Here is a 115,343-nt window from a genome sequence, read left to right on the forward strand (position 1 = left end):
TGTCGATCAGGGACGTGCAGCACCGGAGGCCATGCCGCTCAAGGACACCAGCACAACGGTGCTCGCGCTCTCCTCCCATCAGATCGATATCGCAGCGATGACGGAATCGGCCGCGCTCGACCTGATCCGGGCCCAGGAAGACAAGTACGACTATGTGACTCAAGGGCCGGAGCAGGGCGCCCAGGTATTCCTGGACGCCGTCGTCACTCCGAAGGGAAGCGGCCTCGCCCCGGTCCTGCTCGAGGCATGGCAGCGGCTGTTCACAAACGGCGGCTACGACGAGATCATCCAGAAGTGGGGCCTGGAGAACGAGCGGATCGATGCCCCGCAGCTGAACCCCATGTCAGGGCAGACGGAATGAAGAGCGCAAGCGCAGTGCCCCCCTGGGTCGCCGGGGCGGGCACGGCAGCAGCCCTGCCTGTGGATATCGCCGAGGCCAAACGCCGCATCTATCCCTGGCGGATCGCCACCTCCGTCCTCGTCGTCGTCGCCGCGCTACTCCTGGTGCGTTTCGCGGCGACTAACTCGAAGTTCGGATGGCCCACGGTGGCCGAGTATCTGTTCGACCCTGCCGTACTCCGCGGATTGTGGATGACACTCGCGTTGACAGCCATCTGTATGACCGCCGGCTGCCTGCTCGGTGTCGTGGTCGCTGCCGGCCAGCTCAGCGAGGTCACAGTTGCCCGCGCAGTGTCGAAGCTGTTCGTCACCGTGTTCAGGGGTGTGCCACCGCTGGTACAACTCATCTTCTGGTTCAATCTCGCCTACCTTGTGCCCTCCGTAGAACTGAGCATCCCAGGTATCGGGGTCGTCTTCTCCGGCGCCACCAATACGTTCATGACGCCTTTCGTCGCCGCGATCATCGGCCTGTCGCTGCACGAGGCGGCCTATATGGCCGAGATCATTCGGGCGGGCATCCTGTCGGTGGATCAGGGCCAGACGGACGCCGGCAAGGCCATGGGTTTCACGAGCGGACGAGCGTTCCGCAGGATCGTTCTGCCACAGGCCATGCGCGTGATCATCCCACCGACCGGCAGCCAGCTCATAGGCCTCCTGAAGGGAACATCCCTGGTGAGCGTGATCGGCATGACCGATCTATTGCTTTCGGTTCAGCTCATCTACAACCGTAACTACGAAGTGGTGCCGCTGCTCGTCGTCTCCGTCTTCTGGTACCTCGCGGTCGTGACCCTGTTGTCCGCGGTCCAGCGGCGGATAGAGATCCGGTTCGGACAGGGGCACGCGAACACCCCGTCCCGCAGCGTACGTCGTCTGATGAAAGGACAAGCACGTTGACCGAATCCGAAACCGGCTCCGCCGCTTCCCCGTTGGACGGCCCGACCACGCGCCCGGTGCTGCAGGTGCGCAACCTGAGGAAGTCGTTCGGCGCCGTTGCCGTGCTCGACGGCGTCGATATCGATCTTCACGACGGCGAAGTACTGGCGGTTCTCGGTCCGTCCGGCTCGGGTAAGTCGACCCTGGTCAAGTGCATCCACATGCTGGAGAGTCTGGATGGCGGCAGCGTCACCCTGGACGGCGAGCTCCTGGGCTACGAGGAACACCGAGGGCGGCTGCGCCCGATGAGCGAGCGTGCCATCGCACAACAGCGGTCGCGCATAGGGATGGTGTTCCAGCACTTCAACCTGGTGCCCAACTGGACCGCGCTGCGCAACATCACCGAGCCCGCGATACGAGTACACAAGCACCCCCGGGCCGAGGCGGAAGAGCGTGCCCACCATCTCCTGCGCGAGATGGGCTTGTCCGGCAAAGAACGTTCATATCCGCGGCAGCTCTCCGGCGGCCAGCAGCAGCGGGTGGCCATCGCCCGAGCCATCGCCACCCAGCCACGCGTCCTGCTGTTCGACGAACCCACGAGTGCACTCGATCCCGAGTTGGTCGGAGATGTGCTCGCTGTCATCAGACGGCTCGCGGACCGCGGCCGAACCATGGTCGTAGTCACCCACGAGATGGGTTTCGCCCGCGAGGTTGCCGATCGCTGTGTGTTCATGGCGGACGGCCGGGTTGTCGAGACCGGCCGGCCGGGCGAGTTCTTCGGCAATCCACGCAGCGACCGCCTCCGAGCCTTCCTCGCCCGGCACCGGAGCGACCAGCACGAGCGGCCGGAACCCGCTGCGCAGGCCCCGGCATGAAGCACCCGGACGAGGGCCGTCCTCGAAGCGCAACCCCATCTCCGCGGACGGCACTTCGACTACGACGGGTTCAGGTAGGTGGTTTGGACGGACGCCAGATCGACATCGCCGGCCGTGACCATTGTGTCGGTCCGGATCACCGTGCGGCCGGCCTTGATGAGTCGAGCGGTCGCAAGCGCTGTCCCGCTGCGCGTGTTTCCGAGAAGATGCACCGACGAGGTGATCGCCAAGGGAAATCCCTCTCGCACGTAACGCATGGCCAGGAAAGTCCCCGCGATATCAGCCAACCCGAACAGCGACGCGGCAGAGAACACTCCTGTGGGCTGAGCGAGTTCGGGACGCCACTCCATACTCAGCACCACCTCGTGGTCGTCGCCCCGCACCGGAGCGAGGCCGAGTGTGACCGCCATATCGGGCCGACCGCCGAGTAACCGGCGGAACGAGTCTTCGAACGAAGGTTCGGACATACCTGCATCTCCTAACTGTAATGTTAGAATGTTAGCGGAAGGATCAAAGTCCAATGACTGAACGGGTCGAACCCCCCACGGACGCCTTGGCGACAGCGTGGACCGTGCCCGAACTCGCCGCCCGACGTCACCACGACTCCGGTGGTGTGGTGGTGGGTTACGTATCGAACAACGTTCCCCGCGAACTGATCGCCGCAGCCGGCGCATTCGCATTCGAAGTCCGCGGTGCACCTGATCGGTCACCCGTGGCCGGCGATACCTATATGGAAGACTTCCACGACGGTCACGTCCGAAGCATCTTCTCGAGAATCCTCGAAGGCGACTTCGATTTCTTGGACCTGCTGGTGATACCGCGAAGCACGGAGGCGTACCTCCAGCTCTACTACTACCTACTCGAAGCACGGAAATGGGAACCGGACCGCCGGTTTCCTGCCATCCACCTCTTCGACGTTCTCCAGACTCCGTTCTGGCACAGCGGTCGTTACGTACGCGCACAGGTCGAAGCGCTCCGGCACCGGATCGGAGAGCTCAGCGGCCGCCCGGTCGGCGAGAACGATCTCCGCAGCGGAATCGAAACCGTGAATCGCAGCCGCCGGTCACTGCGCGAACTGAACGACATGCGCCGCAACCGCCCGGACGTCGTCAGCGGCAGCGACCTGCTCCGCACGGCGCGAGCCGTCGGCGGCATGGATCCGCGCGAGCATGCGGACGCCGTGGATGCGCTCGTTCGCGAACGCGGCGCCGCCCCCGCGAATGGGCGGACCCACGGGCCGCGCATCATGGTGAAAGGCACCCAGCACGACTCGCTCGAGGTCTACACCGTCCTGGAGGAACTGGGAGCGTCCATCGTCGCCGACGACCATCCGACCGGCGAGCGCGCATTCGATCACACCATCGAGGTAGGCGATGGCGGACCGATCGAAGCCCTGACCCATCACTACCAGTTCGACAGCCCGAGCGCTCGCAGTTACCCCCAGAGCCGCCAGGACGAAATCTTCATGCACATGGTGGCCGATGCCGGAGTCGACGGTGTCGTGTTCTTCCTCGAAGAGAATGACGACACCCTCGGCTGGGACTACCCGGCGCAGAAGAAGCTGCTCGACGAGGCAGGCGTTCACTCCTGCTATCTCCCGTATCAGCCCTACTTCCAGCCCGATACCCAGCGCCTGCGGACGGCACTCGCGCCGTTCGTCGAAAGCCTGGCCGCGGGTACGGCCGGGACTACCACCGCGTTCGACCCCGAGGAGATGACCGCATGACCTCCGATACCTTGTCTCCGCGCCAGGTGCCCGGCCGCCTCGACAGCTCCCTGCTTGCGGCCGAGAAACAGAAGGCGTGGTTTGCCGACTTCCGCCGGCGCTCGATGGAGAACGGCGAGCCATACATCATCGCCGATGGTGCCGCACCACTGGAGATCGCCCACGTGATGGATATACCGGCGGTGTCGACTGTCTGGTATTCCAGCATCATCGCGGCGAAGAAGCTCTCGCCGCGCTATTTCGAGCTGGCCAACCGGATGGGATATCACCAACGCCTCGCCCGATATGTCAGCCTTCCCCTCTTCAGCACGCTCGACGACGATCCGTCAGCTGCACCGTACGGCGGCCTGCCCACTCCACTGCTCCTGCTGTCCCGGTTTCGTGGCGACTTCAGTCAGCGCATCTTCGAGCAGTGGGCAAATGCGTTCGGTGTCCCCCACTACGCCATCGACTGCACCTCCGTAGCCGAGCTCGGCGGCAACTGGTGGAACGCGAATCAGCACGACTGGGAACAGTTTTTCGGCTCCGACCGGCTCGACCACCAGGTAGACCAGCTGGAGAGCCTGGTCCGGGTGCTGGAGACGCTGAGCGGCAAGACCTTCGACTACACCGAGCTGCGGCACCAGATGCACCTGACGAATGAACTGGGCGAAATCGTCCGGGAGACAGCCGACCTGATCGCCACCGCCGAGCGTCTGCCGGTCTCGCTGAAAGACCAGCTCCCGAATGTCATGACCCCGACGTGGCACCGCGGATCCCAGTGGTCGATCGACCACGCCCGCACCTATCAGGCCGAGGTGCGGGCCCGGATCGACGACGGCGTGGCCATCTGCCCCGGTGAGAAGCTCCGCCTGATGTGGCTGAACAACGGCCTCTGGTTCAATACCGACTTCTATCGCGCGTTCGAGGAGAAGTACGGAGCAGTATTCGTCTGGTCGATGTACACGGACTTCGTCGCGGACGGCTACCGCCGCTACTTCGACGATGATCCGTTCCGTGCGCTCGCCGCCCGGCACCTCAGCGTGAACGAACAATTACACCTACCGGGCTGGATGAACGAGTACGTGGTCCAGAAGGCCCAGGATTTCCGCATCGACGGTGCCGTACTTCTGATTTCGGAAGGAGACCGCGCCCAGGCTACGGCGGCCAACTTCTCCAGGCTGGCTCTGGAACGCGCGGGTGTGCCTGTCCATGTCATTCACGCCAACACGGTCGACGAACGCCTCTGGGACGCCGACGCACAGCACCAGGCGATGGAGGAGTTCATCGAAAACAGACTGTTGACGCGCTGACACCGTTCGACCACCCACTGCGGCCGCCGAGCTCATCCCCTCCCAGGAGCTCGGCGGCCACAGACACCCGGAAACGGCCAGTCGCCTCGACGGTCGCTGCTCGTACCCATTCACTTACGGGACCCCCGTCCCGTTCCAGCCCGAGAGAACGGAATACGCATGGCTCATCCAACCGACACGGGCGCCCGACCTCAGTCCGCGCCCAGACCGCTGGAAGGAGTTGTCGTCCTGGACGTGACACTCGCCCTGTCCGGGCCCTACGCCACCCTGCTACTGGCCGGCCTCGGCGCCCGGGTGATCAAGGTGGAGAACCCCCGAGGCGGTGACGCCGCCCGGGAGAACTCGCCGTACTGCGGCAGGGACGGCGTCGCGCTCAGTCGGAAACACCCCGACGATATGTCCCTGGCAGCCATGAGCCGTATGCGCAACAAGGAATCGGTGACCATCGATCTGAAGTCCGCCGAAGGCAAAGGGCTACTGCTCGGTCTCGCCGAGAAGGCGGACATACTCGTCCAGAACTTCAGCGCCGGCACCATGGAGAAGCTCGGACTGCATTACGACGCGGTGCGCGCGGTCAATCCTGCTCTGGTCTACTGCTCGATCAGCGGTTTCGGATCAGATGCGCCCTCGAGTGCCAAGGCGATGGACTCCATCATCCAGGCGATGAGCGGTGCGATGCTCACCTCGGGCACGCCGGAGGACGATCCGGTTCGGGTCGGATTTCCCATTGCCGACCTCGCGGCGCCACTGTTCGGGGTGATCGGTGTGCTCGCTGCTCTGCATCAAGCGCGCAGGACAGGTGTCGGACAGCACCTGGATGTGTCGATGCTCGGCGCGCTGACATCTCTGGTGTCGGTCGAGCCGTGGGCGGCAATGGAGCATCTCGGAATCCCGCTCCGGACCGGGGCCAGCATGCCGAGGCTGGCCCCTTTCGGCAACTACCGGACCAAGGACGGACACGTAGTGATCTGCGCGCCACTCGATGCCTTCGCTCGCGGGCTGTTCGCCGCGATGGGGCAGGCCGACCTCGTCGAGGACCCTCGTTTCGCCACTCGTGACGCCCGTGTCGAGAACTCCACGGCGCTCGATGCCGCGATCGAAGAGTGGACGTCCGGACTCACCACCGCCGAAGCAGTGGCCGAGTTGCACACCTTCGGTGTGCCGGCCGGTGACGTGCGCGAGCCCCAGACTGCGGTAGCGGACGCAGCGGCGGTCCGGCGGGGCGACACCACACGCCTCGACCATCCGGCGTATCCGCAGGAGATCGCGCTGCACGGTCCGGGCATCCCGATCTCCTTCTCCGGCGCCACGATCGGCTTGGATCGCACGCCGCCGGCGCTTGGTGAGCACACCGACTCCGTGTTGACCGAACTGCTCGGTCTGGATGCGGGCAGGCTGCGTGAGCTGCGCGAAGCCGGCGCGGTGTAAAATTGCGCGTCCGGACAAAACGCGATCACGGCGGTAGGTAGGTGTCGATGCCCACGGAGTTCGTCTCCACTGCCGGCCGGTTGTCCGGTCGTGTCTATGCGCAGGTGAAACAGCGTATCCTCGATGGTCACTACAAACCCGGTGACAGGATTCCGATCGACGAGCTCGCCGTCGAGTTCAGGTCGAGCAAACAGCCCGTGCGCGAAGCAGTCCGGACCCTTGCCGCGGATGGATTGCTCGATATCCAGCCTCAGATCGGGACCATCGTCGCCGAGTACTCGCGCGCGGAGTTCGTGATGTTCTATCGCGTCCTGGCGGGATACGAAGGTGCAGCCGCCGAAGCAGCCGCCCAGAATTGCAGGCCGGAAGATGCCCGGGCCATCCGTGCGCTTCTCGACCGGGAGGTCGAGGGGGCGCAGCTGCGTCGAGCCAATCGCGAGTTCCACACCCGCGTCCACCAGCTCGCGAACTCCCGGCTCATATCCATCCAGAGTCAGCGTATGTGGGATCTGAGTGATTTCCTGCTCGGATCGCTTCCCGAGATGAACCAGGTCCGGGAAGGCGCCGTCCGGCAGCACAAGGACCACGGTGCGATCGTGGACGCGCTGGAAGCGCAGGACAGTGCCCGGGCCGGGAAGCTGATGACCGCGCATGTTCGCGCGATCGCGGACCTCATCGAGGCGTCCGCGATCGCGTGACGTGCTCGCCCGGCACCGTCCGCGGCCTCAGGCGATCTTCGCGACCGTCGCTCCGCCCGTGAAAATCGAATCATCGTGGGAACCCATGACTTTCGCACGGCGCCTACCGACTGCGCGAAGACTCGCCACCGCGGCGTCACGCGAGCTGGTGATGCCGGGAAGTGTAGGCGGGGTGGAGCGCATGTTCGCTGCCAGCGGGACGAGGTCACCCGCGAGGCAGACGGCGCCCTGCGTCGTCTCCACCACCAGCCCTTGACTACCCGGCGTATGGCCGGGTAGGTGCAGCAATTCGACGCCGGGCAGTAACTCCACGTCGCCGGAGACACGATCGGTCGATGATCGTGCCCGCCACCATCCCGGCGGGCTTTCGTCATCCGGCGACCCGTAGGCACCCGCGTGACCGGCGGGCGGTTGCTGCGCGGCGCGCCATTCCGAATCCTGGACCAGCAGTCTGCTCCGCTCGAAAAGGTCGTTGTTCGACGAGTGGTCCCAGTGCAGGTGCGAGCAGACCACAAGCGAGACGTCGTCGGGTTTCACGTCGAGAGCGGCGAGCGCCAGGATCGGATGCTCCTCGTTCGTGCGGCGGTACACGAGCCCGGGCCGACTCCGAGCGACCTCCTCCGCGGTCGGCCCGCCCGTGTCGAAGAGGATGATCGTGCCGCCGCGGCGCAACACCCAGACGACGATCGGCGCGACGCGCAATTCCGCGCCCGCACCGTGGCTGAGCATTTCACATGGAGCCAAAGACTCGCCGACACGAAGCGCGTACAGCTCCCACATAACTGTCATTCTAACATTTCAGCCTTCGCCCCTCCGCGGCCTTTTACCGATCCTCCGCAGTGAACCGCCGCAACGATGTTCACAACCCTCAGGAGCGGGTGCCGAGGACACGGAGGGCGCGCTCGCTGTCTTCGAGGCATTCCAACAGGGACGTCAGGTGCACACGTAGTGCGTCGATCGCCCCGGGTGGCAACTGCGCCAGGTACTCATTTTCCAGTCGCGATATGGCCTGGAGAACCGGCTCGAGAAACGCCTCCGCCTCCGCGGACAGCGAGATGAGCGCTCCTCGTCCGTCTTGTGGGTTGGGAAGACGGACGATCAGGCCCGCATCGACGAGCCGTTTGATCCGCTTGGTTGTGCCCGGGGCGGACGTCACCGTCTCCGCGGCGATCTCGGTGGGAGTCATCGCGCGCCCGAACCGACCGAGAACCGACAAGATGTCGAAGTCGGCGCGGGTTATTCCGTACGACTCGAGCACCTCGTCGGACAGGGACTGGAGCACCGAGCCGATCCTGCGCACCCGCCCGAAAATGTCCAGCGGCCGCACATCCAGCTCCGGAAACCGCAGCGCCCACTGCCGTCGCGCCTGTTCGATCGTATCCACATCCACAGTTTACTTTCCTGGTGAGCTACTTCACTTCGCTGGAAAACTAGTTTAGTATTTTTCTGGAAAAGTAGTTAGGAAGTGAGATCCCATGAAGGACGAGTACGACGATGATGTCCTCGTCGTCGGAACCGGACCCGCTGGAGCCACGACAGCCCTGGCACTCGCACGAGCCGGCGTATCGGTGCACATGATCACCAAATGGAGATGGCTCGCCGACACACCACGCGCCCATATCACCAACCAGCGTGCGATGGAGGTGCTTCGCGATCTCGGGGTGGAAGACGAAGTCAAAGCCGTGGCCACTCCCTGGGAGTACATGGGCGACACGATGTTCACCACGAGCGTCACCGGCCCGGAGATAGCTCGGCTCCGTACCTGGGGAACCGGCGACCGCCGCTACGGCGACTACCTCCAGGCGAGTCCCTGCGGCATGCTCGACGTTCCGCAGACGGTGATGGAACCGATCCTGGTCCGCAATGCAGCAGCCAGCGGCGCCCGGGTCTCGTTCAACACCGAGTACCTCTCACACGAGCAAGACTCGGACGGTGTCACCGTGACGCTACGCGACCGCCGGAACGGACATGAGTTCGTTCAACGCGTTCGCTATCTGGTCGGCGCCGACGGCGCCAACTCCTCGATCGCCGAACAGCTCGACCTTCCGATTGTCGGCGAGATGGCCAGGGCAGGCACCGTGTACATCCTCTTCGACGCCGACCTCTCCGCCCACGTGGCACACCGCCCGAGCATCCTGCACTGGATCATGAATCCCACGGCGTCTTTCGGTGAGATCGGCATGGCCACCTTCCGCGCGATCCGTCCCTGGGATCAGTGGATCATGGGTTGGGGCTTCGATGTGACCGAGGGCGAACCCGATCTGAGCGACGAATTCATCAAGTCGCAGGTCCGCACTCTTGTCGGCGACCCCGAACTGGAATTCGACGTCGCCCGCACTATGACGTGGTACGTGAACCAGCAGCATGCCGAGCTGTACCACCGGGGACGGGTGTTCTGCGCAGGTGACGCCGTACACCGCCATCCACCGAGTTCCGGATTGGGCTCGAACACGTGTATGCAGGATGCGTTCAATCTCGCGTGGAAGCTGGCATACGCCGTGCACGGCTGGGCAGGCTCCTCCCTCCTGGACAGCTATTCGGACGAACGAGTGCCAGTGGGTGAGCAGATCGTGGCCCGCGCCAACCAGTCACGCAAGGACTACGCGCACATCAGAGCGGCCTTCCACGTGGATGGCGCAGAGGATCCGGTCGCGGCCGGCCTGGCCAAGCTCCGATCGCACACCCCCGAAGGGGCGACTGCACGTGCCGCGCTCTACCGTGCACTCGAGATCAAGAACTCGGAGTTCAACGCCCAAGGTGTCGAGGGCAATCAGCGATACGAATCCAAGGCCGTGATCCCGGATCCGTCGTCGCCGGTTGAGCAGTGGCCACGCGATCGCGAGCTGTACCTGCAGGCCAGCACCCGCCCGGGGGCCAAGCTGCCACACGCATGGCTGGTCAACGGCGAGGGGCGGCGCATCTCCACACTCGACACCGTCGGCTCGGGCAAGATGTCGGTGGTCACGGGTCTCGCCGGAGCGGACTGGGCTGCGGCGGCGAATCGTTTGGCTGCCCCCTTCCTCCGGACAGTCGTGATCGGTGCACCCGAATGCGCAGACCTGTACGGAGACTGGCACTCGGTACGCGAGTTCGACGAGGCCGGCGTGCTACTCGTCCGGCCCGATGGCTACATCGCATGGCGATGCACCCGTGCCCCCCACGACGCCGACGAGGCGGAACAGCTGCTCCGACAGGCGCTGTCCACCGTACTCGGCACCGAACTTCCCTCCGCTAGTAAGGAACTCATCTCGTGAGCACCACCAACGGCTTCACCAGCGTCTGGTCCGACCTGGCCACACTCCCCTTCGAGCAGGGCTACCTCGAGGCCGGCGGCTACCGCACCCGGTACCTGCACGCCGGGGACCGTTCCAAGCCGACCCTGCTCATGCTGCACGGCATCACCGGGCACGCCGAAGCATACGTACGCAACCTCCGGTCACACAGTGAGCACTTCTCGTGCTGGGCGCTGGACTTCATCGGTCACGGATACTCGACGAAACCCGAGCACCCCCTCGAAATCAACCACTACGTCGACCAGATCCTCTCCGTCATGGACGAACTCGGAGTCCAGAAGGCCTACTTCACCGGCGAATCTCTGGGCGGATGGGTGACTGCCCGCATCGCAGCCCAGCACCCCGACCGCGTCGAGAAGATCGTGCTGAACACCATGGCCGGCACCATGGCCAACCCCGCGGTCATGGAGCGGCTGTACAACCTGTCGATGGAAGCCGCGAAAGATCCGAGCTGGGAGCGAGTCGAGGCCCGGTTGCAGTGGCTCATGGCCGACCCCACGATGGTGACGGCGGACCTGATCAAAACGCGACAGGCGATTTTCCAGCAGCCCGACTGGGAAATGGCCTGCCGGATGAACATGGTCCTCCAGCAGATGGACGTGCGACAGCGGAACATGCTCACCGATGACGAACTGCGCTCCATCCAAGTCCCGGCCATGGTGCTGTGGACGACAAAGGATCCGTCCGGTCCGGTCGACGAGGGCCGGCGCATCGCGTCGCTGATCCCTAACGCTCAGCTCGCCGTTATGGAGAACTGCGGTCACTGGCCGCAGTACGAGGACACCGCGACCTTCGACCGCCTCCACTTGAATTTCCTTCTCGGGGCCTGATCCGACCGAAAGGACCATGGCTATGCCTATTGCCGCAATCACAATGTCGCACTCTCCCCTGCTCGAGTTCGTGGATCCGCCCGCCGATGTCAAGGCGCAAGTGGAAACCGCTTTCGGTGCGGCCCGGAAGTTCGCGGCGGAATTCGATCCCGACCTGGTGATCAACTTCGCCCCTGACCACTACAACGGATTCTTCTACGACGTCATGCCGCCGTTCTGCCTCGGCCACGAAGCCACCGCGATCGGCGACTTCGACAGCCAGGCCGGGGCACTCGATGTCGATACCCAGGTTGCCCGGCAACTGACAGAGGCCATTCTCGACGCCGATATCGACATCGCCGCGTCGATGAGGATGAGTATCGATCACGGTGCTGTCCAGCCGCTGGAGATCCTCTTCGGCGATATCACAGCCAAGCCGGTCATCCCGATATTCATCAACGCGGTGGCACCCCCGTTCGCCCCGATGCGGCGGATCCGGCGTCTCGGTACGGCAGTGGGCCGATTCGTCGCCGAAGAATTGGCAGGCAGGAGGGTTTTGGTCCTCGGATCCGGCGGGCTATCCCATGAACCCCCGGTACCCCAACTCGCGACCGCTGACGGACAGATGCTCGACAACTTGCTCGGGGCGGGGCGTAATTTGTCGCCCGAGGGTCGCCAGGCGAGGCAGGACCGAGTCATCACCGCCGCACAGGAGTTCGCCGCCGGCAGCCAGGGCACGAAGCCACTCGCACCGGAATGGGACAAGAGATTCATGGATCTGATGGCTCGCGGCGACTTCGACACGGTCGAGAGGTGGACCGCAGAGGAGATGACGCGAGTGGCCGGCAACTCGTCCCATGAGGTCCGGACATGGGTCGCTTCCTACGCGGCGATGGCGGCCGCCGGCGACTATCGGACCGAGTACACCTTCTACCGGCCGATTCCGGAGTACATCGCCGGATTCGGCGTAACGACCGTCGCCGCACGGTGACGGCACCCTGAACGCAGGGGTCTGTCGGCTGCTCCTCGGCCCCGGCAGTGCCTGCGGTTTTGCGAGCAGTCCAGGGATCCGCCGACCGATCACAGGTCGGCGGATCCCTACGTCACCGAGTCCGCCAGCTCCAGTGCGGCAACCTCGGCGGTACTCAGAGAACCGATCGATTCCACCAGTTCAGGCGCACAGCTGCTCAAATGGCGACGAAGGCGTTCTTCCGCCGCGGGAGCGAGTTCGTCGTACACCCTCTCGAACAAGCCTCGGGCAGTGCGCAGCGGCCAATCCTCGCCCAGCAATTCTCCGGGCAACTTCGGGTCGCTGTCACCCAGGACACGCCAGTCGCGAAGTATCTCGACCCGCAACCGCAGCGCGATCGTCGGCGGGATCGAGTCGTTCTCCAGCGCATCCACGATATCGGCCGCTCGCTTACTGAACACCTCGAGCTTCGCTCGCATCTCCTCCACCGCGAACGCCGTCATCGGATCGCCGGCAGGAGATCCTCCTGTTTTCATCGGTCCGCTGAAGACTGTCAGCCTCGGAACTCCGATGGCGAGCAGATGCGACAGCGCGCCCTGATCGACCGCACGCGGTACCACCCAGACACCGTCGTGCAGCAGCCCGAATCCGAGCTGACGCAGATGCTGGCGGAGCTGGTGCCGAAGGTTGCGTTGAGCTTCCTCGACCGAGAAGGTGACGATTGTCCACTGGCCGTCCCAGGAAGGCGATTCACGACCGTAGTCGACAATCTGCTTCAAACGGTATTGATGCCGCTCGTGGGCGGTGGCGGACAGCGCGTAGAAGGTCTGGCGACCGTGCCGTGACGGCACCAGAAATCCCTGTCTCGCTGCACGGCTCACGGCATTCCTGGTCGCCGTCTCACTGAGATCGAAGTCCCCCAGGGCCGATACGAAGAAGCTCGAGGGGATCACGGAGTTCACCCCCATGAAGTAGCTGCCGAGGATCGACATCAGCAACTGCTGCGATCCGTTCATCGCCTCCATGCGGTTCATCTTTACAGGGTGCCTTTCGCTTCTCCAGTCCAGGCCCACCACCCCATTAATCACATAGCGGTTGACGTTCGTCACGCTGTATGTGATCCTTCTGTGAAGCGCATCACGCGCCCTTCGGCGGTCGCCTCACGACCGTGGACCGCAAAAGATCTGGGAGGCACAGTGACTCAGTCCGAAGCCGTCAGTGAGTTCAACCCTCACTACAAAGAGACGTTCGACAATTCGCACGTCTACTACGAGGAGCTGCGAAAGCAGTGCCCGGTAGCGCGCAGCGAAGCGTTCGGCGGATTCTGGGCGCTGTTCAAGTACGAGGACATCGTGCGGGTGCAAACGGAGTACCAGACCTTCAGCACCGCCGACAAGAACGTCGTCCCTCCCGCGACACGCAACCGTGGCAAGCGACCGCCCCTGCACTTCGATCCCCCCGAGCACGAAACCTACCGAAATCCGGTCACTCAGGTATTCCGCAAGAGCCGCACGGGCCTGCTGGAGCCGCAGCTACGGCAATACGCCGACGAACTACTCGATCCACTGATCGCGCGCGGACAGTTCGACTTCACGCTCGACTTCGCGGAGTACTTCGCGGCCCGTGCGTTCGGGCTCATCCTCAAACTCCCGATGGAGATGATGATGCGCTCGCGTGAGGTCCAGGTGCAGTACTACCGCGCTCAGACGGCTATGGACAAGCCGCGGATCGTCGAGGCGAGCGACCGCCTATACGACATCGCCAAGGAAATTGTCGCGGTTCGCCGAGAGGACCTGCAAGATCCCGATGAGGACCTCGTCTCGGCACTCCTGCTCGCAGGGGAACGTGGCGAAGCCATTCCCGAGGACATGGTGGTGGCCAGTATTCGTCAGTTCCTCTCGGCCTCCCAAGCCGCGCCGGGCGCAGTGCTCGGCAGCATCGCCACGCATCTGGCCCGGGATCTGGAGTTGCAGAATCGGTTACGCTCGACCCCCGACCGCATTCCCGACGCCTTGGAGGAGTTCCTCCGGCTGTACGCCCCCTATCGCGTCTTCGCCCGGACAGCCAAGCACGATGTCGAGATTCGTGGCCGCAAGATAGCCGCGGGGGAACCCATCACCATGATCTTCCCCTCGGCGAACCGCGACGAAGATGTGTTCGAGCGCCCGCACGAGTTCGATATGGATCGAATGCCGAACAGGCACATCGCGTTCGGGCGCGGTCCGCATCGATGCCCGGCCGCATCCCTTGCCCGCCTGGAACTCAAGGTCGCCGTCGATGCATTGCTCTCCAAGACCGACTCGTTCGAGCTGGCCGGCGAGGTCAAAATGGCCGACTGGCTGGAGTTCGGTCCGTCCTCGACACCTTTGGCCGTCGTACCGGCTCAGTAGCAGCGATGAATGTTGTGACCGTGCCCACCGGCAGCGCCCGAAGCCGCAATCGGACTGACTCGAAGCGTGAAATCCCCGGGCGGACGCGCCGGATTACACTGGCGCTCGTAGGCCTCGGCCTACTGGCGGCGCTCGTTCAGGCCGCGTCGGTGTGGGGCAAGGATTCCTGGGGCGTCCCGGGCCTCATGGAGCTGGCGGCGGGTTCACTCGAACTCGTCGCAGGTGACCGATTCGCCGGCGCCGTCGGTGAAACCGTCCTCTCGGTGGCAGTCGCGGTGGCGCTGGCACTGGTCGGCGGAGTGATTTTCGGGCTGGTCATGGGATCGAGCCGGTTCCTGGCGACCGCACTCGGCGCGCCGCTGGAGGTCATTCGACCGATCCCCGCACTCGCCTTGATCCCGGTTGCCATTCTTATGCTGGGACAAGGTGTGACCATGGAAGTCGCCATCGCGGCCTTCGGATCCTGGTGGCCCATTCTCTTCAACACCTCCTACGGAGTGCGAGACGTCGACACGGTGGCACTGGACGCCGCCCGGGCAATGGGCTGTTCACGCCTGAGCCGGCTCGTCAGGGTTGTGCTGCCCTCGCTCCTGCCGTCGGTGCTCACCGGCGTCCGGACCGCGGTCCCACTGACCCTTGTCATCGTGATCGCCGCCGAATACCTATCGACCGCCCAGCGTGGAATGGGTGGCGTTCTCATCACCGCGACCAGTATGGGCGATATGGGCGTGCTGTGGTGTACCGCCTTGGTCGCCGGCCTACTCGGCATCGCGCTCGGGTCGGCCTGCGATGTGATCGCGCGATCTCTCACACCGTGGGCTACAAGGAGAAACCCGTGAATACCCGCATCGTTCGCGCGCTGCCGGGTGCAGTCGGTGCCGCCGTGGTCATCGTCGCGGTGCTCGCGACCTGGCAGGCCTATGCCGAGCACGCCGACCTGTTCTTCCTCCCCACGCCGCAACAGATCGTCGAGCGGTTGCACGAAGAATGGCTCGGCGGGACAGCCACGCGCGCCGCCCTCTCCGATGGCGGGCTGACGGCGATCGGGCAGACCTTCCTCACTGCGGGACTGGCGTGGCTGATAGCGGCCGTAGTCGGTATCGGGGTCGGTGTGCTCGTCGGTTCGGTCCGGGCCATCGACGAGATTTCCACTCTCCCTTTCCTACTACTGCGCAGCATCCCCGGCGTGGCGTTGATTCCCATATTCATCACGATCATGGGCCTGGGCACGGATATGCGTATCGCGGTGGTTACCGTGGGCTGTGTCTGGCCGATCCTGCTGAACACCGCAGCGGCAGTATCCCGGATCGAACCTCGGTACGTCGACGTCTACCGAGTCGCACGTCAGTCCCGGGCAACCCGGCTGTGGTCGGTCCTGCTCCCCGCCACCATGCCGAACATCTTCGCCGGTCTTCGGGTTGCATTATCCCTGTCACTGATCATGACCGTGGCCGCCGAGATGCTGGGTGGTAGCGGTGGCTTGGGGGCGCTCGCCGCCCGTTACCAGTCGACCTTCGACGTTCCAGGCCTCTGGGCCACTCTGTCCGTTCTGGCCGTCTGTGGCCTCTTGCTCAATGCGCTCATCATTCTGGCGGAAGATCTCCTGCTCGGATGGCACAAGAAGTGGAGATCTGTCAGTGAATAGCCACGACCCCGAGCCCATTCTCGATGTCCGCAAGCTCTCGCACACATTCGGCAAGGGCGCGGGCGCCCTGCACGTCATCGACGACGTATCGTTCGCGCTACACGCCGGGGACGCCATGGCCATAGTCGGACCATCCGGCGCCGGCAAGACGACACTACTCCGGTGCCTCACCGGCCTGCTGACACCGACCTCGGGTGACATTCATTTCGACGGACAGCGAATTTCCGGTGTCCCCAAAGGAATCAGCGTCGTCTTCCAGGACTACAGCCGATCACTCTATCCCTGGTTGACTGCGCTTGCGAACGTCGTTTTTCCACTGAAGAACTCGAAACTTTCACGCCGCGACTGCAGCACGCTCGCCATGGATGCACTCGACTTGGTCGGATTGCAGGATATGGCAAAGAAATACCCGTGGCAGATGTCGGGTGGTATGCAGCAGCGCGTCGCGATCGCCCGCGCGCTGATCACGGAACCGCGGCTGCTGTTCATGGATGAGCCTTTCGCCTCTGTCGATGCGCAGACCCGCGCCGAGCTGGAGGACTTGACTCTGCGTATTCGTGAATCCCGGGACATGAGCGTGGTCTCGGTGACTCACGATATCGACGAAAGCGTCTTCCTGTCCGATCACGTCCTGGTGATGTCCCGCCGGCCGTCGACTGTGCTGGAAGAACTATCGATCGACCTCCCCTATCCGAGGGACCAGATGACAACCAAATCCCGGCCCGAGTTCCTCACGTCCCGCTCACGAGTACATCAACTGATCCTGGCAGAGAAGACCAAAGAAGGTGCTTCGCGATGACATATCGCCCCATCATGACGACTGTAGGCATTCTGGCTGCCGCAGTTCTCGCCTTGTCCGGATGCTCGGGAGGCGGCCCCGAAACCCCCGGGGGCCCCGGCAAGATACGCGTCATGGTCAACCCCGTGGTGGATGCCGCACCGCTCTACCTTGCCGAACAAGAAGGTATTTTCGCCGAGCACGGCCTCGACGTCGAACTATCGGTAGGGCAAGGCGGCTCGGCCGTGGCGGCTGCGCTCCAATCCCGCTCAGCCGATCTCGGCATCGTGAATCTGGTTACGCTATTCTCCGGCCGAGCCAACAATCTGCCGCTCGCGGTAGCGACACCGATCAGCATCTCCTCGTCCGAGGAGGCAGGCCTCTACGCCGCGTCTGACAGCGGAATCACGAATCTGTCGCAGGTGAAAGGCAAGCGCTTCGGGATCGTGGGATCGGGTTCGGTGGCCGAGCTGGCAACTGCCGCCGCACTGGACGAGGTGAATCTTTCACCCGGCGATATCGAGAAAGTACAGGTCCCGCTCCCCAACCTGATCTCCGCAGCCACCTCGGGGCAGGTTGACTTCATCTTCGTGAACTCGCCTTTGACTTTGCAAGCCGAGGACGCCGGCCTGGTGCGTATCCACGATGCATTCACCGGCGTCACCCACGATCTGCCGAGTGCAGCGATTGCCGCATCCGAGCGGTGGCTCGATCAGCATGCTGGAACGCGCGACGCTTTCCAGCAGGCACTCGCCGAAGCGGTGGATCTTGCCAACAGCAACGAACAGAAAGTCCGAAAAGTACTCCCCACCTACACCGGCCTCGACGAGGAGCAGGCCTCACGGGTGGCCGTACCGGACTACGTCGCCGACCTGAGCCACGCCGAAGTCCAGCGCGTTCCCGACCTCATGATGCAGTACGGACTCCTCACCGACCCGGCGGATGCCGCCGCCGCGGTGGCCTGGTAGCGCGGAGGAGAAGGGGAAATCTCAAATCTTCGGCCGGCATCTCATCCTTCACCGGCAAACGGCCGGCGCCGTGTTCGAACAATGCGAGCGTCCCGGCGCCCCACTACCCAGGAAATGGAGAGCGATGAACACCCAGGTACACGACCGGGCGGCGGTGTCGGTGGTCTTCGTCGGGGATCTCATTCTCGGCCTCGACGATGTCCGCCCGCACCTCACCGACATCTCGAAGGTTCTGAACCACGCCGACCTCGCGGTCGGCCACCTCGAATGGCCGCACACCAACCGGGGCTGGGTCTGTTCCTCGGAACTCCCGGCCCCAGGATGTCCTCCCGAGAACATCGGTCAGCTGGCCACTGCGGGGTTCGACGTTCTCACCCTCGCGCATAACCACACCTTCGACCAGGGACCCTACGGAATCATCGACACGATCGACGCCGCCGAGAGGAGCGGTATGGTCACCGTCGGCGCCGGTTTGACTATCGACGAAGCTCGCCGTCCGGTGATCGTCGACCGCGCGGGCGTCCGGCTGGGGTTCCTCAGCTACAACTCGGTGGGGCCGCGAGAATCGTGGGCCACGCTCAGTAAGGCGGGCGGGGCCCCGATCCGCGTCCTGACCCATTACCAGCTCGAACTGTCGTCGCCCGGCAGCCACGGCACTGCCTACACGTTCGTCGACCCCGACTCGCTACGCGAGATGGAGCACGACATTCGCACCCTCAAATCGCAGGTCGACGTGGTCTGCGTGGCAATACACAAAGGCATGATCATCACGCGAGCGGAACTCGCCGCCTATGAGCGACCACTCTGCCACGCGGCGATCGATGCCGGGGCCGATGTCATCATCGGCCACCACTCGCACATGTTGCGCGGCGTCGAGGTCTATCACGGCAGACCCATTTTTCATGGGGTCAATCACTTCATCACCGCGTACCCCGACGACGGTGACCCCCAGAAACCTTCCGGCAAGAACCGGACTCCACCGCGCCGCTCCCCCATCCTGGCCCAGAACGTGCCGGACGGCACCGTGACGAACTACCCCTTCTCGACCGAGTCGCGCATGACGATGGTGGCGCAGATCGCCGCCGGTCGCGCCGGGGTGCACTCGGCGGGTTTCATCCCGGCTCATATCGAGGCCGACAGTGTCACGAAGATCTACGGCGATGACGAGCTCGGCAGAAAAGTCGGGACATATGTCCAGGAGATCTCGGCCGAAGCCGGACTCGACACGGACCTCTGGTGGGACGGATCCCAGTGGCGTTTCCTCTAATCGATCCGGTTGCTACCGGCCCGGCAAACGAGGCGGTCGAGCGTCGTGACCCTCGCCAGGACCCTCCCGTGCCAGCCTAATTTTCCAGCGAAGTATATTCGGGGTGTTGTAGGAGCATTTGATGTCGGCCACCTCCGCCCGACACCCATATTCCGGGCATATTCACGCGGGCCCGACGCACCGCGGCAGAGTGACCCAGCCCCGCCGGCCCTCCGGAAGAGACTTGCATCACTCGACTGGCCGCGCTAGCTTAACTACTAGACGACTAGCATTCCAGTGACTGCGACGTAGCAGTCCCAGCAGAAAGGAGCGGCCGTGATGACCGTCTCCTCCTCATCGGCCCTGACGTTCATCGGGTCGACCGGCGAGCGGATCGGAGCGATCCTGCCGTGAGCATCAAAAACGCCGGCTCGACGGCACGCACGAGCCCGTTGCGGGTGGCGATGGCCAGTTTCATCGGTACCACAGTCGAGTACTACGACTTCTTCATCTACGGCACAGCCGCTGCGCTGGTGTTTCCGGAGCTGTTTTTCCCCGACGCATCGCCCGCGATCGGGGTCCTGCTTTCGTTTGCCACCTTCGGCGTCGGGTTCATCGCCCGCCCACTCGGCGGCATCGTATTCGGGCACTTCGGAGACCGGCTCGGCCGCAAACAGATGCTCGTGTTCTCACTGGTCGGGATGGGCGTCGCAACGATGCTGATGGGTTTGTTGCCCACCTACGCCACCATCGGGGCCGCCGCACCGATCCTGTTGACCGTACTGCGCATGGTGCAGGGGTTCGCCGTCGGCGGCGAATGGGGCGGAGCGACCTTGATGGCGGTCGAACACGCACCCAACGCACGAAAAGGGTTCTTCGGATCTTTCTCCCAAATGGGCGCACCAGCCGGCACCAGTATCGCCACGCTGGCTTTCTTCGCCGTATCCCAGCTACCGGACGAGCAGTTCCTCTCCTGGGGTTGGCGACTGCCGTTCTTGTTCAGCGCGGTCCTGATCATCATCGGCCTGTTCATCCGCCTATCCCTGGCCGAAAGCCCGGACTTCGCGGCAGTCAAGGAGACCAGCGCCGTAGTACGGATGCCGATCGCCGAGGCGTTTCGTAAGCATTGGAAAGAGATCCTGCTGGTTGCGGGCACCTACCTGTCCCAGGGCGTCTTCGCTTACATCTGCATGGCCTACCTCGTCTCCTACGGCACCAGCGTCGCAGGTATCGACCGCACGTCCGCCCTGGCCGGCGTCTTCGTGGCCGGCCTCCTCGCGGTGGTTCTTTATCCGGTATTCGGATCGCTCTCCGATACCTTTGGCCGCAAGACCATGTACCTGCTCGGCGCCGTGCTGATGGGCGTGCTCATCGGGCCTGCGTTCGCATTGATCAACACCGGCAACCCTTGGCTGTTCATGCTCGCCCAGGTGCTGATCTTCGGCATCGCGATGGCGCCTGCCGCGGGCGTGACCGGATCTCTGTTCACGATGGTGTTCGACGCGGACGTCCGCTACAGCGGCGTCTCGACCGGCTACACCCTGTCCCAGCTCGCTGGCTCCGCGTTCGCACCGACGATCGCCGCAGCTCTCTACTCGTCGACACAGTCCAGCGACGCCATCGTTGTCTACCTGATGGTTGTATCGGCCATCTCGATCATCTCCGTCATCCTGTTGCCGGGCGGTTGGGGCCGCAAAGGCGCCGCCGGCCAGCTCATCCGGGATCAGACGGCTTCTTCGGTAGCGGTTCCGCCCGCAAGCACAGCGTCCCCTGGCTCGCCTCTGGCACGCACAGCCACTGATCTGCAAACCCTCGACTAGTGAAGTGATTACCGATATGACCGACCACGAGACCCCCACATTCGAGACCGACGTTCTGGTCGTCGGCACCGGCCCCGCCGGATCCGCCGCAGCGCTTGCACTGGCTACCTATGGCGTCAAGGTCCACCTGGTCAACCGGTGGAACTGGCTGGCGAACACCCCGCGAGCCCACATCACCAATCAGCGGACTGTCGAGGTACTGCGTGATCTGGGCGTGGAAGAAGAAGCCGCGAAGTACGCCACCCCCTGGGAATTGATGGGTGACACGCTGTTCACCACCAGCCTGGCCGGCGACGAAATCGCCCGCGTGCGCACATGGGGCACCGGCGACGATCGTATCGGCGACTACATCAAGGGCAGCCCGTGCGGACTACTCGACATACCGCAGCTCTACATGGAGCCCGTGCTGTTCAAGAACGCGACCGAACGCGGAGCGACATCGGCTTTCAACACCGAATACCTCTCCCATGTCCAGGACGACAGTGGCATCACCGCCACCCTGCGGGATCTACTGACCGGCCGCGAGTACAGCGTCCGCGCCAAATACCTCATCGGCGCAGACGGCGCACGCTCCGCGATCGCCGACGAGATCGGGCTCGAGATCGAGGGTCGAATGGGCCGGGCCGCAACAGCATACGTCCTGTTCAAGGCGGATCTCAGCAAATACGTGGAGCACCGGCCAAGCATTCTGCATTGGATCATGACCCCCAGCGCGAATTTCGGTGAGATCGGGATGGGGCTGCTGCGCGCCATCCGTCCTTGGGACACCTGGATCGCAGGGTGGGGCTATAACATGGACGACGGCGAACCCGATTTCGACCCGGAGTACGTCATCGCCAAGATTCGAACCCTTGTCGGTGATCCGGAGCTGGAGATCGAGATCCGCTCCACCTCCACCTGGCATGTCAATCAGGCCTACGCCAAGACCTATTCGTCAGGTCGGGTGTTCTGCGCCGGAGATGCGGTGCACCGCCATCCACCGAGTAGCGGTCTCGGATCGAACACCTCGATCCAGGATTCGTTCAACCTCGCCTGGAAGCTCGCCTACGTCATCAAGGGCTACGCCGGGCCGGGCCTGCTCGAGTCCTACTCTCCCGAACGTCAGCCTGTAGGTGAGCAGATCGTCGCTCGCGCCAACCAGTCCCGAATCGATTACGGTCCGCTCAATGCCTGCTTCCGCACCGAAGGCCAGGCCGACCCGGTCGCGGCGGGGCTGGCCAAACTCCGCGATCCCGGCCCGGCCGGTGTCGAGGTACGGAAGGCGCTGGTCGAGGCGGTGCAGCTGAAGAATTACGAGTTCAACGCCCAAGGCGTCGAACTCAACCAGCGTTACTCCTCGCAGGCCGTGATCCCTGATCCCGACGCCGGAGATGAGCAGTGGCTACGCGACCGTGAACTCTATCTACAGCCGAGCACCCGTCCGGGCGCGAAAATCCCGCACGCCTGGCTGGTCGATGAGCAGGGTCGACGGATTTCCACCCTCGATGTCACCGGTAAGGGAAGATTCACCCTGGTCACCGGGCTCGCAGGCACCGCCTGGACGGCCGCGGCGGACTCTATGAAGCTGCCGTTCCTCGATGTGGTCGTCGTAGGCGCGAAAGGCACCGAGGACCCCTACTGCGCGTGGGCTCAGGTCCGTGAGGTACACGAGGCCGGTGCTGTCCTCGTGCGTCCCGATGGTTATGTCGCATGGCGTCAAGGCGCTGCCACCTGGGACGAGCACAACGCGACCGGGCAGCTGCGCAACGCGCTGTCCTCGATCCTCGACCGAGCGCTCGATGCCGAGGATGCCCAGGCTTCCGCCGCGGAAGCATCCGTTTTCCATGAGCAAGGAGCAGAAAATGAGCACGCAACCGTTCACTAGCGTTTGGTCCGATCTGGCCCAGGTCGAGTTCAGCCAAGGCTTCCTCCAGGCCGGCCCGTACCGAACCCGGTACTTGCACTCGGGAGATACTTCCAAGCCCGCACTGATCCTCCTGCACGGCATCACCGGCCACGCCGAAGCTTACGTCCGCAATCTTGCTGTGCACGCAGAGCATTTCTCGGTATGGGCGATAGATTTCATCGGCCACGGCTACAGCAGCAAACCGGACCATCCCCTCGAGATCAAGCACTATATCGACCATGTTCTCCATTTCATGGACGCGATCGGAGTCGACAAAGCCTCTTTCTCCGGTGAGTCCCTCGGCGGTTGGGTCACTGCCCAATTCGCACACGACCACCCGGAGAAAGTGGAGCGGATCGTGCTGAACACCATGGGTGGCACGATGGCCAACCCGAAGGTGATGGAGCGCCTCTACACCTTGTCGATGGAGGCGGCGAAAGACCCGAGCTGGGAACGGGTCAAGGCGCGCCTGGAATGGCTGATGGCCGACCCGGCCATGGTCACCGACGATCTGATCAAAACCCGCCAGGCGATCTTCCAGCAGCCCGACTGGCTCGAGGCATGCCGGATGAACATGGCATTGCAGGATCCGGTAACCCGTGCCCGCAATATGATCACCGACGCCACGCTCGAAGGGATCACCGCGCCGGCGATGGTGCTGTGGACGACCAAGGACCCCTCCGGACCGGTCGACGAAGCCAAACGAATCGCCTCGCACATCCCCGGTGCGCGCCTGGCAATCATGGAGAACTGCGGACATTGGCCGCAGTACGAAGATGCCGGAACCTTCAACAAACTGCACCTGGATTTCCTGCTCGACCGTAAGTGACACGGCCGTGGGTGGTGTCCGTGCCCTCGCGCAAGACACCACCCGCCGAGCCGGTACTCCACCGATGAACCACCTCTGAGTCCTTCCCCCGTTCACGCGCCCACGCCTGCGGCGGGCGGTCGTGGCTACGAGGCAATGCAAGGAGAACAACGATGCCCGTAGCGCTGTGCGCGATGTCGCATTCCCCTTTGATGGGCCGCAATGACCCGGACCAGCAGGTGATCGATGCCGTCGACGCCGCTTTCGCGCATGCGCGCGGGTTCATTGCCGAGTTCGCCCCCGACCTGGTCGTGATCTTCGCCCCGGACCACTACAACGGCGTCTTCTACGACCTGCTGCCGCCGTTCTGTGTCGGTGCGGCGGCCCAGTCGGTCGGTGACTACGGAACGGAAGCGGGCCCACTCGATGTCGACCGCGCTGCCGCTTACGCCGTCGCCCGGGAGGCCCTGGCCAGCGGCGTCGATATCGCATTTTCCGAACGCATGCATGTCGATCATGGGTTCGCCCAAGCGCTGCAACTGTTGGTCGGGTCGATTACTGCGCTACCGACCGTACCGATCTTCATCAACTCCGTCGCCGAGCCGCTCGGTCCGGTCAATCGGGTACGTCTACTCGGTGAGGCGGTCGGCCGGGCCGCCGCGAACCTCGACAAGCGGGTATTGCTCGTCGGCTCCGGCGGCCTCTCTCACGATCCCCCGGTTCCACAGTTCGCCAGCGCGCCCCCGGAAGTTCGGGAAAGACTGATCGATGGGCGCAATCCCAGCGCCGCGGAGCGCGACGCCCGCGAACGGCGCGTGATCACCGCGGGCCGCGACTTCGCCGCCGGCCTCGGCACGATCCAACCGCTGAACCCGCAATGGGACCGTCACTTGCTCGATGTCCTCGCCTCCGGTGACCTCGAACAGTTCGACGGCTGGTCAAACGACTGGTTCGTCGAGCAGGCCGGGCATTCTTCGCATGAGGTGCGTACCTGGATCGCTGCGTACGCGGCCATGCGGGCGGCCGGGCCGTATCGGGTCACCTCGAGCTTCTATCGCGAAATCCCGGAGTGGATTGCCGGATTCGCGATCACCACAGCCGTTTCCACCAGGGACAGCTGAGGCATTCCCGACTGCACAAAGGACGAGGGAGGCGGGTGGTCTTCCTCGTCCTTTGCTGCAGACGGCCCGGCTGAATGACATCAGCTGCCGGCCCCCGCTTCGTCACGGATGACCGCTATGGTGCCGACGATATGGCGTTCCATCGCGCTACGCGCAGCAGCCCCGTCCCGGTTGCGCAGCGCCTCGATGATCTCTCGGTGATCGTGCTGACGTTCGGGTAGCGCACTCGCCAACGGATTGGGGATGCCGGTGGTGTTGATGAGGAAATCCGAGAGATCCCACATCCGCTGGCTCGTCTCTGCCATGATCCGGGAATGCGCCATAGCGTGGATCATCGCGTGGAATTCGCGATTATGGACGCGGTAGCCACGGGCTCGGACGTCGGGATCGCCCGATCCGACGAGTGCGTCGATGCGGGCTGAGATCAGGTCCAGTTGCTGCATCTGTGTCTCGGTCCGGCGGGTAGCCGCAACTGCCGCGATCGTCCCCTCGAAACCGCCGAACAGAGTGTAAAAATCCTCGACCTCGCGCCGACTGTACGAGACGACCTCGCAGCCGATCTGGGGTGCGATATGAACCAGCTTCTCGCTGGACAGCCGGCGTAGCGCATCCATCACCGGCTGCTTGCTGACCCCGAACTCCTGCCGGATCGACTCAACGACGATCTTCTCCCCGGCGCCGTAACGACCCTCCATCAGGCGCGTCTTGAGGATGTCGTACAGCGCGGACGACAAACGAGCTCCGGAAGTGCGCGCGTTGGCCAACAGACTGGCCGCCTCGTCACCCAGCCCCGCACCGTCATAGGCGACGCTCATCAATACATCCTCTCGGTTGTCCGTCACGGTGTCACCCGGTCCCGGGTCCTTCAACAGAATGCTTGCATTCTAGTACTTGTGGTGTGGGTCACCCTCGACTATATTCATCTCTAGAACGCTAGCATTCCACCGGATGGGCTTAGGGCTCGTTTACCGGACTGCATCACCTCCGGACCACGAGTAAGGGCCTGACCCACAAACGAATCCGAGGCGCAGGAGTTCGACCTGCAGCGCGTTCGGAGCCCATCGAGGGGCGGTCCCGACCACCTCTCAGCCGACCGGCCGTCCCGAAACAGCCGACCGATATACACCCGCCGGCGCTCTGCGGGACACAGCAAGGAGAAGCACATGGAATTCTGCATCGGCACCTGCGCCAAGATCGACCAAGTGGCGATGGTCAAACAAGCCGAGGACCTCGGGATCACCCACTTCGGTGTCGGCGAAGGCCCCTTGCTGTTCAGCGACCCATATCAGTTCCTTGCTCTCGCGGCGCAGCAGACCAGCTCCATCGCGCTGGGGACGATGGTGACGAACCCCCTGACCAGGATCGCCCCGGTCACCGCAAACTCGATGGCCACCCTCAACGCTTTGGCGCCGGGGCGGACGTTCCTCGGAATCGGCACAGCCAACAACGCCCTTCGGTCGATGGGGAACCGGCCGGCGAAGATATCCGAACTTTCCGACGCCGTCGAGGTCGCGCGAGAACTGATGGCCGGGCGCCGCATCGCCCACCACTGGCTCGGAGAAACCCGGGACGTGGAATTCCTCGATAGGCAGAGCGGGTACTACAACGTCACCGACCATATCCCGATCTGGGTAGCAGCAGGCGGGCCGCGCGGGCTCAGGGAAGCCGCCAAGTATGCCGACGCGGTCGTCTATTGCCTGGGCCCCGATGCCGACATGATCCGGTTGATCCGGCGTGAACTCGACAAGGCGGTCGCTGACGCCGGCCGCTCACCCGGATCGGTCAAGCTCGTCTCCCTGTCGTGGTTCTATCAGCTTCGCAACGGCGAAACCTGGGAGGACGGCGTCACCAACGGCTTCGGCTCAGGCCCGATAAGTTCGTGCATCACCAATTCCGGGCTGATGAACCAGCATCGAGAAGAACTCGGTGATCCCATCGTCGACGCCTCCATCACCGCGGCCCAGGCGTACCTCGGCGATCCGGCGGCCTCTGATCAACCGCACTACCTCGATGTCTGGGCTCGGTATCTGCGCGGACTCGATCCGCGACATCGCCCGATCATCACCAAGGAACTGGTCGATTACTGGTGTCTCTATGGATCCCCCGCCGAACTACGCGAAAAGGCTGCTCTGATGCGTGAATCCGGTGTCGACATCCTTCAGGTATTCCTATCCAACCCTGCCACCGCATCCCGAGATATCGACGACGTCGGCCATTCGATCCTCGCCCACGCCTGACCCGGCCCGCACCCACAGGAGCTTCCGTGGAACTCGATCCCCGCACCACCGCTGTCATCGCAGTCCACTGCCAAGGCGATATCGTCGGGCCTACCGGCGCCTTCGCAGACTTTTTCCACCAGCAGGTGACCGAACACCACATTGTCGAACGCGTCGCCGCCATCACCGAAGCAGTCCGCGACGCCGGCGGCACTGTGGTCTACACCCGCGTCGCGTGGAAACCCGATCATTCCGACCTTCACGTCAACTCGCCGCTGCTCGGCATCGTTGCCCAGACCGGATGCCTCAAAGAGGGAAGCGAGCTCGCCGAGATCGTCGAGCCGCTCGCACCCCGCACCGCGGATATCGTTGTCACCCATCAACGGATCGGTGCGTTCACCGGAACCGACCTCGACACCATCCTGCACGACAGGAACCTCACCACGCTCGTATTCGCAGGCGTGGCCACCAACGCGTCCGTAGAAGGAACCGCGCGAGTAGCAAGCGATCTCGGGTATCGCGTAGTGATCGCGGCCGATGCTTGCTCGGCCGCCACCCCCGAAGCACACGCGGCGAGTATCGACTCACTGGCCCTGCTCGGCGAGATCGCCACGGTCGACGAAATCCGCACCGCGCTCACCACCGCAGTCACGAGGACACCCGCCTGACCGTAGCCCCGAACGCGGTACGCAAGCCCGGATCGGGCCCCAAGCCGCCACTCGCACCTCCGCCCCGTGCCCTCCCGGCACCAGATACCCGAACGACCCGCTCACAAGGAGTTCGCCTCTCAATGAATGCCACCATGCGCGCAGCTCGCCTGCACCACATCGACGAGCCGATGAAGATCGAGGAGATCCCGATCCCCCAACCGCGCGCAACCGACGTGCTGGTCCAGGTCAAGGCATGCAACGTCGTACCCAACCTGAGCAATGTCCTCGCCACCTATCACGAATGGTTCCCCTACCTGCCACTACCCGAACTTCCCGCGATCTTCGGCCTCGACTCGGCAGGCATCGTCACTGCTGTCGGAACTCGTGTCACCGATGTCACCGTCGGGGACCGCGTCTATGTGAACCCAGGCCTGTCATGCGGCGCGTGCCGCGCGTGCCGACAGGGAAAAGACCAGAACTGCGATCGATACACGTTCATGGGCTACTTCTCGTTCTGTTCCGACGGCCGGACCATGTTCGACGCCTATCCCTATGGCGGCCTCAGCGAGTACCTGACCGCCCCACAACGCAACCTGGTGAAGCTACCGGACTCGGTCACCTACGAAGAAGGAGCGCGATTCGGCTACCTGGGGACCGGCTACTCCGCATTGCGGAAGGCCGGAGCGGGACCGGGTACCACCGTCCTGATCGACGGTATCTCAGGCACACTCGGCCTGGGGACCTGTCTCAGCGCGCTCGCTCTGGGCGTCACCCGCATCTTCGGCACCGGCCGCAATGCGGCGTTGCTCGAGGAGGTACGCGCGATCGACCCCCAGCGCATCCAGGTCCTACCTGCGGGAACCGACGATCTGCGCAACTGGGTGCACGAACACAACAGTGGAGACGGCGTCGACATCGTCATCGACGCACTCGGTCCCGGCGCACCCGCCGAATCCTTCCTCGACGCGGTCAGCACCCTGCGCCGTGGCGGAGTGGCGGTCGATATCGGCGGCATGATGGAACGCCCCCCACTGGATATGTTCTCGCTGATGTGCCGGCAGATCAGCGTATTGGGAAGCCTGTGGTTCTCCACCGCCGAGGCACAAGATATGGCCGATCTGATCGGGGCCGGCATCCTCGACCTCTCGGTGCTCGAGCACCACCGGTTTCCACTGGAGAAGATCAACGAGGCACTCGCCGACCTGCCGGAACGGCACGGCGGTTTCACCAATTTCGTCAGTATCCCGTGACGATGAGAAGACCACTGACAGCACGGAGACCGTTGACTCTGCGGCGCAGACCCCGTTCCGATAGCCGGTGAAAAGCGGTTCTTCTACCGTTCGGCGGGATTGTGCCGCCGAACGGTAGAAGAACCTCAGCCCGAGCTCGCCAGCAATTCGTGTCCGCGCCGCTCGATCCGAAGAAGTTCGTCCGTCGGCAGATCCCGAGCCGGGTATTCCCCCTTGGATACTTCGTAGGCCGCACGAAGGGAACCGAGCTCGAGCACGAGCTGCCATCTGGATTCGTCATCCAGTGGCGGTGATTTGGTCTCGGTGACGTTCCGGCACCGCCGCATACTCTGCTCGAGAACGGCGAATGCGCGGCGGTTACGCACGACAACCGCGCAGACAACGCCAGCCGCCGCTCCGATGAGGGTGTCCACCCACCGGTCGCGCGTCATCACCCACGCATCACCTGGGGTCGCGAGGGTGACCAGCAAGATCGCCGTCGGGGTAATCAGGATCATGCCGTAGCCGTAGTTGCGCACGACAAGCATCTCACCCAGCACCATGCAGGCAACGATCACCGCCGCAAGAACGAATGGAGAGGACACCGAGGACATAACAGCCATACAGATGGCCAGGCCAGCCATCGTCCCCGCAATGCGCTGGATCAACCGGTGAAGGCTGGCAGTACGACTCGATACCTGCAGAATCGCTATGGCTGTCACCGCAGCCCAGTAGGAATGCCCGGCGCCGACCGCCAGCGCCACACCGCCGGCCAGAAGGCACCCGCAGAAAACCCGCGCTGCGCCGGGCATCTCCGCCGAGGACGGACGACATGCCGCCCGAATCGCGCGAAACGCCGAGAAGCGAATGCGATGCGCGGCCGCAGCTGCCCTCGCTTCCATGGCGAGGCCCTCGATCTCGTCGCGTTCGCTCTGTGTCGGCAGGAACGTCAGCCGCGGCGAGAACCGGATGTGCGAGGCCATCTTCAGCAATTCCCTACACTCCTGGCTGCTCACCGGGCACGATCGGAGAAGAAAACTCTCCGCTCGTGCGGTCATGACTGCCAACGTGCGCCGCGACTGCGGACGCCGACGAGCCGAGGCCGAGAGCGCCGTCCACGCGGTATAGATCTGCAGAGCAGCCTCTTGTCTGGCACGCCCGTCGTCCGCTGCGGGAAGCGACAGTTTCGCGACGTTGCGCAACGCCCGCGCCACTGCAACCCGGGTGGGCCCGTGTGGATCGAAGAGCCACGGGAACATGCAGACGCACCACGCGAACATTGCACCCGATAGACAAGCCACGAAGACGACGGCGAGAGAGGGCACCGGGGGTGGAAGGAACGCGGTGGTCGCGCAGGCGAACCCGATGATCAGCCCACCTGGTGGTCCGGATCGAGCCACGTCGCAGAGCAGTTTCGCCAGTGCCGCGAAAACGGCCACCACGATGAGCCGGGCATGGTGATCTGTAAGCACGGACGACGACCAAACCCCGAGTACAACCGCGGCGACAAGCGCGGCCCCCACCCATGCCAGCACCTGTGCACGGCGCCGGTACGGGTCGTTCTTGCTGTACAAGGCGGCCAGTGAGCCGAGCGCCAGATATGGAACCCACATCGCCGAGCCCGTCGCAAGGGCAAAAAACAGGGGAACACCCACGGCAATACCGGCTCGGACGGCGGGTGCCACAAACGCATCGGCGGGACGGGCCCTCAGAGCTGCTCTCACATGGTCCGTTACGTGCACAATGCACCTTAGCAACTAGAATGCTAGACGTCTAGAAGTGCCATTGCGTTCACCGGTGCCGATCGGGAAGAGGCTGCGCTCGGCGGAAGCGCGCAACCCGAGCTCGAATACCAACCGGGACAGCCGATAGCGCGGCCCGTTACGTTCGAGCAGCCCGACGCCGACCAAATCTGTGAGCAACCGATGCGTCGTGGCTTTGGGCAGGCCGCTCCTATCACGTACCTGCGCGAAGGTCAGGGTTGTGGACTCGATCGTGAAAGCCTGCAAGATCAGCGTGGCCTTTCCCAGAACGGTGTCCCTCGCCGCGCCCGAAACCGGCCGGGATCGGTCGAGAATCGATCGCCGCTCATCGCTGATCCCGGTTTCGCTGAGGTCACCCAGCGCAGCGCTGATGCCACGCCGGTAGGCTCCTCCTATCGAGGGAGGTGAGGACCTTGGATATCCGACAAATACGATACTTCCTCGCTATCGTCGACCACGGTGGGTTCGGTCGCGCTGCCGAACATCTACGAGTCGCACAGCCGTCACTGTCGCAGTCGATCGCCGGCCTGGAGCGAGATCTCGGCGCCAAACTGTTCCACCGGCTCAGCCGGGGCGTGGTACTCAGTCCCGCCGGTTCGGCCTTGGTCGAGCCTGCCCGCAGCGTGATGCGAGGTCTGCGCACAGCGCGGGAAGCGGTCGAGTCCGTCGATGACCTGCTGCGCGGAACCGTCGAGCTCGTCACCATGCCGGCTCCCGGAATCGAGCCGCTGGCCACGCTCACCCGCCGACTGCGGAAACGCCATCCCGGCCTCGCGTTGAGAGCGGGGGGCGCGTTCGCTCCCGGAGAGGTGATAACTCATCTCAAACAGGGTGCATACGAGTTGGGGCTGGTGGGGGTTACCGGGCCGATTGAAGAGCCGGGGCTGACATCGTTATTACTGGAGGACCAGCCGTTCTCGGTGATCGGGGCACCCTGGGCCGATATTCCGGACGGAGAAGTGGTGTCCCCGGCGATCTTGGCCGGGGCGGATGTGATCGAGTCTCCGAGCAGCGGAACACTCATGCGACGAATCGTCGATGATCTGCTGCGCCAGGACGCCGATGTCCACATCGTCGCCGAGGTGTCACATAGGACCTCACTGTTGCCGTTGGTACTCGACGGTGTAGGCCTGGCGATTGTCCCCTCGGCATGGGCTCCGATGGCCCGCCGGGCCGGAGCAAGGATCGCCGAACTGGACCTTCCGGCACGGCTCAGCGTCGTGCTGCTCGCCCGCGACGGCGTACTGTCCGCGCCTGCCCAGGCGTTTCTCGCCGAAGCCCGTGCCTATCGGCCGGCAGATTATTTCCGTACCTCGATCGACTCCGCCGACGCCGCCGAAGTGCAGCCATAAGCATCTCCTATCCGCGCGATCCGAAACTGGTCTTGGACCACCCCATCTGTGGCTTGGTTCACTCGCATCATTCCCGATTGATGACGCAAGGAGTGATCGACGCCATGACCCGCACTCACCGAACCTTCCGGATCGCGAGCATCCCCGCCGATGGCGTGGGAACCGAGGTGGTTGCCGCGGGCCGCGCCGTCCTCGACCGCCTGGCGACAACATCCGGTGAATACCAATTCGAATGGGTCGAATTCCCCTGGGGATGTGAGTATTACCGCTCCACGGGAAGAATGATGGACACAGACGGACTCGATCGCCTCCGGGATTTCGACGCGATCTATTTCGGCGCGGTCGGCTGGCCCGATGTGCCCGACCATGTCAGTCTGTGGGGGCTACGCCTGGCCATCACGCAAGGGTTCGATCAGTGGGCGAATGTGCGACCCGTACGCTTTCACCCGGCGGTGGCCTCACCGCTGCGAGGTGCAGAGGACAAGAATCTCGACTGGGTGGTCGTTCGGGAGAACAGCGAAGGCGAGTACGCCGGCCTCGGTGGCCGCAATCTCGCCGCACGCGGCCCTGGAAACGAGGTCGCCCTGCAGACAGCACTTTTCACCGAAAAGGGCTGCGAACGTATCATGAGGTTCGCCTTCGACCTTGCACGTACCCGGCCGCATCGCAAGGTCTCCAGCGTGACGAAGAGCAACGCCCAGCAGTACGGCATGGTTCTGTGGGACGAGGTTTTCACACGCGTCTCGGACGACTACACCGATGTCGAAACCGAATCAGTGCTGGTGGATGCCATGTCCGCCAAATTCGTCCTGCATCCTGAAGAGTTGTCCGTAGTCGTCGCCTCCAACCTGAACGCCGATATCCTGTCGGACCTCGGCTCGGCTCTCGCCGGCAGCCTCGGATTGGCGGCCAGTGCGAACCTCAACCCCGAGCGTCGCTTCCCCAGCATGTTCGAGCCCGTCCACGGCTCCGCGCCCGATATCGCCGGACAAGCAGTGGCCAACCCTATCGGAGCGATTCTCAGCGGCGCGCTCATGCTCGAGCATTTCGGTCTTCACGATGATGCCGCCAGGGTGCACAAGGCTGTCGATACCGCTCTCGGCGGCGGAATCCTTACGCGTGATATCGGAGGCTCGGCAGATACCGCCCGAGTGGTCGCCGCCATTATCGACGCCCTCTGAATCAGCTCCCGATAGGGGCTTCTCCCGCGCCTGCAGCCGCGGGACCCCGACTCGCACCTTTCTCTCCCTCGTTGCAACGGAGCAACTCATGTCTCGATCCAGCACTACCGGCAGCACTCCCGCCAAAGTCGCCTCGGCCAGCTTCATCGGCACCAGTATCGAGTTCTACGACTTCTTCATCTTCGGCACCGCCGCGGCATTGGTCTTTCCGACCCTGTTCTTTCCCGGCGAAAGTCCATTGATCGGCGCACTGCTGTCGTTCGCCACGTTCGGTGTCGGTTTCTTCGCTCGGCCGGTCGGCGGCATCGTCTTCGGCCACTTCGGCGACCGCGTCGGCCGCAAGAAGATGCTCGTCACCTCTCTGATCGGCATGGGGGCGGCGACATTCCTGATGGGCCTGCTACCCACCTACGCGACTATCGGTATCGCCGCGCCGATATGCCTGGCACTGCTACGCCTGGTACAGGGATTCTGCGTCGGCGGTGAGTGGGGCGGGGCCACACTCATGGCCGTCGAACACGCACCACCGCATCGGCGCGGCTTCTACGGCGCCTTCGCCCAGATGGGGTCGCCGGCAGGCGTCGCCATCGCCACCCTGGCATTTCTGCTCGTCGCGCAACTCTCCGATGAGGCGTTCCTGTCTTGGGGCTGGCGACTCCCGTTCATGTTCAGCGCGGTACTGGTGGTCCTCGGTCTGGCCATCCGGCTGCGGCTTGCCGAGAGTCCGGCATTTACCAGAGTTCGACAACAGCAAGCACAGGTTGCACTGCCCGCGAAGACCGCCGTCCGTGACTGGTGGCGCCAGATCCTTCTTGTGGCCGGCATTTTCGTCAGCCAAGGAATCTTCGCCTATATCTGCATGTCGTATCTGGTTTCCTACGGGACTTCGCAGCACGGCCTCGAACGGACTTCGGTGTTACTGAGCGTTTTCGCTGCCGCCGTCGTCGCGACGGGACTGTACGCGGTGTTCGGTGCAGTGTCGGACCGTATCGGCCGTCGAACCACCTACACCGTCGGGGCTGTCGCGATGGCGGTAGCGGTCATACCGATGCTGGCCCTGATCGAAACCGGTTCGCCCGTCGCGTTCGCGGCGGCGATGATGTTGATGTTCGGATTCGCGATGGCGCCGGCCGGCGGAGCTACCGGGTCGCTGTTCGCCATGATGTTCGGCCCCGAGGTCCGGTATACCGGCGTCTCGCTGGGCTACACCCTCGCCCAGCTCAGCGGCGCCGCGTTCGCTCCACTCATCGCTACCACGCTGTTCGCCGCGACCTCGAGCACCGTCGGACTGGCGCTCTACCTGCTGGGAGTCTCCGGCATCTCCATCGTGTCGCTGCTACTCGTCGGAGGGCCGTGGGGACGCAGTGAAGCCGCCCGTCAAAGAGAAGAAGCGAACACGCAACTCCCCAACACTCCCGGCGAACCCTCGACGCCATTCGCCTCCCCCGGATCGCAGCCGAATGCGGCGACCCTGGCTCCTGTTACCGCAAAGGAATAGAACTATGACCGACGAACTACCCGATACCGATGTCATCGTTGTCGGAACCGGCCCGGCCGGCGCCACGACAGCGCTCGCACTCGCGACCTACGGGGTGCGTGTCCACGCGGTCAGCCGCTGGAACTGGCTGGCGAACACTCCCCGAGCGCACGTGATCAACCAGCGCGCGAACGAGGTCTTCCGTGACCTCGGCGTCGAAGCCGACATCAGCGCGAAAGCCACACCCTGGGAGCTGATCGGTGATACCACCTTCACCACGAGCCTCACCGGCCCGGAGGTCGCGCGCCTCCGTACCTGGGGCACCGGCGATCATCGGCGAAGCGATTACCTGCTGGGTAGCCCGTGCCCGCTCCTCGACCTGGGCCAACCGCAGCTCGAGCCCATTCTTGTCGACGCAGCCGCAACCCGAGGAGCCCAGTTCTCCTTCAACACCGAGTATCTCGATCACAGCGAGGACGCCGACGGGGTCACCGTCACCTTCCGCAACGGAATCGACGGGCACGTCTGGTCGCGGCGAGCGCGCTACCTCATCGGCGCCGACGGTGCAAAGTCCGCGATCGCCCAGAAGATCGGCTTGAAGATCGTCGGCGAGCATGCCCGCGCCGGACAGATCTACGCATACTTCCGCGCCGACCTCAGTACTTATGTCGCACATCGTCCGGCGGTACTGCACTACGTCCTGAACCAGGACACCGGATACGGAGAGCTGGGGCTCGGTGTCCTGCGCGCAGTACAGCCCTGGACCGAGTGGATGGCGGGCTGGGGTTTCGACAAATCCGCCGGCGATCCCGATCTCGATCACAACAATGCACTGCAGCGGATCCGTGGGCTCGTCGGCGACCCACATCTGGATGCCGAGATCCAATGGGTGTCACCGTGGTACGTCAACCAGGCCTACGCCACCAGCTACGGACGTGGTCGCGTGTTCTGCTGTGGTGACGCCGTACACCGTCACCCTCCCTCGTCCGGGCTGGGATCGAACACCTCGGTCCAGGACGCGTTCAATCTCGCCTGGAAGCTCGGTTACGTCCTGAAAGGCTGGGCCGCACCGAGTCTGCTCGACACGTACACCGCCGAGCGGGGCCCGGTCGGCAAGCAAATCGTCGAACGGGCCAATCAGTCCCGCTTCGACTACGCACCGTTACGGGCCGCTCTCGGCGCCGTGCCTGACGGACCTGGGCTTACTGCGGGCCTGGCTCGCATCCGCGAACGCAGCACCGAAGGCGCAGCAGCTCGTGCGGCGTTGGTGGCGGCGCTCGATCTGAAGAGTTACGAATTCAACGCTCAGGGCGTAGAGCTGAACCAGCGCTACTCCTCATCCGCCGTCGTGGACGACCCGGCGGACGGCAACGAGACATGGAAACGCGATCCCCAGCTGTACTTGCAGGCGACAACCAGGCCCGGAGCCAAGATCCCGCATACATGGCTGGTGAACAGTCGCGGGCGGCGCGTCTCCACACTCGACGTCACCGGTCAGGGCCGTTTTTCCCTCGTCACCGGATTGACGGGCAGCGCGTGGGAAGACGCCGCGACAACCCTGTGCGTTCCGTGGCTGCGCACCGTGATCATCGGCAATGACGAATGTCAGGACCTGTACGGCGATTGGGCGAGACTACGCGAAGCCGACGAGGCCGGCGCCCTACTGGTTCGTCCGGACGGATGCGTTGCCTGGCGCCACCGCGCCGCAGTCCACAACACCGAAACCGCTCTGCACCTTCTGACCGAGGCACTGCACACCATCCTCGGTGTAGATCCGCGCCATATCAGCGCTGATCACGACTTCGCCGCGATCAGCGGACAGCCGCACATTCTCGACACCACCCAGGTCACCGAAGGAGTCACGTCATGACAGCCCCTGGCTATACCAGCATCTGGGACGACCTCGTCGCCACAGAATTCCAGCAGGGTTTTCTCGACGCCGCCGGATATCGCACGCGATATCTACACGCGGGTCCACCGGACGCACCGACCTTGCTACTACTGCACGGCATCACCGGGCACGCGGAAGCCTACGCGCGCAACCTGGCTTCCCACGCCCGCCATTTCTCGGTATGGGCCATCGACTTCATCGGCCACGGCTACAGCGACAAGCCCGACCACCCCCTCGAGATCGAGCACTACGTCGACCACGTGCTCGGTTTCCTGGACGCGATCGGTGTAGACAAAGCATTGATCTCCGGGGAGTCACTCGGTGGCTGGACAGCGGCGCGGCTGGCGATCGACCACCCCGGACGGGTCGAGCGCGTGGTGCTCAACACGATGGGCGGAACCATGGCCAACCCCGAGGTCATGGCCCGCATCTACAACTTGTCGATGGAAGCAGCGCAGGACCCGTCCTGGGAGCGGGTGCGAGCACGCCTGGAATGGCTGATGGCCGACCCAGCCCGAGTCACCGACGATCTCATCCGCACCCGTCAGGCCATTTTTCAACAGCCGGGCTGGCTGAAAGCCTGCGAGATGAACATGGCACTCCAGGATCCGGTGATCCGGAAGCGCAACATGATCTCCGACGGCGAACTGCGATCGATATCGGTCCCGGCCATGGTGCTGTGGACGACAAAAGACCCGTCGGGCCCGGTCGATGAGGCTCGCCGGATCGCAGACCTGATCCCCGGTGCACGCCTCGAGGTGATGGACGAATGCGGTCACTGGCCACAGTACGAGGACACGACCACATTCGACCGCATCCACCTCGATTTCTTGCTCGACCGGTGAGCAGGACGACCTGCGGAGAGGAGCCGACATGACAACCGCGCTGCTGGCAATGTCGCACAGCCCGCTACTCCACGAGATCAAGCCGGCACCCGAGGTGTCCGCTGAGATCGAGCACGCCTTCACCGCTGCCCGTGAATTCGTCGAGCAATTCGATCCGGACCTGATCGTCAACCTCGCGCCGGACCACTACAACGGTTTCTTCTACGAACTGATGCCACCGTTCTGCGTCGCGCTCGCAGCCTCCGGAGTCGGCGACTTCGGCAGCCAAGCAGGCGACCTGAACGTCCCCGAGGACACCGCCCGCTCGCTCGCCGAGTGGATCCTGGCCGGTGGGGTCGACACCTCGATCTCCCTCCGAATGGAGGTCGACCATGGCGCTGTGCAGCCCATGGAAATCGTATATGGCGACATCACCGCCAAACCCGTCGTCCCGATCTTCGTCAACGCTGCCGCGCCACCGTTAACCCCAATGGCACGGGTTCGCCGCCTGGGTGAGCTGCTGGGCACTTGGGCAGCGCAGCGAGACGAACGGATTTTGTTCATCGCCTCCGGCGGCCTGTCGCACGACCCGCCCGTTCCCCGGCTGGATTCAGCAACCGACGACCAGCGCAGAACCCTCATCGGGGCAGGGCGCAACCTGTCGCCGGCAGCGCGGGCTGCCCGCCAGCAGCGCACTATCGAAACCGCGAAAGCCTTTGCCCGGGGTGAGGCCGACATCATGGACCTGGCTCCCGAATGGGATCGAGCCCTGATGGATATCCTCGCTTCCGGAGATCTGACGCCGATCGACAGCTGGACACCGGTCTGGATGCAGGAGGTGGCGGGCCATTCGGCGCACGAGGTCAGGACATGGGTTGCGGGGTATGCCGCATTGTCCGCGATCGGTAAATACGACGTCACCTTCAGCTACTACAGGCCGATCCCGGAATTCATCGCCGGTTTCGGGGTGACCACCGTCATACAAGCCTGATCGATGGTGTGTGCCGAGGCGACCGGGCGCCTCGGCACACACCCGAACGGTGCGGCGCCCTCCAACCTGGCCCAATCGCCGCGTCTGGCTGGTGCCCCGACTGGTCGAAGACCTCGAAGTTCTCCACCCCGCATTGAGCATCGACCTCGTCGAAGCCGAGCCCGCTGCACTGCGATCGCAATTGTTGGACGGACATCTCGACGACTGTTTCATCCACAAAGCACACGCCGGCCGTGCCGTGACCACTCACCCCGTACTGCCCATCCGACTGAGTGTCGTTGTCCGCGAGAGCCATCCACTGGCGCAAAGGGCTTCGGTTTCGCCGTGGACATCGGCCCTGATGAGACCGATAAAGCGCTGCTGAATGCCCGTTCGACTCTGGTCTGCTTCGCGGGTCGCCGGGCTCGCCACGCCGGTCCACGGAGTCAGCGTCGACGGTCGCGACGCCGCAGCGGTGACGGCCGCATCAACACGGGCACGAGTGCTGGGCTTCGGCGGGAAACTATGTATCGATCCCGCCCGGGTCCCGGCCTTGAACGGGTGCGGGCCGATCGCTGCTCAGATCAGCGGGAGGAGCATTGCCGTCAGCACGACGGCGAGCAGGCAGGCATAGGTCCAGGCGTGCAGGTCGGCCACGCACTGGGAGAAGTGTGCCGTGCCTCGCCGCGCGATCACAGCCGTTCGGACAGGTCCAGCCCGTGGTATTGCACGGCGCGGGCCCTACTTGACGATGGTGGTGTTGCGTACCGTGCCGAGGCCTTCGATGCTCACTTCGACGGTTTCGCCGTTGCCGATGTAGCGCGGTGGCTTGCGGGCGTGCCCGACACCGCCGGTCGTGCCGGTGATGATCACGTCGCCCGATCGCAGCGAGACGATATGTGAGATGTACTCGACCAGTTTCGCGGGACCGAACACCAGGTCGTCGGTGGTGGCCGACTGCACGACCTCGCCCTCGAGCCGGGTCTCGACCCGCGTCCCGAGGGTATATTCGGTGGACAGGAATGGGCCGAAGCCACTGGTCTTCTCGAAGGTTTTGCCCTGGTCCCACTGCAACGTGCGGCACTGGTAGTCGCGCATCGTGTAGTCGTTGATCACCGAGTAGCCCGCGATGTAGGTATCCGCGTCGGATTCGGCGACCTGGTAGGCATGCTTGCCGATGACAACGGCGAGTTCGGCTTCCCAGTCGAGTTGCGCGGCAGCGTAGGAGGGGACGACGACGTCGTCGTAGGGGCCGGTGAGGGCTTCGGCGAACTTGGCGAACAGGGTCGGGTACTCGGGCAGGTCGCGGCCCATCTCTTTGATGTGGGTGGCGTAGTTCAGGCCGACGCAGATGATCTTGCCGGGCCGGGGTACCACGGGGGCGTAGTCGGCGGTGGTGAGGTCCACGGTCGCCCCAGCCGCTTGCTCGGCGATCGTGGGCCATTCCGGGTTCGCGAGCAGTTCGGACAGATCGGTGTAACCGTCGATCACCGACGCAGTGGTATCGGAATCGACGCGCACGGCAGTGGTGGTGCCATCGCGGCGAAGGGTGGCAAGTCGCATGGTGGATCCAACTCCTCATGAATGTCAGGGGATGCTCAGGGCTGTTCGGCGAAATAGGTGCGGGCGAAATGTGGGAATATCGTCGACGACGAACCGTTCGCGCATCAGCAGCATCACAACCACTTTCGTCGCCAGCGACGTGGATCCTGGGGGAGTCCGGTTGCCTCCTGCACCTGCATCAAGGAAGGGCGATGTACTTGATCTCGAGGTACTCATCGATGCCTTCGATCCCGCTTTCACGTCCGAGACCGGATTCTTTGACGCCGCCGAACGGTGCAGCGACGTCGGAGATAACGCCACGATTCACTCCGACCATTCCGGATTCGATCGCAGCCGCGGCGCGCAAAGCTCGGTCAAGACTCTGAGTGTAGATGTACGCGGCTAGTCCGCACTCTGTGTCGTTGGCGGCGGCGATGCCCTCGGCTTCACCGTCGAAGCCGGTGACTGCCGCGACAGGGCCGAAGATCTCCTCTTTGAGAATGCGGGCGTCGGCGGAGACGTCAGTCAAGACGGTGGGTTGGAAGAAGTAGCCTGACGTGCCGATGCTGGACCCTCCGGTCGCGAGAACGGCGCCCTTGGCGACAGCATCCGCGACGAGGTCGGCAACATTGTTGCGTTGCTTCTCATTGATGAGTGGCCCGACCTGCGTGCCATCGACTTCGCCGGGACCGATCGTCAGTGACGCCATCTTCTCCGTGAGCTTCTCGCTGAACTCCGTGCGCACCGAGTTGTCGACATAGATCCTGTTGGCGGCCGTACAAGCCTCGCCGATATTTCGCATCTTCGCTGCCAGCGCACCATCAACGGCGGCATCGATATCTGCGTCGTCGAATACGACGAATGGTGCGTTACCTCCAAGTTCCATCGAGGTTCGCAGAACCCTGTCGGCGGATTGCCTGAGCAGTACCTTGCCAACTCCCGTTGAGCCGGTGAAGGTGAGTTTGCGCAGGCGCGAGTCGCTAATCAACGGACCGGTCAGCGCTACTGGCTGTGTGGTCGGTAGCACTGACAGCGCACCATCAGGCAATCCGGCATCGCGGAGCACTTCGGCGAGCAGCAGCATTGTCAACGGAGTCTCGGCGGCTGGTTTGATGAGCACAGTGCAGCCGGCAGCTAATGCGGGTGCGATCTTCCGTGTTCCCATCGCCAAAGGAAAGTTCCACGGGGTGATGGCCAGCGTCGGTCCGACCGGCTCTTTTGTGACGAGGATACGACCGGCGCCCGAGGGCGATTGTGTGTAACGCCCGCATACTCGGACGGCTTCTTCCGAGAACCAGAGCAGAAACTCGGCGCCATAGTCGACCTCGCCGCGGCTCTCATCGAGAGGTTTACCCATCTCGAGCGTCATCAACAATGCGAACTCGTCGCGCCGTGAGATGAGGAGCTCCCATGCCCGGCGCAGGATCTGAGCACGCTCGCGGGTCGACGTCGCGGCCCACCCGGGCTGGGCCGCGGCGGCAGCGGTGAGTGCGGCTTCGCCGTCCGCGGCGGTTGCGTCGGCGACGTACGCCAAGTCTTCACTGGTCGCAGGGTTGACCACCTTGAACGTGGCGCCTGTCGATCCTGACACCTGCTTGTTTCCGATCCACAGCAGGGTCGGGACGGAGGCGAGAAGAATGGAAGCTGCTGTCATCGTCTTGTCTTTTCAGTGTGTGAGGCGGGCACTGTAGTCGGGTCGCTCGATACAGCCTTCGGAATCGGGCCGTGAGGTTGATCTTTCCGTCCAGCCACCAGATCCTTTCCAACCGCTCTGGTAGCGCCGCAAAGAGTTGCCCGTGCCTGCAGCACAGCCCGGTGACGGGATTGGTGTTGATGATGGAGCCGCTACGCGTGCGACGATTGACGACCCAGTGTTTCATGCAAAGTCGAGCGACGTTGATTTTGGCCGCCAACAATGTTGTTGTTCCACACCGAGACTGGAATATCCGTCAACGGCGGAAATTGTTCATCTCGGTACAACTGAACGGAATGTCGACTCCACCGAGACCGTGTTCGCTTGGTTCGACAACCTCGATCCAGTCGCACTATCCGAGCAACGCAATGCTCGGTGTGCTCATTCGCCCGTCGGTGTTGTCGTATCATGAGCGTGGCGTCGTGGCGGCTCCGCAGTCACCCGCAGCGAGGACGCTGTGGTGATCGCGCGCGGTATCCATGCTCGCTGAAGCGGGGTTGACGATCACGTTGGTGAAACCACCATTTCGACTCTCCACCGCTGCAAGTGCCTCGTTGACCCGCGACAGCGGAAATACCTCGTGTTCGAACACCGAAAGGTCCAGTGTGCCGGCGTCAGCCATCCGTGCCATCTCCTGTCCTTCGGCGACACTGAACCAGTTGGATCCGATGACACTGATCTGGAAACACATCAACTTGAACATGTTCAACGGCAACTCCTCCGACATGCCGCCGATATCGACCATCCGGCCCCCACGACGCAAGGAGTCGATACCAGACAGTGTGATCTCATGCGGAGCACCGGGCCCCACTGCGTCGACAAAGGCGTCCGCTCCGAGACCATCAGTATGCTCGCGAACCCATTCGGGTACGGCACGGCCCCCGTGGACGAGAACGCGAACCCGCTTGGGATCCAACTGCCGGATCCGTTCGAGAAGGTCATGATTTCGCGCCATCACCAAAATCCGGCTGGCGCCCATCGCGAGGGCATTCAGCACCGCCCCCACACCCAGGGTTCCGGTACCACCGTTGATCAGAACCGAGGTGCCCGCACGTACATCACTCTTGCGCAACGCAGAGTACGCAGTGCCCAAGTACCCGAACCGGCATGCCCGCTCGAATGAAACGGAGTCTGGCAATGTGACCAATCCGTCTGCGGGCGTCTTCATGTACTGACAGAACCCACCGTGGGGATAATCCTGGTAAATCTGGTGCGAGTCGGCGCCGAATCCGAAGTAGCCCTGAAAGGTGAAGCTGGGATCGTTGAGCGGGTCACCGGCCCTCGACGCATAGGAGTCACCAGAGTGACGCCCCGGGTTGACGTATACCCGCTCCCCGATCTTCACGTTGCGAACCTGGGAACCCACTTGGGACACCACTCCCGCTGCGTCGAGTCCGAAGATCGCGGGCAACTCTGGAAGGGGGAGGTAGGGGAACCATTCCGGCCACGAGGTAACGACGTTTCGCAGGTTCGGAACGACGTTACAGGCCTTGACTTCTACGAGGACGTCGCGCGGTCCCGGCTCTGGAACGGGAACTTGGTCGATCTGAAAAGGCCGTCCTACGTCGTGCAGGCGAGCGGCGTGCATGTAACCCATCTAGGTACTCCTCTGGCGTTGATTCGATGACGACTGGTTGCGTTGCGCGTAGTAGCGGCGAGCGCGGACGGCCGCACAAGCGAGCTGCGGTCCTGTGAAACCGGATTCGGAAAGCAGCGCGACTGCCATTTTGTGATGTGGACCTCACCTCGGTCCAATAGTCATTGGCGGGCGGGCGATAACCGTTGCTTATCAGCCAACCGCGCCTCTTGCGTTCTCCCGCTGGGGAGACGTCTTCAGCGACCTTGAAGGGCAACCGTTATCGGCTCCGCAACACCGAAATCGACACTATGCCCTCCATGCGGGGCGACAGCCAGGCAGACTGAACAACCATCAAGTGAACTGATTTCGAGAGGGTTGACAAGCCGATCTGGTTGGCCCTCAATATGGCCCGGCTCCGTTGCGTTCGGTAGTCCAAGTCTCGGTGCGTTCAACGGCAGCCGGGGTGGCCGATGATGGGGCTGGACTCACGGCGCGGTCCTTCATACGCTGTTGCGCGGCGCCTTTCCTCCCCCAGCCTCCGGGGAGCAGAATCACCGAAGTCACGGATATCGCTGAGACGATCAGCAGATAGACGACGATCGAGTCACTGGACTTGGTCGAGGCGTACAGTGCGGCTGCAATCGTCGGGGCGAAGGCTGAGCCGGCCATCTGGGACAGGGTGTAGCCGACCGACACGCCGCTGTAGCGCACGTCCGCGTCGAAGACCATCGTGAACAGTGATCCGGTGACGCCGGCCGCCGGTGCCATCGCGATCCCGAAAACCAACACGAGAGCGGCCATGAACAGCCACGGCTTCCCTGTATTGATCAGAGCGAAGGCGGGCGCGATCACCACTGTCATCGCTAGTGCCCCGAACAGATACATCGTCTTACGGCCGAACGTATCGGAGAGAGCGCCGAATATCGGGTACAAAATCACGGCCACGACGCCGGCCACGAATACCCCGGAGAGGGCGGCCGTCCGGCTGATCCACGCCACCGTCGTCCCGTACGAGATCAAAAAGGCACTGCAGATATAGGCGAATACACCCTGGCTCAGATAGGTTCCTGCGACCAGAAGTATCTCGCGCCAATGCCTGCTGATTGCGGCGAGAAAGGGCACGCGTACAACAGCATCACGTTTGCGAACGGCAGTGAAGTCGGGGCTCTCGTCGAGGGAGAGCCTGATGACCAGACCAATGATGATCAGAACGGCGCTGAACAGGAAAGGCAGCCGCCAACCCCAGGAAAGGAACTGTTCGTCCGGAAGTTGGGAGACCGCGAGGAACGCCAGGGTTGCGATGCTCGTGCCTGCGGGAGCACCCATCTGGGGGAACGATCCGAAGAATCCCTTCTTGGTCTGCGGGGCGTGCTCGACGGCCATCAACGTGGCGCCGCCCCATTCCCCGCCGACAGCGAAGCCTTGTACCAAGCGGAGCATCGTCAGCAGGATGGGGGCGGCGATCCCAATCTGCGCGTAGTCGGGCAGCATTCCCATCAGCATGGTCGCCGCGCCCATGCCGACCAGGGAAATCACCAACATCTTCTTCCGGCCGAGCCGGTCACCGAAATGCCCGAACACGACCCCGCCGAGAGGCCGTGCCAAGAATCCGACGCCGAACGTCGCAAACGAGAGCAGGACCCCCATCGCGGAGGCTACGTCCGGGAAGAACAGCTTCGGGAATACCAGCGCTGCAGCGGTGCCGTAGATGAAGAAGTCGTAATACTCGACCGTCGTACCGATAAAACTCGCCATCGCCACCCGCAGCGGCGACGTGGCCTTACGAGTCATCGGAATTGACGGTATTACGGATTCTGTCATGTCGTTCCCGTTTCGAAGCGCGGATCGTATCGATTCCGCGGTGCGGTGATAAAGGTGGTGCTCGGCGCGCAACGAGGCCGATAGTGAGCATCGCCGGTAACCTCGGCGATGCTGAGCGTCGGAGATGCTCGGGTCAGGAAATCAGTACTCCGTCGACCCGGCGTGGGACCGCGAGTTCGGTCGTATCCTGCAACTCGTCCGGCAGTAGGGCAGGGTCGACATTCTGGAACGCAACGGGACGCAGGAACCGGCGGATCGCCGTGGCGCCCACGGAGGTGTGCTGGGAGTCGGTGGTCGACGGGGAAGGACCACCATGGTGCATGCTCCAGGTGACGGCGACGCCCGTGGGGTACTGGTTCGCAACTACTCGGCCGGCTTTCGGCGTCAGCGTCCCGAGAAGCACCTTCGACAGCGACTGTTCACTGGTCTCGGTGTGGAAGCTCGCCGTCAGCGCGGGCGGGACCTTTCGTACAAGCCCGAGAAGTTCGTCCTCGTCTCCGTACTGGACGACAACGGCTGTCGGTCCGAAACATTCTTCGAGGGCGACTCCGTCGAGGTGCTCGGGTGCGCACTCCCACAGCGTGGGCGCGAGCCCGTCGACGGCGTCACTGTTGCCGCGGGCAACGAGCCTGATACCGGTGGAGCCTTCCAGTTCCCTACTTCCGGAGATGAAGCCGTCCTGTATGGCGGTGGTGAGTAGTCGGGATACGGATGCGGTCCGGATGCTGTCGGCGAGGTGCTCGAGGATCCGCTGACCCGATGCGGAGTTCGGCAGAAGTACCAGTCCTGGTTTGGTGCAGAACTGGCCGTTGCCGAGAAGTACTGATGCCGCCAGCCCCTCGGCGATATCGGCGCCGCGCGTTTCGGCGGCACCGGGTGAGATGACGAGCGTGTTCTGACTGCCGAGTTCACCGAAGAAGGGAATCGGATGGGGGCGGTCATGTGCGAGGTCGGCCAGAGCTCGTCCCCCGCTGACCGAGCCGGTGAAACCTGCGGCCGAGATCTCGGGGTGGCAGATCAGTGTGCGACCGGCGTCGCGTCCGTGAACGAGTCCGAGCACACCCTCGGGCATCCCGGCTTCCCGGAATACGCGAGCCGCGATCTCGTGCACGAGTTCGGATGTCCGGGGGTGGCCCTGGTGCGCCTTGACGACCACCGTACATCCGGCGGCGAGGGCGGCGGCGGTGTCGCCTCCGAGGACGGAGAAGGCCAAGGGAAAGTTGCTTGCGGAGTACACCGCGACCGGACCGAGCGGAACCAGCCATCGACGGATGTCGCCGACAATGGGGACTGGTGCAGTCGGATCGGCATGGTCGATTGTCACCTCGAGATAGGCGCCTTCATCGACAACGTCGGCGAACATACGCAATTGGTGCACGGTACGAGCGAGTTCACCGACCAACCGTCCTGTACCGAGACCGGTTTCGGCGTCGGTGATCGGGACGAGGTCATCTGACGACACCGCGAGTTCGCTGGCGAGTCTACGCAGAATAGTCGATCGTTCTTCCCGGGACGTCGCAGACCACACTGACATTGCCGCCGCCGCCGCACGGATCGTGGCGTTCGTCATGTCGGTGCTGGTTGCGGGAAATCGGGTCGTGGAGGTATCGGTCACTATGCCACCACGCTCGCCTCGACAGCCAGTTCCTGATCCGCCGCTATACCCATGCCGGTGATCCACTCGGGGACCGTTTCGTATCCCACCGTGGCGAGCGGCCGGCCTACAGTGGCAGCGACAGCGACCCAGGTCCGCACTTCGTGTGCACCCGTGCCGGCTACCTGGATGTCGTCGTGCGTCAGCCGGGAGATGGCGTCGAGGTCGCCGTCGGCGAGGAGAGACAACATGTGTCTGTCCCACTCGGGCCGGATGGCATCGATAGCTTTGGCCATATTGTTGGTGATCAGCGCCTGGCGTTCCGCTTCGGGGAGCTTGTCGGCTCCAGGAATGAGGGAGGGCGGTGAGTGCGAGAGTCCGCCCGAGCCGATCACGAGCACACGGTCGTCCGCAGAGGTGGCGGTGTCGAGGAACTCACGGGTGATTCGTCCGAGTTCGATGACCCGCGACATGGCGGCCAAGGGGCGATCGATGCAGTTGATGATGATGGGGAGCATCGGGACCGCGTCGAGCCGTCCGAACAGGTCAGTGGTCGATTGGCTGAAACCGTGATCGAGCTTGAGCTCATGAGCGAATGCAACCTCGACGCCGCGGGCTGTCGAGTGCTGGACGTAATCCCGAACCAGCTGTGCGGGAATGTCGTAGCGACTGTTCGCGGTGTTCCAGTCGCCGTAGCCCGACGCCTGTTCGACGGTGGTGAAAGCCGGCGCGATTCCGGCCAGCGCCCGCATGTGATCGGGCCCGAAGTAGACGACCAGGGTGGGGTCGTAGGCCTGAGTCGCGCGTGCCGCGGCGGAGATCGCGGCACGGAACTGGAGGCCCTGCGAATGCTCGGTGTCGGCCAGCATCTGTGGACTGTGGGAGAGGGCAACGCCGGCAAGACGGGCACCCGACTTCAATGTCGTCATGGCTTACTCCTGTAGTTTCTGCGACCGCCGTTGGCGGTAGTTCGATGTGGTGATGCGTCAACGCCGTGCGATCGCAGTCAGCGATCTAATGACCTCGTCGACGGAGGTGATGGTGGCGAGCACGCTCAGGGACGCGATGGCGGCGGTGTGTGCTTCGGGTGTGGCCGCCGAGCAGGCGTCGTCGATGATGCCCACTCGGTACCCACGGTCGGTGGCCGCGCGGGCGGTGCTTTCGACCGAAACGTTGGTCGCGACGCCGCTGAACAACACTGTGGTGATTCCCCGTGCGGTGAACACCGAGTGCAGCTCGTCGGTGAATCCGCCGACGCGTTTGTGAGTGATGAGGATGTCGGTGGGATTTGGCTCGAGTTCGGTGATGATTTCGGTCGACGATGACCCGTCCTGCATGCATCCCAGCTTGGGAATCTCGGTAAGGATCGGGGAATTGGCAATCAGGTCGGAGTAGCCGGGTCGGAAGGCGATTCGGGTGTAGACGACCGTGCATCCCGTCCGACGGCCCGCGTCGAGCACCGTGCCGATTCGATCGATCACGTTTCGTTCCCGGATCTGTTGCGAGAACAGCCCGGCAAGCGCTCCGGTCGGGTCGACCACGTCGCCTTGGCAATGGATGGCAACGATGGCGGTACTGCGAGCGTCGAGGTCCATGGTGGACTCCTGTGCGTGAGATGTAGCCGGCGGCGGCGCTCCTCCTGGCTCAGCCGGGCAGGACAGCTGCTTCCGTGTGGGCGGGTTTTCCCGAGAAGAATTCGGTGACCAGGGAGTGGAACTCGTGGGCACGCTCGGCGGGAAACCAGTGGCCGGCGTCAGCGAAGACGTGCAGTTCGGCGTGGGACATCAACTCGGCTAGGCGGATGCCGTTCGACACGGGCACAACCTTGTCGTGTCGACCGTGCAGTACCAGTGCCTGATGTCGGATTGTGGACACGTCACGCTCGAATTCCTCCGGTGCCGATCCACCGGCGCCGAAGAAGGTCTGGATCGCCTCGTGCGCACCCGGTTGGGCGCTGAGTGTGTAGCGTGCCTCGACCAGTCGGTCGGTGACGGAATCCGCGTCGTAGGCGAAGCACTCGCGCAACAGCTCTCGCATCGAGTCGCGGTCAGGCCGATAGTCCCGCAGTAACTTCTGCGCCGGCGATGTGGAGGGTGCGATGCGGGTACTCATCACCACGAGCCGTTCGATCCGCTTCGGCGCATCCAGCGCAAGTTGCAGGGCTACGCGGCCACCGAGCGAGTTTCCGACAACACTGAACTGCTCCAGGTCCAGGGTGTCGGCGAGTGCCAGTGTCTGCCGCGTCCACAGATCGACTCCGTAGGGCTGGCCGAGCGGTTTGTCCGAGCCGCCGAAGCCGAGGAAGTCGGGCGCAATGACCCGGTGCGATCGTGCGAGCAGGGGCGCGAGGCCAGTCCAGGTACCTGCCGCGGAGGCTCCGGGTGCCGCCCCGTGCAGCAGCACGATTGCAGGTCCGGCGCCGACGTCGACGACATTGAGCGTGTGCTCGCCGACCTCGCAAGCCCGGGTGGGTCCGAGCGCCGTCACGATCTGGCCTCCACCGTGTCCAGTCGCGCGAGAACCCGCTGTTCAGCGTCGGTGCGTGTCCATTGCCGGCGCTCGGGGTGCGTAAGGAGGGCGTCGTATGCGGCGGCGATCATCTCCCGGATGTCCATGAACGGTGACACCAGACCGGCCCGCTCCGCCTTGTCGATCGCCAAGATTGTGTTCTCGTTGCTGAACGGGAACACGCAGTCAGCGTTGTCGAAGGTGGCTCGGTCCTCTCCTGTCGGGCCACCGCCGACGGTGCGGGTGTCCGCCGGACGACCCAGGATTTCGGCGCAGACGTCCACAAATCCTTCGAGCGAGGTGTTGCACCTCTTGGAGGCGACGTTGTATACGTCGAATCCTTTTCCCCGCAGGTCGACAGCGCGGGCGAGCGCCTCGGCTGCGTGGTCTCGGTAGATGTATTGATGAACCGCCTGCCCGTCCCCGGGCAGCAGGATCTGGGCACCGTCGAGGATTCGGTTGAGGACGAATTCTTCGCGGGGGATGAAGTTCAGTGGTCCCAGGACCAGGGGTAGGCGAATGATGACCGAGTGTGCACCTGCACGCGCGTTCTGGATGCTGCGCTCACAGGCGATCTTGTCGATCGCGTAGTCCCCCCAGAGGGCGTGCGGGCCGTAATCGATCTCCTCCGGCCACGGCAGAACGGGGCTCGGCCGCACCACATTCACGGTTGAGCAGTGCACCCAGCGTCCGACATCCGGAAGGGCTGCGAGCAGAGAGGCAGTCTGGTCGCCGGTGTAGGCGGAAAGATCCAGCACGGTGTCGAAGCGGCCCGCTGCCAAGCCAGCCAGGTCTGCGGGGTTGTTGCGGTCTCCGAGGACGGAGCGCACGTGTCCGGTCCAGTCGGGTTGACGGCTTCCGCGGTGGAACACCGTCACCTCGTGTCCGGCGTCCAGCAACCGCCGTACAGCGAGGACCCCGACGAATCGAGTACCCCCCATGACCAGTACCTTCATGACGTACAACCTCCGCTGCAATCGCTGAATTCCATGCACCAAGGGCATCACGCCGTGAAGATCTGCGTCCAATACAACTCTGACGCTCGGTGATAAGCGTTAGTGATCGCCGCTGCCCGACAGCTCGCGGCACACTTGGAGGAAAGCGGACAGCACTGGTTCTTCCCTGCGCGCATTCCACGCCACCCCGAATTCGAACCTCGGTGTCGGCGAAGCGAATTTGCGGATGACCACGCGATCGGAACGCAGGGTCGATGCCCGCTCGCTGTCGACGACGCTCACTCCGCGACCGGAGTCGACGGCAGCGAGCAGGTGTTCGGGGTCTGGCTCCCACAGAACCTTCGATGGAGGCGTGCCACCGAAGATGACGCGGTGCATTTCGTCGAAATACCCGGGTGCTTGTGCTCGCGGCCAGCTGATGAGGATTTGGTCGCGCAGGTCGTCGCGCTCGATTCGGTGCTTCGCCGCCAACGGGTGACCGGCGGGGCACGCCACCACCGCCTCGGTGTCTCCCAGCACCAGTATTCCCAGGTCGGAAGCATTGAGAAGAGGGAGTCGGACGAAGGCTGCGTCCACTTCACCGGCACGGAGCATGTCCACGTTTCGAGCGGTCCACGCGACATCGGTAGTGACTTCCACGGCAGGATGGCGTTCTCGGAAGACCGTGACGATCGTGTCGGGCAGACCGAACGCAACCGACCGGGTCAGGACGGCCCGCAAAGAGCCGGTGTGGCCCTGTCCGGCCGCTTGTACCCGGTCGAGGGTGCGCTCTACCTGGCTGAGGATGGCCGGCCCCTCATCGAGCAGTACCTGCCCGGCCTCGGTCAGCTGTACACCATGTGAGCTCCGCACGAACAGCTGAACGCCGCACTCTTTCTCGAATACCTTGATTTGTTGGGACAGTCCCGGCTGAGCCAGGTGCAGCCGTTCGGCGGCGCGACCGAAATGCAGCTCCCTCGCCAGCACCACAAAGTACTCGAGCCGCCGGAGATTCACACCCACGACGATAAACATTGCTTCTCGCGATCGCAAAGAGTCCTATTGGACGCCGCGGGGAATGCTGCCGCAGGCTGAGTGCAGGCAATACGCCGGACAACTTTGACGAAGGGCAATCACGTGTCTGAGCAACCTCACCGACCTTCACTCACGGTCGCAGAAGCTGTGGCGGCCGCCCTGCAGAGGCACGGCATCACCGTCATCTTCGGCCAGAGTCTGCCGTCCGCGCTGATGCTGGCCGCCCCGAAGTTCGGGATCCGACAGATCGCGTACCGTACTGAAAACGCCGCTGGCACAATGGCGGATGGGTACGCTCGCGTCTCCAATACAATCTCGGTGGTGGCGGCGCAGAATGGGCCTGCCGCCACTCTGCTCGTCCCGCCCCTGGCCGAGGCGACGAAAGCATCTGTTCCGGTTCTGGCGCTTGTACAGGACGTTCCTCGCGGCAACCGCGACCGTAACGCATTCCAGGAATTCGACCACACCGACCTCTTCCGCTCGTGCTCCAAGTGGCTACGGGTCCTCGACGATCCGGCCCGTGTCGACGACTACGTGGACATGGCGGTCACTGCGGCAACATCGGGGCGTCCAGGCCCCGCAGTACTCATGCTGCCCCGCGACATCCTGCTCGAGCCGGCCGCCAACACCGGACGCCGGACAGCAGTGCTCGGACGGTTTCCGCTCGATCCGGTCCGGCCCGCAGCGGACAGAATCGAGGAGGCGGCCAACGCGATCGCCGCTGCCGAACGGCCATTGGTCGTGGCGGGCGGCGGAGTCCATCTGTCCGGCGCCGCCGAGATTCTCGCGCAATTGCAGGAACGCGTATCGTTGCCGGTCGCCACGACGAACATGGGTAAGGGATCCGTGGACGAGCGGCATCCGCTGTCGCTGGGAGTCGTCGGTAATTACATGGGCCCCACAGGCGCCACCCACCACTTGCGGTCGATGGTCACCGATGCTGACGTTCTCGTCCTCGTCGGTACCCGTACCAATGAGAACGGGACCGATGCGTGGAGTTTGATCTCCGAGAACACTCGCATCGTCCACATCGACGTCGACTCGAATGAAGTAGGCCGGAACTACGAGGCGATCCGCGTCGTCGGAGACGCGCGGCTTGCACTGACCGACCTCCTCGAAGCACTCGAGGACCGGGACCTCGGCAAGCGGAAGGCCGGCGCGGGTTCGGTTCGTCAGCAGATCGCTGAGGCCCGCACCCGTCACGTCAACGCCGTCAACGACCTTGTCACACCCGGCCCAGGACTTGTACGCCCAGAGCTCGTCGCCCACCAGATCAACAAATTGCTCGAGGACGGCGAAACCATCGTGACTGCGGACGCGAGCTATTCCAGCATCTGGATGGGAAACTACCTTCGCTCCCGCCGCCCGGGACAGCGATTTCTCTCCCCCCGTGGACTCGCCGGCCTCGGCTGGGGTATGCCGTTGGCACTCGGAGCCAAGGTAGCTCGCCCTGATTCGAACGTGCTCTGCCTCACCGGCGACGGCGGTTTCGGGCATGTGTGGTCCGAGTTCGAAACCGCAGTGCGAGAGAACCTTCCGGTGGTTGTTGTGCTGCTGAACAACGGCATCCTTGGGTTTCAGAAGCACGTGGAGTTGGTTCAGTTCGGTGAGTACACCAGCGCCGTCGACTTCGCCACAGTGGATCACGCCGCCATCGCGATGGCGTGCGGCGCAGACGGTATCCGTGTCACCGATGCGCACGAGGTAGGTGATGCGCTCGCAAAGGCGGTCGCATCCGGCAAACCCACCCTGGTGGAGATCCTCTGCGATCCCCACGCCTATCCGCCTATTACCGGGTGGAGCGGTGTCTCGGATGAGGTGATGTCACGGTAGGAGTTTCCGCGCAGACGCACCGGACACATGCAAGACCCGTGGCGATCGGACCCGCGTTCGCCCTGGTCAACACCGGTAACCTGTGGGCCTTCCTGCTCACCCAAGCTCTGGTGTTCGGCATCGCGATGCCACCGGCGGCCGATGTCACCAGCTCGCTGTACTCGATGGCGTTCGATTCCGATGTCGACTACAGCGGGATGTCGATCAGCTTCACCCTCACGCATCTGGTCGGCTCGGCATGGGCGCCACCCACCCTCGCCAACTCGACGAACTCGAGCAATTCGAACGTGGCCACCGCTTGATCGTCTCCGCGATCTCGATCGTCTCGGTGATCTTGCTCGTCGGTCACCCGGGTTGGAAGGGCACTGCACGCCAACTCGTTCGAGATCAGGAGCTTCCACCCCGCACACCGACGACTTCCGGATTCGCCGGTTACAAACATGGACAGCGCAGATCCCGTGCGTGTCCTCGATAAGTGAAGTGATGACAGAAATGAACGCCCACTCCCCTGGCAGCTACGACACCGATGTCGTCATCGTCGGACTCGGCCCCGCTGGTGGCACTGCGGCTATCGCCCTTGCCACCTATGGCATCCGCGTCCACGCCGTCTCGATGTTTCCCTGGGTTGCGAACTCGCCCCGCGCGCACATCACCAACCAGCGTGCGGTAGAAGTCCTGCGCGATCTCGGCGTCGAGGACGAGGCCCGCAAGTATGCGACGCCGTGGGACCAGATGGGCGACACACTGTTCACCACCAGTCTCGCCGGAGAAGAGATCGTCCGGATGCAGACCTGGGGCACCGGCGACCTCCGCTACGGCGACTACCTGTCCGGTAGTCCCTGCACGATGCTCGACATCCCGCAACCGCTGATGGAGCCGGTGCTGATCAAGAACGCCGCCGAGCGCGGCGCGGTCATCAGCTTCCACACCGAGTACCTCGGCCACACCCAGGACGACGACGGCGTGACCGTCCGGTTCCGGGACGTTCGCTCCGGGGCCGAGTTCGAACAGCGAGCGCGCTTCCTGCTCGGATTCGACGGTGCCCGGTCGAAAGTCGCCGAGGAGATCGGCCTTCCGTTCGAGGGTGAGCTCGCCCGCGCCGGCACCGCATACATCCGGTTCGATGCCGACCTGAGCGAGTACGTCGCGCACCGGCCGAGCATTCTGCACTGGATCATGAACTCGAAGGCCGGTTTCGGTGAAATCGGGATGGGCCTGCTCCGGGCTGTCAGGCCATGGGATCAGTGGATCGCCGGCTGGGGCTTCGACATGACGCAGGGACAACCGGATGTCTCCGATGACGTGGTCCTCGAACAGATCCGTACCCTCGTGGGCGACCCGCACCTGGAGATCGACATCGTGTCCCGGTCCTTCTGGTATGTCAATCAGCAGTGGGCCGAGCACTATCAGTCCGGCAGGGTGTTCTGCGGCGGTGACGCCGTGCACCGCCATCCTCCAACCAGTGGGCTGGGGTCGAACACATCGATGCAGGACGCGTTCAACCTCGCGTGGAAGATCGCGTACGTCGTCAAGGGCTACGCGGGGCCGGGACTGCTCGAGTCCTACTCCCCCGAACGCGTCCCCGTCGGCAAACAGATCGTCGCCCGAGCCAACCAGTCCCGCAGGGATTACGGCGGGCTGCGCGAATGGTTCGACAACGACAGCGCCGACCCGGTCGCCGCCGGGCTCGAGAAGCTCAAGGAACCATCTCCGGAGGGTGTTGCTCTGCGCGAGCGGCTGTACGAGGCCTTGCAGATCAAGAACACCGAGTTCAACGCCCACGGCGTCGAACTCAACCAGCGCTACACCTCGTCCGCGATCGTCCAGGACGCCGACGCCGGTGACGAGGTGTGGCCGCGCGACCGAGAGCTGTACCTGCAGGCCACCACCCGGCCCGGCGCGAAGCTCCCCCATGCGTGGCTCGTCGGCGCCGACGGCACCCGCGTGTCCACGCTCGACATCACGGGCAAAGGACAGATGACCCTACTCACCGGCCTCGGCGGCCAGGCATGGAAACGCGCCGCCACCAAGCTCGATGTTCCGTACCTGCGGACCGTCGTTGTCGGCGAGCCCGGCACCATCGACCCCTACGGTTACTGGCGGCAGGTCCGTGAGATCGACGAAGCCGGCGCTCTGCTCGTGCGTCCCGACGGCTACATCGCTTGGCGGCACAGCGCCCCGATCTGGGACGACACCGAAGCACTCACCAGCCTCGAGAACGCGCTCACCATGATTCTCGACCGATCCGCGGCCAGTGGACACAATGTGACCGACACAATCGCATCGCAGTACAACACCAAGGCCGTGCCGATCGCCGTCCCGCACGTCACCGCCGACGACGCCACATCCACCTCCGGCATCGCAACAGTCGAGGGAGAGAACCCGTGACACGGCCTTACACCAGCGTCTGGGACGACCTGAACCAAGTCGAATTCAGCCAGGGCTTCATCCAAGCAGGCCCTACCGGACCCGGTACCTGCCCGCCGGCGACGACTCCAAGCCCGCACTGATCCTGCTGCACGCTGAAGGAGCTCCCCGAGCGCCGATCGATCCGGCCCGGACGCCGCCTACCCGACCACGCTCATGGACGCCAACCGGCTTGACCGCCGACTGATCGCCGCACATCGAGATCCGGGATAGGGCTGCGCCGGCGGGAGGGCACCAGACTCGAGCCTTCGCGTAAACCTCGGCGTCCCCACACAGACCGCCAGGAAACCAATTCCCGCACAGCGCCAGGACCGGCGGCTACCAGGCCCTGCAGTAAAGCGCGTCTCCGCCGGCGTGGAACCACCTGAACAAGCGGAGTAGGAGGAGTTGTCGATTTCGGGTCAGAAGCGGTAGCGAACCACCCAGACGCCGCGGCGGGCTTGTGCTCGCCAGCGGGCGAACAGCGCGGCGAGGAGACGGTAGCCGATGTTGAGTTGCCCGGCTTCTGGGGAGGCGTCTCCGAATTGCTCTTCGACGAAAGTGAGTCCGGGATTGAGGGCAACAACGTCGCGTGGCTCGCTGATTCCGAAACCGCGATAGTCGGCGGGCATTCCCACGACCTTCGTGTAGCGGCCGTTCATACGGGCGGCAAGTTTGGTGTAGGCGTTGAAGACCAGCTCGCCGCTGCCGGTGAAGTGATCGGTGATGTGGGTGAGTATCTGTCTGTTGTCGGATTCGGTGAGGAATCCGAGCACTCCGTCGGCAACGAGGACCGTCGGGCGGGCGGCGGGGATCGTGTCGGTCCAGGTCGGCTCGAGTAGTGAGATGCCGATCTGGTGGGCGTTGGTTCGCTGCGGCAGCAGGGCTTTCCGTAGCTCGATGACCTCGGGGAAGTCGATGTCGAACCAGTCGACGGTTTCGGGCGGATCGAGGCGGTTCATGCGGGTTTCGAGGCCGCAGCCGAGTTCGACAACCACGGCGTCGGGGTGATCGTGTATGTAGTTGCGAACGGCTCGGTCGAGCATGCTGCTGCGTATCGCGATCGCGGCCGGAACGCCGAGTGTCAGCTTGACCGTGTCGAGGTCGTAGTCGAGCCGGCGGACGAGGTCGGCTGCCAGGTCGTCGCTCAGGATGGGTTTCTTCTCCGCGCTGTCGAGGGCCCGGCCTTTCAACGTGATCAGCAGAGTTTTCGCCAGAGGTGTGAGGTGATCGATGGATTGCATTGTCATTGCTGCCCTCCGGGGTGGTGGCCGAGGTTGTCGTGATATGTCGCGGTGGATTCCCGGATTCGTCGGGCGGTCGGTGAGGTGGCGAATTCGCCCATGGCCGCGTAGAGGTCCAGCATCGCCTCCCCGATGCGGGTCGCATGTGCACTGTCGAGCGGGTCCACGCCGAATCGCCTGGCGAGGTGATCGTGGAGTACGACTGTGCCGCTGTGCATGGCGGCCATCACCGAAGCTGCGTCGCGGACCCGTGCCGAGCCCGGCGGGAAGCGGTCCGGCCAGGTGTGGCTGAGGAAATCTTCGGCACCCGCGGTGAGTTCGTCGAATACCTCGGCCGCCGCGATCGAACCGTCGATCATCGCCCGTGCGAGATAGCGCAGCAGTGGCCCGCTGGTCGTGTAGAGGTCGGTCATCGGGCCCGGTGTGCCGAGGGTGTCTTCGGCAGCGCTACGGGTGAGCTCCCGGCGGAACTTCTCGACGATGACATCGTCGCAGGCTTGCCGCAGCACGTCCTTGGTCCGGAAATGGTGCTGCACGAGCCCGAGTGACACACCGGCTGCTTCCGCGATCCCTCGCATCGTGGCGCCTTTCACGCCGTGTTCGGCGAACTGCTCCAAGGCGGCGTCTCTGATCCGGGCCCGTGCCGTCAGGTCCTGCGGGGCGCGTCCCTGGGCGCCGAATACCGAATCCATACCCGGACGATACGCTTGTATCGCAAACAATACAAGTGTATCGACTTCGAGGACGAACGAGAAGGCAGGCAGTGAACGGGCCCGCCGAGTTCACCGAATGGGCGCGGCCGGCAGAGCCGGTGGTTGCCACGCCCAGATGGGGTTGCCGTCCGGTGCAGTGAGTCGCCGCCACAGCGGTGCGGGCATAGCTCGCCATTCCCGATACCGCGTTCTCACTGCTGCTCCTGGTAGGCGCGGTGCTCCCCATCCGCATCGCCGTACCCGCTCTGACGGTCGGTTACCTCTTCGGTTCCGGCGTGATCACCATTGCCGCGCTCGACCGTTTCGAGCAGGGCCAGACCGGCCAAGGCATGCTCAACCTCGCGATTGCCGGAGCGTACCTGATACTGGCCCTACTGCTTATCCTGCGGAGCGCGGCGGTTCCCACGCCGCGCCGCGTCTGACTCACCACTCGGTGACCGCTGTGCCCGTCCTCGGCGCGTCGAACCGGCCGATATCGGCCTGTTCCGCCGTTTCGGTACCTAGTACCGAAACGTTCAGTATTTCTGGTGTCCGAGTCGCCGAAGAAACCACCAGCACAGCAGGCCGCAATAGCCGGCGCCGATCAGGATGTACGGCCACATGGTGCCGCCGTCGGCGGCCTCCCAGTAAGCCTTGGCCGGCCAGTAGGTCGGCAACAGCCCGAACAGGAGCATGAAGGGGTTGTCGTCGAAGAAGTACGGGATCAGGGGCAGTCCGACGAGAACACCGCCGAGCCCGCGCACAAGGGCCATTCCCTCTACTTTGTTCCGGGCGAGGGCAGCCAGCATCAGGCCGATGAGGGTCGCGTTCATTCCGCAGAGGAGGGTGACGGGGATCGCGGTGAGGATCAGATCGGCGGGTACCAGGAAGGTGAGCCACAACGCGACGGTCAGCGATACCGCCGTGGCGAGGGTAGTCGTCACTGCCCGGTAGAGCGGATAGCTCATGGGCGGCGCCGGAGTCACCCGCAATGCGGCCAGTGTGCGCTGGTCCTTTTCCTCGATGAGGATCATGGCGCAGATGAAGCCGAGTACCGCGCAGGGGGCGATCAACACGAATCCGGAGACGATGATGGTGTGGTAGGGCAACAGATCGAAATTGTGCTGCTGATCGAGGTAGCGAGTGAGAGCCGGGACGAACCACATGGCCAGTGCGTAGCCGAGCGGGCCGAGTGAAACGCCGATGAGCAGGGTGTCGCGGCGGATGTTGCGCAGATCGTTGCGGCCGTAGGCGGCCATTACAGCGGCCATGTCATTCCTTTCCCTGCGAGGCGACGATGTGCCGATCGAACATGCGGGCCGAGACCACACCGAGCACACCGATCGACGCGAGCGGGTAGATCGTGGCGTAGGCCAGTTGCCACGGTGCCAGTGTGGCCTGGTCGAAAGCGGTGCCGAGCAGCATGAGTGGGCCCTGGGTGGGCACGAGGTAGGTCAGGTAGCTGTTCCACAGTCCCGAGTAGTTCAACAGCGGCACCGACAGGACCGTGAGAACCACCGTGGAGGGCATGATCCATTCGGAGACGTTCTCGAACGGAGTAGCCGAGACGAAGCTGCCCATCAAAAACAGCACCGTGCACAGGACGACTCCGACGGTCAACGCCACCGGATCGAAGTCCGCGCCGACCCCCGAAATCGCGATGACCAGGGAGAGCAGCAGGCTCAACAGGGTCAGGACGGCCAGTTTGGCGGTGTAGTAGTCGCGGAACCGCATCGGTGTCACCAGCAGGGCGAACAAGGTGCGCTCACCGCGTTCGAAATACACCGCCGCGGCGATGAAGAAGAATCCCACGATGGCGAGGTCACCGAAGACGACATACGGCAGCACCACCGGATGAAGATCGGCGGGTACGAGATACAGGAAGACCTCCCATACCAGAGCGGAGAACACGGCCGCATAGACGAAGCCGTACTTGACCTGCAGCCGCAGGTCGAGGACGAAGGCCTGCCGCAATGTGGTGGAAGCGCTCATTTCAGGCCCCTGCCGGTGACGTCGATGAACACATCGTCGAGGCTGGCTTCCTGACTGTGCATCGATTCGATGTGCTGCTCGCGCAGCAGTGCGAGAAAGGCGGCGTCGTCACCCAGCCCGTCCAGTGGAAAGTCTTTGTGTTCCAGAGCAGAGCCCGAACGGTAGGTGACGGTGACCTGCCGGCGGTGGCGGGACAGTTTGTGTTCGGTGGGTGAGGCCAGTGCGGCGATCCTGCCGTCCACGACGAAAGCCACCCGATCGCACAACTGGTCGGCGGTGGACATGTCATGGGTGGTCAGGAAGACCGTGCGACCGTCGGCCCGTAGTTCGGTGATGATGTCCTTGACGATCCGGGCGTTCGCCGGGTCCAACCCGGAGGTCGGTTCGTCCAGGAACAGCAATTGCGGGCGGTGCAACAGGGCCCGAACGAATACCAGGCGCATCTGCATTCCTTTGGAGTACTTGGCAACCCGGGTATCGGCGGCCTCGGCGAGCCCGACACGTTCCAATAGCTGCATCGGATCTTCGGTCGGCCCCTCGTACAGCGAAGCGAAGAACTCCAGATTCTCCCGCCCGGTGAGCTTGAGGTAGTGGTTCGGCAGCTCGAACGACACCCCGATCCGCTGGTAGTACTCGGATTTCCACGCGGCGGGCTCCTTGCCCCACACCGACACCCGGCCGCCGTGGCCGGTCAGCAGGCCGGTGAGGATCTTCTGCGTCGTGGACTTCCCGGCACCCGACGGACCGAGAAAACCGAAGATCTCCCCGGTCTCGACGGTGACATCGATACCGCAGACTGCCGGCTCGGCAGATTTGGGATAGGTGAAGGTGAGGCCGTCGATTTCGATGACGTGACTCATGACTGGCGTTGTTCCGATCTCGATCAGGGACGGTCCGATGCGTTCGCCTGGCGTTCGTGCCATAAGACTTCGATCCGGGCGTACTGCTCGGCAAGGAAGGAATACATCTCGCGGGCTTCGTGCAGGCGGCGCTGCGATTCGGGTGGGGAATCGGCGAGCAGATCGAGACCGCGCTCGGCGACTTTGACCCATTCGGCGGCTTGGCGGGCCTTCTGGCTCGCTTCCTCCAGCCAGAAGCCGGCGCGCAGCCGGTAGTAGGTACGGCGGTCTCCGGGAAAGGCGGCGATCTCGATGACCTCGTTGGCGCGGAGCAGCTTCATCGACATGCTGACCGAGCCCCGGCTCACCCCCAGTTCCGCAGCGAGCTGGTCGGCGGACTGATGCGGTGGCTCACAGACCAGCAGCCAGCCCAGGATGCGTCCCGCGATGCGCGGCAGCCCGCGTTCCTCGTAATACAAGCCGATCTCGTCGGCGTACTCGTGCCGTGCCGTGCGCTGCGGGGAGGAGGTCATTCCGCTCGTTCCTGTCACGAAAGTGATTGCACAGCAGATTGTATCAAATGTTTCAATACCTACTGAAATTTTTGGGGTACAGCTGTCCAAGGTGGACTGCACTGACCGGTCGCACCCGGTATCCGCGCCACACGGCCGGAACGGCCTTCTCGGAAACCCGGCGTCGCGTGTGTGGCCGGCTACGGCTGACCGCGGCGGGGTGGCAGTGGAGTGGCGGGGGTGGCGATGCGCCGGAGGTAGAGGAGTTGGTCGCCGGGGCGGATGGTGTAGGTGGCGGGGGTGTCGAGTGGGTGTGGGTGCTGGTCGCGGACGATGCTGACGACGAGGTCGGGCAGTGTGCGGGGGTCGTGGCCGATTTCGTGGGGGTGGGGCGAGCGTTGGGCGAGGGTGAATCCGCTGCCGGGGGTGAGGAGGTCTTCGACGAGTTGGACGGTGTGCGGGTGGTGGGTGGCCGAGCCCAGGAGTCGTCCGGCGGTTTCGGAGGAGGTGAGCACGCTGTTGGCTCCGGCCTGGTGCAGGAGATTGATGTTTTCGCTTTCACGGGCGGCGACGGTGATGGTTGCGCGAGGTGCCAGCCGGCGGGCGGTGAGGGTAGCCAACACTGTGGTTTCGTCGCGGTCGGTGGCGATGATGACCGATCGGCAGCGTGGGAGGCAGGCCAGGCGCAGGGTGTCCGCTGTAGCGGGGCCGTGCAGGGTGACGAGCCCGTGGCTGGCGGCGGCGTCGATGGCGAGTGGGTTGGGATCGATTGCCACAATGGAGGTGGGCGGAATGTCGGCAGCGAGCAGGACTTGGGCGGCGGTGCGCCCTTTGGTTCCGTAGCCGATGATTATGGTGTGGTCGTGGACGCGGTGGCGCCAGCGTTGGATGCGGAAGTTTTGGCGGGAGCTCTCGGTGAGCGCCGAGAGGGTGGTGCCGACGAGCACGATGAGGAAGAACACGCGTAGCGGTGTGACGACGAAGGTGTTGACCAGACGCGCGTGATCGGTGATCGGCGCGATGTCTCCGTAGCCGGTGGTCGACAGGGACACGGTCGCGTAGTAGGCACAGTCGAGAAGCGAAACTTTACCGTCGGCGGCGTCGGTGTAGCCCTCTCGTCCGAGGTAGACGACCAGCACTGTGGCGGCCAGGGCGGCGAGTGCGTACCCGAGGCGCAGGCCGATCGCGCGAACGGGGCTGGGCGTGTGTTCGGGGATGCGAACGATCCCGACCAACCTGGATGCGGCCCGCGCCGCGCGGGAGCGGGCAGGCGCCCGTGCCGGGAAAATCACCGCGAGGCCGACCCGTTTGCTGTCCAGCCCGGCCGGGTCGAGTGGTACGGGCGGGCCGTACAGCAGCGGTTCACGGTATCTCCCTGGTCGCAGCACGATAATGCTCACCGACCAGGCTTCCCGGCACACCGCCGAACACGGTAGCAGCTCGGCACCACCGAATTGCGGCCCATGCGTGGCGCGCCCGGCACGGTGGGCCAGCAGTCTTGCACTCACCCAGGGATGGCAGTAGCTTCCGGCGGGTCCACCCGTCAGCGGCGGCGGCCACCATGCCGCCCAGCCCGGCCCGAGGAATGCCCCTGAGTACTTCACGCACGCCCCCCGGCGCTGCTCGCACGCTGCCCGGCAGCGCGGCGGCGCGCCGGCTCGGCAGCTGGTTGCGGCAACCGCGGCATCCCGCACGGTTGGTGGTGTTCGGCTTCGGCGCAGCCACCGTGGTGGGCACCCTTCTGTTGATACTCCCGATCTCGTCGGAGTCAAGAACCTTTACGGACCCGGTCACGGCGTTGTTCACCGCGGTATCGGCGGTGTGTGTGACCGGGCTGGTGGTCGTGGACACCGAAGGTCATTGGTCATTGTTCGGGGAACTGGTGATCCTCGCGCTGATCCAGATCGGCGGGCTCGGGATCATGACCCTGGCCTCACTGCTAGGCCTGCTGGTGGCGCGCCGAATGGGCCTGCGAATGCAGCTCATCGCCCAAACGGAAACCAAAACGGTGCGGCTGGGAGAAAGCCGGCGGGTGGTCATCGGGGTCATCCGGATGAGCCTGCTGGTCGAGGCGCTGGTGGCGGTCGCACTCGCGGCGCGGTTCATGATCGGCTACGACCAGCGCGGGTGGCACGGGGTGTATCTCGGGGTGTTCCACGCGGTGTCGGCGTACAACAACGCCGGGTTCGCGCTGTATTCGGACAGTCTGATGGGGTTCGCCACCGACCCGTGGATCATCGTGCCGATCTCACTGGCCCTGGTCGTCGGGGGCTTGGGGTTTCCGGTGATCTTCGAGGTCACCCGGTCACTGCGCCGGCAACGGATACCGGGCAAGAAATGGCGGCGGTGGTCGCTGCACACTCGGATCACGCTGGTCACCTACGCCCTGCTGAGTGCGGTGGGGGTGGTTGCGGTGATCGCGTTCGAGTGGACGAATCCGGGCACTTTAGGGCCGCTGGGTACTACGCACAAGTTGCTGGTGGGTGGCTTTCACGGGCTCACGCCTCGTACCGCGGGCTTCAATTCGCTGGATGTGGGGTCCATGCATTCGGCGACGTTGCTGGTCAACGATGTGCTGATGTTCGTCGGTGGTGGCAGTGCGGGTACTGCCGGCGGGATCAAGGTGACCACGTTCGCGTTGCTGGCGTTTGTGATCATGGCCGAGGTGCGGGGCGAGCCGACGGTGCATGTGATGGGGCGGCGGTTGGCCGCACCGGTGCAGCGTCAGGCGATCACGGTGGCCCTGCTCGGTGTCGGTGCCGTGGTGATCGGCACGCTCTCCCTGCTGGTGATCACCGGGATGGACCTGGATGCGGTGCTGTTCGAGGCGGTGTCGGCGTTCGGGACAGTCGGTCTGTCGACCGGTATCACCGCCGATATCCCCGGTCCGGGGCTTATCGTGTTGATCGTGTTGATGTTCATCGGGCGGCTGGGCCCGATCACCCTGGCCACCGCGCTGGCGCTGCGTGACCGCGGCCGGCGCTACGAACTGCCCGAGGAGCGTCCCATTGTCGGGTAGGACTCCGCGTAAACAGGGCACCCGGGTCGTGGTGGTGGGACTTGGGCGGTTCGGCAGTGCACTGGCGCGGGAGCTGGTCACCCACGGCTCGGAAGTGCTGGCAATCGATTCCAATCAGACTCTGGTTCAGCAGTATTCCGACGAGCTCACCCACGTCGCGGTCGCCGACACCACCGATATGGACGCCCTCGAACAGCTGGGGGTCCCGGACTTTCCCCACGCGGTGGTGGGGATCGGCTCCAATATGGAGGCCAGCATCCTGACCACCTCGCTACTGGCCGATTTCCGGATCCCCAAGATCTGGGCCAAGGCCACCAGCCGCCGCCACGGCCAGATCCTGGAACGCGTCGGCGCCCACCATGTGGTGTTGCCCGAGCACGATATGGGTGAACGTGTTGCGCATCTGGTCACCGGCCGGATGATCGACTACATAGAGTTCGACACCGACTATGCCATGGCCAAGACCAGCGCACCCCGGACCAGTATCGGCAAAACGCTGACGGCCAGCGGCCTGCGCCAGCATTTCGACATCACCGTGGTGGCGATCAAACACCGCGGCGGCGAATTCACCTACGCCACCGCCGACACCGTGGTCGCCGCCGGTGACGTGCTCATCGTGTCCGGCCGCATCGAAGAAGTGGAACGCTTCGCCGACCTCACCTGAACACGCCGCCGCACGTGGGCAAGCCCCGCGGCTCAGGTAGCCGCGGGGCTCGGGCGGATGGAATTCAGGAGCGCAGGTCCCGCTGGTTGAACCGGAAGAACCCGAGAGCTACCAGGACAATGCTCACCGCGAGCAGAATCGCCGCGTCGGCCCATGGCATTCCGTTACGCAGTGGTTCGCTACCGATGTAGTAGTGGAACGGCGAGAGATACTTCAACCAATCCGCGCCGATCACTCCAGCGAGGTTGCCGGCGATATAGGTGAGCACGCCGATGGCCACCGAGATACCCAGCACCGGGCCGCGTTTGCCGAGCGCCGCCCCCAGCCCGACGGCCAGTGCACCGAAGGTGATGCCGAGCAACGCCAACTGCACACACTGGGCGGCGAACTCGGCGATGCCGATCGATTCCAGCTCGGCGCCGGACCTAATCGCCAGCATGCCGGCGAACACCAGCACCGCGATGGCGACCGCACCGGTGACCAACCCGGCGAACCGCTCCACAGCCAGCCGGGTCCGACCGACCGGATGGGCCAGCAGCAGGTCCAGGTAGCCGGTTTCCTCGTCGCCGGCGACGGCGCGGGCACCGAAAGTCACCCCGAACGCCATGACCAGTAGCGGAAGCAGCAGCCCGAAAACCGTCGACCCCAGGTAACCGGCGGCCGAGCCGATGTCCTGCATCCGGAGCGCTTCGCGCATGGCCTCGGGGTAGTTCTGGACGGTTTCGGCCATACCGCCGCTGCCGCCGATCTGCGGGTAGAACGCGGCATACATCAGGCCGACCGCCGCGGTACCGATAGACCAGGCCGCCAGCGCGCGGCGATTATCGGTGAGGGTCCGGGTGTAGATATCAGGCAGCATCGACTTCTCCGGTGTAATAGCTGTGGAACAGATCTTCGAGGGCGGGCTCGGTGACCAGCAGACCCGCAACGTGATGACCGGCCAGGGCACGCAGCAGGGCATCGGGACTGCCGGTCACCTGGCAGCGCAGCGTCGAGCCCTCGAACCGCACCTCGGCCACCCCGGTCAGACCGGTGAAGGCAGAGGTGTCGACGGGCCCGGTGAAGGTGACCTCGACATCGCGAACCGCGCCGGCGCGCAATCCGGCGACGGTATCGAGAGCGACCAGCCGGCCCTCGCGGATGATGGCCACACGGTCGGCCACTGCTTCGACTTCACTCATGATGTGACTGGACATGAACACCGTCTGCCCGCCGGTGGCGGCCTCGGTGACCATGTCGAGGAAGATCTGCTGCGCCAAGGGGTCCAGGCCGGAAGTGGGTTCGTCGAGGATGAGCAGTTCGGGTTCGTGCATGAATGCCTGCACCAGCCCGACCTTCTGCCGGTTGCCCTTCGACAGCGCCGAGATCTGCTTGGTCTGGTCCAGTTCCAGCCGCTCACACAGGACGTCGATACGATCGGCACCCACTCCCCCGCGCAAGGCAGCAAGGAAGCGCAGTGCGGCCCCGACCTTCTGCCGCCCGGGCGCAACGAAATCCCCGGCGAGATAACCGATCCGCTCGTGCAACGCCACCGCGTCGGCGCGGGGATCCAGGCCGAGGACCCGGGCGGTCCCGGCGGTCGGGCGGATGAGGTCCAGCAGCAGGCGGATGGTCGTGGATTTTCCGGCGCCGTTGGGGGCCCAGGTATCCGAAGACCTCGCCTCGTTCGACCGACAGGGACAGTTCGACCAGACCTCGGGACGAGCCGTAGGTCTTCGTGAGCCCGTTCAGCTCGATTGCTTTCACCATGCGACAGAATGTATCGAGCTTTCAGAGATTTGTAAATACTCAGAATTTTCGCAGTACTGATACGTTGGAAGCATGGGAACCAATGAGCGATTGCGGGAAGCCGCGGAGAAACTGGCCCTGACACTCTCGGCCGGCGGCGGGATGCAACGGTCGACCGCACGCGTACTGACGGCGCTGCTCTACACCGAGCAGGACACGATGACCGCCGCCGATCTGTGCGCGGAGTTGTCGATCAGCTCCGGTGCGGTATCGACCGCGATCAAACATCTGATGCCGGTCGGCCTGATCGAACGCGTGCCCGCGCCGGGCAGCCGCCGCGACCACTACCGTTTCCGAGCCGGCGCCTGGGCAGCGCTGATGTCACAGCAGAACACGCTGCTGGCCACCATGCGCGACTCGGCGCAGGAAGGTATCGACGCCACCGGCCCCGATACCGTCACCGCACGGCGCCTGCACGAAATGCAGGACTTCTACACCTTTATGCTCAATGAACTCGTCCCCCTGATCGACCGCTGGCGCGAGCAGTACACCGCCGACCACCCCGCACCGAACTGATCGCTGCCGCCCACAGGTTTCGAGAGCTGCAGCGCTGCCAGCCGTGGGAAATGGCGGACGTCTGATGAACGGCCGCGTTTGCGCTTCCAGCGGTCTATACGGCATCTTTACAGCAGGAGAGCCGGGAAGTCTGGTCGGCGTACCCGGTCCATGTTGGGCCGGGGTCGCTGCCGACGAAAGATGACCCGCGCCGATGAGCTCACCGCCACCCCGTCCCGCACTATTTGCCCGGGGTTCCTGGCCCGAGACCCGACGGATCACCGCCATTCTGCGCACCGAAACCGCCGGGGGCACGCTCCTGATCATCGCTGCGGCCATTGGGCTGATCTGGGCCAACACCCCCTGGTCGAGCGCCTACGAGGCGCTGCGCGATTTCCAGGTGGGCCCGGCGGGCCTGCATCTGAACCTTTCGCTGGAGACGTGGGCCGCCGACGGGTTGCTGGCGGTGTTCTTCTTCGTCGTCGGTCTCGAGCTCAAACGCGAATTCGTCGCTGGGGACCTGCGTGATCCGCGCCGGGCGGCGCTGCCGGTGGTGGCGGCAGTCGGTGGGATGGTCGGCCCTGCGCTGATCTTCCTCGCGTTCAACCTCGGCAACGGCGACGCTGTCAAGGGCTGGGCGATCCCCACCGCCACCGATATCGCCTTCGCACTGGCCGTCCTCGCGGTCGTCAGTTCTCATCTCCCCACCGCTCTGCGCACCTTCTTGCTCACCCTCGCAGTGGTCGACGATCTGCTCGCGGTGACGGTGATCGCGCTCTTCTACACCGACGAACTGCACCTGCCCTACCTGGGACTGGCTGTGTTCCCCCTCGCCGCCTTCACCTTCGCGGTCCAGCGCCGGATCCGCTCGCCGTGGGTGCTGGTACCGCTGGCGGTGGCGACCTGGTGGCTGGTGCACGAGTCCGGCGTCCACGCCACCGTCGCCGGGGTCCTGCTGGGCTTCGCTGTGCCCGTTCTCACCACCCGGTCCGGGGTGGGTGATCCGTCGGCGAAGGACCCAGGGTTGGCCGAGTGGTTCGAGCATCGGATCCGCCCGTTGACCGCCGGTTTCGCGGTGCCGGTGTTCGCGTTCTTCGCCGCCGGAGTGACCATCGGCGGGCTCGACGGGTTGGTCGATTCACTCACCGACCGGGTCACCCTCGGCATCGTCGTCGGTTTGGTGGCCGGTAAGGCATTCGGAATTCTGCTCACGACCTTCTTGACAGCGAAACTCACGCGCGCCGAGCTGGATTCCGACCTGAGCTGGATCGACGTCACCGGCGTGGCATTGCTCGGCGGGATCGGATTCACGGTCTCACTGCTGATCGGGGAACTCGCCTTCGCCGACCAACCGCGCTGGGAAGACCATGTCCGCATCGGGGTCCTAGCCGGCACCCTGACCGCCGCCCTGCTGGCCACCATCGTGCTCCGCCTGCGTAACCGCGTCTACCGCCGCATCGACGAAGAAGAAACCCGGGACGACGACAACGACGGCATCCCCGATATCTACCAGCAAGGTTCCTGACCATGCCGTCCTCATTCGAAGCCCGTCACACATCGGAAAAGGGGGCTCGGCCGATGGGATCGGCATACATCAACATCCCCAGCGGTGAAGTGATCGGTCTGTGGTGCACCGAGCAACTACAGGAATGGAATATTGCCCATCGGCGCTGGACCATCACGACATCGGCCGGACCCACCCGCGTCGTGGCGCTGGGCCATGAACACGAGTCGGGGCCCACTGTTGTGGTAGTCCCGGGAACGAATATGAACACCGCTGCCTCACTCCCCTTTCTGGCCGAACTGGCGGCGCGCTACCGAGTCATCGCCATGGATGTACCAGGGCAACCCGGGCTGAGCACGTCACAGCGGCCGCGCAGAGACCGGATGGCCTGGTACGGGCGGTGGCTCGGCGAGGTGCTGGAACAGACCGTGCCCGAAACGGCCGTACTGCTCGGGCATTCACTGGGCGGCGCGATCGCCCTGGTCTGCCCACCCGAACAAGTCGCCGGCCGTGTACTCGTAGCGCCGGCCGGGCTCGTGCGCCTGAAGGTACCGCCACGCCTGCTCGCGGCAACCCTGGCCTGGCTCGCCGCGCCCTCACCAGACCGCACACACCGCCTCCTGCGCCTGATGACGAGCCCGGAACAGCCCGTGTCACCGCATCTCGTGGAGTGGATGACCCTGGTCGCCCGCTACTGCCGGACCACCCTGGCACCTGCTCCTCTGGCTCACACGCTGCTCGACCGCTGCCGGTCGGCGCCCTGTGTGGTGGCCACCGGCTCCCACGACATCTTCCTGCCACCCGGCCATCTCGGACCTGCCGTCCGTGACCTGCTCGGAACCGAACTACGCGTACTCGAAGGCTGTGGCCACCTGGCGCTCGACGACGATCCAGCCGGTGTCGTGGCACTGGTGGACGATCTCACCGGACGACTGTGAGACCGGATCGGCCGGCCGGACGGCGCCGGAGCACGCCGAATTGGACCGCCTCGGCAGTGCTGGCCGCGATCCTCGCGGCCAGCACTGCCTACGCGATATCAGTGATCTACGACTTCACTCGAGGCCGGCCAGTCGTGGCCGAGGTAGACCACTGCACCAGCGTGCGACCCGCCGGTTGCTCGGGCGAGTGGACCTTTCCGGACGGTACCGTCGGCGACGGGAGAATCGCCGGAGCGAGCGGAGTCGACGAGGGACACCGGCTCGACGTCCTGGTCGGGCCGATCTGGGGCGCATACCTGGATACCCCGTCGACGCTCGTCTGGCAGCTCGCACCGGTACCGACCGTGTATGCGATGGTGCTGGCAGGCTGGGCGATCGCGCGATTGCGCCGCGCCCGCGCCCACCGGAGGACCCGCGACTTCACCACAAGTCTCCGGCCGGGCCAGGAGTTGTATCTCGTACGCGATGCGGAGATCACCGACGCCGACGGACATCCGCGCTGGACCGGCCGCCGAATCGGCTATCGACTCGCGGTCCTGGAGGAGCCGGGCACGGACGCATTGCATATCCGCCACAGCACTGCCGCCCGCTACTTTTATTACGCGAACGGAACCTACGCGGGGGCAATCCTGCGCGAACGGCGAATGACTCCCCGCCTCGGTCTCGCGCTCTGCGACGAGCGTGGCGCCGCGTTCGCCTTCGCGACCAGCGTCGACCACCCGTTGTCGTGGCAGGTCACCAGCGCTGACGGCTATTTCCGATATGCCCGGATCCTGATTACGGCACAGGGCCACATCGTGGCGGTCGAACCGGCCGCTCCGCCGCTGCTACGACCGCTGATATTCGGCTTCGTGATCGAATACGACCGGATCGTCTTCGAGGCAGGCGGCGGTCTCGGGCTCGAATACCGTCGCCACATAGCCCGGTGAGGGCCGGATGAAGGTCGTGGCATTTCTCTGGGGGTACAGCAGGCGCTGCGTGGTGTCGAAGCGGTTCATTGTGGCGGGAAAAGCTGATCGAGGTGGTAGCGCAGGAGCTCAGCTGCGGTCTCGGTGGTCTGCTGGCCCGCCAGCACGCTGGTGCCGATCCCGTTGGCCAGGGCGACCAGCCGAGCGGCCTCCTGCTGCGGGTCGATCCCGGGGGCGAGCTCACCGTAGACGGCAGCGCGAGTAAGCGCGTCGGCGAGTTGTGTTCGGTGGCGGTCAATCCCGGCGGCGAAGGACGGAGTATCCAGGTCGGGATCGGTGAGCGCGAGCATGGCGTAGGAGGTGCCGACCAGATGGAAGACCCGGCTGGGTTCATCGGTGGGCAGGGCTTCGGTGAGGAACGCTTCGACGAACGCGCGCGGCGGCGGCGGGTCGGGTAGGCCGGCTAGGCGTTGGGCCCAGCGTTGGTGTGATTGCTGTTCGAGGTGTTCCAAGGCGCCGAGCAACAGTCCGGTTTTGGTGCGGAAGTAGTACTGCACCAGCCGCAGCGAGATCCCCGCTTCGGTGGCGACCGAGCGCATGGTGACCGCGTGCAGGCCGTCGCGGGCGGCGACGCGCACCAGTGCCTCGGCGATCTGTGTGCGGCGTGCGGTGTGGTCGGCGGTCCTGGGCACCCGATTCCCTCCTAACTTCCACAACTTGATACAAGTGTATACGGTACATCTGTATCAGTGTGGAGGTGGCGGGTATGCGACTCGACCCGGACGACACGGCGGCAGACCCTGCGGGGCCGGTGCGAGCTGCGGCGGTGCTGGTTGTGGTGTGTGTGGCGCAGTTCATGGTGGTGCTCGATATCTCGGTGGTGAACGTGGCGTTGCCCTCGATCCGCTCGTCGCTGGGGTTGGGTGAGGTCGGGTTGGGGTGGGTGGTCAATGCCTATGCGCTGGTGTTCGCCGGGTTGCTGCTGCTGGGTGGGCGCCTGACCGACCTGTTCGGACGTCGGCGGATGTTGCTGGCCGGGCTGGGACTGTTCACCGCGGCGAGCCTGGCCGGTGGGCTGGCCGAGACCGGGGCGTGGTTGATCGGTGCGCGGGTGGTCCAAGGGATGGGTGCGGCGGCGTTGGCGCCGGTGACGTTGGCGATCTTGACCACGACTTTCACGGAAGGTCCGGGCCGGACCCGGGCGCTGGCGATATGGACGGCACTCGGAATGGCCGGCGGCACGGCGGGAAACCTGCTCGGCGGCGTGCTCACCGAGTGGTGGTCGTGGCGGGCAACGCTGCTGATCAACGTCCCGATCGGTGTGATCGCTGCCGTGATGGCGCTGCGCGTGATCACCGCCGCCCGGCCCGCGGCCCGGCCGCGGGTGGATGTGGTGGGGGCGGCGCTGGTCACCGGCGGGCTCGCGGCTCTGACTTATGGGGTCGGAGAGGCCGCGGCCCGTGGCTGGACGGCAGCGCCGACGGTGGCCGGTGTCGGTGTGGGTGTATTGCTGCTGGTGGGATTCGCTCTGGTGGAGACACAGTGGGTGCGTGCGCCGTTGTTTCCGGTGCGGTTGCTGCGGATTCGGTCGGTGACCGCCGGGAACCTGATCCTGCTGCTGGCTGGCGCGTGTCTGAATCCGATGTGGTTCTTCCTCACCCTGTCGATGCAGACCGGTCTCGGATACAGCCCGTTGCTGACCGGCCTGGCGTTCCTGCCGCACACCGTGGTCACCATCGTGGTCGGGGTCTGGGTGACGCCGTGGCTGATGCGGCTCATAGACGCCCGGACGCTGATCGCGGTGGGTGCCCTGGTGGCGGCCGCCGGGTTCGTATGGCAGGCGCAGCTGCATCCCGGCAGCGGGTATGTGGCCGGGATTCTGGGCCCGGCCGTGGTGTTCAGCATCGGGGCCGGACTGCTGAACACCCCGATCACTGCCGCCGTTACTTCCGGAGTCCCCTCCGAGGACGCGGGGGCAGCGTCGGGGTTGATGAACACGACCAAGCAGATCGGGGCCGCGCTCGGGTTGGCGGTGCTGATCACGGTGGCTGCGCCGGGCACCCTGGACGGCTACAACCGGGCGTTCGCCGCGATCGCGGTGGTGATGGTGACGGCTGCGGCCGCCGCGGTGCTGGTGCCCGCCCACCGAGGCTCCACCGAGGCCGGGCGGTAGCGTCCGGGACGCGGGTCACGACGATGTCGGGTTTCCGGTGCTGGTCCGGCCGGTGGGGGGTGGTGATGTCGGGCAGGGTCAGCGACACGGCGCGTTGGCGTGAGTCATGCCGGGTTGCCCGTTGCGCTTGCCCGCTCGGGACTGGCCTCCTCGCGCGGGCAACCCGCTGGGTCGCGGCGATCGCGAGGCCCACCACGCAGACTGCCGCGGCGACGACGAATGGCAGAAACGCGACGATGTCGTCATGGCTTTGGGTCAGGAGTGCACTGGCGACGGCGGCGGCGATGGTGGCGCCGACCTGTCTTGTGGCATTGAGGATGCCACCGACCGATCCGGTGGCCTCGGGATCGGCGTGATCGACCGCGAAGGCGACCAGCGCAGGCAGGGTCCATGACACTCCGAGACCGGAGAGCAGCAGCCCGAGGGCGAGGACGAGCGGCTGGTGATGGCCGGCGATCGCAACCGCGACCAGGCACAGCCCGACTGGGAAGGAGATGAAGCCCATGCGGATCGGTCGCAGTGGCCCGTGGGCGGCGACGATGCGCCCGGTGAGCAGTGGATTCACTGCGACCAGCAAAGTCATCGGCAACAGTGTCGCTCCGGCCCCTACTGCTGTGGTGTCGAGCAGCAGCGGGATGGAGAAGATCACGGTCGTCAGGGCGTAGTTGACCGCGGCACCCCAGCCGAACGCAGTCCACACCGCGCGATTGCGACGCAGGGCAGCTGGAACCAACGGTGCCGGCGAGCGGCGATCGACCGCCGTGGTGCCGACTGTGAGGCCGGCCGCGAGCAAACCGAAGACGGCCGCCAGGAGCCAGGAGCGTTGGCCGGCCTGGGTGATGGCAAGCGTTGCGGTGGTCAGCGTTGCCGCCAGCCCGATGTGTGGGAGCCAGGAGATCTCCCGTGCGTGCCGCGTGCCGGCGATCGATGTGCGGCAAAGCACCAGGACAACAACTGCCAGGGGCGCGTTGATCAGGAAGACTGACCGCCAACCATCAGCCGCGATGAGCCAGCCACCCAGCACGGGTCCGGCGGCCATCGCGACACCGCTGATCGCTGCCCATGCGCTGATCGCGCTACCGCGGCGCGCCGGGTCGGGATACAAGCTGGCGATCAGGCTCAGGGAGCTGGGGATGATGGCTGCGGCGAACAGCCCCAGCAGCGCCCGAAAGACCAGCAGCGCTGCGAGGGTGGGCGCGAGCGCGCAGCCCAGAGATGCAACGCCGAAGCCGATGAGTCCGAGGATGAAGACCCGGTAGGCCCCGCAGCGATCGGCCAGGCTGCCGCCGAAGACCACAGCGGCCGCCAGTGCCATCGTGTAGATAATGGTCGCCCACCCGACCCCGACGACATCGGTGTGAAGGGAGGACATGATGCTGGGCTCGGCCACGGCGAGCACGGTTGTGTCCAGCAGCACCATGAAGTAGGCCAGCGATATGCCTACGAGTTGAGGTGTTGGTCGACGCTGGGGAAGCTCGGTTGAACGGGTTGAGAGGCCAGGCATGGATCTCCTCGATGATGAGACGGTTTCGTCGAGACGAGACCCTCCGCTTTCCGTGCCCTCGGTTCGACCGGTGAAACCGCACCGGCATTCGGAATATCCGAACACCCGCCTAGAGTGGTTCCGTGGACTTGGACCAGCTGCGGACCGCGATCGCGCTGGTCCGGCATCGAACCGTCAACCGGACCGCAGCCGCGTTGAGCCTGGCACCGTCGTCGGTCTCCGACCGGATTCGCCGACTCGAGGCCGACCTCGGGGCCTCGTTGTTCACCCGCGATCGAAGCGGCATGCGTCCCACCGCAGCCGCACGGGCCTATCTGGCGTCTGCGGGCGCGGCGCTCGAGGCCCTCGACGTCGCGGCCGAGCGACTCCACGCCGCGCCAGGACTCACCGTGGGGGCACAGGCCTCGATCGCCGACGCACTCCTTCCCGTGGTCTTGGACGACCTACGACGAGCGCGGCCAGACCTCAACGTGCAGCTACGCCCCGATCCCGACCGAATCTGGCTCCTTGCAGCGCTCGACCACGGCGAGATCGACGTCGCCGTGCTCCTCGACGTCGGCGAGCATGTCGGTGACCTCGGATTCGCCCACCCCGCCGCGGCGATCGAGTACCTCGACGTACGCGAGGTCCCTATGACCGTCGTCGTGCCGCCGGATCATCCGCTGCTCGGTCGCGCAGTGACGATGCAGGAGATCCAGCAAACAGGAGGCCTCATCGGCCGGGAATCGCGCTGCTCCTTCTGGATGGCCACCAAACGCTGGCTCGGCCCCGACACAGACCTCACCGCCGTCGGCGGACTGGCGCAGGTCCGCGAATGGGTCGCCACCGGCCGCGGGATCGCGCTGTTGCCCACGTTCACGGTTCATGCCGACCTCGGCTCACGACGCCTCGCCCAGCTCGACGTCCCACCCGCCACCTCTCCAACTGAGACTCATCTGGCGCGACGACCACAAGGACGCGAACGCCCTACGTCAGCTGCTCTACGCCCTCACGCAGGCATGAATCCAAATCAGCACAGTTGCCGCTGAGCGCTAACGTTGAAACTGCGCAAGCCTGGCAGATGATCGGATGATGTTGGGAGCCTCGACGGAGCGGTCGGCACGCACCCAAGCGCGCACAGGACAGCGTCTACAGGGTTCCTGTGAGCGCGGGCCATCCGGCCATCGCGCCCGTGACGACGTCTTCCAGTTCGGCGCGCGTCGCACCATCGCGGGCTTGGATCGAGAGACCCTGCACGATAGTGGCGTAATAGCGGGCGACCGTGTCGATGTCGACCCCGCTCGCTGTGAGCTCGCCGTCGTTGATCCCGCGTTGTAGCCGGTCCCTTATCGCCGTGAACTGGGACCGCCGGATGTCAGCCAGGAACTCGCGGATGGGCTCGTTCTCGATCGCGCCCGTGGGTGCGGCGAGGATGAGCATGCAGTAGTGCGGAGCGTCGGACCGCGTGATCTGGTCGACGGTCGCGCGCAGCATGGCGTGGATCGCCTCTCGCACGGCCGAGTGCTCGTCGAGTGCGTTGCGGGGCGGTGCGCCGGCGGACGCTCCGTAGCGGTCCATGACCTGGCGGAAGAGGCTCTCTTTGCTGCCGAAGTAGGAGTAGATGCTCGCCGAGGCGATGCCCATCGCCCGGGTCAGGTCGCTGAGTGAGGTGCCCTCGTAGCCGCGCTCCCAGAACACCTCGAGCGCCTGCTGCAAGGCGGTGTCGGGGTCGAATGTGAGCGGCCTCCCGCGACTGGCCATACCGGTGCGCCTCCCACTTTGTTTGTCGTTCGATAAACATTACCTTGACCGGCCTCGGGCTCCGTGACAAGGTTTATTTTGTCAATCACTAAACAAACCGGATCGGATGGTCATGAGCATTCCTGCAACGATGCGCGCCCTACAGCAGTCGGCCTTGGACGGGCCCAAGAGTCTTCGCCTGGTACCTGATGCGCCGGTTCCGGCCCCCGGCCCAGGCGAAGTTCTGATCCGGGTCGGGGCGGCGGGCGTCAACTACGTCGATATCTCGCAGTCCCATGGCGTGTTCGCAGGTGGGCCGCAGCCGCCGTACGTGGCCGGCATCGAGGCTGCGGGCGAGGTCGTGGCGCTCGGCGAAGGCGTTTCCGGCGTCGAGTTCGGCTCTCACGTCATCGGCGTCACAATCATGGGAGGGGCCTTCGCGGAGTACGCCGTGCTGACGGCAGCAGGGATTGTGCCGTTGCCGCCCGGTTGGACCGACGAGCAGGCACTCGGGCTGGTCGTGTCCTGGCCGACCGCATTGGCTGCGTTGAAACCGTTGGGGCAGCTCGAAGCGGGTCAGACGGTTCTGATCCACGCGGCCGCCGGCGCAACCGGGCAGGTGGCCGTGAAGCTCGCCAAGCACTATGGCGCGACGGTGATCGCCGTGGCGTCCGCCGATAAGCACGAGGTGGTCGAGGAGCTGGGCGCGGACCACCTCCTGGACTCGCGCAGCCGCGAACTTGCTACCGAGGTCCTTCGCCTAACCGACGGCTTGGGCGTCGATCTCGTGCTAGAGTCGGTCGGCGGCGCCACCTTCGAGGCGAGCCTGGCCGCCGCCAAGCGGGTCACTGGCCGCGTCGTCGTGTTCGGCCTCGCTGGCGGGGAGGCTTCGATCACCAACTGGGACCTCGTCTACAAGCACCAAGTCCATCTCATCGGGCTGAACATCGGGATTCTGATCCAGGCCGCACCGCGCATCTTCGGCCAGGTGATGGCGGAGATGTTCGGCCTCATCGCTAGCGGGGTCCTCGGCCCAGGCACTCCTACAGCCCGCGAATTGTTGGACGGCCCGCAGGCACTCCAGGACCTCGAAGCACGCACCACAGTGGGAAAACTCGCGCTCGTGCCTTCAACATCGCTCCCGGCGTAGGCCCCCTTCGGGGGTCGAAGAACCATTCCATGACGCACAAGAATGCACTGCTGACCCAGAGGCCAACGCATCACGCCCTACACGCCACGGCACAACGGAAAGGTCGAGCGATACAACCGCATCCTCGCCGAAGAGTTGGTGTTCGGCCCACTCACGGCTGCCACCTCCATCACCACCGGCTACTGCTCGCCGCCGGGATCGCGACCGCCATCCTGGCCGGACTCTTCGACTGCATATCCCGGCTCCCACGACCGGCGCGGCGGCCGCGGCCACGGACACCGGGAGCGATGCCGCCGCAACCAATCAGGGCGATTCCGGCGAGCCGGAGCGGGTGGCGAGCAAGTCGCTGAATTCCTCGGCGTAGGCAAGATGCCGGCGCAGCCGATCAGCACTGTCGCGGGTCCGCTCCCGGCAGTGCCGCAAAAATTCGGTGGCCTTCCCGCGTTGTTCACCGGTAGCTGCCGGATCGTCGAGGACCCCGAACGCGTCGAGGAGTTCCTTCATCTCCGCCAGAGTGAACCCGAGAGGTTTCATGCGCCGGATCACCAGCAGGCGGTCCATATCCGCGGTGGTGTAGAGGCGGAACCCGCCGGCCGAACGCGCCGACGGGGTGACCAGCCCGACCTCTTCGTAGTGGCGGATCGTTTTGATCGACAGCTCGGTGCGTTCGGCAACCTGGCCGATTTGCAGGAAGCCGGTTTCGCCAGTCGTGCTGTTCATCGGTCAGTGCGCGCCGGCGAGGTGCCCGGACAGCTGACCGTGGCGGGCTTCGGAAGCCGGGTTTAAGCCGATGATCTCCACATGCTTGCCCTTGGCAGCGTATTTGGTGGTGATCGCGTCGAGCGTGGCGACGGTGGAAGCGTCCCAGATGTGTGCATCCGACATATCGATCACGATATTGTGCGGATCCCCGGCGTAGTCGAACTGGTAGACCAGATCGTTGCTGGAGGCGAAGAACAACTCCCCTCGCACCGTGTACACGCGGGTGTCGATATCGCCGTCGGCGTCGGTATCGGCCCCGTGCACCTTCTCGACCTCGGTGAAATGCGCGACCCGGTGGGCGAAGGCGACCATCGCGACCAATACTCCGACGATCACCCCGTAGGCGAGGTTGTGGGTGGCCACGGTGACACCGACGGTCACCAGCATGACCGTGGTCTCCGCGATCGGCATCCGCCGCAACGTCTTCGGCGCCAGGGAATGCCAGTCCATGGTGCCCACCGACACCATGATCATCACGGCCACCAGTGCGGCCATCGGGATCTGGGCGACCAGCCCGCCCAATCCGACGACCAGGATCAGCAGGAACAGCCCGGCCAGGAAGGTGGAAAGGCGGGTGCGGGCGCCGGATACCTTGACGTTGATCATGGTCTGCCCGATCATCGCGCAGCCGCCCATGCCGCCGAAGAATCCGGTCACGAGGTTGGCCACGCCCTGGCCCCAGCCTTCGCGGGTTTTGTCCGATTGCGAATCGGTGATGTCGTCGACCAGTTTCGCGGTCATCAGCGATTCCAGCAGCCCGACCAACGCCATCGCCAACGCGTAGGGGGCGATGATCTTCAACGTGTCCAGAGTGAGCGGCACGTCCGGAAGGAACAACGACGGCAGGCTGGAGGGCAGTTCACCCTCGTCCCCGACATCGGGCACGTTCAGCGCGAACACCATCGTCGCCGCGGTGAGAACCACGATCGCGACCAGCGGCGCCGGGATCACGGTGGTGAGCTTGGGCAGAAACACCATCACCGCGAGGCCGGCGGCGACCATCGGGTACACCAGCCACGGCACTCCGAGCAGGTGCGGGAGCTGGGCGGTGAAGATCAGGATCGCCAGCGCGTTGACGAACCCGACCATCACACTGCGCGGGATGAACCGCATCAGCTTGGCCACCCCGACAACGCTCAGCACGATCTGCAACAGCCCGGCCAGCAGCACGGTCGCGATCAGGTAGTCCAGACCGTGCTCTTTCACAACCGGCGCGATGACCAGCGCGATCGCGCCGGTTGCCGCGGAGATCATGGCCCGGCGCCCGCCCACGACGGCGATGGTGACCGCCATGGTGAACGAGGCGAACAACCCGACTCGCGGATCCACCCCGGCGATGATGGAAAACGAGATCGCCTCCGGGATCAACGCCAACGCGACCACCAGCCCGGCCAAAACCTCGATACGCAGACGCTTCGGACTACGCAGCGCCGCCCACACCGAACCCTCGGCCACCTCGGGCCGGTCAGTTGCGGAAACCATGGAAAGACTCCTGTCCAGGATATGGGCGCACGCCGGCGCCGCCGGACGAGCCACAGGCTCACCGGCCGGAACAAAACGGGAAGACAAAAGGGAGGCGTCGAGTATCTGCTCGATCACACCGGGGACCACCTCAGCGCGGCCACAGTGCCGCACCCATGTGGGGATCGATGTTCGCTCGATCCAGCACGACAGTACTCTCCCCTTGGGGGAGAGTTGCAAACCGGACGGACAGAAGGTGGCCGACGTCTCACCCCGCCACATCCGAGCGTCCGCTCCGGCCCACCGCCGCATCACCACGAGGAGCCACCCAGTGACCCCGCACCACACCACCATTCCCGCCCCGACCACCGCCACCGCCTTGTTCGGGCTATGGCGGGTTGACGGCCCCGACCACCAAGACGCCACCATCGACGCCATCCACACTGCCTGGCGGTCCCGGCCCTGGCCCGGCCCAGGCCTGGCCTCCTACTCCGTGCTCGCCTGCGACGACGGCCACCACCTGCTGCATGTCTCCCAAACCACCGACCCCAACGCGGCCACCGGCCAGGATCTCACCTGGAAACGCGACGTCGACACCGCCGAACCCGGCATCCACCGCCTCGGCGTCACCCCAGTTCGGTTGCACCGAAGCACCCCCACCCATGAGCCGATTCACAACACCGGATGCATCGTGTTCGTCACCCGCGTCTTCGACGGCCCCGATATCGACCGCGCGAACACTCTGGTGGACACCATGTTCGCTGCCGGCGAGAAGGCCCGCCCCGCACCCGGCATGATTTCGGCGAACTTTTACGTCAGCCTCGATGGGATTCACATCTACAACCACGCCCTGTGGACCAGCTCCCAAGCCCACCACACCGCGATCGACAACCCACCGAAAACCCTCGCCGACAGCGACGAGTGGCAGCAGGCTCACGCCTGGCCCGGCCTGCTGTCCACGACCTTTCAGCGGTACACACCACGCCTGCACCTCATCCCGCAATAGCAGTCCCCGCCCTGTCGCCAGTGAGCCAGAGACTGGCGGCTCGACCGCGATGGCACGGCTGTTTGCGACACCGGTGGCCGATTATAGGAGTTGCCCTGACACACTTACATCCGTCCGACGCTCGGCCACCAGGGAGTTCTACTGGATTGACTGCAACTCCGTGGATGCAGAGATGGCCGGCCGGGCGTTCTTCGAAGAGTTCAGCGGGGAAAGTAGGTGGACCTGGTCGACTAGCGCGGCGCGACCAAGACGCGAGCCGATGGCCACTGGGTGGCCGGGATCAGCAGTCTCTACAGCACGGTCTATCCACCCGGACACCAGCGCACGTCAGTTACTACCTCGGTATCGAAGATGCGACGGCCACATGCCTGGCCACCGACCATGGCAACCTGATCGCACAGTGTCACACCCCCAAAGAACCGACGCAAATCCCCACCGGAATGGCGCCGACGCAACGTCAGGCCACAGGTTCGAACCCCAAGCGACAAAAGACGGCGTGCAGTTCAGTCGGAGTCGGGGAACACCTCGCGGCGGTGCTTCTGCCAGCGGCTCATCATCTCGGGAAGTTCGGCACGCATGAACCGGTAGTACTCCAGCGTCTCACGGACCCGGCGACCACCGGGACGGGCGGCGTCGAGCAGTTCGACACCGTCACCGAGAAACCGCAAGGCCCGGTCGAGCGCCTCCTGCCGCTGCATGGTGATCGCGTACCAGACGTCCTCGTCGTAGACGCGATACGTGTCGGCGCGGGCGCCGGGTTCGCGTTCCCGGCCGAGCAGTCCGGCTTGCACCAAGTAGCGAACCGCCCCGGAGATCGCGGCCGGGCTCACCTGCAGCCCGGCCGAGAGCTCCTGGGCGGTGTAGCGCTCCGCATCGTCTGCGAGGACGTAGGCGAAAACCCGGGCCGCCATCCGTGGTGTACCCGAGTCCGCGAGCAACAGCGCGAATTGCTCGACGAACCGCAGGACCGCCTGCTCCTGCTGGTCCCGCTCGTCCACACAGACCTCCTCTACCCCTATGAACACATGCAGTTACATCATAGCCTTCAAACTATTCACACATTTGTGAAAGAAATGTACGCTGAAAGGTATGAATACCGCCGTCGCAATCTCCGGATTGCGCAAGACTTTTGGCCCCACCACCGCGCTCGACAGCCTCGACCTCGATGTCCGCCGGGGCGAGGTCCACGGATTTCTCGGACCGAACGGGGCCGGTAAGACCACGACCATCCGGGTCCTACTCGGTCTTCTACGCCCCGACAGCGGCTCCGTCCAGCTTTTGGGCGGTGACCCGTGGCGGGACGCAGTGGCGTTGCACCGTCGCCTGGCCTACGTCCCCGGCGATGTGGAACTGTGGCCGAACCTCACCGGCGGTGAGGCGATCGACGTATTCGCCCGGCTACGCGGTGCGGTGAACACGAACCGCCGCGAAGAGCTGATCGAACGGTTCGACCTGGACCCGACGAAGAAAGCCCGCACCTACTCCAAGGGCAACCGGCAGAAGGTCGCGCTGATCGCGGCACTGGCCTCGGACGCGGATCTGTTCCTGCTCGACGAACCCACCGCCGGACTCGACCCTCTTATGGAGGTGGTGTTCCAGGATGTGGTCGCCGAGGTGAAGGCACGGGGCGGCACGGTCCTGCTGTCCAGCCACATCCTGGCGCAGGTCGAGAAACTCGCCGACCGGGTGAGCATCATCCGCAGCGGGCGGGTCGTGCAGACCGGCACCCTCACCGAGCTCCGGCATCTGACCCGCACCACGGTCGAAGCCGTGACCGAACGCCCGATCGGGGACCTGAGTGCGCTGGCCGGCGTCCACAATGTGAGCACCGAGGACGGCCGGGTCCGTTTCGATGTCGACACCGACGCACTCGACGCCGCGATCGCCGCGGTCAGCCGCGCGGGCGTTCGCGCACTGACCAGCCATCCGCCCACGCTCGAAGAGCTCATGCTGCGTCATTACGGCGACGAACTCGCCGCCGCGGGCAACGGAGCAGGCGAATGACGACCACGGCAATACATTCCGGCACGCCCGCCGCGGCTCCGATCGATCCGCGGCAGACCACGTGGCGTGACACCTTGGCCGGTACCGGCGCCCTGGTACGGCTCGATCTGCGACGGGACCGGATCAAACTCCCCGCATGGGTCCTCGGTATCACGCTGATGAGCGTCTACTACGCCTCGGCGCTGCAGCAGGTGTACACAACTCCCGAGGACCTACGGGCTGTCAGCCAGTTCAGTGAGGGAGTTGTCGGCGCCCTGATCTCGGGGCCCGGCTACGGCCTGACCGACCCCACCATCGAATCGGTGATCGTCGCCGTCTATGGCCTGTACTACCTGCTGCTCGCCGCGCTGATGAATATCCTGCTCGTCTCCCGGCACACCCGCGTCGAAGAACAGACCGGACGCGCCGAACTCGTCCGCGCCAATGCCGTCGGACGCCACGCCCAGCTCACCGCCGCACTCGTCATCGCGGTCATCGCGAACCTCGCGGTGACACTGCTGATCGCCGGTTCGTTCGCCGCGGCCGGACTCGACACCTCCGACGCCTTGCTGTTCGGTGCCAGTGTCGGTGCGGCGGGTCTGGTCTTCGCCGCAATCACCGCGGTCACGGTGCAGATCACCGAATACTCCCGCGCCGCATCCGGACTCGCGGGTCTGGCACTGGGCATCGCCTACGTCATCCGCGCCGCCGGCGATGCCATCCGCGAAGGCGGCAGCGCCCTGTCGTGGCTGTCCCCGCTGGCCTGGTCACAGCAGACCCGCGCCTACGCCGACGGCCGCTGGTGGCCGCTGCTGCTATCGGTCGCGCTGGTTCTGGTAGTCACCGCGGTGGCCTACCTCCTCTCCTCGCGCCGCGATCTCGGTGCCGGGCTGGTACCGCCACGCCCCGGCCACCGGGAGGCTCCGGGCTGGCTGGCCACACCGGTGGCGCTGGCGGCCCGACTACAGCGGGCCGGGCTCATCGGCTGGGCCTGCGCTCTGGTTGCCAGTGGAGCGCTCTACGGCGGGATCGGCAACACCATCGTCGATTCTTTCGATGACCTTCCCGACCAGGTCATCGACGTCATGGGCGGCGACGCGAGCCGTATGCTCGACGGATACCTCGGCACCATGGCCTTCTTCGACGCACTGCTGGTCACGGTTTTCGCAATCCTCGCCGTGCAATCCCTGCGCACGGAGGAAACTGCTGGCCGGACCGAACCGGTGCTCGCCACCGCGACCGGACGGGTCGTCTGGTTCGCCGGATACATCGGTGTCGCGGCGCTCGGCGCGCTCACCCTGCTCGCCACGACAGGCCTCGCCCTCGGAATTGCGCTGGCGCTGTCGGTCGGCGACGCGGGCTACGTCGTCGACGGTCTCGTCTCCCACCTCGTATTCGCGCCCGCGGTGCTGCTGGTACTCGCGATCGCCGCCCTGCTCTACGGCGTCCTCCCGCAGGCGATCGGCGCCACCTGGGCACTGTTCGGGTTCGCCCTGATTCTCGGCTTCTTCGGCCCGATCATGAACCTGCCGCAGTGGATCCACGATCTGTCCCCGTTCCAGCACATCGCCCGCATCCCGATGGAAGAGCTCCGCTGGCCGGCGCTGATCGTGCTGACCGTCCTGGCCGCCGCAGCCGCTGTTGTCGGCGCCTACCGTTTCCGGGAGCGCGATCTGGACACCATCTGACCATCCGGCGCGGGGTCAGCGGTTCCTGCGGACCCTGTCGTACAGGTTCCGCAGGAACATCACCGGGAACAGAACAGCACACACGATCGGAATCCCCCCGACGAGCAGCAGAAAAGCCCCCATGAACACCCCGAGGAACATCGCCGAAACCCATCCGGCGCCGGCATAGACCTGGTCCTGCTCCGTTCCATCGATCCAGTTGGCCGGGTCGCCCGCTACGAGCCGGGACGGCACCACACGACCCGCCTCGCAGGGACCTTCGACGTGAACTCTGATATCACGACGGGGCGGGAGCTGCCCCGCAGGCGTGAAATCACCGAAGCAGTAGGTGGTCCGGTGACTGCCGCCCCGGCCGCCTCCTTCGGATACGAGTTCGGAACGGGTGATCGTGGTGGTGCCCCGCTCGCCGGCCCAGTCGAGGCCGGCGGCCACCACTACGGCGGCCCGGATCGGTATGTCTTTGATGAGATGCCCGAAAAACCAAGCGAGGGGCAGGCATATCAACCACATCACCAGCAGGGCACCGGCGTCCTTTCGCCCAGGAGAGGGCTTTTGCTGGTGCACCTATTTATTATCGGCCGCCGGAAGGTTCCGCCGACACAGCGAGGGCGTCCGATTGCGAGGGGACTCGGAGTCCGGCAGCATCGACGACCGCTATCCCCTGTCCGGTCCGGAAGCCGTCTGCCCCGGCGCGAGTCTCACGCCGGGGCAGATCAGATCCCGTTGGTCAGGATGTCACCGGTGCCGGTTCCGCGGCAGCAGCGGCAACCGGTCGCCGGCCGAAGTACAGCAGCCCGGCGGCGAGCGCGCCGACGAACAGGGCGAGCATTCCGGCGAGCAGCCAGCCGACCCCGAAGTTGGCGATGATGGGAATAGCGCCGGCGGTGACGAGGCCGCCTCCGAAGAACGGTTCCATGATCAGCTGTTTGTATCCGAATGCCTGATACGCGGGGGTTTTCAGGTCGGGGTCGACCACCCGCAGCAGGATCAGACCGGTGGAGGTCACACCCATGGCCTGGCCCACATCGGCGATGCCGCGTTCGAACCAGAAGTCCGGCAGCATCCGGCGCGCCAGGAAAATGAACGCACCGGCCGTCCATACCAGTCCGGTGACCGACAGCAGGATGAACGGACCCATATTCGCCGCGATCGCCGTCAGCGACAAGGTGCCCAGCGCGGCGATGACCAGCACGTCGAGGCTGAAGCCCTGCAAGCGTTCGATCATCTGCACATCCACGATCTCCTCGCGGTCGAACGCCTGGATCAACCCCTGCACGATGATCCCGCCGATCATCGCGATCGGGAACAGCGGCACGTGCGCAAACAGTTCGAAGCTCTCGGCCCACAGTTTGGACTCCACCCACTGCAGCCCGGTCAGCATCAACCACCCGATCAGCACCGCCACCGCCAGCAACCCGAAATGCAGGGTCAGCGGCTCGATCGACGAGGGATTCACTGTCAGCGTGCCCGCGGAACGACGCCGCTCCTTCTCCACCAGACCTGCACGCTCAGCCACCGAAGGCTGCGCGTCAGCACGCAATTCGGTGGTCTTACCGGTGCGCACACCCCAGTTGATCAACGCGATCCCGCAGATGATGCCGGACAGAACGCCCACTGTTGCCAGACCCAGCGCCAAGTCCTGCCCCTCGGGGAAACCGAATTCCTCGAACGTGCCGGCCATACCCGCGGCAGTGCCGTGCCCGCCCTCGAACCCGATCTCGATCAGCGTGCCCGCCATCGCCGGCAGCCCGAACACCGGACCGAGCACCAGAATCGCCAGCAGCAGACCGAACACGTACTGGCCACTGGCCACCGTCATACCGAAGGTGATCTGCGGACCGGCCACCCGGAACGCTTCCCGCGGCGACGGCAGCTTGTGCCCCATCAACAACCCGGCGAAAACCAGCGAAATCAACAGACCCGGAAGCGTCTTCCAGACTTCGATGATCTCCGGAGTCAGCAACCCCGACTCGGCGAACCGGTCGGTCCCGAACAACCCTGCGATCCGGCCGAACACATCCGGCCCGATCAGCAGCGCCAGCGCCCCGCCGATGATCGAACTGGGAATGAACAACTTCTGCGCCAATCGCCACTTGACCCTGACGATCTTGGCAATCAACATCAGCACACCCAGCAACAACAGTGCGAAACCAATTGCGTTGGGAGACATACCCACCTACTTCCGTCGTAGCGACACCGGCCGCACCCCAAAGATGAATCAGGAGTTCGAGCGCAGAGATTATGCCGTCATCTAACGGTACAATAGGCAGTGGTCCGTCGGTATGTAAATCCCTCCCCCTGATGGAGATACGCGCCGAGACGGCGATGAATGAGTCGTCCGCGAACGGTGAAATCACCAATACAGCCGAGACCGGTAATCAAGCACTACCAACCCAATCCAGCGAACACCGGTGCCACACTCCTGCGGCCACCAGGGCGTTCGGGTTGCGCCCAACCGCCCGGTGGGGCAGGCTCGGAGCTGGCGTGCCGGGAAGCCTGGTCGGCACCCGATCCGGCGCGGATTGGGTATGGTCCAACAATCGGGTGAATCCTGCGAAAATCAACCGTGCTACGCACGCAGTTGTGCGAGTCCACCGTGTCACAGGCGTTCTCCACGGCTCCAGGCCTACTGGACACCGGCACGTGAACACCCCGATGGCTCTGATTGTCCTGGCAACCAGCACCGTGTACGTGACGGCCATGCTGGTCCGGACACGAATTCCTGTGCTGCGGCGACTGGTGACCCACAAGCCATTTCCACCGTTCCGCGATTGGCATGTACGGCCACACCCGTCCGCGCGCGTGCCCGTTCACGCCGCAGCGTGGCCTCGGCAGCTACTGGCGGCTCCCGCGGATCCGGGCACCGCGACGCTGGTGGTGCACACGGGATACAGTTCCTATCCGTCGCGGGCGCAGCGCGTCGATCTGCAGGTATCCCGGCCCAACGTGCCGGTGGTTTACGTCGATGGGTACCCCGCGTCGTGGGGATGGGGCATCACCCGGATCGCCATCGCGGCCGGGGAGCACCTCGTTGCAGTGGCCGGCAGCCACTCGCGCTGCTATCGCCGCCTCGACCTCGTAGAAGGCGAGACCGTCACCCTGTACTTCTCCAGCGTTCTCGGCAATGGAGCGCACCGGTTCCGGGAGCCGGACGCGGACTTGTACGAGGGCGTGTGGTTCGGCACCTCCCCGCCGGCGAAATTCACCGCCGCGGACCGTCGGGTCACCGCGGTGGTGCGGGCGGTCCTGGCCTGCGTTGCGGTGCTGGCCCTGCTCGGTATCACCGCGGAACTACTGGACTCCCCGCTCGAGGACCTGGTCTCGACCGGAACGCTCATCACCTATGGTGCGATCGTATCGGGTGTTTGCGGTGGTCTGGTACTCGTCGCCGGCGCGGTTGCCGATGCCCTCCGGTCACCCGCTCCGCCACCGGCAGCCGATCCTCCGGGCCCATCGACTCGGCCGGATGTGCACGTCATCGATTACGACGAGCCCGTAACTCCTCGTCCCGCACCAGGATGGTCCGCGCTCTGCCTGCACCTCCGCTACGAATTGACCGCCCACACCCTCGAAGAATCGGCCACTGCCGCCGGACGCAAAGGGCGGCGACTGAACCCGCTGCAGCGTTGGCGCGTCATCCGCATCGGCGAAGCCGAGGTACCCGGCGGGCGTCCTTGGATACCGCCGCCTCGTGTCGCCATCGACGGTGTTGCCATCTCCGCCAGCTGGACACGGATGTGGATACAACTCGCCCCCGGCACCCATCACGTCTCGATCGCACTCGACGCACCTCAGGCCGAAACCGGACCCACAACGCATGTCGACCTCGCCGACGCCCGGCAACAGCACACCATCGTTCTGCGCACTGGCGAAACCCACCACCTCGCCGGCCTGGCAACCATCAACGCCCTTCCCAGATCCGAGCATCGAGAAATGGCGACCTACCATGCCCGGCTCAGCTGAAACGTTCTCCAGCGCCGGGCGTAGGCGTGAGCCCGAGCCGCCCCTGCGCGGGGAGTTTCGTCTGTTCCTCACCACACCTTGTTCGGTGGAGCTGAAGCCGACGGTGACGGCGATGGCCAGGGCGGAGATGGACCAGAGCAGTGCGTACGCGAGGTAACCATCGACAAGGGGTTGCACCAGGGACACGACACCGTCGATGCGTTGCGCCGCTACCCACAGGCAAGTGGTAGATGCGCAGGACGAAGATCCGCTGTATCGCAGATTGATGTCGCACCCGGACGAGATGGCTCTGCTGCAACGCAAACTGACTCCGGAAGCGGTTGCCGCCGCAGGCAACAACGGCATGGCCGAGCTTGCCGAAATTCATCGCGGCCAAACAAGTGCATCGGTGAAATCGCCGGGGATGACCCCTGGGTGGTGGTAGACACGCTTCGCAGTGCACTCCTACTGGTCATGCACGCCGAAGAGTTCGGCGCCGCGTACGCCCAGGTACTCGATCTGATCATCGACGCACTGACTTCCGGCATCACGACCTGACAACTGATACCATCGGACGCCTCTTCCTCGACCGCTGCATCCCGATCCGGGCAGATCCGCTACGCAGAACCCCGCCCAGCCATCGCCGATGACAGCGGTTCGACAGCGATCCGGCAGGCTGCTTCGAAATGCTGCGGGGGGAGGTGATCGACGATGATGTTCATCGAATTGTTCTTGTCCGAAGGTGCGCTCGACCCCGCACAACGGCAGCGGGTAGCCCGGCGCCTGGGCACGATCCACGAACTGGGTGCGGGTGAACCCGGCAGCGGCGGAGAGGAGATGGCGCCTCGTTCGGCGGCCGTATTCGCGTCGATGTTCCAGGTGGTGGTGCATGAGCCGCAGATCTGGGTCGCCGGAGAGCATGCCCTCACCGAGCAGGACCCTCCGCACTGCCTGGTCCGAATTCATGTTCCGGGGCCGTGGCGCAAAGATATGAGCGAGACGTTGATCTCCTACGCGACACGCATCGTCTCCGACGAGTTCGCCGACCGGGAGCTACCCTACCGGCGTCCGACGGTGCAGGTACATGTCCTCGGTGTCTCGGAAGGGAGCATCGGGATGCTCGGAAAGACAGTGAGGTCAGCGGACCTAGTCGAGATGCTGAGCGATCCGTACCGGGACGATCTCGAGACGGGCAAGGCGTTGAAGGATCCGATGTGCGGAGTGCTCGTACCGTTGGACGACAACACCGCCACCGTCGAGATCGACGGTGAGCTGTATGCATTCTGCTGCCGCGGCTGTCGCGCCGAGTACGTGGCGAAACGGGAGAAGGCGGCGCAGCCCTGACGGCGGGCGCGGTCAATACGCCTGGACCTCGGCGAGTGCGGTCGCGGGGTCGAGGCTGCATCCACGCTCATAATGGTCTCGGTATCCGCGCAGGGCATTCGCCAACCGCGCGACGTCGGGGTTACCGGAGTTCGGGCCGCCCCGCAATGCGTGGGCCACGCCCAGAATCTTCGAGGCCCGCTCGGGCTCGCCGCGCCGGTGGGCCAGGTCGGCTATCCCGACCGCCACATGGGCCGCCATCGGCATATCGGGCAGGCCGACGGCGATGTCTCGCGCTTCGCGCAGATGGCGCGCGGCGGCGATGAAATCGCCGGTAGCCACGGCGAGATATCCCGCACCGGCCGCGTACAAGGCGCGCTCGGGCGGATCGGTGGCGTCCGCGGCATAGTCGAGGTGCCGCTTCGCCTCGGTGTGGTCGCCGTTGTGGCGCGCCAGGTCGGCGAGGGAGATCCGCGCGAGGGTGATCTCATGCGCAGCGGTGCCCCGGGCGAGAAACTCTGACAATTGCTCGCGCGCGTTATCGACGTCTCCGGCGTCGATGCGAACCATTGCCAGCCAGGCTTGCTGCCCGTCGTGGGTACCGAGTTCGCGGGCGACCAGCGCCGCCTCGTCCAGCGCGGCCAGGCCCTCGACGGTTTCGCCGGCAGTGATCAACGCACTCGCCAGCGACATCAGCGACAGCGATAACGCCCATCTCTCACCGCAACCGCGGAACCCCTCAACCGCTGCGTTGATATCCAGCCGGCCGGCGCCGGCCCGGCCCGCTGCCCCGTGCAACAGCGAACGCGTGAACCACAGCATCCCTCGTGTCCACGGATCGGGGTGTTTCAAGTGCGGTTGCAGCGTTGCCAATCCTTCATCGATGTTGCCGGTGGCGAGGGCGAGCAGGGCACAGATGAAACCAGCGGTCGGATCATGCGCGGAGCCGGGGCGTTCCACGGTGGCCGCGGCGTCGGCGAGACTGCCCGCGAAGGTCGCGTTGAGCAGGTAGGCGGCGATCGCGCGCGGTCGTGCCTCGGTCGCAGCATGGCCGGGCATCGCAACGATCTCGCGCAGTTTCCGGGTTGCTTCCGCGTGATCGCCGTGAACGGTCCAGAACTGACCGAGTGCGGCGCCCAATCGGACGGCGGTATCGGTATCTTCGCCGTCCACGGCGAACGCGATCGCCGCGTTCATGTTGTCCCGCTCCGCATCGAGGCGGGCGAGCCACGGGAGTTGTCCGGAACCGCGCAAGTGCGGTTCTGCTTGTTCGGCCAGCTCTAGGAAATAGTGCGCATGGGCGGAGCGCGCGGCGGCCAGGCGGCCGGTCGCCGCCAGCTGTTCGACACCGAACTCGCGGACGGTGTCGAGCATTCGATATCGGCCCCCCGCATATTCCAGCAACGATTTATCGACCAGGGCATGCAGGATGTCTGCGGTGAGGCCGATGTGTTCGGCGGCCTCACCGGAGAAGCTCCCGGGGAAGGCGGCTGCCCGGTTCGCCGCGGCGCGTTCGGTGTCGGTCAGCAGGTCCCAACTCCACTCCACCACCGCCCGCAGTGTCCGGTGCCGGAGAGGAGCGGTGCGGCTACCGCCGGTCAGTAGCCGGAATCGGTCGTCCAGCCGGGCAGCGAGCGTTTCGATCGACATCGATCGCAGGCGAACGGCGGCCATCTCGATGGCCAGCGGCAAGCAATCCAATCGGCGACAGATCCGATCGACATCGTCGCTCGGCACGAAATCGGGGTGCACGGCGCGCGCCCGGTCGGAGAACAGCTGCGCCGCGGAAACCGCTTCCAGCGGCGCTACCGCGAACAATGCCTCGCCGGTGATGCCGAGCGGTTCGCGGCTGGTGGCCAGTACTCGGAGCCGGGGGCAACGGCCGAGTAACTCTGCTGCCAGCTGTGCCGCCGCCCCGACCACGTGCTCGCAGCCATCGAGGATGACCACTGTCTCACGGTTCGCGAGCGTGTCGACCAGACGAGATATCGCATCCGCCGAATCCCGCAGGCCGAGGGCCGCCACCACCGCGCTGGGTACCTCGCCGGGACGGGTTACCGGAGCGAGCTCCACCAGCCAGACCGGGATATCCAGCTCGGCGCCGGTCATTGTGGCGAGGCGGGTTTTACCCACGCCGCCGGGCCCGACCAAGGTAACCAGCCGATGGTCCAGGAACCGTCGGCCGATCTGACGCTGGTCGGCTTCGCGGCCGACGAAACTTGTCAACGGCGCCCGCAAGTTTCCGCGGACGTGCGACCATTCCGTGTCTCCGCGCAGTATTCGCAGGTGCAGGTCGCGCAGTTCCGGTCCGGGATCGGTACCCAATTGCGTTGCGAGCACGGCCCGATAGTCCTCGTATACGGACAGCGCCTCCGTCTGCCTGCCGTCCGCAACCAAGGCACGGAGGAGGAGGGCGCGCAAACGCTCCCGCAGCGGATTGGCGGTAACCAGCTGATTCAGCTCCACCGAAACCAGGGCCCGTTCCGGGAACGACCCGCTCAATATCGCCTCGAACCGGTCTTCGGTGGCAGCCAACCACAGTTCGTTCAGCCGCGCGGCCACCGCGGCCGCGAACGGCAGATGAGCGACATCAGCCAGCGGCTCGCCCCGCCACAACCCCACCGCCTCGGTGAGCAGTTCCTGGGCTGCGCCGTAGCAGCCGGCCCCCAGGGCGCGGCGCCCTTCCTCGGCCAGCCGCTCGAAACGTACGGCGTCGACCATCTCGGCGGGAACGTCCAGCCGGTACCCTGCCTTCCCCGCAGGAAGTATCGCCGATTCGGGCAGCGCCCGCCGTAACCTCGCCACCAGCGAATGGAGAGCGGCATCCGGATGATCCGGAATATCTTCCGGCCACACCGATTCCATCAACGTCCGCGCGGAAACCACACGGCCCGCATCCAGCGCCAGCCGGATCAGCAGCGCTCGCGACCGCACCCCGCCGACACCGATGCTTCGGTCGTCGGCGACCACCCGCAGCGGACCCAGGACCTCGATGCGCACACCACGATTATCCAGGCTCGCGATCGGGATCGGTGACAGCCATCCGACACCGGTTCGGCAGATCCACGCGACACAGTCGGTGCGAACGACCACGTTGCACAAGGAGAATCGCTGTGGGGAACATCAGAAACACCGAGCAGTTCGAGGTGTGGAACGGAGCCGACGGACACCACTGGGCCGAACACCACGCCCGATACGACACCATGGCCGGCGGCTACGACGAGCATCTCTTCGAAGCCGCCGCGCTCAGCGAACACAGCCGCGTGCTCGATATCGGCTGCGGGACCGGACAGACCACCCGCACCGCTGCCCGGATGGCCCACCGTGGCGAGGCAGTCGGGCTCGATCTCTCGGAGCCGATGCTTGCCCGCGCACAACAGATCGCCGAAGCCGAGAAACTCACCAACGTCACGTTCGAGCAGGGCGACGCACAGGTCTACCCGTTCACCGAGGAGCGATTCGACACGGTGACAAGCCGCGCCGGGGTGATGTTCTTCGACGACCCAGTCGGCGCGTTCACCAACATTGCCAGTGCTATGAGGCCAGGAGGCCGGCTCGTGTTCGCCTGTCACAGGGAGCCGGCCGATTCCGTTGCCGCGATCTTCGCGGCGCCGGCCGAATATTTGCCGACTCCCGGATTCGCCGATATCGACCCCGGCGTCACCGACTTCGCCGATCCCGATCGGGTTTGTGACGTACTCACCGCCGCGGGCTTCGCGGCCGTCACCGTGACCGGTTTCGAGACCCCGGCTGTCCTCGGCCGAGACTGTCGCGATGCGACCGAATTCCTGTTCGACGCCCAACTACGCTCGCTCGTTGCGGGCGCCGACGCGGCGGCCGTACGCAAAGCGAAGGCCGCCGTCGAAGCGGCGCTTCGACCGCATGAGACCGACCTCGTGCGGATTCCTGCCCGAGGGTGGTTGTACACCGCACACAATTCTGGACGAAGCTGACCGAGGAGCAGTTCGGCGTATCGTCGGCGCCGACTGGTCTCCAGCTTCAGCTCTCACTGAGGTAGGGCGGGAGTGGTGGCCTGTCGGCGACGGTGCTCGACCAGGCGTTGCAGGAGTTGCTCCTCGAGTGCGGCAGCGTTTCAGGCCTACGATGGCGACCACCGGAACGTGGCCCGAGTTCGGCGTCGTAGAGACCGTTGAGCAGCGTCCCGCCCGTCGCGGGATCTCTCGCCTCCCTCTTGGCCGGACCGATCTGCTCGCCACCGCGCCGGGGCCCGGCAACGTGACCGGGCGCCGCGCCGAGCACTTGTCGCGACAGTGCAGGCGCGTTACCCGGCTGCGCCTCCCCCGAAACTCCAGGCACCCAGACGCAGGACCACCGCGCCGGGCCGTAGCGCGGAAGCGAACGAACAGTCACAAGCACCCCGGGGCGGCGCCGATGTACGCGCACGGGAGCGCCTGTCCGCACGGTGGGTGATATGCCGCTTGGTCCCCTTATTCTCGCGTAAGTCGGATGCGGACCATCGGAAGCCCGGTACCACGGTCGTCGATAGGCGCACCAAGGGTGCTTTCGATCGCCGGTTTCATGGTGGCCCAGGCACGGGGGTGCCGAGTGACGTAGGCGTGCAGCGAAGCCGCTGACTCGTCAGGGTTCAGCAAGCTCGCGTACGCCTCCGCAGGCCGCCGGCCACCGATCCAGACCCGGACCCCGGGATCGGCCTGTACATTGCGGAACCACTGGGCGCGAGTTCCGAAACCGGACACCACCACATACGAGTCCGGATCCGGGTGGTCGATGACTTCGAGGACGACGTAGCGGCGGGCGCCGGTTTTCCGTCCGGTGTGTTCGAGCATCAGCATGCGAGAACCGAACAGGAACCCCAGGCGTGCCCGGTACATTCGCACGGGTGCGCGCATGAGCCATCGGATGCGTAGTGCTCGGGATGCTATACCGACCAGGGCGTCGGCGACCGGAGTCGGAAGAGTCGTAGAGACAGACATGAGTTCCTCGCTCGTGGGTGGGTGTGGGACGTGATCGGCCGTTCACCGGGCTTCCTCTATGGCGCAACCTCCCAACCCCGACCGGTAGATGGACAACACCTCGTCACCCCAGCGCCGCATTCCCTGCTCCGTCGCAAGATCGACACCGACAACGGCGCCGATATGCGGACGCAGCATCAACACCGCGAGATCGTTGACCAGAAGAAACGCGGCACGAACGGCCGGATCTTCGCCGGGGTCGGCGACCCCTTTCTCCGCCATTTCCGCCAGCACGTCGCGGCTGACCGTGTACAGGCGCCGGAACAGCGCCGAACCCGCGGACCGGCCTTCCAGCAGCATGCGCCCGAGATAGGCGGGGACCGGCGAACCGGGTGGTAGCCGACCGATGACCTGCGCCGCCAGCGCCGGGACCGCCCCGGGCGCGAACGGACCGACCTCATCGGCGAGCACCGTCTGCTGGAGCAGGGACTCGAACACGCCTGCCACGTGATCGTCCACCGCAGCACGCAGACCGTCCTTCGCACCGAAGTGCCGGATCACCAGCGCCGGAGAAACATCCGCAGCCGACGCGACCGCCCGGACAGTCACCGCATCGGCGCCTTGGTCGGCGAACAGCCGCAACGCCTCGTCCCTGATCCTGGCTCGGGCGGTGCGATCATCGGAGTGTGAACGCATGTTTACTACAGTAAACGTTTGTTCATTTTTCTACAACGCAGGCACCTCCTGACCCCCTCACCATGACGCTCGACAGCCACCCCCGTCGACGGTGCAGAGGTTCGCACACTGCGCCCGTCGACCAGTTCGACCCGAACTCCGATCCAGAAGCCCACCCCCACAACGGGCCAGCATCGCATGCACCCGCGGAGACCCATAGGTCCCGCCGGAGCTGGTATGGATATCGACGATCTCAGCCAGCAAGGCTTCGTCGGCGATCTGCCGCGACGAGGGCCGTTCCAGGCGTTTGCACCACCAGTAATAGGTCGACGAGGCAATCCCGAGCACCCGCAATACGAGCTCGACCGGGTGCCGGCTGTCCTTGACGAACCGCACGATCACCTCCGGGTCTGGCCGAGCTCCGAGGCGAAATACGCACTCGCCGACCGCAGAATGTCGTTCACCCGCTCCAACTCGGCCACCTGCTTACGCAGCCGCTTGTTCTCCTCGGCCAGATCGGCGTCTGCTGGTTCCGGTCGCTGCCCGGCATCGGCTTGGCGGATCCAGTTCCGCAGCGCCTCATGATGGACCCCCAACTGCTGGGCGAGTTTGCGAATCGTCGGTTTCGGGTCCGACTCCAGATACAGCCGGACCGCTCGAGCCTTCAACTCGTCCGGGTATTTCTTCGGTGCTGCTACGCGGGGCTCCCTTCCTGGCCCTATCGGACCATGCTCAGAGCCCTCCAAGGAAGCGGGGGAACCTCACCTCCAAGGAAGCGAGGGAACCTCATCTCATGACCATCTCCTTATCCCGGGGCTATTCGTAGTCGTCGTCGGTCTGACCGTCGATCCAGGCGATCGCGGCGGCGAATCGCACGCATCCCGTCCCATGGCCGCCGTGCTGCCGGCGGACGAAATCTGCCTCCTCGAAGCAGGCGAAGGAAGGCTCGACCTCGCAGTCGGCATGCCAGGAACGCCAGCGATCACAATCGGCGATCCCGGCACGGATGCGAGGAGCGGGAGCGTTCACTGCGCCACGAACGTGTGCTCATCCCACCCAGCACGGTGACTCCACGCCTGCAGAAAGTCGGGAGCGAACATCGGCGCGCCCGGCAGCTCGGGAATATCGAACGCGGCGGCAAGAACGGTCTGGTTCGCGGCCACGATCACCCGATTGCGCCGCAGTTCGTCGTGAATCTCCCCGGCCAAGTCCGGGGACTCCTGCCGGTGAGCGTTGTACCAGCCGCTGTGCCGGTCGAGGTAGGTCAGCGCCACCACCGCCGCACATGCGCGGGCGACGGCGGCGGCCGGGTCGGTGGCCTGATCCGCGGCGATCAAGGCGGCGGTGACCACCAGCCGAATCCCGGTGGTGCGGGCGAGGTCGGTCCGGGTCGAATCGATGCCCAGCGCGGTCCCTTCCGGTTCGTATTCCGCACCGCCCTGTTCGAGACCGGTGGCGGTGTAGAGATCGGTGGCCAGGGTGTTTTCGCGGGCGGTAATCATGTCGAGCCACCACCACTTGGCCGGGGTGCCGGGCAGTTTCAGTGTCGACAGCGCTAGGTGGGTGCGGCCGGCGGCCTTCTCCAACACCTGGGTGTCGCCTTCGGCGGTTTTAGAACCGCGAGCGTTGGCGATCCACCGCGATCCTGCAGAACCCTCGCTACACCGGATACGCGGTGTTCGGCCGCTGGGCCAAGAAAGAGGAACTGATCGACCCCGATGATGTCGCGGCCGGTTACGCCATCCGATTCGTCCGAGCAACCGCCGATCGGGTGATCCGGTCGAAGCGGCCCGCGCACCCGGCCATTGTGTCGGTCGAGACCTTCACCGAAGCCCATCTGATCCGGCGTAGCCGGGCCGGAGCCAGCAACCGTGAACGCGCACGGAACACCCGATCCAGAACGACGACACGCCCCTACCTGCTGCGGGGGCTGATCACCTGCGATATCTGCGGCCGCAAAATGCAGGCCGGCATCATCCGCGGCGGCGTCTACTACCGGTGCCACTCGAAAACCCTCGCACCCGGCAGCCCCGTATCGGCCGAGCACCCCAAGACCGTGAACCTGCGCGAACCGACCCTTGCCGACCCTTTGAACAGGTGGCTTGCCGGTCTGTTCAGCAAGCAGCAGCGGGCACAAACCCTCGAATTCCTCCTCGAAGCGCACAACACCGACGACAGCGATCTCCGACGCAGCATCATCAAGGCACGGATCGCGGAAGCGAACCAGAAACTGGAGCGGTACACCCGGGCGATCGAGGCCGGCATCGATCCCAGCAGCCTGGTCGCAGCGATGAACGCGGCACAGGCGGACAGAGCCGCCGCCCAGGTCGAGCTGGACACCATACCGAGACCGGTCCAGGTCACCGCGCGCGAACTCACCGGGATCATCGATTCACACGGCGATATCCGCGCCCGACTCGATGCGGGCGACCCCCTGGACAAGATGGAACTGTACAAAGCACTGGAAGTACAGATTCGATACCAACCGATACAACGCCGCGCTCAGGTGAGCGCTGGGCTTGCTGTGGTTAGCACTGGTGTCCGGAGGGGGAATCGACCACTACGCCCACGCGCTCACCAGGCAACTCGTCCTGCATCTCAAGTAGAGGACAGTACCCGGCATATCACCCGAGGAGAGAAATCGCCTGAGGCGCCGGCACTGCAGCATCGTGTCGACCCGCCCAAGGGCTGCTCGATGGGGATTGCATAGCACTGGCGGCATCGGCTGTTGGCCTGAAGACCGCGGATCAGATCAGCATCCCGACGTCCTCGCGCCACCGACAATTTTCGCACGGCGTTCAGTGTTGACGAGGCTCCTTCTGGTGGTGGGCCAGCGCTGCGGCCACACCGGCGCGAGAAGTGATACCCAATTTGGTGAATACCCGGGCAAGGTGCTTCTCGACGGTCTTGGGGCTGACGAAAAGCTCGGCGCCGATCTCGCGGTTTGTATAACCTTGCGCAACACGCTCGGCGATACCCTGCTCACGATCGCTCAGTATCGACGGGTCTGCCTGCTCGACAGCGAGAGACCGGCGTCGCACGCGGATCCCTATACTCCGTAGCTCTTTGGCTGCTTCGTCACGCCACCGTTCGGCCCCGGCATCGTGCAGGATGCTGTGCGCCAATTCCAGTTCGGTCACCGCGGCAGCACGATCATCGGCAAGGGCGTGTGCACGTCCTGCCACCAACCGTGCGCGGCCACCCCATACCCGCATCTCCGCGTCTTCGAAGCACCGAACGGCGCGGTGCGCGGCCAAAGCGGCGGATCGGAAATCGTGCCTTGCCAGATAGATCTGCGCCCAAGCGTAATTTGCGTTGCCTTTGTTGGAGTTCAGTTCCGACCCGGCATCGTCCATATGCCGGGCTACGTCCTCAGCCGCATGGATCCGGCCCCCGGCCAGCTCCGCTGTGACCAGCGATCGTTGCCACAGTGAGCGGGTGCTGGGGGGAATGTGAGCGAGTCCGGGACCTCCTATCGACCGGATCTCATGACTACCGCGATCCAACTCGCCTGCCTCGATGAGCGCTTCGCCGTAACATGCGTGGGCAACCCATGCGAACAGTGCGTTCGGCCGGCGATCACTCGCATGGACCGCTGAATTCCCCGCCGCCAAAGCCTCGGGCAGATCACCCCGGGCGGTCTCGATCCAGCACCGCATACCTTCTGCCGCCGAGAGCAATTGGTCGTTGTCCAGCAGTACCGCGACTTCGACCGCGGTCTCTGCAGCCGATCGGGCCGCCGACAATTGGCCCAGAAACAGTTTCGCCGTGGCCGCAGCGAGTGCGAAGCGACCGTGCAGGTACCCGTGGCCGGCGGTGCGGCACACTCGCAGACCGCGTTCGGCATGACGATCGGCCTCGCGCAAGCGATCGATCGCCAGCTCCGCAAGGGTCAGATCAGCGAGCGCAGCGACCAGCGCCGGTGTGAGGTCGACGTCACGGGCATCAATCGCCACAGCTGCTTCGTCGATCAGGTCCTGGGTCGCGGAGTCGGCGCCCTGCAGGCTGCGGAACCAGGCAGCCGCCGCGGTCGCGACGAGCCCGAGGGTGGGATCACCGAGCGCCTTCGCTTCTCTGCGGGCTGCCGTAGTGACCTGGACCGCCTCCACCCACCGGGCCATCATCAAGTGGTTTTCGGCGAGATCCAACGACAGTGTCACGGCGTCGACGCTGCCGGCAGGTGCCCGCCCGAGGGCGGCGGTGATGAGGTTCCGGGCCTCCTCGGCGCGTCCGAGACCGTGGTCGGCTCGGATCAGCATGCCGATGATCCGCGTTCGGACGGCCGCGGAATCGGCGGGAAGAGATTTCAGCGCGCTTTCCAGCACTGCACGACTGTCGCGCAGACGTCCCGCGGCGGCGAGCGCATCGGCCAGTGAGATGGTCAAGTGCAGGCGCCGTTCGGACTCGGTGCTCTCCGGCAGAAGCCGCAGCGCGGTCGCGAACCAGTCGGCAGCTGCCGCCGGGGCCCGAACCGCTGCCTCCCCAGCGGCAGTCAGTACTGCTACTGCCTGCTTATCACCGGTGGTAGCCGAATGCGCGACATGATGTGCCCGGAGGCCGAGCGGTGCACCGGACCGTTCCAGGGCGTCCGCCGCCCGCCTGTGGGCACCGAACAACCAGCCCGGCGACGCACCGTCGTACACCACGCGACGTACGATCGGATGCCGGAACCGCAGCCGGCCCGCCACATCGGTCGTACATACCAGTTCCGCGGCGGCGAGAGCATCGATGTGTTCCAGCACTGTGGTCTGGTCGGCGGCCGAGATCTGCGCGACCAGTTCGACATTGAACGGATCGCCTGCGACAGCCGCAGCCTGGAGCACTTCCCGGGTATCGGAACCCAAGACCGCCAGCTCCTCACCGAGGGCCGCCCGCACGGCATCGGGAATATCGGACCGATGTTCACTGGTCAGCCGCTCCTGGGGTATCGGCGGCGGTGGCCTACCGTGCGAGATACGCGCCAACTGCTCGAGGTAGAAAGGATTCCCACCGCTCTCGGCATGCAATGACCTGGTCGTGGCAGAATTCGGTCGCTGCCCCAGCAACTCGGCAGCCTCAGCGACCGTCAGCGGCGCCGGCCCGAGTTCGTGCAGCACACCGTCGCGGACACCCTGCTCGACCGCGGTCAGCAACAACCGTGGCGCTCGTCGTGGCCGATAGCTCAGCGCCACCAGCATCCCCGGCACCGGGCGGCGCAACAGGTAGCCGATCAATTCCACGGACGCAGGATCCGCCCAGTGCACATCGTCGAGCGCCAGCACCAGCGGCCGAGTTCGGGCTATCCGTTCGAAGACGGCGCGAACCGCACGATAGAACTCGAACCGCGCGATTTCCGATCGGCCGGCAAGCCGATCACCGCGTCCCGCCAGAGACGGCAGGACCACGGCGAGTTCGGCGTAGAGGCCCGGTCCCAAGTCTGCTACGACCTCGGCTTCCAGCCCCGCGAAGTATTCGTCGAGGGCATCAATCACCAAGCCGAAAGGCACCTCCGCCTCGAACTCCGACCCGCGCCCCGCCAACACCCCGAAACGCGCCGAGCCCGCCTGCCTGCACAGCGCGCCGAGCAGGCAGGTCTTGCCGATACCGGGCTCACCCACGATGGCCACAGCCAGCGCGGAGCCTGTCCGGGTGCAAGCCAATGCGTCCGCCATATCGGCCAGCTCGGATGTTCTTCCGACCAGCTTCTTAGCTGGACCCTCTCCAGTAACGCTCGGGATCATCGCGACACCTGAGCACTATCCCGCTGGGGAACGATCGTGGCCAGCACCTTCTCAGTAACAGATACACCGGAGCCGGTCGCGGACCCGCGTGATCCGGACCTCAGCGCATCATTTCCTATCGACTCTTCCAGGTTACCGCCAGGTTACCGGCAGTCATACGCACGACTGCGGTAGCCGAGGCAGCAGCCAGGGTGAGACACCCGAGCCAGGCCGGCGCGCCATCGTAGGGGTTTCCCCCATGCCGCCCTGGCCGGCCTTTTGGGAAGGTCGTGGGGTGGCACGACGACCGTGCCGGTCTCGACAGGGTTCAGGCCGCAGCACGGCCGATCTTCTCGATGTGTTCCGAACGGAGTGATGGCGATGGGTGGTAGAACGGCAGGCGGCGTCGCAGCCGCGTTCACCGTTGTAAGTTCGCCGGCGCCGGACGAACCGGACGTACATCTGTGCGCAACGCTACAGGGGATTCAGTTCCATTTCACCGCCTGCCTCACCGCCGCGCTGGTGTTCGTCCAGGAACAACGGCACCACTGCTACTTCGATACCGTGCGGGTGGTATCCGGCAGCACTGCGGGACTGCGGCGGATGGCGAACGAACGGCTATTCCTCCTACCCTGATCCACCGGTAGCCGGTGGCGCGTTGGTCGAGAGACATTGACATCTCGGCGGCCCGATCTGGAGGAAAAATGACAGAAAGAAGGAGGTTTCTCGGAATAACTATCGCCGACGGCTACGGCGGGCAACCCGCCGCGTGACGGGCGCGGCAGACCGATCCTCGCGACTACGCCGACATAGACGCCATCGTGCGGCACGCGAGCAGATCGGGCTAGTGGCCACTGGCTCCACAACGTTTCAGGCGCCGTTCAATCAACCTCGCCTGGCAGTTCAAAGCTCTCGACATCATGAGCCACGGCCGCGCCGGGTGGAACGCCGTCACTACGAGCGATCCCCACGTGGCCGCGAACTACGGTAAGGCGGTCGCCGAACGCGACCACCGGTACCGGCGAGCCCGCGAGACGATCCAGATCGCCCAGGCCCTCTGGGGCAGCCGGCAGAGGGACGCATGGATCAAGGACCGGCAATCCGACCGGTTCATCGACCGGCCAAGCTCCAGCCGATCAACCTCCAAGGCGAGTACGTGGCCTCCCACGGACCGCTGCCCATTCCGCCGTCGAAACAAGGGCAGCGGGTGATCCTCACGGCGGGCGGGCGGACGACGCTGCGCGACCACCTCGGCGTTCCCGAGCAGTCCGGCCTCGACCCGCGAGTCACACGCCCGGCCGAACACTGACCACGTTTCAGTTCGGCCGAAGATCCGCAGGCGCGCGAGCACTGCCTCCATCGGACGACTCCCGCTTCGGTGCCACATCGCGAGCCAGCGCCTGATGTGATAGCGCACTACCGGCGGCGGACCGGCGGCTCGACCGAGAAAGGGCGGTGGTGGAGAGCTTTCGGCGCCGGCTTGACCGGATACCCCCTCCGCTTTATGCTGTTCAAATACGGACGACACCTCCGTTTCACCTCCGGGTGTGATGCAAGACGGCAGGCCATGCGCGTGCAGCATGCCGGCTGGAGCGCGGGATGCGCATGGAGGCCGAGCCTGACCGGACATGCAGCACGAGCGTCTGCGTTGAATGAAATGGTGAATGACAGTAGGAGTTTCCGCATGCAGATAGGTGTTATCGGTACCGGATTTATCGGCAGAACGCTGACTTCGAAGTTGAGTGCGGCCGGACACGATGTGAAGGTGGCCAACTCGCGAGGGCCGGAGACCATCGATACCGGCATGCTTGCCTCGGGTGCGCACGCGGTCTCCGCTGCCGACGCGGTGCAGGATGTCGAGGTCGTGATCTTGTCCATCCCGTTGAATCGGCTCCCCGGGATCGCACCATTGATCGCCACCGTGCCCGCCGAGACGATCGTAATCGACACCTCGAATTACTATCCGGCACGCGATTCCGCGATCGAGGCCATCGACGGCGGCCAGGTCGAAAGTCAATGGGTTGCCGAACAACTCGGCCGTTCGATCGTCAAGGCATGGAACGCCATAGGGGCCGACTCACTCGCCCGGAAGGGCACGCCCGCGGGAACCGGCGGACGTATCGCCATACCGGTCGCGGCCGATGAGGAGAGAGAACGCGCGGTGGGCATGACACTGGTCGAAGACACCGGATTCGATGGATTCGACGCCGGAACCCTGACGCAATCATGGCGCCAGCAGCCCGGTGCCCCCAGCTACTGTACCGACCTCACCAGCGAGGAGATGGCGACCGCACTGACGGCGGCCGAGGCAGCGAGATTGCCGACGCGCCGCGATTTGGCGGCAGCCGTCATCGCCGAACGAATCGATGGGGACTTGCGGTCGACCCTCGAACAAGCTGTCCGCATCAACCGTGCGGTATTCATCTGAATCTCGGCCTCGGACATGAGCTTCGCCGATCCGATCCCAACTGTTCCAAGGAGTGTGTTTTTATGGCCGACTTCGACACCGTCGTCAAAACACGGCGGTCGGTGCGCCAGTATCTGCCGACACCGGTTCCCCGCGATGTCATGACGAAAGTTTTGGACGCCGCCCAGCACGCGCCGTCGAATTGCAATACCCAGCCGTGGCAGGTGCACATCCTGTCCGACGAGGCCAAAGACACGTTCAGCCGGCTGATTACCGCCGCCTACGACGCCGGGGTCGATACGAAGGACTTCTCCTTCGCGGTTGCCGATTATGACGCTACGTATAAGGCGCGGGCCCGTGCCCAGGGCGCGGCGTATTACCAGGCCCTCGGCATACCTCGCGACGATACCGATCGGCGGCAAGATGGCCTCAGGCGCAACTTGTCGTTCTTCGGCGCACCGCACGTGGCACTTCTGTTCGCGCCGAGCGTCGGGGACAATGTGCGCGTCGCCGCCGACATCGGGATGTACGCGCAAACCTTCCTGCTGTCTTTGGTCGCCAACGGGCTTTCCGGTGTGCCGCAGACGATGCTGGGCTCGTATGCAGAACAGGCCCGCACTCTGCTGGGATTGCCTCCTGAGATGAAACTGCTGTTCGGCATCTCCTTCGGATACCCCGACACCGAGCACCCTGCCGCCCGCTACAACATCGGCCGAATACCCCTCTCACACAGCATTGTTCACCACTCCGCGCTATAGCCGCCTGAGACATGGGAAATATGAAAGGGCTGGGCAGTTGAAACGCTTGTTCACCATTCTTATCGGCGCCCTGCTGGGGATCGCCGTCGTAGGTTGCGGATCGAACTCCTCCGAGTCGGCGCCGACAAGTTCTGACCCGGACTCATGTGCGCCGTCAGACGGGCTGACCTTCATCTGCGGGGTCGAGAATCCGGAAGACGTGGTGCTGGTGCCGAACAGCGAATGGATACTCGCCAGCGGAATGAAGCCAGGCAGCGGCCTGCACCTCGTCGACAGCCGCGGGAAGACCGTGAGCAGTCTGTACGCGGCCGGGGCCTCGAAGATCGAACCGGACCAGGCGAAGTACGCGGGCTGCCCGGCCCCATTGGATCCCGCGCAGGCCGCCCTGCACGGCCTGAGCATCCGTGAAACCGAAAGCGGCCGATACACCGTCTATGCGATCAACCACGGCGGCCGTGAATCGGTCGAGGTCTTCGACCTCGACACACGCGGAGCCGCGCCGTCCGCAACCTGGATAGGGTGCGTGCTCATGCCGGAGGGTCTGAAGGGAAACGGCGTCGCCGCTTTCCATGACGGCACCATCTTGGCCACGGTGCCCTACATGCCGGGCAAGACTTTCGACGATGCGATCGCCGGCGAGAACACCGGCGCCGTCTACATGTGGGCGCCTGGGTCGACCGCGTTCCAGGCGCTCCCGGGCACTGAGCTCCCGGGGAACAATGGCATCGAGACTTCCCCGGACGACAGCAAGTTCTACGTCGTGGCGCCGAGAGAAGGACGCGTTGTCGAGTTCGCCCGCAACAATCCCGGCACGCCGCTCCGCTTCGCGCAGCTTGCCGGATTCGTGCCCGACAACATGCACTGGACTGCCGACAATCGGCTGATCACGGCGGGGATGATCGACGGTGAGCCTTCCTGTGGCGGGACGCCGATAACGGAATTCAGTCTGCTCGAGTGCTCTCGCGGCTACAAGGTCGATACGATCGACCCGACGACGATGATCGCCACGGAACTGGCGAGCGGGCCGACAACGCCGGACTTCCCCGGTACTGCGAGCGCCGTACAGGTCGGTGGTGAACTGTGGCTCGGATCGTTTTATGCGGATCGGCTCGCCTATCGTTCACTCGGCGGCCTCTGACCGCGATATCCGCCACCCTGATCTGCAAACCGCTTCCAGAAAAGCCCGAAAGCGCCTGCTTGATTCGGAATAGGCGGCGGGTTCGACGCGACATGCACACCACCTTCAGCGAACCGCTGGTGATTTTCGGCTTTCTTGCTGGGGTCACCCGGTCGGTGGAATTGGTCACCGGGTGATCATCCCGCCGCAACGACAGACGGTGCTGGTGGCCTAGGAAGCTGCCGAAGTCGACCGGCTCAGTGGTGGACGGTTGCGACTGGGCGTCGGAGTCGGGTGGAACGCCGTCGATTTCGAGACCCTCGGTGAAGACTTCGTCAACGGCGGCGAGCGGATCGCTCTGTCGCGCCTGTTATCGTTGCGAGCCGAGTATCACCGCAGCGCCGCACTCAACAGCGGACTGCAGTCCATGCGCACCGACGCAACCGCCCAGGTGCTGCACACGCTCACCGAATACCGCGACGACCTGCCCCACACCCGCACCCAGACGATCGCATAGTGAGTTCCATGTTCTATTATCGAGCTTTCGCCTGATAGGTGTGGATTGAAGGAAGGGGCCGCTCTTGTGCGTGACAAGCCGGGACCTTCGGGGTCGCAAACTCTCAGCCGCGGCATCCGCCTCCTGGAGATTCTTGCCGCCGCAGGCCGGAGCTTGACGATCGATGAACTCGCCGAATCGCTCGGTGTGCACCGGTCGGTCGCCTATCGGCTGCTGCGCACGCTGGAGGATCACGGCCTGATCGCGCGTGGCCCGTCGGGCCGGATCACGCTCGGCGCGGGCCTGGCCGCACTCTCTTCCGGCGTCTCGCGCGACCTGCAGCAGGTGGCGCTGCCGGAACTGCGGGCGGTGGCGAACGAATTGGGTATGACCTGCCTGCTGGCCGTGCGGCTGGACCGGGACGAGGCCGTCACTCTCACCAGCGCCGCGCCGGAGCACAGCGTGGCTGTCACCTACCGGCCCGGCCATCGGCACCCGCTGACCCGCGGCGGCCCGGGTAAGGCGATCTTGCTCGAACTGCCGGAACAGCAGTGGCCCCGGGAGCTACACGAGGAGTTGATCCGCAGCCGGGCGCGCGGGTTCGCCATCAGTCACGACGAAGTGGTGCCGTCGCTGCTGTCGGTCGCCGTCCCACTCGTGGTGCCCGGTCAACCCGCCGCCTCGATCGCGGCCATCCATGTCTCCCTTCCCCTGCCCGAGGCCGAGATCGCCGACCGTCTCACGGCGGCGGCCGAAGCCGTCGCCCGGGCGCTCGGCGGCTGATCGCGGCTCGAGCCGGTTTGTGTGGGGCGCCCGCACTGGACGCCCCACACCCCTCATCCGGGCGCCGGCCGCTCAGACAGAGCTCAGTCGGCGCACGAAGATCCCGCCGAAGAAGGCGGCGATTTCCTGCCTTGCGTCGAGCGGCAGCACGTGAGCGACGTACTGGTCCGGCCGCACCACGACCACCGCGCCGTCGCGAGAGACACCACGGGCGGCGAAGATGTCGTCAGCCGGGTGTGCGGCGTAAACCCTTTCGTAGTCGGTGACCTGGAACGGTCCGACCTTCGGCAGGAACACCGCCGGCACCTTGCCGAGGTCGACGCCGGTGTGATCCTGCTGGTAAATGACCTTCACATCGAACCAACTGTCGATGTCGGCCCCCTCGGGAGCGTGGGCGAGCAGCGGCGAATCCGGTGCGGTGCGCAGCCATTCGGCCAAGTCGGTGGTCTTCGACGGCTCACCGGCGGCGGGCGCGTCGGCAAAGACGTAGATACGCCAGCGCCCGTCGGCGGTCGCGTGATGGCCGAGGTGTTCGGGGTTCGCGTCACACACCCGTGTCACGACATTCGACTTGAAACGTTTGCCGACCGGGAACCCGGTCGCGATCTCCTGGTACGTAGCGTCGGCGACGAGCATCGAGGGCGCATACTGCGTCATGAAACCCGCGGGGAATTCCGCGGTCTTGACGTAGAACTCCTCCAACTGGGTGGGGTCCTCCAGCTCTTCGGGCTTGGCCGCCATCAGCGCCGACCACTGCCGATCGAAGTCGATGAGGTTCTGCGCGATGACCTGACGTTCGGCCGAGTAGGTGTCCAGAATCGCTTCGGGTGCACGGCCGTCCAGCACATGCGCCAGCTTCCAGGCGATGTTCCACCCGTCCTGCATGGACACGTTCATGCCTTGGCCTGCCTTGGCGGAATGGGTGTGGCAGGCATCGCCGGTGATGAACACCCGCGGAGTACGGGTTCCGCAATGTTCGGGGTGCACGTCGTCGAACTTGTCGGTCACGCGGTGTCCGACCTCGTAGACGCTGCGCCACGCGACGTGCTTCACCTGCAGTGTGTAGGGGTGCAGGATCCGGTTCGCGCGCTCCTCGACCTCCTGCTGCGAGGTCTCCCGCACCTTGCCGCTGTCGTCTTCGGAGACTTCGCCGAGATCCACATACATGCGGAACAGGAAGTTGCCCTCACGGGGAATGTGCAGGATACTTCCGCCGTCGTGCGACTGAATGGCGCACTTGGTGCGGATGTCCGGGAAGTCGGTCTCGGCGAGCACGTCCATCACACCCCACGCGTGGTTGGCCTGCGCGCCCACGAATCGACGCCCGATGGACTCCCGTACCTTGCTGCGCGCCCCATCGCAGCCGATCACATACTTGGCCTTCACGATTCGCTCACGGCCGTCCAGAGTGCCCGCCGTGTGCCGCAGGGTCACCGTGACCGGGTACTCGCCTTCCTCGGCGACCGCGAGGGTGACGAACTCGTAGCCGTAGTCGGGCTCCAATCTCGTCGGCGCGTTGCGCGCTACCTCGGCGAAGTAGTCCAGCACGCGCGCTTGGTTGACGATGAGGTGCGGGAACTCGCTGATTCCGGTCGCATCGTCGGGTGTGCGCGCGGCGCGGACGATGTTGCGCGGGTTCTGCGGATCGGGCTTCCAGAACGCCATCTCGGTGATCCGGTAGGCCTCCGCGATGATGCGCTCGGCGAAGCCGAATGCCTGGAAGGTCTCCACGCTGCGGGCCTGGATCCCGTCGGCCTGCCCGACTTCGAGCCGGCCGGGGCGGCGCTCGACGAGACGGGTGTTGATGTTCGGGAACTGTGCCAACTGCGCCGCGGCAATCATGCCCGCCGGGCCCGAACCGACGATGAGCACGTCCACCTCGTCGGGAAGCTCGGCGGGGCGATCGATGCCGAAACCGGCGGGCGGCTGGATGCGTGGGTCACCGGACACGTAGCCGTGGTGATGGAACTGCACGGAATCTCCTCACTCCATGGAGTCGAGTGGGCTTTGTTCGATAATGGAACATCGAATTCTCATATAGATTTCACTGTCGATCGTAGCGGGTGACCTGGCTCTCATACAACCGGTCACCCGCCGCGGGTGACTTCTCCCAGGCGTAGATCCCCGCTTGCTGTTCGGCCTGGTTGAACGGACGCAATTCGATGCCTTTGCGGTCGCGCAACAGCAGGGTGCCGACCAGGCCGAGCGCAGTCATGCCGAGCAGGTAGTAGGCCACGTTCGCCGACGAACCCGTCGACTGCTGGATCCACTGCGCGATCGTGGGAGCGAAGGCGCCGCCGAGAATCGAGCCGAGCGCATAGGAGATCGACACTCCGGAGAACCGGACCGACGCGGGAAACAATTCGGTGTACCACACCGATTGCGCGCCGTAGGTGAAACCGAGTCCGAGCGTGAGTAGCACGAGCCCGGCACCGAGCAAGCGGACGTCACCGGTGTTCACCAGGGGGAAGAGAGTGATCACGAAGACGCCCTGCAAGCACCAGCCGATGAGGTAGGTGGCCCGGCGACCGAGGAAGTCCGATGCCCATCCGGCGGCGAAAGTGGCGATCAGCCAGCTCACCGACGACGCGGTCACCGCCCACAGGACGTCACCGCGATCGAGCGCCAGCGGCCCGTCCGGATTGGTGGCGTAGCCCTGGATGTAGCCACCGGTCGTCATGTAGCCGACGGCACCGTTACCCGCGAAGACCAGCGCCGACAGCAGTACCAGCGGGGTGAAGCGGGCGAACAATTCGACGACGGGCGCCTTGGTCTGCTCCTTGCGCTCGGCGATCTCGGTGAATACGGGGCTCTCTTCGACGCTGCGGCGCACCCATGCGCCGACGAGGATCAGCACGACCGAGAACAGGAAGGGGATACGCCAACCCCAGTCGAGGAACGCATCACCGGGGAAGAGCGCGTCCATCGTCGCCATCATGGCGCTGGCCAGCAGTAAGCCGATCGGCACGCCGATCTGCGGCATGGCGCCGAAGAGACCACGGCGGGCCGACGGCGCATGCTCGACCGCCATGAGAACGGCCCCGCCCCACTCGCCACCCGCCGAGATACCCTGCAGGATCCGCAGCAGCACCAAGAGCACAGGCGCCCAGATGCCGATGGAGGCGTGGGTCGGCAACAGGCCGATCAGCGCCGTGGCCAGGCCCATCAGGATGAGCGTTGCCACGAGCACCGGACGACGACCGATCTTGTCGCCGAAATGCCCGGCCAGGAACGCGCCGAGCGGGCGGAACAGAAAACTGACGCCGACAGTCAGGAAGGCCAGGATCGTCCCGAAGCCGGAACCGGCCGGTTCGAAGAACAACTGGCCGAACACCAGCCCGGCGGCCGAGGCGTAGACGAAATAGTCGTACCACTCCACCGCGGTCCCGATCACCGTGGCGAAGGCCACGCGTGTGCGATCTGCGGCCGGAGCGGCCGTGCCGGGCTGCGTGGCCGAGCCGGCGGTTGGAAGTTTCGCGGACATTGACACTCCTTTGTGACGCCGTAGGTGAGTCCGTCCTCACAACAGCTTTGCGACGCGAATAATAATGATATACGATTTCAGATATGACAATGGGCAAAGGAGCTCCGATCAATACGCCGACTGCCGATTCTCGGTTCGCGGCCCTGCCCGCTCCACCCGGCAAGATCGTGGCGGTCCACCTCAGCTACGAGTCGCGCGCAGCGCAGCGGGGGCGCAGACCAGCCGCGCCGTCCTACTTCTTCAAGCCCGCGAGTTCCGTCACGAGTTCCGGATCCGATATCGAGCGGCCGGCGGGGACGGAATTGCTGGCGTTCGAGGGCGAGATCGCCCTCATCATCGGCACGCCCGCTCGGCACGTCTCGCTCGAGGATGCCTGGTCGCACGTCGCCTGGGTCACCGCCGCCAACGACTGGGGGCTCTACGACCTACGCGACAACGACAAAGGCTCGAACGTGCGCAACAAGGGCCGCGACGGTTACACACCACTCGGTCCGGAGCTTATCGACGCACGCGGAATCGACCCGGCGGCATTGCGCGTACGCACCTGGCACAACGGGCAACTCGTGCAGGACGACACGACGGCGGCCCTGATCTTCCCCCTCGCGCAGTTCGTGGCCGATCTGTCGCAGCATTTCACGCTCGAGACCGGCGACATCATCCTGACCGGCACCCCGGCCGGATCGTCGGTCGCGGTACCGGGCGACATGGTCGAGGTCGAAGTCGATGCCCCGGGCGCGGCGGGCGCGCCCACCAGTGGGCGCCTCGTGAGCCGCGTGGTCGAGAGCTCCGCCGTATTCGATCCCACGCTCGGTTCGCTGCCTTCGGTCGACGACCGGCAGCGTGTGGAAGCGTGGGGATCACGAACGGCCGCAAGCCTTCCCGGCACCGAGCCGCCGTCTTCGGCACTCTCCCCCGCACTCCGGGCGAAACTGCTGGAGGCCCCCGTGGCAGGACTGTCTCAGGCGCTGCGCAAACGGGGACTGGACAATGTCTCGATCGACGGTGTGCACTCCCTGCGTTCCGGGACGAAGCTGGTCGGCACGGCGAAGACTCTGCGGTTCGTACCGAACCGCGAGGACCTCTTCCGGAGCCACGGCGGCGGCCACAACGCGCAGAAGCGCGCCTTCGACACCGTCGCCCCCGGCGAGGTGATAGTTATCGAGGCCCGCGGCGAACGCGGGTCGGGAACCCTCGGCGACATCCTCGCGCTGCGGGCCAGGGCAAGGAACGCGGCGGGCATCGTCACCGACGGCGGCGTGCGCGACTGCGCGACGGTCGCGGATATCGGTATCCCGGTGTTCGCGCAGGGCGGGCACCCGGCCGTACTGGGCCGCAAGCATGTTCCGTGGGACGTCGATGTCGCCATCGCCTGCGGCGGCGCGACGGTGCTTCCCGGCGATGTCATCGTCGGCGACGACGACGGCGTCCTCGTCATCCCGGCCGCGCTCGCCGAAGAAGTCGCCGACGCGGCCCTCGCCCAAGAGTCCGAGGACGCCTGGGTCGCCGAGCAAGTCGGGGCGGGACACCCGATCGACGGCCTGTTCCCGATGAACGCCGAATGGCGGGAGCGCTATGCGAAGGCACACGGCGATGCGAAGGCATGATTCCATGGTGGCCGAGACGATCGATACCCCCAGCAAATCCCAACGCGCGTACAACTGGATCCACGCACGCATCACCGACCGCAGGTTCGGGCCGGGATACCGGCTCGTGCTCGGATCGATAGCCGAGACGCTCGGCATGAGCGTCGTACCGGTGCGTGAGGCCATCCGGAGGCTGGAGGCGGAGGGACTCGTCGAGTTCGAGCGCAACGTGGGCGCCCGGGTCGCCCTGATCGACCCAGCCGAGTACGTCTACACGATGCAGACTCTCGGCGTCGTCGAGGGCATCGCCACGGCGCTGGCCGTCCCGCATCTCACCGCCGTCGAACTGGACCGGGCCGCCGTCCTCAACAGCCGGTTGCGGGAATTGCTCGACGACTTCGACCCGCGCCTGTTCACAGTGATGAACGAGCAGTTCCACACAGCGCTGTTCGAACCGTGCCCGAACCCGCACATTCTCGACCTGGTACGCCGGGGCTGGATGCGGATGTCGGGCGTGCGCGACTCCACCTTCGCCTTCGTGCCCGAGCGCGCCCACGAGTCCGTCGACGAGCACGACCACATCATCGATCTCATCCGCCGACGGGCCGATCCGCTCGAAATCGAGCTGGCCGCCCGCGAACACCGCTGGCGAACGATGAACACCTATCTCGCCCAGCGCGATTCGGACCGCCACGCCGGCCCGGCCGACCCCAACTGAACCGAACCGTCACTTTTCCCTACCGCGAGGAGGAGCCATGGCCGACAGCGTGTCGCCACAGCACCACGTACCGGCTGACCTACCCGACCGTATCCGCCATTACATCGACGGCGCCTTCGTCGATTCCGTCGACGGCGCGACCTTCGATGTGCTCGATCCGGTCACCAACGACACGTATGTGCAGGCCGCCGCGGGTAAGAAGGCCGATATCGATCGCGCCGTCGCCGCGGCCCGCAAGGCGTTCACCGAGGGGCCGTGGCCGAAGATGCTGCCGCGTGAGCGTTCGCGGGTGCTGAATCGAATCGCGGATCTGGTCGAATCCCGCGACGCCCGCCTGGCCGAACTGGAGAGTTTCGATTCCGGTCTGCCGATCACCCAGGCGCTGGGGCAGGCGCGCCGGGCCGCCGAGAACTTCCGTTTCTTCGCCGATCTGATCGTCGCGCAGGCCGATGACACCTACAAGGTGCCGGGCCGCCAGATCAACTACGTCAACCGCAAACCCATCGGTGTCGCGGGCCTGATCACGCCGTGGAATACGCCGTTCATGCTGGAGAGCTGGAAACTGGCCCCGGCGCTGGCCACCGGGAACACCGTGGTGCTCAAACCCGCGGAGTTCACGCCGCTGTCGGCGTCGCTGTGGTCGGGCATCTTCGAGGAAGCCGGGCTCCCGCAGGGTGTGTTCAACCTGGTCAACGGTCTCGGCGAGGACGCGGGCGACGCGCTCGTGAAACACCCCGACGTCCCGCTCATCTCGTTCACCGGCGAAAGCCGCACCGGACAGATCATCTTCGGCAACGCCGCGCCCTACCTCAAAGGCCTGTCGATGGAACTCGGCGGGAAATCCCCGGCCGTGGTGTTCGCCGACGCCGATCTGGATGCCGCTATCGACGCCACCGTGTTCGGTGTGTTCTCCCTCAACGGTGAACGCTGCACCGCGGGTAGCCGGATCCTGGTGCAGCGCGAGGTGTACGACGAATTCGTGGAACGCTATGCCGCGCAGGCCGAACGGGTGAAGGTCGGCTACCCGCACGACCCAGCCACCGAGGTCGGCGCGCTTGTGCACCCCGAGCACTACGACAAGGTCGTCAGCTATATCGAGATCGGCAAGGGCGAGGCCCGCCTGGTGGCCGGTGGCGACCATCCCGCGGACTTCCCGGCCGGAAACTTCGTGCGCCCCACCGTTTTCGCCGATGTGAAACCCGACGCCCGGATCTTCCAGGAAGAAATCTTCGGCCCGGTCGTCGCGATCACCCCCTTCGACACCGACGAAGAGGCGCTCGAACTCGCCAACGGCGTGAAATACGGTCTGGCCGCCTATATCTGGACCAACGACCTCAAGCGCGCGCACAACTTCTCGCAGGCTGTCGAGGCGGGCATGGTGTGGCTGAACTCGAACAATGTACGCGACCTGCGCACCCCCTTCGGCGGGGTGAAGGCCTCCGGCCTCGGTCACGAAGGCGGCTACCGCTCCATCGACTTCTACACCGACCAGCAGGCCGTGCACATCACCCTCGGCAAGGTGCACAACCCCACCTTCGGCAAGTCCGCGTGAGTTCTCGCCCCGGACCTCTTCCGCCCCGTACTCACCCCAAGGCAGCAGCAATGACCGAACGCACCCCTACCTCCTCCGGCTTCTTCGTCACCCAGGAAGCCCCCATCCACGCCGACGACCCCGTGGCCACCCCCACCGCGCCGCCGCCGGATATCGTCCGCGCCGCCTACGCCGAACTCGTCGTCACCGATCTGGCCCGCTCCCGCGAGTTCTACGTGGATATCCTCGGGATGACCGTCACCGAGGAGGACGAGAACGCGGTCTACCTGCGCACCCTCGAAGAGTTCATCCATCACAACCTGGTGATCCGCAAGGGCCCGGTCGCAGCGCTCGCCGCGCTGTCCTACCGGGTGCGGACCCCCGAGGATCTGGGTCGGGCGGTCGCCTTCTACACCGAGCTCGGCTGCCGGACCGAACGCCGGGCCGACGGCTTCACCAAGGGCATCGGCGATTCGGTGCGCGTGGTCGATCCGCTCGGCTTCCCGTACGAATTCTTCTACGACACCGCGCATGTGGAGCGGCTCGCCTGGCGCTACGACCTCTACACACCCGGTGCGCTGGTCCGCCTCGACCACTTCAACCAGGTCACCCCCGATGTCCCCCGCGCGGTGAAGCACTACCAGGATCTGGGCTTCCGCGTCACCGAGGATATCCAGGACGAAGCCGGCACCACCTACGCCGCCTGGATGCGCCGCAAACCGACCGTGCACGACACCGCCACCACCGGCGGCGACGGCCCGCGCCTCCACCACGTCGCCTTCGCCACCCACGAGAAACACAACATCCTGTCGATCTGCGACAAACTCGGCGCCCTGCGCCTGTCCGATCACATCGAACGAGGCCCCGGTCGCCACGGCGTGTCCAACGCCTTCTACCTCTACCTGCGTGACCCCGACGGCCACCGCATCGAGATCTACACCCAGGACTACTACACCGGCGACCCCGACAACCCCGTCGTCACCTGGGACGTGCACGACAACCAGCGCCGCGACTGGTGGGGCACCCCGGTCGTCCCGTCCTGGTACACCGACGCCTCGCTCGTACTCGATCTCGACGGCAAACCGCAACCGGTCGTGTCGCGAACCGATTCCAGCGAACTCGAGGTCACCATCGGAGCCGACGGATTCTCCTACACCCGCGAACCCGGCGACGAGGATCTTCCGGACTGGAAAAAGGGCGAATACAAACTGGGCCACCAGCTCTGACGACCGAGGCCGGTCCCGCCGCGGTGGGACCGGCCGACAGGAAGGATTTCCGATGGCGCTGGACGCCGCAACCATCACGGCGATCGCCGACGAACTGGCCGCCGCGGAACGCGACCGCGCAACGGTACCGCTGCTGACCGGGCGCTACCCGGCGATGACCGTCGAGGATTCCTACGCCGTGCAGAACGAATGGCGCCGCCGCGGTATCGCGTCCGGTCGCCGGCCGGTCGGCCGCAAGATCGGGCTCACCAGCAAGGTCATGCAAGCGGCCACCGGTATCACCGAACCCGATTACGGCGCGATCTTCGCCGACGCGGTATTCGACAACGGCGCGGTCATCGAGCACGCGCAGTTCTCCAACGTGCGGATCGAGGTCGAACTCGCCTTCGTTCTCGGTGAGCCGCTGCGCGGGCCCGATGTGACGATCTTCGATGTGCTGCGCGCGAGTGAGTATGTGGTGCCGGCACTGGAGATCCTGTCCTCGCGGGTCGAACTACCGGGCCGGACGATCGTCGACACCATCAGCGATAACGCCGCCTTCGGTGGACTGGTGTACGGCGGGAATCCGGTGAAACCCGGCGATATCGACCTGCGCTGGGTCTCGGCCCTGCTGTATCGCAACGAAACCATCGAGGAATCAGGGGTCGCCGCCGCGGTACTCAACCACCCCGCCACCGGCGTGGCGTGGCTGGCGAACAAACTCGACCGGCACGGCGACAGCCTCAACGCCGGCGAGATCGTCCTGGCCGGCTCCTTCACCCGCCCGATGTGGGTGGAACAGGGCGATACCGTGCTCGCCGACTACGGACCGATGGGAACGATCTCGTGCCGCTTCGCCTGACCCCCACCTTCCGCGACCGGCTGGCCACCACGGACCGCACCCTCTACGGCGGATGGATCTGCTCGGGTTCCCCCGTGGTCGCCGAGATCATGGCCGGCGCGGGCCTGGACTGGCTGCTCATCGATATGGAGCACGCGCCCAACGGTTTGGAATCCGTACTCGCGCAGCTCTACGCCGTGTCGGGCTATCCGTCCACGCCGGTTGTGCGCGTCCCGGCGGGTGACGCGGTGATCATCAAACAGGTGCTCGACCTCGGCGCACA

108 protein-coding genes and 3 pseudogenes (2 of these 111 only partly in view) are annotated in these 115,343 nt (G+C 65.0%); 67 read left to right on the top strand and 44 right to left on the bottom strand.

What is annotated here, in order from left to right; all coding sequences use genetic code 11:
• The 3 genes in view from ACQEVO_RS14700 to ACQEVO_RS14710 are tightly spaced (at most 59 nt apart) and all read left to right on the top strand, a layout consistent with a single transcriptional unit that may run on beyond the window.
• On the top strand, positions 1–361 hold the final stretch of the coding sequence (locus tag ACQEVO_RS14700; protein ID WP_432913290.1) for a transporter substrate-binding domain-containing protein. 530 nt of this gene lie to the left of the window's left edge; only the last 361 of its 891 coding nucleotides appear in the window; its start codon lies beyond the left edge, outside the window; the stop codon is at positions 359–361.
• A 59-nt stretch (positions 362–420) separates the two neighbouring features.
• Positions 421–1,293: an amino acid ABC transporter permease gene (locus ACQEVO_RS14705; protein ID WP_432913292.1), complete on the top strand. Its 873-nt coding sequence runs from the start codon at positions 421–423 to the stop codon at positions 1,291–1,293.
• Positions 1,290–2,147 carry an amino acid ABC transporter ATP-binding protein gene (locus tag ACQEVO_RS14710; RefSeq protein ID WP_280399749.1) on the top strand — a complete coding sequence of 286 codons (858 nt, stop codon included), beginning with the start codon at positions 1,290–1,292 and terminating at the stop codon, positions 2,145–2,147. The genes ACQEVO_RS14705 and ACQEVO_RS14710 overlap by 4 nt, the downstream gene beginning before the upstream one ends.
• A 59-nt stretch (positions 2,148–2,206) precedes the next feature.
• On the opposite strand, the gene ACQEVO_RS14715 is transcribed toward ACQEVO_RS14710, so the two are convergent.
• Positions 2,207–2,614, bottom strand: coding sequence for a PaaI family thioesterase (locus ACQEVO_RS14715; protein ID WP_280399748.1), 408 nt, complete (start codon positions 2,612–2,614; stop codon positions 2,207–2,209).
• A 53-nt stretch (positions 2,615–2,667) separates the two neighbouring features.
• On the opposite strand from ACQEVO_RS14715, the gene ACQEVO_RS14720 reads away from it, so the two are divergent.
• The 4 genes from ACQEVO_RS14720 to ACQEVO_RS14735 all read left to right on the top strand — a co-directional run bounded on the left by ACQEVO_RS14720 (position 2,668) and on the right by ACQEVO_RS14735 (position 7,291).
• Complete coding sequence (locus tag ACQEVO_RS14720; protein WP_432913295.1) at positions 2,668–3,873, top strand: 2-hydroxyacyl-CoA dehydratase subunit D; 1,206 nt, start codon at positions 2,668–2,670, stop codon at positions 3,871–3,873.
• On the top strand, positions 3,870–5,165 hold the full coding sequence (locus tag ACQEVO_RS14725) for a 2-hydroxyacyl-CoA dehydratase family protein (protein ID WP_280399746.1): 1,296 nt from the start codon (positions 3,870–3,872) through the stop codon (positions 5,163–5,165). The genes ACQEVO_RS14720 and ACQEVO_RS14725 overlap by 4 nt, the downstream gene beginning before the upstream one ends.
• Before the next feature lie 159 nt (positions 5,166–5,324).
• Positions 5,325–6,593, top strand: coding sequence for a CaiB/BaiF CoA transferase family protein (locus ACQEVO_RS14730; protein ID WP_280399745.1), 1,269 nt, complete (start codon positions 5,325–5,327; stop codon positions 6,591–6,593).
• A 47-nt stretch (positions 6,594–6,640) separates the two neighbouring features.
• Entirely contained in the window at positions 6,641–7,291 is a 651-nt protein-coding gene (locus tag ACQEVO_RS14735; protein ID WP_280399744.1) for a GntR family transcriptional regulator, read from the top strand.
• Between the two features lie 27 nt (positions 7,292–7,318).
• Here ACQEVO_RS14735 and ACQEVO_RS14740 read toward each other — a convergent pair whose 3' ends face one another.
• Entirely contained in the window at positions 7,319–8,080 is a 762-nt protein-coding gene (locus ACQEVO_RS14740) for an N-acyl homoserine lactonase family protein (protein WP_432913298.1), read from the bottom strand.
• A gap of 79 nt (positions 8,081–8,159) precedes the next feature.
• Entirely contained in the window at positions 8,160–8,675 is a 516-nt protein-coding gene (locus tag ACQEVO_RS14745; protein ID WP_280399742.1) for a MarR family winged helix-turn-helix transcriptional regulator, read from the bottom strand.
• Positions 8,676–8,766: 91 nt separating this feature from the next.
• Between ACQEVO_RS14745 and ACQEVO_RS14750 the strand changes: the two genes are divergently transcribed.
• The 3 genes from ACQEVO_RS14750 to ACQEVO_RS14760 are packed head-to-tail and all read left to right on the top strand — an operon-like array spanning position 8,767 to position 12,384.
• Complete coding sequence (locus ACQEVO_RS14750; RefSeq protein ID WP_432913300.1) at positions 8,767–10,545, top strand: FAD-dependent monooxygenase; 1,779 nt, start codon at positions 8,767–8,769, stop codon at positions 10,543–10,545.
• Positions 10,542–11,414: an alpha/beta fold hydrolase gene (locus tag ACQEVO_RS14755; RefSeq protein ID WP_432913302.1), complete on the top strand. Its 873-nt coding sequence runs from the start codon at positions 10,542–10,544 to the stop codon at positions 11,412–11,414. Before ACQEVO_RS14750 ends, ACQEVO_RS14755 begins: the two co-directional genes overlap by 4 nt.
• A 22-nt stretch (positions 11,415–11,436) precedes the next feature.
• Complete coding sequence (locus ACQEVO_RS14760; protein ID WP_432913304.1) at positions 11,437–12,384, top strand: 3-carboxyethylcatechol 2,3-dioxygenase; 948 nt, start codon at positions 11,437–11,439, stop codon at positions 12,382–12,384.
• Between the two features lie 107 nt (positions 12,385–12,491).
• Here the strand turns inward: ACQEVO_RS14760 and ACQEVO_RS14765 are convergent, their stop codons facing one another.
• On the bottom strand, positions 12,492–13,472 hold the full coding sequence (locus ACQEVO_RS14765) for a PaaX family transcriptional regulator (RefSeq protein ID WP_432913305.1): 981 nt from the start codon (positions 13,470–13,472) through the stop codon (positions 12,492–12,494).
• A gap of 87 nt (positions 13,473–13,559) precedes the next feature.
• Here ACQEVO_RS14765 and ACQEVO_RS14770 point away from each other — a divergent pair, with 87 nt between their 5' ends.
• The 10 genes from ACQEVO_RS14770 to ACQEVO_RS14815 all read left to right on the top strand — a co-directional run bounded on the left by ACQEVO_RS14770 (position 13,560) and on the right by ACQEVO_RS14815 (position 25,024).
• On the top strand, positions 13,560–14,753 hold the full coding sequence (locus ACQEVO_RS14770; RefSeq protein WP_280400053.1) for a cytochrome P450: 1,194 nt from the start codon (positions 13,560–13,562) through the stop codon (positions 14,751–14,753).
• 149 nt (positions 14,754–14,902) lie between these two features.
• Positions 14,903–15,592 (top strand): ABC transporter permease, encoded by a 690-nt coding sequence (locus ACQEVO_RS14775; RefSeq protein ID WP_432913307.1) that lies wholly within the window; start codon positions 14,903–14,905, stop codon positions 15,590–15,592.
• A complete protein-coding gene (locus ACQEVO_RS14780) occupies positions 15,589–16,398 on the top strand; it encodes an ABC transporter permease (RefSeq protein WP_280400051.1) in 810 nt (269 codons plus the stop codon). The genes ACQEVO_RS14775 and ACQEVO_RS14780 overlap by 4 nt, the downstream gene beginning before the upstream one ends.
• Positions 16,391–17,197, top strand: coding sequence for an ABC transporter ATP-binding protein (locus tag ACQEVO_RS14785; protein WP_432913309.1), 807 nt, complete (start codon positions 16,391–16,393; stop codon positions 17,195–17,197). Before ACQEVO_RS14780 ends, ACQEVO_RS14785 begins: the two co-directional genes overlap by 8 nt.
• A gap of 113 nt (positions 17,198–17,310) precedes the next feature.
• On the top strand, positions 17,311–18,144 hold the full coding sequence (locus ACQEVO_RS14790) for an ABC transporter substrate-binding protein (protein WP_280400049.1): 834 nt from the start codon (positions 17,311–17,313) through the stop codon (positions 18,142–18,144).
• Between the two features lie 124 nt (positions 18,145–18,268).
• Positions 18,269–19,411, top strand: coding sequence for a CapA family protein (locus ACQEVO_RS14795; RefSeq protein WP_432913311.1), 1,143 nt, complete (start codon positions 18,269–18,271; stop codon positions 19,409–19,411).
• Between the two features lie 443 nt (positions 19,412–19,854).
• Positions 19,855–21,210 carry an MFS transporter gene (locus ACQEVO_RS14800; protein ID WP_432922683.1) on the top strand — a complete coding sequence of 452 codons (1,356 nt, stop codon included), beginning with the start codon at positions 19,855–19,857 and terminating at the stop codon, positions 21,208–21,210.
• Between the two features lie 16 nt (positions 21,211–21,226).
• Positions 21,227–23,074: an FAD-dependent oxidoreductase gene (locus ACQEVO_RS14805; RefSeq protein ID WP_432913313.1), complete on the top strand. Its 1,848-nt coding sequence runs from the start codon at positions 21,227–21,229 to the stop codon at positions 23,072–23,074.
• Positions 23,052–23,924 carry an alpha/beta fold hydrolase gene (locus ACQEVO_RS14810; protein ID WP_432913315.1) on the top strand — a complete coding sequence of 291 codons (873 nt, stop codon included), beginning with the start codon at positions 23,052–23,054 and terminating at the stop codon, positions 23,922–23,924. Before ACQEVO_RS14805 ends, ACQEVO_RS14810 begins: the two co-directional genes overlap by 23 nt.
• A 152-nt stretch (positions 23,925–24,076) precedes the next feature.
• Entirely contained in the window at positions 24,077–25,024 is a 948-nt protein-coding gene (locus ACQEVO_RS14815) for a 3-carboxyethylcatechol 2,3-dioxygenase (RefSeq protein WP_432913317.1), read from the top strand.
• Positions 25,025–25,104: 80 nt separating this feature from the next.
• On the opposite strand, the gene ACQEVO_RS14820 is transcribed toward ACQEVO_RS14815, so the two are convergent.
• Positions 25,105–25,839 carry a GntR family transcriptional regulator gene (locus ACQEVO_RS14820; protein ID WP_432913319.1) on the bottom strand — a complete coding sequence of 245 codons (735 nt, stop codon included), beginning with the start codon at positions 25,837–25,839 and terminating at the stop codon, positions 25,105–25,107.
• A 348-nt stretch (positions 25,840–26,187) separates the two neighbouring features.
• On the opposite strand from ACQEVO_RS14820, the gene ACQEVO_RS14825 reads away from it, so the two are divergent.
• The 3 genes from ACQEVO_RS14825 to ACQEVO_RS14835 all read left to right on the top strand — a co-directional run bounded on the left by ACQEVO_RS14825 (position 26,188) and on the right by ACQEVO_RS14835 (position 29,140).
• Entirely contained in the window at positions 26,188–27,261 is a 1,074-nt protein-coding gene (locus ACQEVO_RS14825) for an LLM class flavin-dependent oxidoreductase (protein ID WP_432913321.1), read from the top strand.
• Between the two features lie 26 nt (positions 27,262–27,287).
• Entirely contained in the window at positions 27,288–27,908 is a 621-nt protein-coding gene (locus tag ACQEVO_RS14830) for a cysteine hydrolase family protein (protein ID WP_432913323.1), read from the top strand.
• 122 nt (positions 27,909–28,030) lie between these two features.
• Positions 28,031–29,140, top strand: coding sequence for an alcohol dehydrogenase catalytic domain-containing protein (locus tag ACQEVO_RS14835; RefSeq protein WP_432913324.1), 1,110 nt, complete (start codon positions 28,031–28,033; stop codon positions 29,138–29,140).
• 125 nt (positions 29,141–29,265) lie between these two features.
• Here ACQEVO_RS14835 and ACQEVO_RS14840 read toward each other — a convergent pair whose 3' ends face one another.
• Positions 29,266–30,774, bottom strand: a complete 1,509-nt coding sequence (locus tag ACQEVO_RS14840) for an FUSC family protein (protein WP_432913326.1) — start codon at positions 30,772–30,774, stop codon at positions 29,266–29,268.
• 102 nt (positions 30,775–30,876) lie between these two features.
• Positions 30,877–31,317, bottom strand: coding sequence for a helix-turn-helix domain-containing protein (locus ACQEVO_RS14845; RefSeq protein WP_432922686.1), 441 nt, complete (start codon positions 31,315–31,317; stop codon positions 30,877–30,879).
• On the opposite strand from ACQEVO_RS14845, the gene ACQEVO_RS14850 reads away from it, so the two are divergent.
• The 7 genes from ACQEVO_RS14850 to ACQEVO_RS14880 all read left to right on the top strand — a co-directional run bounded on the left by ACQEVO_RS14850 (position 31,296) and on the right by ACQEVO_RS14880 (position 38,962).
• Positions 31,296–32,234 (top strand): LysR family transcriptional regulator, encoded by a 939-nt coding sequence (locus ACQEVO_RS14850; RefSeq protein ID WP_432913328.1) that lies wholly within the window; start codon positions 31,296–31,298, stop codon positions 32,232–32,234. The genes ACQEVO_RS14845 and ACQEVO_RS14850 overlap by 22 nt on opposite strands.
• A 104-nt stretch (positions 32,235–32,338) precedes the next feature.
• The gene (locus ACQEVO_RS14855; RefSeq protein WP_432922689.1) at positions 32,339–33,415 is read left to right on the top strand and encodes a tartrate dehydrogenase; all 1,077 of its coding nucleotides are present in this window, start codon (positions 32,339–32,341) and stop codon (positions 33,413–33,415) included.
• A gap of 88 nt (positions 33,416–33,503) precedes the next feature.
• Positions 33,504–34,913 (top strand): MFS transporter, encoded by a 1,410-nt coding sequence (locus ACQEVO_RS14860; RefSeq protein ID WP_432913330.1) that lies wholly within the window; start codon positions 33,504–33,506, stop codon positions 34,911–34,913.
• Positions 34,914–34,917: 4 nt separating this feature from the next.
• The gene (locus tag ACQEVO_RS14865; protein WP_432913333.1) at positions 34,918–36,762 is read left to right on the top strand and encodes an FAD-dependent monooxygenase; all 1,845 of its coding nucleotides are present in this window, start codon (positions 34,918–34,920) and stop codon (positions 36,760–36,762) included.
• Complete coding sequence (locus ACQEVO_RS14870) at positions 36,759–37,628, top strand: alpha/beta fold hydrolase (RefSeq protein WP_432913335.1); 870 nt, start codon at positions 36,759–36,761, stop codon at positions 37,626–37,628. Before ACQEVO_RS14865 ends, ACQEVO_RS14870 begins: the two co-directional genes overlap by 4 nt.
• A 28-nt stretch (positions 37,629–37,656) precedes the next feature.
• Positions 37,657–38,598, top strand: coding sequence for a 3-carboxyethylcatechol 2,3-dioxygenase (locus ACQEVO_RS14875; protein WP_432913336.1), 942 nt, complete (start codon positions 37,657–37,659; stop codon positions 38,596–38,598).
• Positions 38,599–38,689: 91 nt separating this feature from the next.
• On the top strand, positions 38,690–38,962 hold the full coding sequence (locus ACQEVO_RS14880) for a LysR substrate-binding domain-containing protein (protein WP_432913338.1): 273 nt from the start codon (positions 38,690–38,692) through the stop codon (positions 38,960–38,962).
• A 356-nt stretch (positions 38,963–39,318) separates the two neighbouring features.
• Here ACQEVO_RS14880 and ACQEVO_RS14885 read toward each other — a convergent pair whose 3' ends face one another.
• The 10 genes from ACQEVO_RS14885 to ACQEVO_RS14930 all read right to left on the bottom strand — a co-directional run bounded on the left by ACQEVO_RS14885 (position 39,319) and on the right by ACQEVO_RS14930 (position 51,266).
• On the bottom strand, positions 39,319–40,140 hold the full coding sequence (locus tag ACQEVO_RS14885) for a fumarylacetoacetate hydrolase family protein (RefSeq protein ID WP_432913340.1): 822 nt from the start codon (positions 40,138–40,140) through the stop codon (positions 39,319–39,321).
• Positions 40,141–40,318: 178 nt separating this feature from the next.
• On the bottom strand, positions 40,319–41,773 hold the full coding sequence (locus tag ACQEVO_RS14890; RefSeq protein ID WP_432913342.1) for an NAD-dependent succinate-semialdehyde dehydrogenase: 1,455 nt from the start codon (positions 41,771–41,773) through the stop codon (positions 40,319–40,321).
• Positions 41,774–42,218: 445 nt separating this feature from the next.
• Positions 42,219–43,400, bottom strand: coding sequence for an alcohol dehydrogenase catalytic domain-containing protein (locus ACQEVO_RS14895; protein WP_432922692.1), 1,182 nt, complete (start codon positions 43,398–43,400; stop codon positions 42,219–42,221).
• Between the two features lie 390 nt (positions 43,401–43,790).
• A complete protein-coding gene (locus tag ACQEVO_RS14900) occupies positions 43,791–45,182 on the bottom strand; it encodes an MFS transporter (protein ID WP_432913344.1) in 1,392 nt (463 codons plus the stop codon).
• Between the two features lie 163 nt (positions 45,183–45,345).
• The gene (locus ACQEVO_RS14905; RefSeq protein ID WP_432913346.1) at positions 45,346–46,893 is read right to left on the bottom strand and encodes an aldehyde dehydrogenase (NADP(+)); all 1,548 of its coding nucleotides are present in this window, start codon (positions 46,891–46,893) and stop codon (positions 45,346–45,348) included.
• Positions 46,827–47,735, bottom strand: a complete 909-nt coding sequence (locus ACQEVO_RS14910; RefSeq protein ID WP_432913347.1) for a 3-carboxyethylcatechol 2,3-dioxygenase — start codon at positions 47,733–47,735, stop codon at positions 46,827–46,829. Before ACQEVO_RS14910 ends, ACQEVO_RS14905 begins: the two co-directional genes overlap by 67 nt.
• A gap of 57 nt (positions 47,736–47,792) precedes the next feature.
• Entirely contained in the window at positions 47,793–48,401 is a 609-nt protein-coding gene (locus tag ACQEVO_RS14915; RefSeq protein WP_432913349.1) for a cysteine hydrolase, read from the bottom strand.
• A gap of 49 nt (positions 48,402–48,450) precedes the next feature.
• Positions 48,451–49,293, bottom strand: a complete 843-nt coding sequence (locus ACQEVO_RS14920) for an alpha/beta fold hydrolase (protein ID WP_432913351.1) — start codon at positions 49,291–49,293, stop codon at positions 48,451–48,453.
• The gene (locus ACQEVO_RS14925) at positions 49,290–50,318 is read right to left on the bottom strand and encodes an NAD-dependent epimerase/dehydratase family protein (RefSeq protein ID WP_432922695.1); all 1,029 of its coding nucleotides are present in this window, start codon (positions 50,316–50,318) and stop codon (positions 49,290–49,292) included. Before ACQEVO_RS14925 ends, ACQEVO_RS14920 begins: the two co-directional genes overlap by 4 nt.
• A 51-nt stretch (positions 50,319–50,369) precedes the next feature.
• Positions 50,370–51,266, bottom strand: coding sequence for a LysR family transcriptional regulator (locus ACQEVO_RS14930; protein ID WP_432913353.1), 897 nt, complete (start codon positions 51,264–51,266; stop codon positions 50,370–50,372).
• Positions 51,267–51,386: 120 nt separating this feature from the next.
• Between ACQEVO_RS14930 and ACQEVO_RS14935 the strand changes: the two genes are divergently transcribed.
• From ACQEVO_RS14935 to ACQEVO_RS14950, 4 genes and pseudogenes are all read left to right on the top strand, one after another.
• Positions 51,387–53,117: an acetolactate synthase catalytic subunit gene (locus ACQEVO_RS14935; protein ID WP_432913355.1), complete on the top strand. Its 1,731-nt coding sequence runs from the start codon at positions 51,387–51,389 to the stop codon at positions 53,115–53,117.
• A 38-nt stretch (positions 53,118–53,155) separates the two neighbouring features.
• Complete coding sequence (locus ACQEVO_RS14940; protein ID WP_432913357.1) at positions 53,156–53,419, top strand: hypothetical protein; 264 nt, start codon at positions 53,156–53,158, stop codon at positions 53,417–53,419.
• A gap of 181 nt (positions 53,420–53,600) precedes the next feature.
• The gene (locus ACQEVO_RS14945) at positions 53,601–55,505 is read left to right on the top strand and encodes an FAD-dependent monooxygenase (RefSeq protein ID WP_432913358.1); all 1,905 of its coding nucleotides are present in this window, start codon (positions 53,601–53,603) and stop codon (positions 55,503–55,505) included.
• A pseudogene (locus ACQEVO_RS14950) lies at positions 55,502–55,638 on the top strand (alpha/beta fold hydrolase); the annotation flags it as partial. The gene ACQEVO_RS14945 and the pseudogene ACQEVO_RS14950, both read left to right, overlap by 4 nt.
• Positions 55,639–55,945: 307 nt before the next feature.
• On the opposite strand, the gene ACQEVO_RS14955 reads toward ACQEVO_RS14950, so the two are convergent.
• Together ACQEVO_RS14955 and ACQEVO_RS14960 are read right to left on the bottom strand one after the other, a co-directional pair.
• Positions 55,946–56,773 (bottom strand): class I SAM-dependent methyltransferase, encoded by an 828-nt coding sequence (locus ACQEVO_RS14955; RefSeq protein ID WP_432913360.1) that lies wholly within the window; start codon positions 56,771–56,773, stop codon positions 55,946–55,948.
• Positions 56,770–57,459: a TetR/AcrR family transcriptional regulator gene (locus ACQEVO_RS14960; RefSeq protein WP_432913362.1), complete on the bottom strand. Its 690-nt coding sequence runs from the start codon at positions 57,457–57,459 to the stop codon at positions 56,770–56,772. The genes ACQEVO_RS14955 and ACQEVO_RS14960 overlap by 4 nt, the downstream gene beginning before the upstream one ends.
• Before the next feature lie 236 nt (positions 57,460–57,695).
• Here ACQEVO_RS14960 and ACQEVO_RS14965 point away from each other — a divergent pair, with 236 nt between their 5' ends.
• On the top strand, positions 57,696–57,902 hold the full coding sequence (locus ACQEVO_RS14965; RefSeq protein ID WP_432913364.1) for a hypothetical protein: 207 nt from the start codon (positions 57,696–57,698) through the stop codon (positions 57,900–57,902).
• 93 nt (positions 57,903–57,995) lie between these two features.
• On the opposite strand, the gene ACQEVO_RS14970 is transcribed toward ACQEVO_RS14965, so the two are convergent.
• The 5 genes from ACQEVO_RS14970 to ACQEVO_RS14990 all read right to left on the bottom strand — a co-directional run bounded on the left by ACQEVO_RS14970 (position 57,996) and on the right by ACQEVO_RS14990 (position 62,310).
• Positions 57,996–58,730: an ABC transporter permease gene (locus tag ACQEVO_RS14970; protein WP_432913366.1), complete on the bottom strand. Its 735-nt coding sequence runs from the start codon at positions 58,728–58,730 to the stop codon at positions 57,996–57,998.
• A gap of 1 nt (position 58,731) precedes the next feature.
• A complete protein-coding gene (locus tag ACQEVO_RS14975) occupies positions 58,732–59,451 on the bottom strand; it encodes a fluoroquinolone export ABC transporter permease subunit (protein WP_432913368.1) in 720 nt (239 codons plus the stop codon).
• Entirely contained in the window at positions 59,448–60,311 is an 864-nt protein-coding gene (locus tag ACQEVO_RS14980) for an ABC transporter ATP-binding protein (RefSeq protein WP_432913369.1), read from the bottom strand. The genes ACQEVO_RS14975 and ACQEVO_RS14980 overlap by 4 nt, the downstream gene beginning before the upstream one ends.
• Positions 60,312–60,334: 23 nt before the next feature.
• The gene (locus ACQEVO_RS14985) at positions 60,335–60,841 is read right to left on the bottom strand and encodes a GbsR/MarR family transcriptional regulator (protein WP_432913371.1); all 507 of its coding nucleotides are present in this window, start codon (positions 60,839–60,841) and stop codon (positions 60,335–60,337) included.
• 161 nt (positions 60,842–61,002) lie between these two features.
• On the bottom strand, positions 61,003–62,310 hold the full coding sequence (locus ACQEVO_RS14990; RefSeq protein WP_432913373.1) for a potassium channel family protein: 1,308 nt from the start codon (positions 62,308–62,310) through the stop codon (positions 61,003–61,005).
• A gap of 77 nt (positions 62,311–62,387) precedes the next feature.
• Here ACQEVO_RS14990 and ACQEVO_RS14995 point away from each other — a divergent pair, with 77 nt between their 5' ends.
• Together ACQEVO_RS14995 and ACQEVO_RS15000 are read left to right on the top strand one after the other, a co-directional pair.
• Positions 62,388–63,821, top strand: a complete 1,434-nt coding sequence (locus ACQEVO_RS14995; protein WP_432913375.1) for a TrkH family potassium uptake protein — start codon at positions 62,388–62,390, stop codon at positions 63,819–63,821.
• A gap of 31 nt (positions 63,822–63,852) precedes the next feature.
• A complete protein-coding gene (locus tag ACQEVO_RS15000; RefSeq protein WP_432922698.1) occupies positions 63,853–64,485 on the top strand; it encodes a potassium channel family protein in 633 nt (210 codons plus the stop codon).
• A gap of 64 nt (positions 64,486–64,549) precedes the next feature.
• Here ACQEVO_RS15000 and ACQEVO_RS15005 read toward each other — a convergent pair whose 3' ends face one another.
• Positions 64,550–65,344 carry an ABC transporter permease subunit gene (locus tag ACQEVO_RS15005; RefSeq protein WP_432913377.1) on the bottom strand — a complete coding sequence of 265 codons (795 nt, stop codon included), beginning with the start codon at positions 65,342–65,344 and terminating at the stop codon, positions 64,550–64,552.
• The gene (locus tag ACQEVO_RS15010) at positions 65,334–66,095 is read right to left on the bottom strand and encodes an ABC transporter ATP-binding protein (protein ID WP_432922702.1); all 762 of its coding nucleotides are present in this window, start codon (positions 66,093–66,095) and stop codon (positions 65,334–65,336) included. Before ACQEVO_RS15010 ends, ACQEVO_RS15005 begins: the two co-directional genes overlap by 11 nt.
• A 211-nt stretch (positions 66,096–66,306) precedes the next feature.
• On the opposite strand from ACQEVO_RS15010, the gene ACQEVO_RS15015 reads away from it, so the two are divergent.
• The 4 genes from ACQEVO_RS15015 to ACQEVO_RS15030 all read left to right on the top strand — a co-directional run bounded on the left by ACQEVO_RS15015 (position 66,307) and on the right by ACQEVO_RS15030 (position 70,139).
• Positions 66,307–66,789, top strand: a complete 483-nt coding sequence (locus ACQEVO_RS15015) for a GbsR/MarR family transcriptional regulator (RefSeq protein ID WP_432913379.1) — start codon at positions 66,307–66,309, stop codon at positions 66,787–66,789.
• Between the two features lie 193 nt (positions 66,790–66,982).
• Positions 66,983–68,293 (top strand): Na+/H+ antiporter NhaA, encoded by a 1,311-nt coding sequence (nhaA, locus tag ACQEVO_RS15020; protein WP_432913381.1) that lies wholly within the window; start codon positions 66,983–66,985, stop codon positions 68,291–68,293.
• A gap of 53 nt (positions 68,294–68,346) precedes the next feature.
• Entirely contained in the window at positions 68,347–69,210 is an 864-nt protein-coding gene (locus tag ACQEVO_RS15025) for an alpha/beta fold hydrolase (RefSeq protein WP_432913383.1), read from the top strand.
• A gap of 134 nt (positions 69,211–69,344) precedes the next feature.
• A complete protein-coding gene (locus tag ACQEVO_RS15030) occupies positions 69,345–70,139 on the top strand; it encodes a hypothetical protein (RefSeq protein WP_432913385.1) in 795 nt (264 codons plus the stop codon).
• Between the two features lie 65 nt (positions 70,140–70,204).
• Here the strand turns inward: ACQEVO_RS15030 and ACQEVO_RS15035 are convergent, their stop codons facing one another.
• Positions 70,205–70,810, bottom strand: a complete 606-nt coding sequence (locus ACQEVO_RS15035; RefSeq protein ID WP_432913387.1) for a TetR/AcrR family transcriptional regulator — start codon at positions 70,808–70,810, stop codon at positions 70,205–70,207.
• A 74-nt stretch (positions 70,811–70,884) separates the two neighbouring features.
• On the opposite strand from ACQEVO_RS15035, the gene ACQEVO_RS15040 reads away from it, so the two are divergent.
• Positions 70,885–72,291 carry an MFS transporter gene (locus ACQEVO_RS15040; RefSeq protein ID WP_432913388.1) on the top strand — a complete coding sequence of 469 codons (1,407 nt, stop codon included), beginning with the start codon at positions 70,885–70,887 and terminating at the stop codon, positions 72,289–72,291.
• Positions 72,292–72,430: 139 nt separating this feature from the next.
• Here the strand turns inward: ACQEVO_RS15040 and ACQEVO_RS15045 are convergent.
• Positions 72,431–73,795: pseudogene (locus ACQEVO_RS15045) on the bottom strand (MFS transporter); the annotation flags it as partial.
• 122 nt (positions 73,796–73,917) lie between these two features.
• On the opposite strand from ACQEVO_RS15045, the gene ACQEVO_RS15050 reads away from it, so the two are divergent.
• Complete coding sequence (locus ACQEVO_RS15050; protein ID WP_432913390.1) at positions 73,918–74,823, top strand: LysR family transcriptional regulator; 906 nt, start codon at positions 73,918–73,920, stop codon at positions 74,821–74,823.
• Positions 74,824–74,923: 100 nt separating this feature from the next.
• Here the strand turns inward: ACQEVO_RS15050 and ACQEVO_RS15055 are convergent, their stop codons facing one another.
• Entirely contained in the window at positions 74,924–75,535 is a 612-nt protein-coding gene (locus ACQEVO_RS15055) for a TetR/AcrR family transcriptional regulator (RefSeq protein WP_432913392.1), read from the bottom strand.
• A 112-nt stretch (positions 75,536–75,647) separates the two neighbouring features.
• Between ACQEVO_RS15055 and ACQEVO_RS15060 the strand changes: the two genes are divergently transcribed.
• Positions 75,648–76,664: an NADPH:quinone oxidoreductase family protein gene (locus tag ACQEVO_RS15060; protein WP_432913394.1), complete on the top strand. Its 1,017-nt coding sequence runs from the start codon at positions 75,648–75,650 to the stop codon at positions 76,662–76,664.
• A 303-nt stretch (positions 76,665–76,967) separates the two neighbouring features.
• Here the strand turns inward: ACQEVO_RS15060 and ACQEVO_RS15065 are convergent, their stop codons facing one another.
• A complete protein-coding gene (locus ACQEVO_RS15065; protein WP_432913396.1) occupies positions 76,968–77,384 on the bottom strand; it encodes a MerR family transcriptional regulator in 417 nt (138 codons plus the stop codon).
• A gap of 3 nt (positions 77,385–77,387) precedes the next feature.
• Positions 77,388–78,908: a SulP family inorganic anion transporter gene (locus ACQEVO_RS15070; RefSeq protein WP_432913398.1), complete on the bottom strand. Its 1,521-nt coding sequence runs from the start codon at positions 78,906–78,908 to the stop codon at positions 77,388–77,390.
• Positions 78,909–79,218: 310 nt separating this feature from the next.
• On the opposite strand from ACQEVO_RS15070, the gene ACQEVO_RS15075 reads away from it, so the two are divergent.
• Complete coding sequence (locus ACQEVO_RS15075) at positions 79,219–79,893, top strand: hypothetical protein (protein WP_432913399.1); 675 nt, start codon at positions 79,219–79,221, stop codon at positions 79,891–79,893.
• A 503-nt stretch (positions 79,894–80,396) separates the two neighbouring features.
• On the opposite strand, the gene ACQEVO_RS15080 is transcribed toward ACQEVO_RS15075, so the two are convergent.
• Positions 80,397–80,891 carry a GbsR/MarR family transcriptional regulator gene (locus tag ACQEVO_RS15080; RefSeq protein WP_432913401.1) on the bottom strand — a complete coding sequence of 165 codons (495 nt, stop codon included), beginning with the start codon at positions 80,889–80,891 and terminating at the stop codon, positions 80,397–80,399.
• A gap of 91 nt (positions 80,892–80,982) precedes the next feature.
• On the opposite strand from ACQEVO_RS15080, the gene ACQEVO_RS15085 reads away from it, so the two are divergent.
• Together ACQEVO_RS15085 and ACQEVO_RS15090 are read left to right on the top strand one after the other, a co-directional pair.
• Entirely contained in the window at positions 80,983–81,897 is a 915-nt protein-coding gene (locus ACQEVO_RS15085) for an ABC transporter ATP-binding protein (RefSeq protein ID WP_432913403.1), read from the top strand.
• Positions 81,894–83,564, top strand: a complete 1,671-nt coding sequence (locus tag ACQEVO_RS15090) for an ABC transporter permease (RefSeq protein WP_432913405.1) — start codon at positions 81,894–81,896, stop codon at positions 83,562–83,564. The genes ACQEVO_RS15085 and ACQEVO_RS15090 overlap by 4 nt, the downstream gene beginning before the upstream one ends.
• 15 nt (positions 83,565–83,579) lie before the next feature.
• Here ACQEVO_RS15090 and ACQEVO_RS15095 read toward each other — a convergent pair whose 3' ends face one another.
• Both ACQEVO_RS15095 and ACQEVO_RS15100 read right to left on the bottom strand, forming a co-directional pair.
• The gene (locus ACQEVO_RS15095; RefSeq protein ID WP_432913407.1) at positions 83,580–84,128 is read right to left on the bottom strand and encodes a hypothetical protein; all 549 of its coding nucleotides are present in this window, start codon (positions 84,126–84,128) and stop codon (positions 83,580–83,582) included.
• Between the two features lie 163 nt (positions 84,129–84,291).
• Positions 84,292–85,734 (bottom strand): sodium/glutamate symporter, encoded by a 1,443-nt coding sequence (locus tag ACQEVO_RS15100; RefSeq protein WP_432913409.1) that lies wholly within the window; start codon positions 85,732–85,734, stop codon positions 84,292–84,294.
• Between the two features lie 485 nt (positions 85,735–86,219).
• Here ACQEVO_RS15100 and ACQEVO_RS15105 point away from each other — a divergent pair, with 485 nt between their 5' ends.
• From ACQEVO_RS15105 to ACQEVO_RS15120, 4 genes are all read left to right on the top strand, one after another.
• A complete protein-coding gene (locus tag ACQEVO_RS15105; RefSeq protein ID WP_432913411.1) occupies positions 86,220–87,527 on the top strand; it encodes a hypothetical protein in 1,308 nt (435 codons plus the stop codon).
• Positions 87,528–87,750: 223 nt separating this feature from the next.
• Positions 87,751–87,951: a hypothetical protein gene (locus ACQEVO_RS15110; RefSeq protein WP_432913413.1), complete on the top strand. Its 201-nt coding sequence runs from the start codon at positions 87,751–87,753 to the stop codon at positions 87,949–87,951.
• Positions 87,942–88,064, top strand: a complete 123-nt coding sequence (locus ACQEVO_RS15115; RefSeq protein WP_432913415.1) for a hypothetical protein — start codon at positions 87,942–87,944, stop codon at positions 88,062–88,064. The genes ACQEVO_RS15110 and ACQEVO_RS15115 overlap by 10 nt, the downstream gene beginning before the upstream one ends.
• Before the next feature lie 153 nt (positions 88,065–88,217).
• Positions 88,218–88,850, top strand: coding sequence for a hypothetical protein (locus ACQEVO_RS15120; RefSeq protein WP_432913416.1), 633 nt, complete (start codon positions 88,218–88,220; stop codon positions 88,848–88,850).
• A 12-nt stretch (positions 88,851–88,862) separates the two neighbouring features.
• Here the strand turns inward: ACQEVO_RS15120 and ACQEVO_RS15125 are convergent, their stop codons facing one another.
• Positions 88,863–91,829, bottom strand: coding sequence for a BTAD domain-containing putative transcriptional regulator (locus ACQEVO_RS15125; protein WP_432913418.1), 2,967 nt, complete (start codon positions 91,827–91,829; stop codon positions 88,863–88,865).
• Between the two features lie 113 nt (positions 91,830–91,942).
• Here ACQEVO_RS15125 and ACQEVO_RS15130 point away from each other — a divergent pair, with 113 nt between their 5' ends.
• Positions 91,943–92,782, top strand: coding sequence for a class I SAM-dependent methyltransferase (locus ACQEVO_RS15130; RefSeq protein WP_432913420.1), 840 nt, complete (start codon positions 91,943–91,945; stop codon positions 92,780–92,782).
• Between the two features lie 495 nt (positions 92,783–93,277).
• Here the strand turns inward: ACQEVO_RS15130 and ACQEVO_RS15135 are convergent, their stop codons facing one another.
• The 6 genes from ACQEVO_RS15135 to ACQEVO_RS15160 form a co-directional block, all read right to left on the bottom strand.
• A complete protein-coding gene (locus ACQEVO_RS15135; protein WP_432913422.1) occupies positions 93,278–93,784 on the bottom strand; it encodes a nitroreductase family deazaflavin-dependent oxidoreductase in 507 nt (168 codons plus the stop codon).
• 42 nt (positions 93,785–93,826) lie between these two features.
• Complete coding sequence (locus ACQEVO_RS15140; protein WP_432913424.1) at positions 93,827–94,459, bottom strand: TetR/AcrR family transcriptional regulator; 633 nt, start codon at positions 94,457–94,459, stop codon at positions 93,827–93,829.
• Between the two features lie 57 nt (positions 94,460–94,516).
• Positions 94,517–94,840 (bottom strand): IS3 family transposase, encoded by a 324-nt coding sequence (locus ACQEVO_RS15145; protein WP_432913426.1) that lies wholly within the window; start codon positions 94,838–94,840, stop codon positions 94,517–94,519.
• Positions 94,837–95,184: a transposase gene (locus ACQEVO_RS15150; protein ID WP_432913428.1), complete on the bottom strand. Its 348-nt coding sequence runs from the start codon at positions 95,182–95,184 to the stop codon at positions 94,837–94,839. The genes ACQEVO_RS15145 and ACQEVO_RS15150 overlap by 4 nt, the downstream gene beginning before the upstream one ends.
• A 70-nt stretch (positions 95,185–95,254) precedes the next feature.
• On the bottom strand, positions 95,255–95,467 hold the full coding sequence (locus tag ACQEVO_RS15155) for a hypothetical protein (RefSeq protein WP_432913430.1): 213 nt from the start codon (positions 95,465–95,467) through the stop codon (positions 95,255–95,257).
• Positions 95,464–96,027 carry a hypothetical protein gene (locus tag ACQEVO_RS15160; RefSeq protein ID WP_432913432.1) on the bottom strand — a complete coding sequence of 188 codons (564 nt, stop codon included), beginning with the start codon at positions 96,025–96,027 and terminating at the stop codon, positions 95,464–95,466. Before ACQEVO_RS15160 ends, ACQEVO_RS15155 begins: the two co-directional genes overlap by 4 nt.
• 56 nt (positions 96,028–96,083) lie before the next feature.
• On the opposite strand from ACQEVO_RS15160, the gene ACQEVO_RS15165 reads away from it, so the two are divergent.
• Positions 96,084–97,148: a hypothetical protein gene (locus ACQEVO_RS15165; RefSeq protein WP_432922705.1), complete on the top strand. Its 1,065-nt coding sequence runs from the start codon at positions 96,084–96,086 to the stop codon at positions 97,146–97,148.
• 88 nt (positions 97,149–97,236) lie between these two features.
• Here ACQEVO_RS15165 and ACQEVO_RS15170 read toward each other — a convergent pair whose 3' ends face one another.
• Positions 97,237–100,158, bottom strand: coding sequence for a helix-turn-helix transcriptional regulator (locus ACQEVO_RS15170; protein ID WP_432913434.1), 2,922 nt, complete (start codon positions 100,156–100,158; stop codon positions 97,237–97,239).
• Positions 100,159–100,518: 360 nt separating this feature from the next.
• On the opposite strand from ACQEVO_RS15170, the gene ACQEVO_RS15175 reads away from it, so the two are divergent.
• The 8 genes and pseudogenes from ACQEVO_RS15175 to ACQEVO_RS15210 all read left to right on the top strand — a co-directional run bounded on the left by ACQEVO_RS15175 (position 100,519) and on the right by ACQEVO_RS15210 (position 105,698).
• Entirely contained in the window at positions 100,519–100,773 is a 255-nt protein-coding gene (locus ACQEVO_RS15175) for a hypothetical protein (protein WP_432913436.1), read from the top strand.
• 284 nt (positions 100,774–101,057) lie between these two features.
• Positions 101,058–101,348: an LLM class flavin-dependent oxidoreductase gene (locus ACQEVO_RS15180; RefSeq protein ID WP_432913438.1), complete on the top strand. Its 291-nt coding sequence runs from the start codon at positions 101,058–101,060 to the stop codon at positions 101,346–101,348.
• Entirely contained in the window at positions 101,294–101,446 is a 153-nt protein-coding gene (locus tag ACQEVO_RS15185; protein ID WP_432923394.1) for a hypothetical protein, read from the top strand. The genes ACQEVO_RS15180 and ACQEVO_RS15185 overlap by 55 nt, the downstream gene beginning before the upstream one ends.
• A gap of 171 nt (positions 101,447–101,617) precedes the next feature.
• Positions 101,618–102,565, top strand: coding sequence for an NADPH-dependent F420 reductase (locus ACQEVO_RS15190; RefSeq protein ID WP_432913440.1), 948 nt, complete (start codon positions 101,618–101,620; stop codon positions 102,563–102,565).
• Positions 102,566–102,627: 62 nt separating this feature from the next.
• Positions 102,628–103,302, top strand: a complete 675-nt coding sequence (locus ACQEVO_RS15195; RefSeq protein ID WP_432913442.1) for a nitroreductase — start codon at positions 102,628–102,630, stop codon at positions 103,300–103,302.
• A gap of 37 nt (positions 103,303–103,339) precedes the next feature.
• On the top strand, positions 103,340–104,440 hold the full coding sequence (locus ACQEVO_RS15200; RefSeq protein WP_432913444.1) for a hypothetical protein: 1,101 nt from the start codon (positions 103,340–103,342) through the stop codon (positions 104,438–104,440).
• A gap of 89 nt (positions 104,441–104,529) precedes the next feature.
• Positions 104,530–104,771: pseudogene (locus tag ACQEVO_RS15205) on the top strand (LLM class flavin-dependent oxidoreductase); the annotation flags it as partial.
• A gap of 231 nt (positions 104,772–105,002) precedes the next feature.
• On the top strand, positions 105,003–105,698 hold the full coding sequence (locus ACQEVO_RS15210) for an IclR family transcriptional regulator (RefSeq protein ID WP_432913446.1): 696 nt from the start codon (positions 105,003–105,005) through the stop codon (positions 105,696–105,698).
• 72 nt (positions 105,699–105,770) lie between these two features.
• Here ACQEVO_RS15210 and ACQEVO_RS15215 read toward each other — a convergent pair whose 3' ends face one another.
• Complete coding sequence (locus ACQEVO_RS15215; RefSeq protein WP_432913448.1) at positions 105,771–107,672, bottom strand: FAD-binding monooxygenase; 1,902 nt, start codon at positions 107,670–107,672, stop codon at positions 105,771–105,773.
• Between the two features lie 70 nt (positions 107,673–107,742).
• Positions 107,743–109,182 (bottom strand): MFS transporter, encoded by a 1,440-nt coding sequence (locus ACQEVO_RS15220; RefSeq protein WP_432913450.1) that lies wholly within the window; start codon positions 109,180–109,182, stop codon positions 107,743–107,745.
• An 83-nt stretch (positions 109,183–109,265) separates the two neighbouring features.
• Here ACQEVO_RS15220 and ACQEVO_RS15225 point away from each other — a divergent pair, with 83 nt between their 5' ends.
• The 6 genes in view from ACQEVO_RS15225 to ACQEVO_RS15250 are tightly spaced (at most 52 nt apart) and all read left to right on the top strand, a layout consistent with a single transcriptional unit that may run on beyond the window.
• Positions 109,266–110,786 carry a fumarylacetoacetate hydrolase family protein gene (locus tag ACQEVO_RS15225; RefSeq protein ID WP_432913452.1) on the top strand — a complete coding sequence of 507 codons (1,521 nt, stop codon included), beginning with the start codon at positions 109,266–109,268 and terminating at the stop codon, positions 110,784–110,786.
• Entirely contained in the window at positions 110,773–111,483 is a 711-nt protein-coding gene (locus tag ACQEVO_RS15230) for a GntR family transcriptional regulator (protein WP_432913454.1), read from the top strand. Before ACQEVO_RS15225 ends, ACQEVO_RS15230 begins: the two co-directional genes overlap by 14 nt.
• A 37-nt stretch (positions 111,484–111,520) precedes the next feature.
• Positions 111,521–113,035 carry a 5-carboxymethyl-2-hydroxymuconate semialdehyde dehydrogenase gene (gene hpaE, locus ACQEVO_RS15235; RefSeq protein WP_432913456.1) on the top strand — a complete coding sequence of 505 codons (1,515 nt, stop codon included), beginning with the start codon at positions 111,521–111,523 and terminating at the stop codon, positions 113,033–113,035.
• Positions 113,036–113,085: 50 nt separating this feature from the next.
• The gene (hpaD, locus tag ACQEVO_RS15240) at positions 113,086–114,240 is read left to right on the top strand and encodes a 3,4-dihydroxyphenylacetate 2,3-dioxygenase (RefSeq protein WP_432913458.1); all 1,155 of its coding nucleotides are present in this window, start codon (positions 113,086–113,088) and stop codon (positions 114,238–114,240) included.
• Between the two features lie 52 nt (positions 114,241–114,292).
• Positions 114,293–115,081: a 2-oxo-hept-4-ene-1,7-dioate hydratase gene (hpaH, locus tag ACQEVO_RS15245; protein WP_432913460.1), complete on the top strand. Its 789-nt coding sequence runs from the start codon at positions 114,293–114,295 to the stop codon at positions 115,079–115,081.
• A protein-coding gene (locus ACQEVO_RS15250; protein ID WP_432913462.1) for an HpcH/HpaI aldolase family protein crosses the window boundary here: on the top strand, positions 115,066–115,343 show its beginning. 523 nt of this gene lie beyond the right edge of the window; 278 of the gene's 801 nt are visible here — the first part of the coding sequence; the start codon lies at positions 115,066–115,068; its stop codon lies beyond the right edge, outside the window. Before hpaH ends, ACQEVO_RS15250 begins: the two co-directional genes overlap by 16 nt.

Source organism: Nocardia sp. CA-290969, from assembly GCF_050936135.1.
Classification (GTDB): Bacteria; Actinomycetota; Actinomycetes; order Mycobacteriales; family Mycobacteriaceae; genus Nocardia.

Coding starts and splice junctions, on each gene's coding strand:
- ACQEVO_RS14715 (WP_280399748.1), bottom strand. CDS start 2,614: ATGTCCGAACCTTCGTTCGAAGACTCGTTCCGCCGGTTACTCGGCGGT.
- ACQEVO_RS14720 (WP_432913295.1), top strand. CDS start 2,668: ATGACTGAACGGGTCGAACCCCCCACGGACGCCTTGGCGACAGCGTGG.
- ACQEVO_RS14725 (WP_280399746.1), top strand. CDS start 3,870: ATGACCTCCGATACCTTGTCTCCGCGCCAGGTGCCCGGCCGCCTCGAC.
- ACQEVO_RS14730 (WP_280399745.1), top strand. CDS start 5,325: ATGGCTCATCCAACCGACACGGGCGCCCGACCTCAGTCCGCGCCCAGA.
- ACQEVO_RS14735 (WP_280399744.1), top strand. CDS start 6,641: ATGCCCACGGAGTTCGTCTCCACTGCCGGCCGGTTGTCCGGTCGTGTC.
- ACQEVO_RS14740 (WP_432913298.1), bottom strand. CDS start 8,080: ATGACAGTTATGTGGGAGCTGTACGCGCTTCGTGTCGGCGAGTCTTTG.
- ACQEVO_RS14750 (WP_432913300.1), top strand. CDS start 8,767: ATGAAGGACGAGTACGACGATGATGTCCTCGTCGTCGGAACCGGACCC.
- ACQEVO_RS14760 (WP_432913304.1), top strand. CDS start 11,437: ATGCCTATTGCCGCAATCACAATGTCGCACTCTCCCCTGCTCGAGTTC.
- ACQEVO_RS14790 (WP_280400049.1), top strand. CDS start 17,311: ATGGTCAACCCCGTGGTGGATGCCGCACCGCTCTACCTTGCCGAACAA.
- ACQEVO_RS14795 (WP_432913311.1), top strand. CDS start 18,269: ATGAACACCCAGGTACACGACCGGGCGGCGGTGTCGGTGGTCTTCGTC.
- ACQEVO_RS14800 (WP_432922683.1), top strand. CDS start 19,855: ATGGCCAGTTTCATCGGTACCACAGTCGAGTACTACGACTTCTTCATC.
- ACQEVO_RS14805 (WP_432913313.1), top strand. CDS start 21,227: ATGACCGACCACGAGACCCCCACATTCGAGACCGACGTTCTGGTCGTC.
- ACQEVO_RS14810 (WP_432913315.1), top strand. CDS start 23,052: ATGAGCACGCAACCGTTCACTAGCGTTTGGTCCGATCTGGCCCAGGTC.
- ACQEVO_RS14815 (WP_432913317.1), top strand. CDS start 24,077: ATGCCCGTAGCGCTGTGCGCGATGTCGCATTCCCCTTTGATGGGCCGC.
- ACQEVO_RS14820 (WP_432913319.1), bottom strand. CDS start 25,839: ATGAGCGTCGCCTATGACGGTGCGGGGCTGGGTGACGAGGCGGCCAGT.
- ACQEVO_RS14825 (WP_432913321.1), top strand. CDS start 26,188: ATGGAATTCTGCATCGGCACCTGCGCCAAGATCGACCAAGTGGCGATG.
- ACQEVO_RS14835 (WP_432913324.1), top strand. CDS start 28,031: ATGAATGCCACCATGCGCGCAGCTCGCCTGCACCACATCGACGAGCCG.
- ACQEVO_RS14855 (WP_432922689.1), top strand. CDS start 32,339: ATGACCCGCACTCACCGAACCTTCCGGATCGCGAGCATCCCCGCCGAT.
- ACQEVO_RS14860 (WP_432913330.1), top strand. CDS start 33,504: ATGTCTCGATCCAGCACTACCGGCAGCACTCCCGCCAAAGTCGCCTCG.
- ACQEVO_RS14865 (WP_432913333.1), top strand. CDS start 34,918: ATGACCGACGAACTACCCGATACCGATGTCATCGTTGTCGGAACCGGC.
- ACQEVO_RS14870 (WP_432913335.1), top strand. CDS start 36,759: ATGACAGCCCCTGGCTATACCAGCATCTGGGACGACCTCGTCGCCACA.
- ACQEVO_RS14875 (WP_432913336.1), top strand. CDS start 37,657: ATGACAACCGCGCTGCTGGCAATGTCGCACAGCCCGCTACTCCACGAG.
- ACQEVO_RS14885 (WP_432913340.1), bottom strand. CDS start 40,140: ATGCGACTTGCCACCCTTCGCCGCGATGGCACCACCACTGCCGTGCGC.
- ACQEVO_RS14890 (WP_432913342.1), bottom strand. CDS start 41,773: ATGACAGCAGCTTCCATTCTTCTCGCCTCCGTCCCGACCCTGCTGTGG.
- ACQEVO_RS14895 (WP_432922692.1), bottom strand. CDS start 43,400: ATGCACGCCGCTCGCCTGCACGACGTAGGACGGCCTTTTCAGATCGAC.
- ACQEVO_RS14900 (WP_432913344.1), bottom strand. CDS start 45,182: ATGACTCGTAAGGCCACGTCGCCGCTGCGGGTGGCGATGGCGAGTTTT.
- ACQEVO_RS14910 (WP_432913347.1), bottom strand. CDS start 47,735: ATGACGACATTGAAGTCGGGTGCCCGTCTTGCCGGCGTTGCCCTCTCC.
- ACQEVO_RS14915 (WP_432913349.1), bottom strand. CDS start 48,401: ATGGACCTCGACGCTCGCAGTACCGCCATCGTTGCCATCCATTGCCAA.
- ACQEVO_RS14925 (WP_432922695.1), bottom strand. CDS start 50,318: ATGCCCTTGGTGCATGGAATTCAGCGATTGCAGCGGAGGTTGTACGTC.
- ACQEVO_RS14945 (WP_432913358.1), top strand. CDS start 53,601: ATGACAGAAATGAACGCCCACTCCCCTGGCAGCTACGACACCGATGTC.
- ACQEVO_RS14955 (WP_432913360.1), bottom strand. CDS start 56,773: ATGACAATGCAATCCATCGATCACCTCACACCTCTGGCGAAAACTCTG.
- ACQEVO_RS14960 (WP_432913362.1), bottom strand. CDS start 57,459: ATGGATTCGGTATTCGGCGCCCAGGGACGCGCCCCGCAGGACCTGACG.
- ACQEVO_RS14970 (WP_432913366.1), bottom strand. CDS start 58,730: ATGGCCGCTGTAATGGCCGCCTACGGCCGCAACGATCTGCGCAACATC.
- ACQEVO_RS14975 (WP_432913368.1), bottom strand. CDS start 59,451: ATGAGCGCTTCCACCACATTGCGGCAGGCCTTCGTCCTCGACCTGCGG.
- ACQEVO_RS14980 (WP_432913369.1), bottom strand. CDS start 60,311: ATGAGTCACGTCATCGAAATCGACGGCCTCACCTTCACCTATCCCAAA.
- ACQEVO_RS14995 (WP_432913375.1), top strand. CDS start 62,388: ATGCCCCTGAGTACTTCACGCACGCCCCCCGGCGCTGCTCGCACGCTG.
- ACQEVO_RS15005 (WP_432913377.1), bottom strand. CDS start 65,344: ATGCTGCCTGATATCTACACCCGGACCCTCACCGATAATCGCCGCGCG.
- ACQEVO_RS15015 (WP_432913379.1), top strand. CDS start 66,307: ATGGGAACCAATGAGCGATTGCGGGAAGCCGCGGAGAAACTGGCCCTG.
- nhaA (WP_432913381.1), top strand. CDS start 66,983: ATGAGCTCACCGCCACCCCGTCCCGCACTATTTGCCCGGGGTTCCTGG.
- ACQEVO_RS15025 (WP_432913383.1), top strand. CDS start 68,347: ATGGGATCGGCATACATCAACATCCCCAGCGGTGAAGTGATCGGTCTG.
- ACQEVO_RS15040 (WP_432913388.1), top strand. CDS start 70,885: ATGCGACTCGACCCGGACGACACGGCGGCAGACCCTGCGGGGCCGGTG.
- ACQEVO_RS15055 (WP_432913392.1), bottom strand. CDS start 75,535: ATGGCCAGTCGCGGGAGGCCGCTCACATTCGACCCCGACACCGCCTTG.
- ACQEVO_RS15060 (WP_432913394.1), top strand. CDS start 75,648: ATGAGCATTCCTGCAACGATGCGCGCCCTACAGCAGTCGGCCTTGGAC.
- ACQEVO_RS15065 (WP_432913396.1), bottom strand. CDS start 77,384: ATGAACAGCACGACTGGCGAAACCGGCTTCCTGCAAATCGGCCAGGTT.
- ACQEVO_RS15070 (WP_432913398.1), bottom strand. CDS start 78,908: ATGGTTTCCGCAACTGACCGGCCCGAGGTGGCCGAGGGTTCGGTGTGG.
- ACQEVO_RS15085 (WP_432913403.1), top strand. CDS start 80,983: ATGAATACCGCCGTCGCAATCTCCGGATTGCGCAAGACTTTTGGCCCC.
- ACQEVO_RS15090 (WP_432913405.1), top strand. CDS start 81,894: ATGACGACCACGGCAATACATTCCGGCACGCCCGCCGCGGCTCCGATC.
- ACQEVO_RS15100 (WP_432913409.1), bottom strand. CDS start 85,734: ATGTCTCCCAACGCAATTGGTTTCGCACTGTTGTTGCTGGGTGTGCTG.
- ACQEVO_RS15105 (WP_432913411.1), top strand. CDS start 86,220: ATGGCTCTGATTGTCCTGGCAACCAGCACCGTGTACGTGACGGCCATG.
- ACQEVO_RS15120 (WP_432913416.1), top strand. CDS start 88,218: ATGATGTTCATCGAATTGTTCTTGTCCGAAGGTGCGCTCGACCCCGCA.
- ACQEVO_RS15135 (WP_432913422.1), bottom strand. CDS start 93,784: ATGTCTGTCTCTACGACTCTTCCGACTCCGGTCGCCGACGCCCTGGTC.
- ACQEVO_RS15140 (WP_432913424.1), bottom strand. CDS start 94,459: ATGCGTTCACACTCCGATGATCGCACCGCCCGAGCCAGGATCAGGGAC.
- ACQEVO_RS15170 (WP_432913434.1), bottom strand. CDS start 100,158: ATGATCCCGAGCGTTACTGGAGAGGGTCCAGCTAAGAAGCTGGTCGGA.
- ACQEVO_RS15175 (WP_432913436.1), top strand. CDS start 100,519: ATGGGTGGTAGAACGGCAGGCGGCGTCGCAGCCGCGTTCACCGTTGTA.
- ACQEVO_RS15180 (WP_432913438.1), top strand. CDS start 101,058: ATGAGCCACGGCCGCGCCGGGTGGAACGCCGTCACTACGAGCGATCCC.
- ACQEVO_RS15195 (WP_432913442.1), top strand. CDS start 102,628: ATGGCCGACTTCGACACCGTCGTCAAAACACGGCGGTCGGTGCGCCAG.
- ACQEVO_RS15220 (WP_432913450.1), bottom strand. CDS start 109,182: ATGTCCGCGAAACTTCCAACCGCCGGCTCGGCCACGCAGCCCGGCACG.
- ACQEVO_RS15225 (WP_432913452.1), top strand. CDS start 109,266: ATGACAATGGGCAAAGGAGCTCCGATCAATACGCCGACTGCCGATTCT.
- ACQEVO_RS15230 (WP_432913454.1), top strand. CDS start 110,773: ATGCGAAGGCATGATTCCATGGTGGCCGAGACGATCGATACCCCCAGC.
- hpaE (WP_432913456.1), top strand. CDS start 111,521: ATGGCCGACAGCGTGTCGCCACAGCACCACGTACCGGCTGACCTACCC.
- hpaD (WP_432913458.1), top strand. CDS start 113,086: ATGACCGAACGCACCCCTACCTCCTCCGGCTTCTTCGTCACCCAGGAA.
- hpaH (WP_432913460.1), top strand. CDS start 114,293: ATGGCGCTGGACGCCGCAACCATCACGGCGATCGCCGACGAACTGGCC.